The sequence below is a fragment of the Pseudomonas sp. ADAK7 genome (genome assembly GCF_012935675.1).
Classification (GTDB): Bacteria; Pseudomonadota; Gammaproteobacteria; order Pseudomonadales; family Pseudomonadaceae; genus Aquipseudomonas.
Genome location: NZ_CP052861.1, coordinates 2,729,797 through 2,845,139, shown reverse-complemented (window position 1 = coordinate 2,845,139; position 115,343 = coordinate 2,729,797). Strand labels below are relative to the sequence as shown.

Below are 115,343 nucleotides of genomic sequence, written 5' to 3'. Positions count from 1 at the left end.
ACCTACGACCTCAAGGGCGGTGTGGTGATCAAGGACGTCGAGGACGGTCCTGCTTCGCTGATTGGCTTGCAGCCTGGCGATGTCATTACGCATCTGAACAATCAGGCGATTGGCTCCACCAAGGAGTTCACCGAGATTGCCAAGGCGCTGCCGAAGAACCGTTCGGTGTCGATGCGGGTCTTGCGTCAAGGTCGTGCCAGCTTCATCACCTTTAAACTGGCTGAATAAACCGGTTGTTGGCTGAATAAAAAACCGCCTCGAAAGAGGCGGTTTTTTTATGCCTGAAGCTTTTAGCCCATCATGTCCTTGATCATCCGCTCCTGTTCCATTAGCTCCCGTTGCCGGGCATCGATGCGCGATGACAACGGGAAGTTGCCGCCCGCCTTGCGCTTGGCAAAGTCCAGTTGCTGAATGGCCTGTCGGTAATCGCCGACCAGCGCGAAGTATTCGGCGCGAGCCTGATGCAGTCCAATGATGTTGCCCGACAGGCCGCGAGTCTCCGCCACCATGTACCAGACATCCGGATCGTCCGGGCGAGCCTTGAGCAGGTTTTCCAGGGCCTTTTCCGCATCGGCGGTACGGTTCTGTTTGAGCAGCAGGTCGACTCGCACCTGATTCAGTGGGTAGTTGCCCGGAAACTGGGTCAGCAAGCGGTCGACCCGGGACTGCGCGTCCGGCAGGCGATTGTTGGTGATGTCCAGATCGACCTGGGCCAGGTTGTAGATAATCTCGTTTGGCGCCGTGGCCAGCAATTGCTTGAGATTTTCCCGGGCTTCATTCAACTGGCCGCCCTTGATCTGGGCGATGGCCAGGCCGTAGCGAGCGACATCGTTTTTCGGGTTTTCATCGAGCTGCGCGCGAAAGCGTTTGGCGCCCAGGCCTGGAGTTTCTTCGTATACCAACTGCACCCGCGCGCGAATCAGCTGGTAGCGCTTGCTGTCTTCGATGCCGCCCGCTTTGGCCTGTTCGGCACGGTTGCGGGTGTCGGCGATTCGCGATTCGGTGACCGGGTGAGTCAGCAGGAATTCTGGTGGCTTGGCGTCAAAGCGATACTGACGCATCAAGCGCTCGAACATGTTCGGCATCGAGCGCGGATCGTAGCCGGCTTTTTCCAGATTGAGGATGCCGATCCGGTCGGCTTCCTGCTCGTTCTGGCGCGAGAAACGGCGTTGTTCCTGAATGGCGGCTGCCTGTGTGCCGGCAATGGTCGCGATCCCGGCGTCACCGGCGCCGGCGGCGGCAATCACGATCCCGGCCAGCAACGCCGCCATCATCGGCACTTGCATGCGCTGCGAGGCTTCCACGCCACGGGCGAAGTGGCGTTGCGACAAGTGAGCCAATTCGTGGGCCAGTACCGACGCGTATTCGCCCTCGGTCTGGGCATTGAGGAACAAACCGCCGTTGACCCCGATGATCCCGCCGGGCGCGGCAAAGGCGTTGAGCTGCGGGCTGTTGATCAGGATGAACTCCAGGCGCCGGTCAGTGACCTGGCTGGTTTCCACCAGCTTATAGACGCTGGATTCGACATAATCCTTGAGCTGCGGGTCATTGAGCTGCGAGACCTGGCTGCGCAACATCGCCAGCCACGCGCGGCCCAACTGGTATTCCTGTTGCGGCGAGACAATGGCAGAACTGGCATCACCGAGTGACGGCAGGTCGTCGGCGAAGCCTGGTGAGGCGAGCAGGCAAGCGAGCGTCAGCAGGGTAGGGCGCAAAAAAGTCATGCACAAAGCCTTAGTCGACAAAGACCTTACTGTAGCCGGACACCGGGCTTCGGACCAGATATTCTAGGCCGCTCAACCACCTGACCCGGAGTGATGCAATGATTGACGCGGTAGCCCATGACGTTGAGCTGGACGCCAGTGGCCTGAATTGTCCGTTGCCATTGCTCAAGGCCAAGCTGGAGCTCAATCGGATGGCCAGCGGCGCGGTCCTCAAGGTGATTGCTACGGACGCGGGCTCCCAGCGCGACTTCCGCACCTTTGCCCGGTTGGCCGGTCATACGCTGCTGCGTGAAGAAGATGAGGCGGGCGTGTACCGCTATTGGTTGAAAAAGGCCTGAAACCGGCTGCGTTCGTTACTAAGGATTATTGATGTTCAAAGTGTTACGCGACTGGATTCAGCGCTACTTCTCCGATGAAGAAGCCGTGGTACTGGCGGTCCTGCTGATCCTGGGCTTCACCGCCGTGCTCACTTTGGGCGGCATGCTTGCGCCGGTGCTGGCCGGGATGGTGCTGGCGTATCTGATGCAAGGGCTGGTCGTCACCCTTGAGCGTTTGCGCGTGCCCGGTGGCGCGGCGGTGGGGCTGGTCTTCGCGTTGTTCATGGGCCTGTTGCTGGTGTTCATCGTGGTCGTCGTGCCGTTGCTCTGGCATCAATTGATCACGTTGTTCAACGAACTGCCCGGCATGCTCGCCAAGTGGCAGTCGCTGCTGTTGCTGCTACCTGAACGCTACCCGCATCTGGTATCCGACGAGCAGGTGCTGCAAGCCATCGAAGTGGCCCGGGGCGAGATTGGCAAGTTTGGCCAGTGGGCGCTGACCTTCTCGTTGTCGAGCCTGCCGCTGCTGGTCAACATCATGATCTACCTGGTGCTGGTGCCGATCCTGGTGTTCTTCTTCCTGAAGGATCGGGAAATGATCGGGCAATGGGTTCGCGGCTACCTGCCGCGTGAACGGGCGCTGATTACCCGCGTTGCCCATGAGATGAACCGGCAGATTGCCAATTACATTCGCGGCAAGGTCATCGAAATTTTCATTTGCGGTGGCGTGACCTACATCGGTTTCGTCGTTCTGGGACTCAACTATGCGGCGCTGTTGGCGTTGCTGGTGGGCGTTTCGGTGGTGGTGCCTTATGTCGGCGCCGTAGTGGTCACCGTGCCGGTCATGCTGATTGCGTTGTTCCAGTGGGGCTGGAGTGATCAGTTCATCTACCTGATGGCGGTCTACGGGATCATTCAGACCCTGGACGGCAACGTGCTGGTGCCGCTGCTGTTCTCGGAGGCGGTCAACCTGCACCCGGTGGCAATCATCTGCGCGGTATTGTTGTTTGGCGGTTTGTGGGGCTTCTGGGGGGTGTTCTTTGCGATTCCCCTGGCGACGCTGTTCAAGGCTGTGCTTGATGCGTGGCCGCGCAAGGAACCGGTGGTGGCGCCGTTGCTTTAGATTTCAATCTTGAGGACCTCTTCGCGGGCAAGCCTCGCTCCTACAGACTTGCGTCGTTCCCGATCTGGCGAACGGCGCAAACCCTGTAGGAGCGAGGCTTGCCCGCGAAGGCGCCGGAACAGGCGCCAATAAAATCAGGCCTTATTCAGGGCCTGAGCGGCAGCCAGAACCGCATCCACATGCCCCGGCACCTTCACACCGCGCCATTCCTGACGCAGCACACCATCCTTGTCGATCAGGAACGTGCTGCGATCAACGCCCATGTATTCCTTGCCATAGAGCTTTTTCAGCTTGATCACATCGAAAAGTTGGCACAGCGCTTCTTCCTTGTCGCTGATCAGCTCGAAGGTGAATGCCTGCTTGGCCTTGAAGTTCTCGTGGGATTTCAGGCTGTCGCGGGACACGCCGAAAACTTCGGTGTTGGCGGCTTTAAAGGCCTCCAGCTGATCGCGAAAACCCTGGCCCTGGGTCGTGCAGCCCGGGGTGCTGTCCTTCGGATAGAAGTAAATCACCACTTGCTTGCCTTTGAGGCTGGCGAGGCTGACGGTCTGCCCGCTGGTGGCGGGTGCTTCGAAGTCGGTAACCGGTTGGTCGATAGCAACGGCCATTAAAGCTTCCTTACATTGGGTTTTGTGGGCGCCACGGTTCGATCAGGGCGTCCAGGTTCAGCGCGTCGGCGAAATCCAGGAACTGATCGCGCAGCCAGCTGATTTGCACGCCGGCCGGCAGCGTCACGGTAAACGTGGCGTTAAGCATGGTGCCGCCGGTTTGTGGCGCCTGATACGTGTCGCAGGTCAGGTTTTCCAGCTCGACGTTGTGGTCCATGAAGAACTGGCACAACTCGTTGATGATGTCCGAGCGGTAGGCCGAGCTGACATAGGCGACGTAAGGCAGGGCCTGTGGACGGTTCTCTAAAGCCGCGCTGCGCACCACGTTGACCGTGAAGGCGTGCTTCTTGGCGAGGATCGGCAGGCTGCCTTCCAGGCGGGCCAGGGCGTCCCAGCTGCCGGAGATCTCGAGGATCAGGGCACTGCACTCGCCATGACGGGTCAGGCGAGAAGTGACCACGGCGCAGCGGTTTTCATGGCTGGCGCGGCACAGGACGTTAGTCAGCTCCATGGGGTTGGCGCCGAGGGCACTGATGACAAGGAATTGTTCGCGAACTGTGGGGGTGGACATGCAGCATTCCTAAAGCGATGAGCGGTCGATACTTCTACGGGCTTTTTTTACCGGGGGCGACCCTGCGCAGACGAATTCAGAAAACCCGAGCCGAAGGTTGCAACGTGCTCCGCAGTGGCGGGAGCGAGGGGTGGCAACGCTGGATCGGGGCTTGTGATGCCGAAAATGGAGGCTGGAACCCGGCGTAAGAGCTTATCAGTACCGATCAAAGTCTGAAGGGTAGCGAAAAGCGGCGCCAAGGGGAATGGCAGCAGCGCAGTACTTCGCTTGTACAAGCATCTTGGCGCCAGTACCATTACGGCTCTCTTTTTCCGGCAGGAGCGGTTGCATGATTGCGGGCAGTATGGTGGCACTGGTCACACCCATGGATGCACAAGGTCGTCTCGACTGGGACAGCCTGAGCAAACTGGTGGACTTTCACCTGCAAAACGGCACCCACGCGATCGTGGCGGTCGGCACTACAGGTGAATCGGCCACGCTAGACGTGAACGAACACATCGAAGTGATTCGTTACGTGGTCAAGCAGGTTGCAGGGCGCATCCCGGTCATCGCCGGTACCGGTGCGAACTCGACACGCGAAGCCATCGAGCTGACCACCAACGCCAAGAGCGCCGGCGCCGACGCCTGCCTGCTGGTCACACCTTATTACAACAAGCCGACCCAGGAAGGCCTGTACCAGCACTTCAAGGCCATCGCCGAAGCCGTCGATATCCCGCAGATCCTATATAACGTGCCTGGCCGCACCGCGTGCGACATGCAGGCCGAGACCGTGATCCGCCTGTCGACCGTGAAAAACATCATCGGTATCAAGGAAGCCACCGGCGACCTGGGTCGTGCCAAAGCGATCATCGACGGTGTCAGCAAAGACTTCCTGGTGATCTCCGGTGACGACGCCACGGCTGTCGAGCTGATCCTGCTGGGCGGCAAAGGCAACATCTCGGTGACCGCCAACGTCGCCCCGCGTGACATGGCCGACCTGTGCAACGCCGCGCTCAAGGGCGACGCCGTGACTGCTCGGGCCATCCACGAAAAGCTGATGCCGCTCAACAAGACCCTGTTTATCGAATCCAACCCTATCCCCGTGAAATGGGCACTGCATGAAATGGGCTTGATGCCGGACGGTATCCGTCTGCCGCTCACCTGGCTCAGCGCTGCCTGTCACGAACCGCTGCGGCAGGCCATGCGCCAGTCCGGCGTCCTGGTTTAATTGAGGAAGTACTACGCATGAAGCGATTGGCCGGACTTTCCGCACTTGCCTTGATTATCTCCAGCACCAGTGGCTGCGGATGGATCTGGGGCCCGGAAGGTTACTTCCGTGACCGTGGTAGCGATTACCTGGAAGCGCAACAGACTGCACCAATGCAACTGCCACCGGATGTCCAGACCGCCAAACGTCTGGATCCGCTGTTGCCGATCCCGCGTAACGTGGCCGACGACACCGCCAAGGGCGAATACATCGTGCCACGTCCGCAGCCGCTGTCGGCCGTTGCTGACGCCAGCGACTACACCCTGCAGAAAAGCGGTGACTCGAGCTGGGTCATGGGTCAACACCCACCGGCCGAAGCCTGGCCTGTGGCCGTGCAATTCTTCCAGGACAACGGTTTCCGCCTGGACGAACAACGCCCGCAAACCGGCGAATTCACCACCACCTGGCAGCATTCCGACGAACTGTCCGCGGCCATGGCCAAGCGCCTGAGCGCGGCCGGCGTCAGTGCGGACAGCGAAACCCGCGTGCGGGTCCGCATCGAGCCAGGCGTGCAGCGCAACACCAGTGAAATCTACGTGGTCAGCGCCCAGCGCCCGGCCGGCAGTACCGCCGACGTCGACTTCACCAACCGTTCGGTCAACACTGGCCTCGACGCTGCACTGGTCGACGACATGCTCGCAAGCATGAGCCGCACGGCCGAGAAGGGCGGTTCGGTCTCGATGCTGGCTTCCCAGGACTCCGATAAGCCAAGTCGTGTCAGCCTGAGCGAAGACGGCAGCGGCAACCCGATCCTGAACGTCGGTCCGGACCTGGATCGTGCCTGGTCGAGCGTCGGTCGCGCGCTGGAACAGGGCGAGTGGCGCGTTGAAGACATCAACCGCAGCCTGGGCCTGTACTACATCAACCTGTCGGAAAAAGCCGAGAAGAAAGACGAGAAGCCTGGCTTCTTCAGCAGCCTGTTCGGCAGTGCGCCGACCAAGGAAGAAGTTGAAGCCCGTGCCGAGCGTTATCAGGTTCGCCTGAGCAAGGTTGGCGAGAACGTCCAGGTCACCGTCGAGAAAAACATCAACACCGTGGCGCCGGCAGAAGTGGCGCGCAAAGTGTTGAGCGTGATTCAGGACAACCTGGGCTGATCACATGCGTTTTGCCGTTCTCGGCAGCGGTAGCCAAGGGAATGGCACGCTGATAGCCAGCGCTGACACGTATGTGCTGGTGGATTGTGGTTTCTCCCTGCGGGAAACCGAAAAACGCCTGCTGCGCCTGGGTGTAAACCCGGCGCAGTTGAGCGCGATACTCGTGACCCACGAACATGCCGACCACGTGCATGGCGTGGGTTTGCTGTCTCGGCGCTACAATCTGCCTGTCTACCTCAGTCGCGGCACCCTGCGCGGGATGCGCAAACCGATCGAACCCGCGGGCTTCCTGGCTGGCGGCGAGCAATTGCAAATCGGCGCCCTGAACATCGAAGTCATTGCCGTGGCCCACGATGCACAAGAGCCGACGCAATACGTATTCAATGACGGTGAGCGACGCTTCGGCCTGCTGACCGACCTGGGCTCGTATTGCAACAAGGTGCTGGACGGCTATCGGGACCTCGATGCGTTGATGATCGAGTCCAACCATTGCCGTGACATGCTGGCTCGCGGTCACTACCCCTACTTCCTGAAGCAGCGGGTGGGCGGTGAACTGGGACATTTGAACAACCACCAGGCGGCATTCCTGGTGTCCGAGTTGGGCTGGCAAGGCCTGCAACACCTGGTCCTGGCCCATCTGAGCAGCAAGAACAACCTGCCGCAGCTGGCCCGGCAATGTTTTGTCGACACCCTCGGGTGCGACCCGGACTGGCTGCAACTGGCCGATCAAGATTCAGGGCTCGACTGGCGACACATCGCCTAGCCCACCTACTTAGCAAGCGGAGCCCATCATGGAAAAACGTGAAGAACTCTACCGCGGCAAAGCCAAATCGGTTTTCAAGACCGACGACGCTGACCGCTTGATCCTGCTGTTTCGCAACGACACCTCGGCGTTCGACGGCAAGCGCATCGAACAGCTCGACCGTAAGGGCATGGTGAACAACAAGTTCAACGCCTTCATCATGCAGAAACTCGAAGCAGCCGGCGTGCCGACTCAATTCGACAAACTGCTGGGCGACAACGAATGCCTGGTGAAAAAACTCGACATGATCCCGGTCGAGTGCGTCGTGCGTAACTACGCCGCGGGCAGCCTGGTCAAGCGTCTGGGCGTTGAAGAGGGCATGAAGCTCAACCCTTACACCTTCGAGCTGTTCCTGAAGGACGACGCCAAGGGCGACCCGTTCATCAACGAATCCCACGTCGTGGCGTTCGGTTGGGGCACCGCCGAGCAACTGGTTCGCATGAAAGAACTGTCGCTCAAGGTCAACGAAGTCCTGAGCAAACTGTTCGATGACGCTGGTCTGCTGCTGGTCGACTTCAAACTCGAATTCGGCGTGTTCTCCGACGGCTCCATCGTCCTGGGCGACGAATTCAGCCCGGACGGCTGCCGCCTGTGGGACAAGGCCACCGGCAAGAAAATGGACAAGGACCGCTTCCGCCAGGGCCTCGGTGACGTCATCGAAGCCTACGAAGAAGTCGCCAATCGTCTGGGCGTACCGCTTTAATCGACGCAAGCATCTGATAGCACGGAAAAAATTTGCTTAGGGGGGTTCGCTTCCTGCGAAAGTGTTGTTATGATGCGCGCCGTTGGAGAGATGCCAGAGTGGCCGAATGGGACGGATTCGAAATCCGTTGTACCTTCACCGGTACCTAGGGTTCGAATCCCTATCTCTCCGCCATTATTTGAAAACCCCGTAAGTTTCTGACTTACGGGGTTTTTTTGTGTCCGTTGATTAGAGCTCCTGTTAGCTCGTATTAGCGCGTTTGAGTGAGTACCTGAACCGCGCAGTGCGATGCTCTCGGCTCAATGGAGAGACGTAGTACTCCCAGCATTACGACTCGTGACGCTGTGATGGGGTGCTCATTTCAAAATAATGATCAGGTTTCTTGGCTGGAAAAAAGGAGAGTTTCCTGTGTTTGAATTTAGCGGAATATTTATTGTGGTGTTTGTAATCTGGCGTATAACGAAGCGACTAATAGTTGGCAGAGTAAGTAAAAAATTATCCAAATCGGTATCTATTGCGGTCAAGCAGGACGAAGAATCCAAGCGCGATGCGTGAAACTTGGATTGCTATGAAAAAAACAACCCTGAGTTTGAATCTCTTGAAGTACATGAGCAACACGGGTTTTTAATTATTATGCTCTATCAAAGTTTAAAGTCCGAGTCAGGTGCAGACTATAATGAAGGTGATGACGGCTCCCAAAGCTTTCGAGGATACAAAAGCGTTAGCCATGAACTAGGCGTTCCTGGCGACTTATTTCAAAGTGTCTTCTTGGATAATATTGAAGAGCTAAAGCGATTCATGTGCGAAATTGATAGATCGGGACAACCTCACCACAATAAATCGCTCGAAACGCGTATGGCGGTGGCGGTTAGCTTACTTAAGCCCGCATTTGAAGATTGATTGCGATTCCTAAACATCCCTGGGATTGAAGGTCATAGTCTGACAATCCCAATCTCTGCGCCATTATTGGACAAGACGAAGCCCCCGTAATAATTGCTGATTACGGGGGCTTTTTCGTTTCTAAGATGTTTTTCCGGGCAAATTTAGCGCTTGATCAGCGAGATCTTTGTTCCTTCAATACTGACCCCGGCCATTAACCCCTGTTGGTCGAAGATGAATGCGTATGCGTCATCTTTCAGCGTCGAGCTGGACAAGTTTTTCGCAACCCCTTCATCAACCACAACAACGGTTGGCCCTACACCGATTTCCCAGCCCTTGGTCTCGCGGACGTAATTCACCGCTTTGTCGGTCATCAGGAAAACCGCGTAGCCGTAAGACTGAGCTCCTGCTTGCAGCCCCCATGAGCCGGTGACGGAGTTGTAATAACCCTGTACTTGCTTGCCCTTCAGTAATACGCCTTCGCCATAGCTACCGCCGAACACCAGGCCCGCCTTGATGATCTTCGGGAAGACCAGAATTGCCTTGGCATTGTGCGCGATGGTTTCTGCGAAAGGAGTGGCTTTGTAGAGCGTTTGCAGCGCTTGTCGAGAGTCTGTATTCAGATCCTCGGCAGTGGCCGCACTTACATTGTTCAGGATGCTTACCGACGCCAATGAGGCTGTGGCGAGGAAGATTGACAGGAAGAACCGCATTGACCGAGTCATATCCGTACTCCGATAAGGGAGCATTGGAGGGGATCAGCAGCCCGCACCTGCATCAAACAGCAACGAGTCAACTGAACGTTATCCGGCGCGCCCTAAAATGGGTGAATCGCAAGCTTCGCTCTTGAATAAACAGGCGCAGGGCCTTTTGTTCCGTCACGATGCCGTCACTGGTTATGACCCCCGAGCAAGGGCTGGGTTCGTAGTGGCGATGTGTAGGGCAAAGTCGGGGCAAAAGCCCCGTAGTTGAATAAGCTGCGGGGCTTTTGGGTTTCAGTTGCTACGGCGAGTCCTGTTCTCGTTAATTGCGTACCGGCCACCCCCAATGCGCGGAATCCGGCTTCACCAATCGCTGGAAATGCCCACCAATCCCTTCAACCAAACTCGCGTCCTTGATCGGATCCAGTCCCGGATACGGCTTGCCGTTATAGCTCCCCGTATACGTCAACATTGCCTCGACACTCCCGCTCTCGTCGTAAAGCGTACGCATCAACTGGCTCTCCTGATCCTTTGCGTCCGTCGAACGGAGGGCGTAGTGCAGGGCCAGCGCGGTGCCGAACTCCAGGCCGGAGGAGTCGATGCCGTGTTTGCGGGCCAGGTCGATGCTGCGCAGAATGCGTTCGTTGCGTTGCAGTTTGCGCAGCGGGTCGCGGCCGACGCGGGCGCAGGGGTCCTTGAAGGAGGTGTTGCAGCGTTCGAGGAAGGTTTTGGCGAAACCGGCGACGGCTTCGCTCATTTGCGGGTTTTCCGCTACCAGGGCCGGGCCGACTTCCTGGCGGATCAGGCGTTCGGCCAATGCGCTGACGCGCGGGTCGCCCATGCCCTGGCCCAGCCACGAATAGCCCAACAGGCTGGCGTACCAGGCAATGATCGCGTGGGGGCCATTCCACAGGAGGTTTTTGATGACCTGGGTCTGGGTGATGTCTTCCACGGTTTTCACTTGGCGCAACCGTTCAAGCAGGTTGCTGCCGCGCTCGACGTACAAGGGCATGTCCGGTTCGCTGTTGAACAGAATCAGGTGCAACTGGCTCAGGGCGTTACTCGACTGGGCGAAGGGCCGGAAGCGACCGATCAGCCGTTCATATTCGGGCGCCTTTGCGGTCGTCAGTGCTTGGGGAGCGCTCGGTTCGTCGCTCAGGCTGTTCTGGAAGATCTTCGATTTGATCCGCAGTTGCCTGAGCAGGGCCTCGTTGGAAATCTTCGAGACGATGCGGCTGACGACGGTTTCGGCAAAGTGGGTCTTGTCGAGGATCTGCTCGCAGGTCTCAGGGGACACCAGCAGCAGCAACTGCGCTTCGACGTGGCGGCGCACGAAAGCGGCGCCACCGACCTTATTCAGCACGATCAGGATGGTCAGCTCGCGTCTACGGCGTTCGTAACGGCGGATCAAGCCCTTGGCGATGACGTCGGCCTGTTTGCGGATGGCCGGCTCGGGCAGGCTCAGGCCGACGATCTCTGCGACGTCGTACATATCGATCACCGCTTCGGCGTCGTCCATGTCGATCATCCGCAGGTTTTCGATGGTCTGGTCGAAGGACGTGGCGCCGTAACGCACGCTGAACCGGCCGAAGGCGTCGACCGTTTCACGCAGCATGCGCGAACGGGTGGCACCGATGATTTCACAGGGCCGGGTGTAGCCGTCCCAGTGGGAGAAAATCTGCGTCAGGTAGCCGCCGCCCATGGCGCCGAAACCGTGGATGCCCACGCGAAACTGGTTGAGTGCCTGGGGGAAGGTCTCGGTCAGTTCGGGCGTGCCGAGGTCGGGCATGCATTCGGTCAGATCGCCGAGAAATTCCTGCATGTTGCTGTAAGCCTTGAGCGCACCGGCCTTGACCTCGGGCGCGGGTGGCTTGATGTCTTCGATCAGGATCGGCTGGCCCTCGGCCCGGATCGCCGAAAGCAAACCGTTTTCCGAATCTTCGACCATGAAGCAGTGGCCCGGCTCGCAATTGAGCGCGCTGGCTGCCCGCAGGAAGATCTCGGGATGGGGCTTGCCCTGGGTGACTTCGTCGCCACACACGGTGATGTCGAAGTACTTGAGCACGTTGGCGTTGATCAGGTATTCCTCGGCAATCGCCCGACGGCTTGAGGTCGCAACCGCCATGGTCAGGCCGTACTTGCGCAAGCGCTCCAGCACCTCCAGCAAACCGGCCTTGATCGGCACACCTTCATTACGCACATACGCCAGCTCCAGCTCATCGGCGCGCTGGCGGATCTCGGCGTAGGGGAAGTCTTCACCGTTATGCGCTTTGGCCAGAGCCTCGGCCTTCTTGGCGCTCAGGCCCAGCGAGCCGATCAGGGTTTCCTCGCTCAACGGCTTGCCGAAGATCTCGTTGGAAGCCTGCTTAAGGGTTTTGAAGCGCAGGCGTTCGGTGTCAAACATGGTGCCATCCATGTCGAAGATGGCACTGAATATTCTTTTTCCCTGGAAAAAAATCATTGATTGATACTCCTTGTACCGTGGGGTGGCGCGACGCAAAGCCGCCTGAAAAGGGGCGCTGCGTCTGCAAAATGAGGTGTCCTGGAGCTGACGGGCGCGGTTCGAGGCGCGAAGGCCGACCGGGCGATGTCTCGCTCAGGAAGTGATGGGTTCAGACAGAAAAGCCAGACGAACACGAACTCCGCGAAAAAACGGGAGAAGGGGCGCCGGTTCAGTGGCTAACGATCAGAAGCAGGCAGGCGGAGGGACTGAGCAATGGCGCCGATGGGCGCACCAGTCCGACAAACGAGGTCGAAGACGGTGTAAAGCGAGGAGTGCAAAGAGGCGAGGAGCAAGCCCTGTGGCTGCTTTAGCGCAGCATTTGACGTGAGGCCCACAGTGCGCAATCAGGGATGCGGAAAGTGGGCCGACAAGGCGATCGATACGTGTGATTCCGAGCATAAGACGCTGTGATTTCCTGCGGCGTGGCTTAGGGTCTTTTTAGGTATACAGCATGGGAAGCGCCTAGATCAAGGCTGGGGGTGGGGGCGTTTGGCGTTGCGATGGGGCTGAGGATCGTTGGAAGTCGAGCGGGTGAAGGGTGTCACGGGCGTGCACACGTGAACAGCACGCACCCGTGAAAAAACCTCATGGCGCAATGTTACGAGGTTTTTTGGGGGTAGGGATTTTGTGCCTGTGTTCATTCACGGGTGGACGAAGGCGCCGCATCTTTTGACTAATAGAAATCGTAGTAGATGGCCCATGTTCCGCTGATTTTGTTCTTCCAGAACATCAGGCTTCCGCTGTCCACGACATTCAGATTGATCTTCGAATCGGACGAAATCTGGAACACGAATTCAAAATCATCGCCGGGGTCGATGCCGGATTGACAGAACGAGGGATAGCCGCCGATTTTGTGTTCGTAGGTGTGAGTGATCAGGTCGTAATAGGATTCGATTTGTCCAGATCGCTCAAGTTTGAGTATTTCAAGCTCCAGGTCTCTGGGAACACCGCCACCGTCCCACAGTGGAAAGTCCTCTTCAACCAATTCGGCCTTCAGCGCAAAGGGCTTGATGTAGGCATTTGCTACCGGCAGTTCTTTGCGTACTAGCACATCATCAAAGGTGTATTCGCGAATGAGCCAGTTGTTACCCATTGGTTCAAAGGGTTCAGGAAACGGATCAGAGACAAAGACTGTCAGTACGCGAATCCCCTTCAGGGCCAGGCTGGAGAACGGCAGGCTGGGAAGAAAAAACTGAGCATAGGGTTGCAGTTCCTCGCCCGCATCGTTTTTGGGGACCGTTTCATCCGGGCGGAAAAGGAATACTTTGCCAAGCCAGCTTTCCTCATCCTTGAGCGTAGGCCGGAACCCGCCGGCGACGAACTTTATGGCAGGTGTCGCGAGGCGTCGCCTGATTTCTTGTATCTCCATTGAAAACAAACTCCTGGTCAGGGTGGTGCAGTCAATAACGTCTTGCCTGCATTGTCGAGCGCGGGATCCAAGAGCTGCCCATCAAGCATGAGCAGCCGGCTCAATCTTTTAGATTTCCTTGACCGGAGTCTCCCCCTGCACCCCCTTGATCAACTCAATCACATGCAAACAATCCGCTTTGTTCACATACGACTCGCCACTGGCAACCGTCTCATGATTCCCCGCCCGTAGCCGCCAGCGCCACTGCCCTTTCCCTGTGCTCGGGGTGCCTTTCGATTGCCTGTAAATCTCAAAATACATTCAGCTCGCTCCATGCGATGGGTCAATTGCGACAACCTGTGTGCCGCATGTCAGCAAGCCTAGCGGAGCTGGTTTTTTTGGCCATCGGGCATTTGTTTCCAATGATTTGAAGGCTTTTCCTACAACTGAAAGGGCTCTGAAAGAATGGCCAAAACCGCCGCAGTTTCGCCCTTGCATCACCTCCCTTGCTCCTGCTTAATACGGGTCAGCTCATGGCGCCGGAAAACCTCTCGGTGGCCGAAAATTGTTGATAAAACACTATAAAAAAGAGCAATCAATTGACTCATCAGCACGGAACGCAAATGGCCGGGCATGTGGAGCTTTCGCTCGTCATCCCGGTATTCAATGAAGCGGCGACCATTGATTTGTTCATCGCGCGGATTACTGACGTCTTCAAGGAGGAGACGCTGGTGGATCTGGAGATGGTGTTCGTCAATGACGGCAGCACCGACGCCACGCTGGACTTGCTTCTGGAGCGCCAGACGACCGACCCGCGGGTGCGGATCGTCGATCTGAGCCGTAATTTCGGCAAGGAGGCGGCGTTGACCGCTGGCTTGCAGACGGCCACCGGCCAGGTGGTGGTACCGATCGATGTCGATTTGCAGGACCCGCCGGAAGTGATCCTGCAGATGATTGCCCTTTGGCGACTGGGCTTTGAAGTGGTACTGGGTCATCGTGTGAGTCGCAAGACCGACTCCTGGGCCAAGAAAACCTCGGCCAACTGGTTCTATCGCCTGCACAACAAAATCTCTGATCAACCGCTGCCCAAAGATGTCGGCGATTTCCGGCTGATGGACCGCTGTGTGGTCGATGCCTTGCAGACCTTGCCGGAGTCCCGGCGCTTCATGAAAGGCTTGTTTGCCTGGGTCGGGTTTCGCACCACGCATGTCGATTACGAGCGCCCGGAGCGGGTGGCGGGTGAAACCAAGTTCAACGGCTGGCGCCTGTGGAATTTCGCGCTGGAAGGCATCACCAGTTTCAGTACCGACCCGCTCAAGGTCTGGACCTATCTGGGGCTGTTCGTGTCCGTGGTGTCTTTCTCATTTGCCATTTTTATCATCTTGCGCACGTTGATTTCCGGCATCGATTTGCCGGGCTACGCGTCGCTGATGGTGGCCGTGACCTTTCTCGGCGGGCTGCAACTGATCGGCATCGGGGTGCTCGGCGAGTACCTGGGTCGCACCTACATCGAATCAAAACGCCGGCCGGTGTATCTGGTGCGTCGCGTCTATAACGCCAAGGACTGAACCATGGATCTCAAGGAAACCGATATCCTCGGTTCAAGCATTGACCAGCACTGGTATTACGCGTCCAAAGCGGCGGCGACTAAGCGTCTGCTGGGCGATACCCCGATCAGAAAAATTCTCGATGTCGGTGCCGGTTCCGGGTTTTTCACCCATCACCTGCTGACCCACACTGCCGCGAACGAAGCCTGGTGCGTGGATATCAGCTACGACGCGGATAGCGACGCCAGCACCGCTGGAAAACCGGTGCATTACCGGCGCGGCATCGATGCGGTGGATGCCGATCTGGTGCTGCTGATGGACGTGCTGGAGCATGTCGATGACGACGTCGGGCTGCTCAAGGCTTATGTCGATAAAGTCCCGTCCGGCAGCCGTTTCCTGATGACGGTTCCGGCGTTCCAGTTTCTCTGGAGCGGGCACGACGATTTTCTGGAGCACAAGCGCCGTTACACCTTGGCGCAATTTGAAACAGTGGCCCGGGACGCCGGTTTGACGGTGCAGCAGGGCGCCTACTATTTCGGCGCGGTGTTCCCGATTGCGGCCACCCTGCGGCTGTTGCCCAAAGGCACACAACCGTCGCCGCCACGTTCGCAACTCAAGCAGCATCATCCCGTGGTCAATTCGATTCTGAAGACCCTGTGCAGCATCGAGCTGCCGTTCATGGGGGCGAATCGCCTGGCCGGTCTGACGGTGTTCGTGCTGGCGCAGAAGCCGTGACCTCAGCCGAAAAATCTGCATTGATCAAAAGAGCGTTGAGGTTTGCCGTGACCGGGTTGTTTGTCACGGCCCTTCACGCGGTCGTTGCTGTGCTGTTCATCCATTTCGTGATGCCGATGCCGCCCCTGGCCAATGGTGTGGCATTTGCCGTGGCGACGGTGGCGTCTTACTTGATCAACACGACCTGGAGTTTTTCCGCCCGGCTGCACGGCCGCACGCTGCTGCGTTTCATGATGGTCTCGGCGGCGGGTTTCCTGTTGGCGATGTTCGTGGCCTGGGCGGCGCAATTCGCCGGGCTCAATTATTTGTTGGGGATTGGCGCAGTGGCGTTGACCCTGCCGGCGTTCACCTTTGTATTGCATAACTTCTGGACGTATCGATGAAGGTTTCGGGCATGCACTGGAGGCTCGCATTGCTGCCCTTGTTGATGGGGGTGGTGGCGTTTTTCATGGTGATCGGGCCGCGAGCCCTGGACCCGCAAAACATTGCCTGGCTGGAAAGCGGCGATCCGGCGACTCATTACCTGGGCTGGGTGTTCTTCCGACACGCCCCTTGGAGTTTTCCGCTCGGGCTTAACCCGTCCTACGGCTTGGAGCTGGGAAGCGCGGTCATTTTTTCCGACTCCAATCCGCTGCTGGCCTTTCTATTCAAACCGTTCAATTCATGGCTGCCCGAGACGTTCCAGTACTTCGGTATCTGGCTGCTCGCGTGTTTTGTCCTGCAAGCCTGGTTTGCCTGGAAGTTAATGGGGCTGTTGACGCCCAATGTCGTCCTGAGGCTGCTGGGCACCGGTCTGTTCCTGTTTTCGCCGCCGATGTTTTTGCGCATGGGCGGGCACCTGTCCCTGGCCGGGCATTTTCTGATTCTGGCCGCGCTCTATCTGGCGCTGCACCCTGGTGTGCAGAAGCGCCGCCTGGCCTGGGGCGCGTTGTTGGCCGCGACGGCACTGGTGCACGCTTACCTGCTGGCGATGGTGGCATTGATCTGGATCGCTGATCTGGCGGGCCGAACTCGTAAGGGTCAGTTGAACCGGCGCACTGCGCTAATAGAGGGTGTGTTGCTGTTTTCGCTGGTGAGTCTGTGTTGCTGGCAGGCGGGGTATTTCAGCATCGGCGACGGTACGGCGTCCGGCGGTTTTGGGTTGTACCGCATGAATCTATTGGCACCGATCGATGCCAATGGATGGTCGTCGCTGCTACCGAATTTGCCGGAGGCCAGCGGCGACTACGAAGGTTTCAACTACCTTGGGGCGGGGACGCTGTTGCTGGCAATCTGCGCTGGCATCGCGCTGCTGCGCGGTAAAACCAACGTGGGCAATGCTGTGCGCAAGCTGCCGATCCTGTTGCTGGCGCTGATCGGCTTGCTGCTGTTTGCGCTGTCGAACGAGATCGGCCTCGGCCTGCTCAACCTCCACTACCCGTTGCCGGGGAAAATCGTCAAATTGGCGAGTATCTTCCGAGCGTCGGGGCGGATGTTCTGGCCGGTGTTCTACGTCATTGTGTTTGTGGTCATTTACCTCGTGGTGCGTGGTAACCGGACGCGCACGGCGGTGTGCCTGCTGGCGGTGGCGCTGGGTGTTCAAGTCGTGGATACCCACGCCGGCTGGGTCGGCCTGCGGCAGAATCGGATGATGGCGCCGGCCAGCGAGTGGTCGACCCCCTTGCGCGACCCGTTCTGGGCCAGCGCCGCCTCCCATTACGCGAACATTCGTGCGTTGCCACCGCAGAATCAGTCGGACACCTGGCTGCCGCTGGCGAACTACGCCGCCTCGTTTGGCCTGAAGACTGACGTTGCCTATCTGGGACGGATGAGCTCGACCGCGCTGGAACAGGCCCGGAACAAGACCCGACGGATGCTGGAAACGGGGCAGTACGAGCCAGACTCGCTGTACATCCTCGATGAAAACACCCTGCTCGACGCGGTGAAAACCATCAACAGCGAAACGGACCTGCTCGCTCGTATCGACGGCCTGGTGGTGCTGGCGCCGGGCTGGAAGCAATGCACTCAATGCCTCGCCGTCCCGGACGAAGCGCGTTCGATGCAGCTGGTGCCGCTGATCAAGGTCGGGCAGCAGCAGCTGTTCAACTACAAGACTCATCACTTGACCCAAGGCTGGGGAGCGCCGGAAACCTGGGGCACCTGGTCTGACGGCGCAGACGCTGACATCCTGCTTCGGGTACCGCCAGAGGCCCGGACCATCGTGATCGACGCCCTGGCCTTCGTGCAGCCGACGCACCTCGGTCAGACGGTGGCCTTCAGTATCAATGGCGTACAAGCAGTGACGACGCGTCTGACAACGCTTCAAGGCAATCACATAGAAATCCCACTGACAGCGGCCATCCACGACGCCGTCGCCAGCGACAAACTAATGCATATTCATGTGCAGTTGCCTGACGCGATCAGCCCGAAACAATTGGGGTTAGGGGATGATCAACGGGTGATGGGCCTGGGGATGAAGTCGTTGTCGGTGCAGTGATCCTGCGCACGACGGCGATCATGCCGATAGACGCCACCCCCCGGCCTTTCTAAACTGGCCCAAGTCTTGGGGACGGGGTGCAGTGGATGAATCGCAATGAACTACGCAAGGCCGACATCAATCTGATGGTGGTGTTCGAGACCTTGATGCTGGAACGCAACGTGACGCGGGTGGCGGAGAAACTGTTTCTCGGCCAGCCGACTATCAGTGCCGCGCTCAACCGCTTGCGCACGATGTTCAACGATCCGCTGTTCATTCGCGTCGGCCATCGCATGGAGCCGACGGCCCGGGCCGAAGAAATCATCCAGCACCTGTCGCCGGCGCTGGACTCGCTGTCGGTGGCCTTGAGCCTGACTCACGATTTCGACCCGGCCAGCAGCACCATGACCTTTCGTATCGGCCTGTCGGACGATGTCGAATTCGGCCTGCTGCCACCGCTCCTGCGCGCCTTGCGCCAGGAAGCGCCGAAGGTGGTGTTTGTGGTCCAGCATGTCGATTACTGGCGCATTCCCGACCTGCTTGCCTCCGGCGATATCACCGTCGGTATCAGCCAGACCCGCGGCTTGCCGGCCAACGCCAAGCGCAAATTGCTGCGGCACATCCTGCCGAGCCTTTTGCGCGCCGATGCGTCCGATACACCGCTGACGCTGGATGAATATTGCTCACGCCCGCACGTGCTGGTGTCCCACACCGCCAACGTCAGTGGCTATGCCGATGAATGGCTGGCGGAGATCGGGCGTAAGCGTCACGTCGTCCTGTCCGTGCCGCAATACAGCTCGTTGCCGGCCCTGCTGGCGGGGACTGACCTGATTGCCAGTTTGCCGGACTACACCGCCACTGCGATGGCCGCGTCCGGTCAATTGTTTCAGGAACCGTTTCCGTTCAAGACCCCGACGTTGGACCTGTCCATGGTCTGGCTCAGTCATGTCGACACCGACCCGGCCGAACGCTGGTTGCGTTCACGTCTGGAAGCGTTCATGAGTGAGCGTGGCCTGGCCAACATGCACAGCACCGGTTCACTCTGATAACAGAGCCCGAAAAGCCGACCGAGCGTAGGTCGGCTCTGTGATATATGTAGGCCCTTTCTCCCCACCTTCAGGAGCACCGCCATGCCTCACCTGCACATGGAATACACCGCCAACCTGCCCGAGCTGAACGCCGACGTGGCGTTGATCCGGCTCAACAATACGTTGGTGGGTTCCGGTCAGTTTGCGGCGGAATTCGACATCAAGAGCCGTGCCGTGAAGGTCGAGACTTTCAAGGTCGGTACCGGGATGGGCGAGCGGGCGTTCGTGCATGTGAAGCTGGCGTTGCTCAGTGGTCGCCCGCCGCAGGTCAAGAAGCAGCTGTCCGAAAGCCTGTTGGCCGTGGTGCAGGATTTGTGTGAGTGGCCGACGGGGGTAGAAGTCCAATTGTGTGTGGAAATCCTCGACATCGACCGCGAGTCCTACACCAAGACGGCCATCGGCCTCTGAGTGCTCAGGCGGCTTGCTGCTCCGCGCAGGCCTGGACCACTTGTTCGCGCAGCCAAGTGTTGGCGCTGTCCTGATCGACACTTTGGCTCCACTGCATGTCGAGGGTGAAACCCGGCAAGCCGTTAGGCGCCTCGCAATGTTTGAACACCGCTTCGTTGGCCAGCAAGCGCTGGATGCGCCGGGGCAGGGTCAGGATGAAATCCGTGCCGGTAATCGTCTTCAGCGCCGCGCTGTAGCTGTTGGACCGCGCAACAATCTGGCGCTTTTGCGCCTGCCGCGCCAGCCAACCGTCGACCATGTTGGTGGTGGAAGTCCAGGGCGTCGGGAACACGTGACGGCGTTCCGTGAAAGCTTGCAGGCTTAACCGCGGCTCCCGCGGCGTGGCACGTTTGTCGAAAACACACACCAGATCGTCTTCGAGCAGCTTCCGGGACTTGAGGTCGGTGTGGCTGCAATGAAAGTTCGGGCCGAAACAGATCACCAGGTCGAGGCTGCCATCGCGCAGTTCGGCGGCCGGGATATCGGTTTCGAACTTATGCATGTTGACCAGCACCGGCAGGTCCGCGAAATCGAAACGCTTCAACAGGCGCGGCAGGATCAATTGCTCGAAGTATTCCGGCGCGCAGATATTGAAGGTGACTGGCTGGGCGGTCGGGTCAAACACTTGGGCGCCGGCGTGGCACAGGTTGATGCTTTCAAGGATCTTCAGCACATGGGTGTACATGGTGCCGGCTTTGTAGGTGGGGCGCATTCCGGTGCGGGTGTTGATGAACAACTCGTCTTCGAAACTGGTGCGCAATTTTTTCAGGCAGTAACTCACGGTGGACTGACTGACGAAGAGGGCCTCCGACACACCGGTGACGCTGCTTTGCTCATACACGGCGACAAACACCATGAGGTCCTGCATATCGAGCTTTCTAAGCAAGTTACTGTTCAGCATCCGTTCTGTCTCGCTGTGCTCCTTGCGCTGACAGTGCGCAAACGTGTGCGAACGATCCTAACGGAACGATGGTGCCAGGAGAATGCCTTGTAGGAAGTTTCACTGTCAGCTGTGGGACAGAAAATGTTGTGAACACGACCTACGATTTCAATCTCGGCAAACATGGCCAGAGGCCTCTAGCCTTTGCGCCTTGGCCAGGCCCCCGCGTTGACGGGTCAGTGAATGTGTTTGGCATAGTGCCGTGGATCAAAGCGCAGGACCATCACAATCATCAGCGCCATGACCCCGGTCAGTGACCACCAGGCCCATTCGAAACTGCCCAACTGATCGCGAATCAACCCGGCGATCAGCGGCGAAAGGCCGGCGATCAGGTAGCCGATGCCTTGCACGAAGGCCGTCAGCCCGCCGGCGCGCTGAGGGTTGTCCAGATGATCGAGCGACACGATCAGGCTCATCGGGAACAGCCCGCCGATTCCCAGGCCCAGCAGGCACGGCCACAGCAGGCTCAGGTGTTGCGGGCTGAGGATCAGGCCGCAAAAACCGGCCATGATCAGCCCCAGCAATACCACCAGTACCAGGCGCCGGTCACGGCTGCGGTTGGCGATGGCCGGGGTCAGCAGGCCGGACAACACTTCCATCGCCGTCAGAAAGCCCAGCAACAACCCGGCGTTCTGTTCGCTCCAGCCTTTTTCCACGTAGTACGGCGCCAGCCAGGCGAGCACGCAGGTGTAGGACGCGGTGCCGAGGCCAAAGAAGATTGCGAGTAACCAGGCGCGGGAATTGCTGAAGAAGGATTCGCCGCGCCGCGCCTGCGTTGGTAACGTCGGGATCGTTTTGCGCTGGACGGTCCAGAACAGCAACGCCAGCACGGCCAGCGCCGCCCAGATTGCCAGGCCCGTGCGCCAACTGCCGGTACGGGTCATCACCAGCGGTGCAAACGATGCCGCAATCGCCGCGCCGCCCATGATCGAGGTGACATAGAGCCCCATGCACACGGCGACGTTGTCGCTGAAGCGGGATTTGATCAGCGCCGGCATCAACGCCTGGATCAGCGCGATGCCGACGCCGGCGGCGATGGCGCTGACGATCAGTTCGGCGGCGGAATCGAGAAACAGCCGCGACGCCGTGGCCAGGCCGATGATCAGCAGCGACAGCACCACGGTGCGCTGCTCGCCCAGGCGCTGGCTGACGCCAATCCCGAAAAACATCGCCAGCCCCATGGCCATCACCGGCAGCATCGTCAGCAGCGACGCGAGGCTGAAACTCAACGGAATATCCCCGCGTATCGCCGACAACAACGGGCCGACGGCGGCCATGGATGGACGCAGGTTCAAGGCGACCAGAATGATGCTGACCATTAACCACAGGGCAGGGCGGGCTGTTGCGCGAACGTTTTCCATGGGCGGACCTTACAAAACAAGGCCCCGATTAGGCGGGAGGGGCAGGGCGGCGGCAAATCAGAAAGTCGGGAGTGGTATTTAGAAATTAAATACAACGACGTACACCCGTAGGAGCAAGGCTTGCCCGCGATTGCGGTTTCAAACCTGGCGAGGCATTGACTGGCAGTTCGCAATCGCGGGCAAGCCTTGCTCCTACAATGTTTAGCCATTGCACAACCAAAGTTCTTCAATTCCCGATTTAACCCACCTTCCACCCGTGTGACGCTGCTGCTCATTGTTTTCTGCGGTTTTATCTATGGACGGTTGGCCACTCGCACTCCACCACCCGGCATTCAGCGGCGCTTGTGCGTCCAGCCGTGGTCGTCGGTTCCTGCCTGCCACCGCGCCAAACCTCTCTGCACTCCCTTCCGAACTGGCCTTCTGGGCGCTGTGGCATTGCCGTCATGCGCGCCCGCCGGATTCCTGCGTTTCCCGTTGATTGCTCCTAAAGGTCCCGCGCCAAGCGTCGGGATCAAAACGGCGACGCCTGTGCGTTTGCCTGACCCGGAAAACGAGAATTCCCATGAGTTGTGCCACGACCTCCTTCGCCACGCAGCAAGAAGCCCTGAACTTTCTGGAGCAGAACCCGGATATTGAGATGTTCGAGTTGTTCATCCTCGACAACAACGGCGTGCCGCGCGGCAAGTTGCTGCATCGCGATGAGCTGCTGGCGGTGTATGAAAGCGGCCGGCCATTGCCGAGCACCATTCTCGGCCTGACCATCAACGGCGACGACGTGGAAAACTCCGGGCTGGTGTGGGACGTCGGCGACATCGATTGCCGCGCCTACCCGGTCAGCGGCAGTTTGCAACGCATGCCTTGGCGGCTGATTCCGACGGCGGCGGTCCAAGTCAGCATGCACCCCAAGGAAGGCATGCCGGCGACGATTGCCGACCCACGGCACTTGCTGGCCAAGGTCATCGAGGGCTTGCAGGCCGACGGTTATTACCCGGTGATGGCGGCGGAGCTGGAGTTCTATTTGCTGGATCAACAGCGCGACAGCAACGGCCGGCCACAACCGGCGCGGGACGTCGATGGCGGCCGGCCACGGGCGACCCAGGTCTACGGTTTGCGCGAGCTGGAACAGATCGAGCCGTTCCTCGCCGACCTCTACAGCGCCTGCAAACTCCAGGGCATTCCGGCGCGCACGGCGATTTCCGAATACGCGCCGGGTCAGGTGGAAATCACCCTTGAACACCGCACCGACGCCTTGCAGGCGATGGATGAAGCGGTGCGTTACAAACGGCTGGTCAAAGGTGTGGCGCACAAGCACGGGATGGCTGCGTGTTTCATGGCCAAACCTTTCGATGACCTGGCCGGCACCGGCATGCACATGCACGTCAGCCTCGCCGACAAGGATGGCAACAACCTGTTCGCCAGCGAAGCACCCGACGGCACGCCGCTGCTCCGGCACGCAGTAGGCGGCATGCTCAGCACGTTGCTCGATTCGCTGCTGTTGTTCTGCCCGAACGCCAATTCCTATCGGCGCTTCCAGACCAACAGCTATGCGCCACTGGCGGCCACCTGGGGCGTGGACAACCGCACCGTGAGCCTGCGCGTCCCCGGCGGACCGGCGTTCTCCCGGCACATCGAACACCGCATCTGTGGTGCCGACGCCAACCCGTATCTGGCAGCGGCGGCGATCCTGGCCGGCATTCACCGCGGCATTCGCGAGCAACTCGATCCCGGCGCGCCGGTGGAAGGCAACGGTTACGCCCAGGCCACCGAGCTGCTGCCCACCGACTGGTTGACTACCTTGCGTGCGCTGGAAGGTTCGAGTTGGGCGCGGGAAGCGTTCGGCGGTGAGTTTCTTGGGGTGTACCTGGCGGTGAAGCGTGCCGAGTATCGGCAGTTCATGGGCGAGGTCGGCGAGCAGGATTGGCGCTGGTACCTGAACCAGGCCTGACTGTTTCTCAAATACATTAAACGTTTCACGGTTATATCGGGAGCCAACTAATCGTTGGCTTCTTTTTCACGAAAAATTGATGGTTCGCTGCTTAAAGTTTGTGCTGTCGCGGAAAATGAAATTTTCACATTTTGCCGGCGGCACTTCTTTTCAGGATTAGTCAATTCGCATGTTGAAATTCAAAGCCGTGCGCCCCGAGTGGGTGACACTGATTGCCAGCGCCTTTTTATTGTTCGGGTTTAATCTGGTTCTCTGGCAGCACCTGTTCGATATTACTTCCTCGAACGCCCAGGGCATCGTCATGCGCGTGGCGTTTGGCGTCATGGTGTTCGGCGCGTTCAACATGGTATTGACCCTGCTGGCGTTCCGGCCCCTGCTCAAGCCGCTGCTGACGTTGATCTTCTTGGTCAGTGCCGGCGTGGCGTACTTCATGAGCCAATATGGCGTGCTGATCGATGCCGGCATGTTCCGCAACTTTGCCGAAACCAATGCCACGGAAGTTCGCGACTTACTGTCGATAAAGTTGTTGGCTTATATTGTTGTGCTCGGCGTTTTGCCATCGTGGTTACTGTGGAGAACCCCGATCAGTTATCGCGCCTGGCATCGTGATCTATTAAGTAAAGTGCTGGTCAGTGTTGCGTCTGCGGCGGTGATCGGTGGCGTGGCGTTGATTAACTATCAGGGCTTGTCGTCATTGTTTCGCAATCACCATGAACTGCACCTGATGGTGGTGCCGAGCAACTACATCGGTGCTTCGGTCGGTTATCTGCGTGAACAGGTAGTGTCCGCACGACAACCCTTCGTCAAGATCGGCGAGGACGCCCGCAAAGACCTGACCTGGCAGACCCACGGCCGCAAATCCCTGACGGTGCTGGTGGTCGGCGAAAGTGCCCGGGCCGAGAACTTCGGCATCCTCGGCTATGACCGCGACACCACCCCCAAACTCAGTAAAGAAGCCGGCCTGATCGCCTTCACCGACGTGCATTCCTGCGGCACGGAAACCGCCGTGTCGGTGCCGTGCATGTTCTCCAACATGGGCCGCAAGGACTACAGCGCCAGCAAGGCCAAGAACGAAGAAGGCTTGCTGGATGTGCTCAAGCGCGCCGGTCTGGACGTAATCTGGCGCGATAACCAGTCAGGCTGCAAAGGCACTTGCGACCGGGTCACCATGGATGACGTCAGCAACTTGAAAGATCCGGTGCTGTGTTCCAGCAGCGAGTGCCGCGATGAAATTCTGCTGCAAGGTTTGCAGCACTTCATCGACAGCCTGGACAAAGATACCGTGCTGGTCCTGCACCAGATGGGCAGTCACGGCCCGGAATATTTCAAGCGCTACCCGAAAGAGTACGAACACTTCACCCCGGTGTGTGAAAGCAACGCGCTGAACAATTGCAGCCGCGACAGTATCGTCAACGGCTACGACAACACGCTGGTGTACACCGACCACGTGCTGTCGACGCTGATCGATCTGTTGCGTAGCAACCAGGACAAAGTCGATACCGCGATGCTCTACCTGTCCGACCACGGCGAGTCCCTGGGCGAGTACAACCTGTTCCTCCACGGCACGCCGTACATGATGGCGCCGGAGCAACAGAAACACGTGGCCATGCTGGCGTGGTTCTCCGACAGCTATCAACGCTCGTTCTCGGTGGACACTCATTGCCTGCAGATGAGCCGGGAAAAACCCCTGAGCCAGGACAACTTGTTCCATTCGATGATTGGTCTGCTGGAGGTCGACAGCAAGGTCTACAACCCGGACCTGGACATGTTCGCTGGCTGCCGCGCGCCAGTGATTGACGGAGTGCTGGCCAAAAAATGAGGGTTTCGACTTATTTTTCACAGGCCGGTCGCTAACCTGCGCGCGGTAGATCTTCCAACAAGAGCCCCTGTCTATGTCTGCGCTGCCCCCATCCGCCATCGAACTTGAGTTCGCCCGGCGCTACGATCAGGAACACGCACGCGTCTGCCTGCAGCCGCAACCCCGTGGCCTGGCCGGGCGTCTGGCGTTCTGGCGCGTCGAGCAGTTGGTGCGCAACGCGCTCAAGGTTGCCGGTGAACCGGGTTTGCTGCTGGACGTGGCTTGTGGTGTCGGGCGTCTCTGGCCGGTGCTGGCCGAGCACGGCAACCGCGTGATCCTGGCGTCCGATCCGTCCCAGGACATGCTCGATCACGCCCGCACTCATCATCCGCAGCAGCTGCTCGAGCGGATCAAGACCTTCCAGAGTTCGGCGTTCACCATCGGATTGTCGGCGAACGCGGTCGACAGCATGATTTGCATGCAACTGTTTCAACATATCGCCAGCCCTGAACACCGGTTGGCCATGTTGGGGGAGTTCCACCGCGTCAGTCGCGACACGGTAATTGTCGCGGTTCGCCTTCAAAGCCGCTTGCGGCGCCGACCGTCCGCTGCCGAGGGCGCTACGCCCAAGCCACTGGCGAATAAGGCTATGGTGGAAGCTGAGTTCAGGCAGGCGGGGTTCAGCCTGCTCAGTCATCAGGACTTCTTTCCCGCTTGCGCGCGGATGCGGGTCTACGTGCTGCGCAAGACCGGTTAACCTCCCTTCGTCAGACGCTTCTTGCTCTTTTGTAGGTGTTTTCGCTAAAGCTCTTGTGCAGTGGATGCGCGGAAATCGCCGGGGGCGATATATACTGCGCGCCATTCTTCAAGGGAGAGCCGTGTGGCCATCGATATTCACTGGATTCGCGACAACGATAGCCTCGGTCAGTTTTGCGCCGAGTGGCAAAACCTGCCATTCGTTGCCCTCGACACCGAATTCATGCGGGTCGACACCTTTTATCCGATTGCCGGCCTGTTGCAGATCGGCGATGGCGTACGCGCTTACCTGATTGATCCGCTGACCATCGACAACTGGCAACCCCTGGCCGCGCTGCTGGAAAACCCGGCCGTGGTCAAAGTCGTCCATGCGTGCAGCGAAGACCTAGAAGTTCTGTTGCGCCTGACCGGCAGCCTGCCGGCGCCGCTGTTCGACACGCAACTGGCCGCCGCTTATCTGAACCTCGGTTTTTCCATGGGCTACTCGCGGCTGGTGCAGGAAGTGCTCGGCATTGACCTGCCCAAGGGCGAGACCCGTTCCGACTGGCTGCAACGCCCGCTGTCCGACACCCAGATCAGCTACGCCGCCGAAGATGCCCTGCACCTGGCGGAAGTGTACGTACGCCTGCAACCGAAGCTGTCCGAAGACAAATACAGCTGGGTGCTGGAGGACGGCGCCGAACTGGTGGCCAACCTGCGCCGCGAGGTCGATCCGTACGAGGTCTATCGCGAAGCCAAACTCGCCTGGAAACTCTCCCGCGCCCAACTGGCGGTATTGCGTGAACTTTGCGCCTGGCGCGAGCACGAAGCCCGCGCCCGGGATCTGCCGCGCAACCGCATCGTCCGTGAGCATTCCCTGTGGCCGCTGGCACGGACGCAACCGGACAACCTCGGCGCGTTGGCGAAAATCGAAGACATGCACCCGCGTACCGTGCGTCAGGACGGTGAATTCCTGCTTGATCTGATCAAGCGTTCTGCCAGTGTGTCGCCGGATCAATGGCCGCCGGCCGTGCCGGAGCCGTTACCGGTGGACGCTGCCACGCTGATCAAACAACTGCGGGCCATCGGCCAGGCCGAAGCCGAACGCCTGAACATCGCGCCAGAACTGATGCTGCGCAAGAAAACCCTGGAAGCGCTGCTCAAGAGCGGCTACCCCAATGGGCCTTACCAATTGCCTGATTCGCTGCGTGGCTGGCGCCGCGAATTGATGGGCCAGGCGCTGCTCGACAGCCTGGCCACCGCCGGAGAACAGCCTTGAAACGTATTTGCTCCATCTATCGCAGCCTGAAGAAAAACGAGATGTACCTCTATGTGCTCAAGAGCGATGCACTGGAGCGCGTCCCGGAATCGCTGATGGCGGCGTTCGGCAAGCCGCATCACGCCTTCGACCTGGTGCTGAGCCCCGAGCGCAAACTGTCGCGCGAAGACATCACCGTGGTCCTGGAAAACCTTGAGAAACAGGGTTACCACTTGCAGATGCCGCCAGCCGAGGACGAGTACATCGAACACTTGCCCGAAGAGCTGCTGCGACGCAACGACCCGATGTGAGCGGCGGACAGGTTCTGTTCAGAGCCTGTATGAAACACTGGAATGATTTTGGCGACGGCCGCCGCGACAGAGCGGCGGCCGTTTGCACTGTTTTCGAAAGGTTTGAACCATGCGCGTTCTGATTGCTGAACACGACCACCCTGTGTACGCCCAACTGTTGCGTCAGGCTGCGCCTGAGCTGGAAGTGCTGACCAGCGGTGACTCCGCCGAACTGGCCCGCCAGGCAGCGGATTGTCCGATCTGGCTGGGCCAGCCGGACTTGCTGGCCAACCTGCTGCGTCAGGGCCACCAGCCACAATGGCTGCAATCGACCTGGGCCGGCATCACGCCGCTGCTGGCCGACGGCCTGCCACGCCACTATCGCCTGACGCGGGCGGTGGGGATTTTCGGCCAGGTCATGGCTGAATACGTGTTGACTTACATGCTCGGCCACGAGCGCGAAGTGCTGGCGCGATTGGTCAGCCAGGTCGAGCGCAAGTGGGACAACCGCCTGGGCCAGAGCCTGGCGGGGCGCAAAGTGTTGATCGTCGGCACCGGCGACATCGGCCAGACCGTGGCGCAGTTCCTCGTGCCGTTTGGCGTCGAGTTGTATGGCATCGCCAGCGAAGCGCGGGAGCAGGCGCCGTTTGTCGAAGTGGGCGCGCTGACTGACTTGCCGCGCCTGGTGGGTGAAGTGGATTACGTGATCAATCTGCTGCCCAATACGCCGAATACCCACGACCTGTACGACGCGGCGCTGTTCAAGCAATTCAAGCCGACTGGCGTGTTCATCAACGTCGGGCGCGGCGTGGCGGTGGTTGATGCGGACTTGGTGGAAGCCTTGAAAGAAGGGCATCTGGCGGGCGCGGTGATCGACGTCTGCCGTCAGGAGCCACTGCCACAACGCCATCCGTTCTGGACCGCCTGGGGCTTGCTGTTGACCGGCCACAGTTCGGCACCAACCTCGCCATCGATGATGGTGAACCTGTTTGTCGAGAACCTGCGGGCGTACGAGGCGGGTGAAGCGTTGCGCGGGGAAGTGGATTTCAATCGCGGGTACTGAACCCACGATGATCGTTCCCACGCAGAGCGTGGGAACGATCAGGTTCGGGGCTTAGAGGGTGAAGGTGCCTTCTGCCGCGAGTTCGCTCAACGGTCGACGCGGGCTCGGTTCCTCCCGCGCTTGCAGGTATTCCGCCAGGGTTGCCTTGTCGCCCAGCTTGCCAACGGCCACCGCGGCATGCAGCGCATAACCCTCGGGAATGTTCAGCTCTTTGCGCGTCAGTTCCTGGTCGAAACCGGCCATGCCGTGGGTGTGCCAGCCGCTGAGGCTCGCTTGCAGCGCCAGGTGGCCCCAGGCCGAGCCGGTGTCGAAGGTGTGCCACAACGCCGGGGTTTCTTCGGTGGCGCCCGGTGCGGTGAAGGTGGTTTTCGAGATCACGATCACCAGCGCCGAGGCGTGTTGCGCCCAGCCGCGGTTGAATTCGTTCAGCAGACCGAGGAAGCGCTCCCAGTTTGGCGTGTCGCGACGGGCGTAGAGAAAGCGCCAAGGCTGCGAGTTGTAGGCCGACGGCGCCCAGCGCGCGGCTTCGAAGAAACTCAGCAGGGTTTCTTCCGGGATGGCTTCGCCGGTAAAGGCCCGTGGCGACCAGCGATCGGTGAACTGTGGGTGAATGGCATATTCGGCAACGCGTGGATTGGCACTCATGCAAAGATTCCTTGCTAGATTTGAGTCGGAGTCGAAGTAAAAACCAGCGGCCACAGTTGAGCTGAGCGATGAGGTTTTCGTGAGCCGTGGCAGTTCACCGGAATGCAACGCGGTTGCGCGTTAATGGCCTTCGGGTTTGGCTCGTTGCGACTGGCAAAGCTACTTCGCGGCGCGGCAACTGACAAGTGAAGTTCTACCGACAGTCGCCAGCGCTTGGCCCGCAAGGCCTTGGGCACTAGACTGGCGGCCTTTTCACCACCTGATGTTGATGCTTGAGCCATGGTTGCCAAAGTCGAACCGTTCTGGAAACGCAAAACCCTCGATCAACTCGATTCGCAGGAATGGGAATCGCTGTGCGACGGCTGTGGCTTGTGCTGCCTGCAAAAGCTCGAAGATGAAGAAGACAACAGCGTCTACTACACACGTATCGCCTGCAAACTGCTGGACCTGAACACCTGCCAGTGCACGGATTACCCGAACCGTCGCGAGTTTGTGCCGGACTGCATCCAGCTCACGCCGGGCAAGGCTGAAGAATTCCGCTGGCTGCCGCCGACCTGCGGCTATCGGCTGGTCAGCGAAGGCAAGGACTTGCCGCTGTGGCATCACTTGGTGTGCGGCGATCGCGATGCGGTGCACCACGAACGTATTTCCCAGTCCGGGCGCATGCTCGCCGAAGGCAGCGTGCCGGAAGATGACTGGGAAGATCATCTGATTTTCCGCGCGGGTTAAAGGTCCACCGGGCTAACGTGTCACGAAGGAGTGTGTATGGCTGTGGGATTGCGGCTGGCGTTGGCCGTCGGGGCATTGGCCCTGAGTTCGTCGGTGTGGGCGGCGAAGAAGGTCGATCTGGATTATCACGTGCGCCTGTTGCCGCAAAGCGATCAGGCCGAAGTGCGCCTGACCCTGGCCCAAGGCTCGGCGGTGCGCAGCCTCGATTTTGACCTGGGCGACGGCAGCCACTACAGCGACTTCAAGGCCGACGGCCAATGGCAGCTCACACCGGGCAAAACCGCTCGTGGTGTTTGGCATCCGGCAGCGGACAAGGCCAGCCTGACCTACCGTGTGCACATCAGCCACGGGCGCAAGAACGGCAGTTTCGACACGCGCATGACGCCAAATTGGGCGTTAATGCGCGGCGACGACCTGGTACCAGCGGCCAAGCTCGATCAGCAGGACGGTATCGAACTGGTGTCACGCCTGGAATTCGAATTGCCCAACGGCTGGAAAAGCGTCGAAACCGCCTGGCCGCGCATCGGCAAGAACAAATTCCGCATCAATAACGTCTCCCGCCTGTTTGACCGGCCCACTGGCTGGATGCTCGCCGGCCACCTCGGCAGCCGTCGTACCCGGTTGGGCGAAACCGAAGTCACCGTCGCCTCGCCACTGGGGCAGGGCATGCGCCGCATGGACGTACTGACGTTGCTGACCTTCGTCTGGCCGCAAGCCCAGGCCGTGTTCCCGCGTCACCCAAGCAAACTGCTGATCGTCGGCGCCAACGACCCGATGTGGCGCGGCAGCCTGGCGGCGCGGGAATCGATCTACCTCAACAGCCGTTTGCCGTTGGTCAGTGAAAGCGGCACCAGCCCGCTGGTACGGGAGCTGGCCCAAGTGTTCGGGCGGGTCAACGACAGCCAGCACAGCGACTGGATCAGCGAAGGCCTGGCCGAGTATTACGCCATCGAACTGGTGCGCCGCGCCGGTGGCATGAGTGATGAACGGTATGAGAATTTGCAGAAGAAGTTGGCCAAGGACAGCCAGAAGGTGACGACGTTACGCGGTTCGCAGATCAGCCCGACGCAGATTGCCAAGGCCGTGTTGCTGCTACAGGAACTGGATCGGGAGATTCGCCTGAAGACCCGCAACAAGCGCTCGCTCGATGATGTGCAGCGCGGGGCGATGCATTTGGAGAGTGTCGATACCAAGGAATTCGTTCAACTTGCCGAGAGCGTGATTGGCGAGTCTTCCAAAGTCCTCGATACCGAGCTTTTGAACTGATCGTTCCCAGGCTCTGCGTGGGAATGCAGCCCGGGACGCTCCGCGTCCCTTTCAGCGCTGGAACGCGGAGCGTCCCTTGAGGCATTCCCACGCGGAGCATGGGAACGATCGGGGAACGGGATCAAACCCCGGTTTTAGGCGATTTCAAAGAATCATTGCCGGTAACGGTCGCGGTCTTGGTTGCCGCCTCTGCAGCCGCCTTCAACTGATTCAACTCTTCGCCCGCGCGCTGAATCTTCGCCCGCACGTTGTTCATGTCCTGACGGCTTTTCTCCAGCAGGCTTTTCACCGAGCTATGCCCGGTAATGCCACGGGCCAGGGCCACGCCGCCGATCGCCACTTGAATCAAGCCAAACACACCGCCGCGACGCAGGCCCTTGCCGACCATCACCACGCCGCCGGCCAGGGAACCGATGCGCTCCCAGCCCTCGACGTTCTGTTCGTGGTGAGTCTGGAACGGGGTGGATTCGATGCGCTCTACGCGTTTGAGTTCGCTCATGATCTGTCTCCATGCGTTCAGGAATGATAGTTAGCTGACTGCCCGGGGCGGCCGCTTGTTCCATCCAATGTGCGGTGATTCAGCGGAATTTCGACCCCGAGCGCGTATTCAATCCCTTGGCCATGCGGTCGTACAACACGACGTTGACCGTGGCCGCCAGGTTCATGCAACCGGTGGTCGGGATGTAGACCACGTCTTCGCACCAGTCGCGGATCTCTTTATCCAGCGAGCCGTCTTCCGGGCCGAAGATGTAGAGGGCGCGATCCGGATGAGTGTATTCCGGCAGCGAGCGCGCGCCTTCGACCAGTTCCACGGCGACCGGCACACAGCCGAGCGGCAGGATCTTTTTCAGGTCGTCGATGCCGATCAGCGGGATGTCGTAGTGCACGCGCTTGGTGTCGGTGACGAAGTCGGCGGCGCGCTCATAGCGCTTGCCGGTGTAGAACACCGACGCCACGCCATAACAGCCAGCGGCGCGCATCACCGAACCGACGTTCTCCGGTGACTTGGGGTTATACAAACCAATGCAGCTGTACCGTTTGTCTGCCACGAGCGGGGTGCCTTCGGGAAAAAGAGGGCGATTATACGGGGATTGGCCGGGAGCGGGCAGTTTCGGGATTGGCGGTGCCCGGACGCCGCAATCCTGTAGCAGCTGCCGAGCCTGCGAGGCTGCGTTCGGCTGCGAAGCAGTCGCAAACCCTGAAAACGCAATTTAACTGGAACACCGCATTGTCTGGTTTTACGACTGCTTCGCAGCCGAACGCAGCCTCGCAGGCTCGGCAGCTGCTACAAGGAGTGTGTCGTCGTCATCCACCCCCCACCCAACGCCACCACCAACCCGACACTCGCCTGCAACTGCCGTGTCTGCAACGTCTGCAACCGCCGCTGCGCCTGCAACGCCGAGGTCTGTGCGGTGACCACATCCAGATAATTCACCGCCCCCGCTTCATAGCTGTTCATCGCCAAGGTCTGCGTGCGCTGAGCCGCCTCGACTGCCGCTTGCTCATCCTCGGCCTCCCGTTGCAGATCGCGCAGTTGCGCGAGGTTGTCTTCAACCTCGCGCACCGCCCGCAGCACCTGACTACGGTAATGCGCAGCCGCTTCTTCAAATTCGGCCTTGGCCTGGCGCTCGTTGGCATCGAGGCGACCACCGTCGAAGATCGGCAGATTGACCAGCGGCCCCAGCGCCCAATAGCGATTGCCGGCGGCCAACAGGTTGCCGCTGCCCGCGGTTTGCCCGCCGAGCAGGCCGGTGAGGCTGAAGTCCGGGTACCACGCGGCGCGGGCGACGCCGATGTTGGCGTTGGCGGCAAATACCCGACGTTCGGCGGCCGCGATGTCCGGACGGCGTTGCAGCAGGGTGCTGGGCAGGGCGCCGGGGACCGAAGGTACGTCCAACGCTTGGTTGCTTGCACTGAGCTGGAAAACACTCGCCGGCTCACCCACCAACTCTCCAATCGCATGCTCGGCCAGATCCCGCTGCGCTCGCACATCGTCCAGTTGCGCCCGAGCCTCGGCCAGTTGGCTTTGCGCGCGGGTCAGGTCAAGTTCCGAGGCGATGGCGCCTTCGTAGCGGTCGCGGGTCAGTTGCAGCGCCTGGGTGTAATCGTCGAGGGAGCTGGCGAGAATCGTGCGCTGGGCATCCAGGCCATTGAGCTGGATATACAGCGTCGCCAATTGCTGTTGCAGGCTCAGCCGGGCGGCGGCCAAATCGTCTGCCGACGCCTGGGCCTGGGCATCGCCCGCCGCCACTTGGTTGCGAATTCGCCCCCATAGATCGAGGTCGAAGTTCAGCGCAAACCCGGCGGTGTTGCTGTTGTACACCGACGGCTGATTGCTGCCGCGCAGCGGTTTGCCGTCCGACTGACGCTGGCGCAACGGTTGGGCACTGGCGGTGATTTGCGGGAACAACCCGGCATGTAATTGACCGGCATAAGCCTGCGCCGCATCAAAGTGCGCGAGAGCCGCAGCGAGGTCTGGGTTGGCCTTGAGTAATTGCTGTTGCAGGTCGTTCAGGCGTGGATCCTGATAAAGCTGCCACCAGTTCGACGTCAAGGGCGGCGTTTCTGCCAAGTGCCACGGACCGTCGCTGGTCTGTTCGCGATACTGCGCCGGCAAGTCGATAGCCGGCACCTTGTAGGTCGGCGCCATCGAACAACCTTGCAACGCCAGCGCCATGATCAGCAGCTCAAGCCTTGGGCGCATGAACACCTCCGGCGTCGGCCAGCTGCACGGCATCGCCTTCGCGCAGGGCATCCGGCGGGTTATCCACGACGCGGTCCGCAGGTTTCAGGCCTTGATCAATGACCAGCCGCTCACCCAGATCCAGACCGATATGAATGTCGCGCAAATGCACGTGGTTATCCGGGTCGAGCACCGCCACCTGCGTGCCCTGGGCCCGGAAGATCAGCGAACTGGCCGGAATGCTCACACCGTGGGTATCCGCCGGAATTTGCAGCGTCGCCTCGGCATAGTCGCCGGGCAACAACGCGCCTTCCGGGTTATCCGCGACAAACTGCGCAAGCAAGGTTCCGGAGCGCCGGTCAACAGCCGTCGAATCGCCGATCAATCGCGCGGTAAAGTGCTCGCCGGGGTGTTCCGGCACGATCAGTTCGGCTTGCATGCCGGGACGAATCACGCTGGCGTAGTTCTGCGGCACCGGCACGTACAGGCGCAGTTGATGGGTGTCGGCGATGTCGAACAGTTGCGGATCGCTGTCGTTGTCAGCCTTGATCAACTGGCCGATGTCGGTGTTGCGCGCGGTGATGGTCCCGGCGAACGGTGCACGGATGGTCTTGTAATCCTCCAGCGCCGACAGTCGCGCGTAATCGGCAGCGGCCGCATCGGCATTGGCCTTGGCAGCAGCGGCGTTGGAGCGTTTTTCATCGGCCTCCTGACGCGACACTGAATGGCTCGCCAACAGGTTTTGCCAACGGGTCGCAGTGGTCTCGGCCAGGCGCGCGTTGGCCTGTTCCTGGATCAACCGGGCGTGGGTTTGCGCCACCTGTTGATCGAGGTCCGGGCTGTCGATCTCGGCCAGAATTTGCCCGGCCTTCACATGAGCCCCGATGTCGGTTTTCCAGTCCTTGAGGTAGCCGCTGACCCGCGCATGGATCGGCGCTTTGCTCCACGCCTCCAGATGCGCCGGCAAGCGCAAGCTATCGCCATGCACGTTCTGCTGCGGCTGGAACACGCTGACCAACGGCATGGCCGCAGTTTCGGTCCAGGCCGCCACGGCTTTCTCGTGGCGAGTGCGGGCGGCCAGACCGTTGGCCACCAGCAACGCGGCCAACGTCAGGCCACCGACCCCAACCCACATCAGGCGTTTGCGCGACGGTTTTTGATTAGACATGACTGCTTTCCCCAGAAAGGTTTTCTTCAGCAATAGCGCGAGAGGATTGACGTCCGTGGACCAGGCTGAACACCACCGGCACGAACAGCAGAGTGGCGGTGGTGGCGAGGATCAGCCCGCCGATCACAGCACGGCCCAACGGCGCGTTCTGTTCTTCGGACAGGGCCAGCGGCAACATGCCGATGATCATCGCCAGGGCGGTCATGCACACCGGGCGGAACCGGGTGTAGCCGCCTTCGAGCGCAGCCTTGAGCGCGTCGCCATGTTCGGCCAGGCGTTCACGGCAGAAACTCACCACCAGAATCGAGTTGGCCGTGGCCACGCCCATGCACAGGATGGCCCCGGTCAGCGCCGGCACCGACAGCGAAGTGCCACTGAGAAACAGCATCCACACAATCCCGGCGAGCGCGGCGGGCAGGGCGGTGATGATCACGAAGGGATCGACCCAGGACTGGAAGTTGACCACGATCAGCAGGTAGATCAGCACCACCGCGCCGAGCAGGCCGAAGCTCAAACCGCTGAACGCTTCGTGCAGCGCATCGATCTGCCCGTGCAGGCTGATCACCGCGCCTTTGGGCCGCATCGAGGCCGTGTCATCCAGCACTTTCTGAATGTCCTTGGCCACGCCGCCGAGGTCGCGGCCCTGCACATTCGCGTACAGGTCGAGGGTCGGCATGATGTTGTAGTGACTGACCACCGCCGGGCTCTGCACCCGGGAAATGCTCGCCAAACCACCGAGGATCTGCGATTGCCCGTCACTGCCGGTCACCGGCAAGGCCTCCAGCGACGGCAGGCTGTCGAGGCGATATTGCGGCGTCGCGGCGACCACGCCGTAGGACACGCCGTTGGCCGGGTTGAGCCAGAAGGTCGGCGCGGTTTGCGAACTGCCAGCGAGCGACGCGACCATGCTGTTGGTCACATCGCGCTCGGTGATGCCCAGGCCATTGGCCCGCAGCCGATCGACGTTGACCTGCAACGACGGATAACCGGTGGACTGCTGGATGCGCAAGTCAGCGACCCCGGCCACATGTTGCAGACGACGTTCAAGCTCCACGGCGTAAGCACGGTTAGCCGCATCGTTCGGTCCGGAGATTTTCACGTCCAGCGGTGCCGGTGCGCCGAAGTTGAGGATCTGGCTGCTGATGTCCGCCGGCAGGAACGCAAAGTGGCTACCGGGAAAACTTTCCGGCAACGCTTCGCGCAGGCGTTTCACGTAATCGGCGGTGGGGCTGTGCTCGGCCTTGAGGCTGACCTGGATGTCACCGTCCTGCGGGCCGATGGTGCCGCTGTTGCTGTAGGCCATGTCGATGCCGCTCAGCGGGATGCCGATGTTGTCGACGATGGTGTCCAGTTGCTCGGCCGGAATGATCTCGCGGATCCGCGCTTCGATGCGGTCGAACGCCGCCGCGCTTTCCTCTATTCGTGTGCCCAGCGGCAAGCGCACATGCAGCGACAGCGCGCCAGCGTCGGTGGCGGGGAAGAAGTCCTCGCCCAGGCTTGGGAGCAGCGCAAACGAGGCGAGCACACAGGCGAGGAACCCGAGCAGGAACCGCTTGCGGTATTCCAGCGCCAGCTCCAGCAAGCCGAAATAAGTGTCCCGCAGATTGGAGAAGTGCCGCTCGAAACCCTGCTGGAAATTCAGCACTCGCTGCAGCAATGGATGATGGGTTTTGCGGTGCTGCTCGCCCTCGTGATGATTAATGAACTCATCTTCCGGATGATGACCAGGACCTTGTTCCGGCCTATGAGGTTTGAGCAGGAACATCGCCAACGTCGGCACCAAGGTTCGCGACAGAATGAAGGAGCTGGCCATGGCAAAAATAACCGCCAGCGCCATCGGCCGGAACAGGTAGCCGGCGATGCCTTGCAGGAGGAACATCGGCACAAACACGATGCAGATGCACAGCAGCGACACGAACGCGGGGCCGACAATCTGCTTGGCGCCGTCGAGGATCGCGGTCTTCACCGCTTTGCCTTGTTCCAGGTGCCAATTGATGTTCTCGATGGTCACCGTGGCATCGTCCACCAGAATCCCCACCGCCAACGCCAGCCCGCCGAGGGTCATCACGTTGAGGGTCTGGCCGCTGGCGGCGAGCAGGGCGATGGCCGACAGCACCGCCAGCGGAATCGACGCGGCGATGATCAGCGTTGAACGCCAACTGCCGAGAAACAGCAGGATCATCGCGCTGGTCAGTAACGCGGCGATGATGCCTTCCTTCGCGACGCTGCCCACCGACTGTTTGACGAACACCGAGGCGTCGCCCAGCAGGGAAGTCTTCAGCGACGGCGGCACGGTTTCGTTGATGCGCGGCAGCATCTGGCGAATGCCGTCGATGATCGACAGCGTGGAAATATTGCCATTCTTCAACGCCGGCATCAGCACCGCGCGGCGGCCGTCGACCCGCACGATATTGGTCTGCGGTGGCGAGCCGTCGCGCACGTGGGCCACCTGGCCAATGGTGATCAGCGCGCCGTCGACGGTCTTGATCGGCAGGTCGTTGAGCTCATCAATGGCTTTCGGGCTGTTGTTCAGCAGCACCGTGTATTCATTGGGCCCGAGCTTGGCGGTGCCGACCGGGATGATCTGGTTCTGCGCGGCCAACGCATTGCCGACGTCCTGGGCCGACAGCCCTTTGGCCGCCAGGGCCTGCGGGTCGAGGTCGAGGGTGATCTGGCGTTGTTTGCCGCCCATCGGCGTCGGAATGGCCAGGCCCGGCACCGAGGTCAGCGGCAGGCGGATGTTGTTCTGCACCAGGTCGCGGATCTTCGCTTCCGACAGCGTCGGGCTGGAGAACGCCATCTGCAAAATCGGCACGGTCGAGGCGCTGTAGTTGAGGATCAGCGGCGGGGTGATGCCCGGTGGCATCTGTTTAAGCACGGTCTGCGACACCGCCGTGACCTGGGCGTTGGCGGTGCGAATGTCGACGCCGGGCTGGAAGAAAATCTTGACGATGCCCATGCCCGGCAGCGATTGCGACTCGATGTGCTCGATGTCGTTGACCGTGGTGCTCAGGGAGCGCTCATAGGTGTAGATCACCCGCCCGGCCATGTCCTGCGGCGCCAGGCCGTTGTACTGCCACACCACGGCGATCACCGGAATGCCGATGTCGGGAAACACATCAGTGGGCGTACGCAGGGCCGCCATGGGCCCGATGATGCAGATGAAAATTGCCAGCACGATAAACGTGTAGGGCTTGAGCAGTGCGGTCTTTACCAGCCCGAGCATGCCGTAAACCTCCGAGGTCTTGAAATGCAATTGGCCGGCAGTCTTGCGTGTGCAACTTAAAGATTTGCCTTCACGGGGATGAAGAAATCTTTAACGTTTTCCTGAAAAACCTTTCATGGCTCTTCATTTGTCCGCGCCGCTCTAGCACGCCACTCTTCACCTCAAGCCGATGGCCCGCCGCCACACCTGGCGGCGGCATCGTCGTTCAACTTTCGAGGTGTTTTTCCATGACGCTCAAACCCCTGTTTCTGGTCCCGGGCCTGAGCCTGGTCTGCCTGTTATCGGCGTGTGCCGGGCCGATGCCCAAATCGGACCCGAGCGAAGCCTGGATCGATCTGCAACAACCGGGAAACACCAACGTGCTGGCGGAAAAGATCGATGGCCAGCGTGTTGAAGACGGACGTTATTTCGAGGTCAAGCCCGGCGTCCATCGGCTGGACGTGACGCTGATCCGCGGCACCGATGGCAACTCGGCGGAACCCATTTGCATTGGCCGCCTGGACTACAGCCACTTCCAGGCGGGTGAGCGCTACCAGCTGAATGCGTCCAACGCAGGCTTGTCGGCCAACGCCAGCCTGGTGGACTCCCACGGTAAACAGGTGGCGCAGAGCGACAGTTTTCAGTGCTCGTAGGCTCGCCGTTTCAAGGTTGTTTTTTCATGAAGGAAGGTCATTGCCATGACACTTAAACCCCTGCTGTTGATTCCGGGCCTGAGCCTGGTCTGTCTTTTGTCCGCCTGCGCCGGGCCGATGCCCAAACCCGATCCGGGCATGGCCTGGATCGGGCTTCAGGAAGAGGCGCCCAATGACATGCTGGCCGAACGGGTGGATGGCAAACGTATCGACGACGGTCGCTTCTTCGAAGTGGCCCCTGGCGCCCATGACCTGGCGGTGACGCTGTTCGAGATGCCGAGTGGCGATTCGAACCAGGAAGATTGCGAGGGCAAGGTCAGTTACCCGCAGTTCAAGGCTGGCGAGCATTATCAATTGGTGGAGTCGAGCCTGGGCGAGGAAGTCAGGGCGCGGCTTGAGGATTCACACGGCAAGCAGGTGGCGCAGACTGGTGATTTCCAGTGCATGCCCGGATAGAAATGTTGGCCATGAACCTGTAGCAGCTGCCGAAGCCTGCGTTTGGCGTGTAGCAGCTGCCGAGGCACGAGGCTGCGTTCGGCTGCGCAGCAGTCGTAAAACCTGAGCGCGCGGTCTTCCTGAAAACGCGCCGGTTGATTTCGCGACTGCTTCGCAGCCGAACGCAGCCTCGTGCCTCGGCAGCTGCTACACGCGAAACGCAGCCTCGTGCCTCGGCAGCTGCTACACGCGAAACGCAGCCTCGTGCCTCGGCAGCTGCTACACGCGGAACGCGCTGCTACAAGGGGAGGATATGCCTACAACGGTTCGGCAATCACATACCCCGACCCGCGCATGGTCCGAATCAACGGCGGCCTACCCGGCGGGTCGATCTTCTTGCGCAGACGACCGATGTGCACATCGATCAGGTTGGTGCCAGGGTCGAAGTGATAACCCCAGACCTCTTCGAAAATCATCATCCGCGACAGAATCTGCCCCGGATTGCGCATCATGAATTCCAGCAGTTTGTACTCGGTGGGCAGCAGGCTCAGCGCCTGGTTGGCGCGGTTGGCTTCGTGGCTGATCAGGTCGAGTTCGAGGTCGGCGATGCGCAGGGTGGTTTCGAACGTCTTGGCCGGGCTTTTACGTCGCAGCAACACTTCGACCCGCGCCGCCATCTCGTCGGTGGCAAACGGTTTGGCCAGGTAATCATCACCGCCGGCACGCAGGCCGCGCACCCGTTCATCGACGTCGGAGAGGGCGCTGATCATCAGGATCGGTGTCGCCACGCCAATCGCGCGCAGCGTGGTGACGATGGCCAGGCCATCCAGCTCGGGGAGCATGCGGTCGAGGGTGATCAGGTCGTAATTGCCACTGACCGCGCTCACCAGACCTTCGCGGCCATTGCTCACCCAATCCACTTCAAAGCCGTGGCTTTGCAACTCGGTGACAATTTCCGTGGCGGTCACGGCATCGTCTTCGATGGTCAAGATTCGGGACATGTCGGTTACCTATGAAGAGTTCCGGATGTCGCGATTTTGCCAATAAACGATTGCCGACTTTCTGATGAAAGTTTCATGTGCGATACAAAGGAAATGCGCTAGGCACGATGCCGTTTTAATTTGTAGGAGCAAGGCTTGCCCGCGATGGCGATCTTGAGTACGCCATCGCGGGCAAGCCTTGCTCCTACAGGTCATACAGATAAAACGCGGGGTTCACTGCGTCTTGGGCAACATCGCTTTGAGCTTGGCCATCATGGAGGCAGGCGCATTGGTGATTTTGTTGCTCTGCGGGTCTTTGCTCCCCGAGCCGCTGGTATCAACACCCGCGAGGATTTCCGCGAGGTTATTGAAGTGCCCGTCTTTTTTCTTGCCCCCGGCGACGGCATCGTCCTTGCCGTACTGGGTCAACGCGTCCTGCAAGGTCTGATGCTGGGACAACCATTCGGGTTTGGTCTTTTCCTCGGGGCTCATGTTGTCGAGGAAATTCAGCGCCGCCTTGGCCCGGCCGATCGGGTCGTTGGCGAACGGGTCTTTCCAGTTTTTCTTCTGATCCTCGGGGCCGCTGTAATGACCCGAGGCCAAGCGCTCCTGCTGTTGCATCAGGGCTTTGGCCGCTTCCTGCTCATCGCTGGAAAACTTGCCACCCTCATTGGTAGCCACGGCGTTCAGCGAACGGCGATCCAGGTCGCCCATCAACGCATTCTTGTCTTCAACGCTGCCGCTGTAAGGCTTCTCGCCGGCCTTCATCTGCGCGTACTTGTCGTCCATGCGCTTGCGCGCATCCGCGGCCACTTCCGGGAAGGTCTTGTCCTTGGAACTGGACACCGCACCAGGCTGGGTAACGCCCAGTACCAGGGCATCAGCGTTCATGCCCTTACGCACCGGAAAGAACGGCGTGTTGTTGCCGATCGAACCGCTGTAGTCGGTGGATTTTTTCGAGAGACTGACCGCGTCATCGGTCTTTGCGTCCTTGGCCGCTTGCTCGGTGGCAGCGGTTTTGGCCTTGGCTTGAGCAGCGGCGCTGTAAGCCAGCATCGCAGGGCTGTTGAAGGTTGAGGTGACGTTCATCATCGTCCACTGTCTGGCGTGTATTGATGCTGATACATCGCAAGAACGGTGCCATCTACCGTCATGGCACGTCGGACCTAAGCGGGCAGGGGCTTTTGTAACGGTTCAGACACGTTTTGTACGCGGCAAAAAAACGACATCCTTTGCCAGCAGCGGCAGCTTTTGGCCGCTGCTGGCCAAGTGTCAGTCTTCTTTCTTCATCAACCCGGCCAGCGCCGCGAATGGGTTGTGCGTGGCCTTGGCGACTTTCGGCGTGCTGAGGGAACCTTCGCTGAAGTACTGCTGGTCGGTGTAGCGCGAGTGTTCGTTGTCGTGGCAATACAGGCACAACAGTTCCCAGTTCGAGCCGTCCTGGGGGTTGTTGTCGTGGTTGTGGTCGCGGTGGTGCACGGTCAGTTCGCTCAGGCGCTTGCCGGAAAATTCACGGGCGCAGCGGCCGCACACGTGCGGGTACATCTTCAGGGCCTTGTCGCGGTAACCCATTTCCTTGTCGCGCTGGTTGTCGGCGAGGATGCGATCCAGCTTCGAGGTATTGGTCGGCGTTGACGAACTCATGGGTTCACCTTTGTAAAAGACTAATGACGGTTATGCAGTGAGTTTAGCTCAGCCCTTGAGCTTCTCGGCAATCCAGATCGTGTGGCGCGTGCCTTTGTTGCCATGGGCGAAGACCTGGACTTCCTCGGCCTTGAAACCGGCCTTCTTCAATTTATCGGAAAACTGCTTGTCGGCGCTGGCCGACCACACCGCCAGCACACCCTTGGGGCGCAGGGCCTTGGCGCAGGCGCTGAGGCCGCCGGACGAGTAGAGCCAGCTGTTGGCGCGCTGGGTCAGGCCTTCTGGGCCGTTGTCGACGTCGAGCATGATCGCGTCGAAACCCTGGGGTTCGGCTTGCAGCACCTTGGCCACGTCTTCCATGCGAATCACCGTGCGCGGGTCGAGCAGCGGGTTGCCGGCCTTCTCGCCCAACGGCCCGCGATTCCACTCGACCACGCCGGGCACCAGTTCGGCGACCACCACTTCAGCGGTCTTGCCCAGGTGCTTGAGCGCGGAGGCGAGGGTGAAGCCCATGCCCAGGCCGCCGATCAACACGCGGGAGTTCGGCCGACCAGCGACCTTGCGGCAAGGGATCTCGGCCAGGGCGTCCTCGGAGCCGTGCATGCGGGTGTTCATCAGCTGCCCGCCGTCGCCCCCCTGGATCTTGATGACAAAATCCTCGCCGTATTCGAACAGGCACAGGGCACCGCCGTTTTCAGGGATGGGGGCGGTGTCGAGTAGAACGAAACGTTTCATGGCGGGCTCTTGGAAAAAATTGGCATAAGGCAAACGGACGCGGTTGGGAGTAGCCTGCAAGCAGACAACAAGGCCAACGGAGCCATTGATGAAGCGCACCATTCTAACGGTCATTGCCTTGGCCGCGCTCTCGATAACTGCAGTGCAGGCCCAGGAGCAGCAAATCATCCCCACCAGCCCGGCGCCGATGTCCGGTTCGCCCGGCACCGCGACCCCCACGCCATACCCGCAGATCACCCCCACCAGCGTGCCCCGCACCGGGCCCGGCAGTGGTGGCCCGCCGCTTGTGCCGATCGAAATGCCCAGCCCACCATCCAAGGACCAGCCGTTGCCGGGCCTTGAGCAGAACGGCATGAAAAGCAAATCGCCGGGGGGTTAAACCTGCTGCGAGAGCAGTTGCCCATCCGCCATACGCAGGCGTTTGGACAGGGAGACGGCGAGGGCGCGGATGATCTTGGCGGCGATTTTCGGTGCGTCGTTGAGCATCTTTTCCAGCGAGTCCTTGCCGAGGTTGAGCAACTGGCAATTGCTCGCCGCCACGCAACTGGCCGAGCGCCGCTCGCCATCGAGCACAGCCATTTCGCCGAACGCCCGACCGCTGCGCAGGGTGGCCATGATCACCGTTTGCCCGTCGCTGTTGGTCTTCTGCACCGAGACCTGGCCGGTGTGGATGATGCACATGAAACTGCCAGCATCGCCCTCGTGGAAGATCTCTTCACCCTGGGCGATGGTGCTGATGCTGAAGTAGCCGGAAGCGGCGGCGAAGTCCACCGGCAGCAGTTGATCGAACAGGCCGCAGTCCATCAGCCAGTCGCGAATTTCGTTGTTCAGTAAGGTCGGTTCTGACATGTCGTCACGGTCTTTTTCTTGTGGTCTGGTGCGGGTTCGGGCCTGGTTAATGTTGTCGCCTATCCACGATCCCTTGTAGCAGCTGCCGAGGTACGAGGCTGCGTTCGGCTGCGAAGCAGTCGCAAAACCTGACCGCGCGGTCTTCCTGAAGAAACGCGTCGGCTGATTTCACGACTGCTTCGCAGCCGAACGCAGCCTCGTACCTCGGCAGCTGCTACAGGGATAGCGGGAAGGCCGTGGCCCGGTGTTTGGTCTTAAGACCGAAACACCGAGCCAAGTTCCTCAGGCAATGCCCAAAACCTGGAAAACAAATGCGTATTCGAGGGCTACGTCACGTAATCCCTGATATCGCCCGCTCATCCCGCCATGCCCTGCGCCGAGTTCGGTCTTGAGCAGCAGCGGATTGTCGTCGGTTTTGGTCGCGCGCAATTTTGCCACCCACTTGGCCGCTTCCCAATACTGCACGCGACTGTCGTTGTAGCCGGCGATCACCAACGTGGCCGGATACGCCTGGGCAGTGACGTTTTCGTACGGGGCGTAGGCCTTGATCCGATCATAGACGTCCGGTTCTTCAGGATTACCCCATTCGTCGTATTCGGTGACGGTCAGCGGCAGGTCCGGGTCGAGCATGGTGTTCAGCACGTCGACGAACGGCACCTCGGCAATCGCCGCTGCGAACAACTCCGGACGCTGATTGAGCACCGCGCCGATCAGCAAGCCACCCGCGCTGCCGCCACTGATCGCCAATTGCTGCGAAGTGGTGAAGCCATTGGCGATCAAATGCTCGGCGCAGGCGATGAAGTCGCTGAAGGTGTTGTGCTTGTGTTCCTGCTTGCCGGCGCGGTACCAGGCTTCGCCCAGTTCACCGCCACCGCGCACGTGGGCGATGGCAAATGCCACGCCACGATCCAGCAGGCTCAAGCGGGCGTGGGAGAACCACGGGTCGAGGCTTTCGCCATAGGCGCCGTAGCCGTACAGGTAAAGCGGCGTCGGTTTACCGAGGGCTTCACGTTTGACTACAAGACTGATCGGCACCTGCGTACCGTCCGGCGCGGTCGCCCACAGGCGCTGGCTGACATAGGCATCGGCGTCGAACGGGCCGAGCACCGGGGTTTCCTTCAGCACTTTCTGCTCGCCCGTGGCCAGGTCCAGCTGACGAACCTGTGCCGGGCGGTTCAACGCCTCATAACGCAGGCGGATCTTGTCGCTGACGAATTCCAGGCTGTTTTGCACATGCAGGCTGTAGGCCGCGTCCGGCAATTGCACGCGATAAGGCGCCAGGCCTTGTGGGCGCACCTCGATGATCGGCAAGCCACCTTCACGCAGGCTCAGGGTCACCGCTTCGACATTCAGGCTCAGGCCTTCGAGCATTACCGTGTCGCTGTGGGGGATCAGGTTCTGCCAATCGGCCTCGGTCGGCGCCACGCCGGTATCGGCGGCGGTGTACAGGGCGAAGTTGATGCCGTCGCGGTTGCTGCGGATGAACCAGGTCCATTGGCCATCGAGCGCGCCGTGATCGACGTCGTATTCGTGGTCTTCGACCCGTGGCGCCAGGCAAGTAAAGGCCAGGTGCGGCTGGAAAGCATCGAGCACCCAGACTTCACTGGTGGTCTTGCTGCCCAGGGACAGCAGCAGTTGCTGTTCGGAGCTGGAGCGGTAGCAATGCAGGAAGAATCGTCCGTCTGGCTCATGGAACACTTCTTCGGCGGCTGTACCGTCGAGGCGATAGCGCATCAATTTGTGCGGGCGATGGGTGTCGTCCAGTTCGCCGAAGAACAACGTCAGGCTGTCGTTGGCCCAGGTCATGCTGCCGTCGCAATCTTCGAACTCCAGTTCGCTGACACGGCCGCTGGACAATTCCTTCACGAACAGCGTGTAAATCTCATCGCCCGTGGTGTCGAGGCTGTAGCCCAGGCGCTGGTGATCCGGGCTGATGCTGAAGGCGCCGAGGGAGAAGAAGCCGCCATTGGCGAGCTCGTTCGGGTCCAGCAGCAGTTGTTCCTGGCTTTCGTCGATGTGCAGGCTGTCATCGGCCGGGCGCGGGCAGCGGTAATGGCGAGCGTATTCATCGCCCGCCGTGGTGCGGGTGTAATACAGGAACGGCCCCCACGGCGAGGGCAGGGACAGGTCGGTTTCGAGAATCCGGCCCTTGATCTCTTCGAACAGGGTTTCGCGCAATCCGGCCTGATCGGCGGTTTGTGCCTCTTGATAGCTGTTTTCGGCCTTCAGGTAGTCGAGCACCGCGTCGGTGTCGCGCTCCTGGAGCCAGGCATACGGGTCAACCCCTTCGGCCTTGCGGGCAATCGGGGCGCTGGTGACGTTGGCGGTTAAGGGCATGAAAGGCTCTCGGACGATGACAAATGATGGCCCGGCAGACGGCGAGGCAGCCTGACGCGCGAAAAGTCGTTACTATAAGCGCCTCTTTGCCTGCCTTGCCATGGACACCATGACCGAGAACGACTATCTGATCGCTTGGGGCCTCTACGCCTTTGCCGCTTTAGGCTGCCTGTTGGTGTGGATGCGCCTGACCCGCTGGATGTGGCGCTACCTGCGTGAGCCACTGCGGCTGCTCATGGCGGTGTTGCTGTTCAGCCCGACCATCATCGACCCGGTGAAGGAAAAGGTTGCCCCGGCCATTGCCATCACCGCCCTGGACCTGGCGTTCAAGGTGGGCAACAACGCCTGGCGGGCAATTTCCGACCTGTTCATGTACGGCATGATCGCCTTCGGCCTGTACCTGATTCTGGTGCTGATCCGCTGGCCGATCGAACGCGCTGCCGCGGCCCGCAAGGAACAGGCCGCCGCCAACAAGGCTGCGATCAAGCCCGACGACTATGAAGACGATCAACCGTTCGGCGTCGCCGGCGATGATCGCTACGGCCGTCCGCCAATCCCGAACAACCCCCAGCGTTCGCGCATCGAACCGCGTTTGTAACCTTGCCCCAGCGCTGAAGCGAGAGTCCGAGCATGTGTGAGTTATTGGGCATGAGCGCCAATGTCCCGACCGATATCGTGTTCAGCTTCACCGGGCTGATGCAGCGCGGCGGGCGTACCGGGCCGCACCGTGACGGTTGGGGCATCGCCTTTTATGAAGGTCGTGGGCTGCGTCTGTTCCAGGACCCGGCTGCCAGCAGTGAGTCCGAAGTGGCTAACCTGGTGCAACGCTACCCGATCAAGAGCGAAGTGGTGATCGGGCACATCCGCCAGGCCAACGTCGGCAAGGTCTGCCTGTCCAACACCCACCCCTTCGTGCGCGAGCTGTGGGGCCGCAACTGGTGTTTCGCCCACAACGGCCAGCTCGCGGACTTTGAACCGATCAAGAGTTTCTACCGCCCGGTCGGCGATACCGACAGCGAAGCGGCGTTCTGCGATTTGCTCAATCGGGTACGCGCGGCGTTCCCGGAGCCGGTAGAAATCGAAGAATTGCTGCCGGACCTGGTGGCCGCCTGCGCCGAATACCGCAGCAAAGGCGTGTTCAATTGCCTGCTCAGCGACGGCGACTGGCTGTTCTGCTATTGCTCGACCAAACTGGCGCAAATCACCCGTCGCGCGCCGTTCGGCCCGGCACGCTTGAAGGACGTCGATGTGATCGTCGACTTTCAGGCCGAAACCACGCCCAACGACGTGGTCACGGTGATCGCCACCGAACCCTTGACCGAAAACGAAACCTGGACCCGCTACGAACCGGGCCAATGGAGCCTCTGGCGACGCGGCGAATGCGTCAGCCAGGGCAAGACCGAATAAGGACTTACCCCATGTTGCTCAGTTATCTACGGCTGGTGTTGTTTGCGGCGGGCCTGTTGATCGGTGTCCAGGTGCCGGGGTTTATCAGCGACTACGGCAAGCGGGTCGAAGCGCACCTGATTGAAGCGCAGGCCGGGTTGCGCGGCTTCCAGGGCACGGCTAATGAATTTTTCAAGGGCGATATGCAGGCGTTGGTCGCGCATTACCGTGCCAGCGAAGACCCGATTTTTCGCAGCGACGCGGACAGCCTGAGCACCTTGCTCACCCGTCAGGTATCCCTGGATAAGCAGTACCAGGCGATGCAAGGCCCGTGGTACATCCGCTTCCTGCAAGTGGCGCTGGCGGCGGATCCGGACATTCGCAAGGAAACCTGGGACGGCTATAGCTACCAGATTTTGCTGACCCCGGAAGCGATGATCTGGGGCATGAGCGGCGCGCTGCTGCTGTCATTCGGCATTGAATGCCTGTTCCGGTTGATCGACTGGGTGGTGCTGGGCGGCAAACGCCTGCGCCAGAGCCGGCCGATTGAAGATCGGGATGTGCGCGGGCTCTAAAACCAAAGCACAGGCCTGTGTAGCAGCTGCCGAGGCACGAGGCTGCGTTCGGCTGCGAAGCAGTCGTAAAACCAGAACACGCGGTTTTACTTACACCCCCCGTAGCCTTATTTCACGACTGCTTCGCAGCCGAACGCAGCCTCGTGCCTCGGCAGCTGCTACGAGGATTCAGCCAGCAAGGATGATGTAACCCTCACCCACCTTGCGCGCATACCCCTCCAGCACCTGCTGACTCAACGTCACAATCTCCTCGACCCATTCCACCCCGACCCGCCACGACACCACTACTTGCAAGTTCGGTGGCCGCTGGTCGATGGCCAGCAAGGTCAATTCCCCCCGCGCCAGCTCTTCAGCCACCAGCACCGGCGGCAACGCACCGATACCAAAGCCATCGCGCAGCAACCGGGTAATCGCCGACACCGAGTTCACGCAATTCAAGCGTGGCGTCATCACGCCATTGGCCTGCATCAACGCCAGAATGTCCTGATGCGGATGGGAGTTTTTCGAATAGGTGATGATCCGCTCACGAGCCAGGTCGACCACGCCTGAATATTCGCGGTTGTAGATCGAATTGCTGGCGACGATCCAGCCCATCGGATGGCTGGCCAGTTCCAGGCTGCGCACGCTTTCCTGGCGCAGCAGGTCGGTTTGCAGGATCAGGTCGAGAAAGCCTTTTTGCAGCTGATCGCAGAGGTTCAGCGAGGTATCGGCCACCAGCTCGATTTCCACCAACGGATAGTGATCCATCATCTGCGCCACCAACGGGCTGAGCCAGGTGTGAATCACCGTGTCCATCACCCCGATGCGCACCCGCCCGACCTTGCTTGAACGGGTCTCGATCGACTGCTTCAGCGCCTGCATGGTGTCCATCATATGCTCGGCGTATTCGAGCACTTTCAAGCCTTCCGGGGTCAGGCTCACGCCCCGGGAATCGCGCAGGAACAGCTTCACCCCCAGCTCGCTTTCGAGCACGGCGATGCGGCTGGAAATCGATGCCTGGGTGGTGAAGAGCTTGTCCGCGGTCAGGCGAAAACTCTTCAGTCGCGCGACCCAGACAAAGGTCTCTAGGAACTTCAGGTTCATGTAATCAACTTTTTCTTATGCCTAGGCCGGGTTTTTATTAGTTGGACGCAGCAGGGCCGGGCGCCCAAAAATCAGGCCATCCGGTTCCCACGATAGGCGTCGTCGGGGCTCAGAACAATACCAATAAAATTAGCACGGAGATTCGCCATGAGTGCGCCCGACACCACCGCCATCCCCAAGGCCACGGCTCGCCCCGGACCTTTCGACTGGTATCGCAACATCAACAAACAGGAACGCCGCACGTTCTGGAGCTGCAAGATCGGCTATGGCCTGGACGGCATGGACACCCAGATGCTCAGCTTCGTGGTGCCGACCCTGATTGCCATGTGGGGCATTACCACCGGCGAAGCGGGGCTGATCCACACCAGCACCCTGATTGCCTCGGCCATCGGCGGCTGGGTGGCGGGGATTCTGTCCGACCGCATCGGCCGCGTGCGCACCCTGCAACTGACCGTGTTGTGGTTCGCGTTCTTCACCTTCCTCTGCGGCTTCGCGCAAAACTACGAACAACTGCTGATCAGCCGCACCTTGATGGGCTTCGGTTTCGGCGGTGAGTGGACGGCCGGCGCGGTGCTGATGGGCGAAGTGATTCGTGCCAAGGACCGCGGCAAAGCGGTGGGCATGGTGCAATCCGGTTGGGCGCTGGGCTGGGGGCTGACGGCGATTCTGTATGCGCTATTGTTCTCGGTGTTGCCGCCGGAAGACGCCTGGCGTGCGCTGTTCATCCTTGGCATCGTCCCGGCGATTTTCGTGATTTTCGTCCGCCGCCTGGTCAAGGACCCGGAGATCTACCGCGAAGCCAAAGCCAAGGAAGAACCGAGTAACCCGGCGAAGTTCTACGAGATCTTCGCCCCGGGCATCCTCTTCACCACGATTCGCGCTTCGGTGCTGACCACGGGGGCACTCGGCGGTTACTACGCAATTACCTCGTGGCTGCCGACCTTCCTGAAGAACGAGCGCGGTTTGAGCGTACTCGGCACCGGCGGTTATCTGGCGATGGTGATCGTCGGTTCCTACGTCGGCTATGTCATCAGCGCCTATTTGACCGACATCCTCGGGCGCAAGAAGAACTTCATTCTGTTCGCCGTCGGCTCGTTCACCATCGTTTTGCTCTACACCCAATTGCCGGTCAGTAACGGCGTGATGCTGTGGCTGGGCTTCCCGCTGGGCTTCTTTGCCTCGGGGATTTTCAGCGGCATGGGCGCGTTTTTGACTGAGCTGTTTCCAACGCGGATTCGCGGCTCGGGCCAGGGTTTTTGCTACAACATCGGCCGGGCGCTGGCGGCGTTGTTCCCACTGTTTATCGGTTTGCTCAGCCAGAAAGTACCGCTGAGCGTCGGCATCGGGGCGTTTGCGGCGGTGTCCTACGGGGTGGTGATCCTGGCGGCGTTGAGCCTGCCGGAGACCCGTGGCAAGCAACTCGAAGCCGAGTAACTGATAATCTGCCGGGCATGTTGTACAAGAATGTCCCGGCAGTAAAAAAAGAATATGCCTACAGGAGTGTTCACCGTGAGCCGCCTGCTATTGAACTGCGACATCGGCGAGAGTTTCGGCAACTGGACCATGGGTCTGGACGCCGAGGTCATGCCCTTCATTGATTGCGCCAACATCGCTTGCGGCTTCCATGCCGGCGACCCGAGCATCATGCGCAAGACCGTCAGCCTGGCCCTGAGCCACGGCGTACAGATCGGCGCGCACCCGGCCTATCAGGACCTGGTCGGCTTCGGCCGGCGTTCCATGGCTTATACCGCCCAGGAACTGCAAGACATTCTGCATTACCAGATTGGCGCCCTCGACGGCATTTGCCGGGCCCAGGGCGGCAAGGTCAGCTACGTCAAACCCCACGGCGCGATGTACAACGACATGATGGCCAACCCGGCGCAATTGCGCGCGGTGATCCAGGCCGTGGCCGCCTATGACCGCACGTTGCCGCTGATGCTGATGGCCACCCGCGACAACAGCGCCGCGCAGCAATTGGGCGATGAATACGGCGTGACCCTGTGGTTCGAAGCCTTCGCCGACCGCGCCTACGACAGCGCTGGCATGCTGGTCTCGCGGCAACTGCCGGGGGCGGTGCACCACGATCCGGAAAAAATCATCGAGCAAGCGCTGATCATCGCCCGTGGCGACCACCTCACCGCCAATGACGGCAGCGCCTTGCATCTGCAGGCCAACACCCTGTGCGTCCATGGCGACAACGCCAGTTCGGTGGCGGCCGTGCGGCGGATCCGCGAGGCCTTGAACCAGCAGAGCGCGTCATGAAACCACGGGTGGAAGTGGTCGCGCTGGACTGCCTGATGGTGCGTCTGTTCGATGAAATCGCCGAAGCGAACATGCCGTGGATGCTCGCCGCCAGCGAAAGCCTGCGCGCTGCGTTCGGCGGGCATTTGATCGATCTGGTGCCGTCTTATACGACGTTGATGGTGCATTACGATCTGACCGCGCTGAGCCCGGCCCAGGCGCGGGAATTGATTGCCGAGGCCTTGATTGATCTGTCGCCCAACGCCAGTACCAGCGGCAAGTGTCATATACTGCCGGTCTGGTATGACTTGAGCGTCGGCCCCGAATTGAGCCTGTTATCCCAGCGCAGCGGCTTGTCGATGGACGAAGTGATCCGCCGTCACAGCGAGCGTGAATATCAGGTGTTCGCGCTGGGCTTCGCGCCGGGTTTTGCCTTTATGGGGTTGGTAGAGGAAATCCTCGCCGCGCCGCGTCTGAACACCCCGCGCAAGAAAGTCGCGGCGGGCAGCGTCGGCATTGCCGAGCGGCAAACCGCCGCTTATCCGGTGGTGTCCCCCGGCGGCTGGAACCTGATCGGCCGCACCCCGGCCAAACTGTTCGACCGCGAACGCGACGGTTATAGCTTGATGCAACCGGGAGACACGGTGCGCTTCGAAGCCGTCAGTCATGCCGAATTCATCAATCTGGGCGGTGACGACACGCCACTGGAGGCCCAGGCATGAGCCGTCTGAAAATTGAGGCAAGTACGCCGCTGTGCCTGTTGCAGGACGCGGGCCGATTCGGCGTGCGGCACCTGGGCGTGACCCAGGGCGGCGGGCTGGATTGGCGGTCGATGTCGTGGGCCAATTGGCTGCTCGGTAATGGGCTGGATGCGCCGGTGATCGAAATCACCCTTGGCGGGTTCACCGTGGTGGCTGAAGAGGATTGCGTGCTGGCATTGGCTGGAGCGGATCTGTGTGCGCAAGTGGATGGCGAGGCGCCTGCGCCGTGGCGCAGTTTTCGGCTGCATAAAGGACAGCGATTGCAATTTACGCAGCCACTGCTTGGCGCACGGGCGTATCTCGCCGCGCCGGGCGGGTTTGATGCGCCGAAAGTGTTAGGCAGCAGCGCGACGGTGGTCCGCGAAGAACTCGGCGGACTCGATGGCATGGGCCGACCGTTGGCCAAGGATGCGCAACTGAGCTATTCCGGCAGTGCATTAATCCTGTTGCGGGAGTTACCGCAAGATCAGATTCCGGATTTCAAAGTCGATGCACCGCTGGACTTGGTGCTTGGTGCGCAGATTGGTGCGTTCAGCGGGCAAAGCCTGTTCGACGCTTTCAACAGCGCCTGGGTGTTGGACAGTCGTGCCGACCGCATGGGCATTCGCCTGCTGGGCACACCTCTGGAATACCAGGGCCAACCGATGATCTCCGAAGGCATCCCGCTGGGCGCGGTGCAAGTGCCGCCAGACGGGCAGCCGATTGTGTTGCTCAATGATCGGCAGACCATTGGCGGCTATCCACGATTGGGCGCGTTGACGCCGTTGGCACTGGCGCGGCTGGCGCAGTGCCTGCCGGGGGCGAAGGTGCGGTTGCGGCCGGTGGTGCAGGACGTGGCGCATCGGGAGCAGGTCGCTTATTTGCGACAGTTTGCTTCACGGTGATCGTTCCCACGCTCTGCGTGGGAATGCCGCCCGGGACGCTCCGCGTCCCTGTGACGCGGAGCGTCACCTGATGCATTCCCACGCGGGAGCGTGGGAACGATCAGCGTACTACTTGGAAAGAAACCGCATCCCTTCTTCCAACCCGCGCAACGTCAGCGGATACATCTGGTCCTCAATCAAGTCCCGCACGATGTTGGTCGAGGAGGTATAGCCCCAGGTGTCTTTCGGGTACGGGTTGATCCAGATGAGCTTCTTGTATTTCTCCATGAAGCGCTGCATCCACAGGTAGCCCGGTTCTTCGTTCCAGTGCTCGACGCTGCCGCCGGCCTGGGTGATTTCGTAGGGCGCCATGGCGGCGTCGCCGATGAAGATCACTTTGTAGTCGGCGCCGTACTTGTGCAGCAGGTCCTGGGTCGAGAAACGCTCGGAGGTGCGGCGCATGTTGTTCTTCCACACCGACTCGTACACGAAGTTGTGGAAGTAGAAGTACTCCAGGTGTTTGAACTCGGTCTTGCAGGCCGAGAACAACTCTTCGCAGATCTTCACGTGAGCGTCCATCGAGCCGCCGATGTCGAACAGCAGCAACAGCTTGACGGTGTTGCGCCGCTCCGGCCGCATCTGGATGTTCAGCAACCCGGCATCGCGGGCGGTGTGGTCGATGGTGCCGTCGATGTCCAGTTCTTCCGCCGCGCCTTGGCGGGCGAATTTGCGCAGTCGGCGCAGGGCGACCTTGATGTTTCGCGTGCCCAGTTCCACCGAATCGTCGAGGTTCTTGTACTCGCGCTGGTCCCAGACCTTGACCGCTTTGCCCTGGCGCTTGCCGGCATCGCCGACCCGAATGCCTTCCGGGTTGAAGCCGCCGGAGCCGAATGGGCTGGTGCCGCCGGTGCCGATCCATTTATTGCCGCCGGCGTGGCGTTCTTTCTGTTCTTCCAGGCGTTTCTTGAATTCTTCGATCAGCTTGTCGAGGCCGCCAAGGGACTGGATCTGCGCCCGCTCTTCATCGCTCAGGGAACGCTCGAATTCCTTGCGCAACCAGTCTTCGGGAATCAACGCCTGAAGGTGATCGTCGAGTTTTTCCAGGCCGTTGAAGTAGGCACCGAAGGCGCGGTCGAACTTGTCGAAATGCTTTTCGTCCTTCACCAGGATCGCCCGGGACAGGTAATAAAACTCGTCCGTGTCGGCGAAGACCACGCGCTGTTTCAGCGCGTTGATCAAGTCCAGCAGCTCACGCACCGAGACCGGCACCTTGGCGGCGCGCATTTCATTAAACAGGTTGAGCAGCATGGCGATCAGCCTCTTAGCGGGTGCCGCGACGGCTCATGAACGCCAGGCGCTCAAGCAATTGCACGTCCTGTTCGTTCTTCACCAAAGCGCCGGCCAGCGGCGGGATGGCCTTGGTCGGATCGCGTTCGCGCAGCACCGCTTCGCCGATGTTGTCGGCCATCAGCAGTTTCAGCCAGTCCACCAGTTCCGAAGTTGAAGGCTTCTTCTTCAGGCCCGGCACCTTGCGCACGTCGAAGAACACATCCAGCGCTTCGCTGACCAGGTCTTTCTTGATGTTCGGGTAATGCACGTCGACGATCCGCTGCATCGTGGTGCGATCCGGGAACGCGATGTAGTGGAAGAAGCAGCGGCGCAAGAAGGCGTCCGGCAGCTCTTTCTCGTTGTTGGAGGTAATGATGATGATCGGGCGAACCTTGGCCTTGATGGTCTCGTCGATCTCGTAAACGTAGAACTCCATCTTGTCGAGTTCTTGCAGCAAGTCGTTGGGGAATTCGATGTCGGCCTTGTCGATCTCGTCGATCAGCAGAATCACCCGCTCCTCGGACTCGAAGGCTTCCCACAGCTTGCCCTTCTTCAGGTAGTTGCGAACGTCGTGGACCTTCTCGGTGCCCAGTTGAGAATCGCGCAAGCGGCTGACCGCGTCGTACTCGTACAGGCCCTGATGCGCCTTGGTGGTGGACTTGATGTGCCAGGTGATCAACTTGGCGCCAAGGGACTCGGCCAATTGCTCGGCAAGCATGGTCTTGCCCGTGCCCGGCTCGCCCTTGACCAGCAGCGGACGCTCCAGGGTGATGGCGGCGTTGACCGCCAGCTTCAGGTCATCGGTGGCGACGTAGGCCTGGGTGCCTTCGAACTTCATCTGCTAATCCTCGAACGGTAACGCCGACCTGAACGGGGCAGGGCGGGACGCAATATTTATGATGCCCCGACTATAACGCGCTGCCCGGTCGACTGTGAACGCAGACGGGTTATTCAGTCTCTGAATGGGGCGTCACATCTTGACTCAGTCTCGGCGCAAGGCCAGCATTCAGGTATCGCCGATTTGGCGATAGGCTTTGCGGCATGTCAATTCTCGAAAGGCTGGAAACGATGTTACCCATGAAACGACCCCGGTTGACGGCTGTAAAGGCGCTGCCGGGATACCGCCTGGCACTGACCTTTATAGACGGCCAACAACTGACACTGGATTTGAGCCGCGATTTGTACGCCTACCCGGGATTGCAACCGTTGCTTGAAGCTCACGTCTTTGACGGTGCGGCCCTTGGCGATGATGGCTGGACGGTGGAGTGGGACGAGCCGGATATTCAAATTGGCGCGGACACGTTGTATCTGGACGCGCTCTCGCAAAACGCTACGGATGAAAACACCCGTATCTTCATCGACTGGCGCGCTCGCACCGGATTGCCCTTGAATCAGGCCGCCGAAGCGCTGGGGGTCAGTGCTCGCAGTATCAGCCGCTACAGCAGCGGACGCGAAGCGGTGCCGCGTTCACTGGCATTGGCCTGCCTGGGTTGGGATTCCTTGCAGCAACGGCCTTCGGCTTTGGCGGCAGCCGAGGAGACCGGTCGTTACATCGTCATCCGTAAAAACTAGCCCGCATCCGGCTTCGGCTGTTCATACCGCGCATTGAACGCCTGGACAAAACCATTGCGCAAAATCTGCAAAAACGCCTGGAACGCGCTGATATCTTGCTGATGCACGCTGCCACTGAGTTCAACTCGGGTAGCGAATTGGTTCTTGCGCTGGTTTTTCAGCACGGTTTCGGTGCTGCCGACGATGGCTTCCCAGACCGAGCGCAAGATCCCTTTGTTCTTGTTCTCGACGTCCTGCTGCCAATTGAATACTTCGACATCCCGCAGCAACGGTTTGATGTAGCCCTTGAGCTGGCCCTTGTTGGCTTCGGCTTCGATCACCACGTCACCGTGGCCGGCGTTGAAGTCGAATTTGCCGTAGGCCGAGGCGAAGTCGTTCATGCGTTTGAGTTCGATGTCCTTGGCCCGCAGGCGGAATTCGAAGTCTTCGAAGTTACTCAGCGGATCGAAGGTGGCAGTGGTTTCCAGCGGGGCATGGCCCAACAGCAGGGCCTTGCCTTCGAAACGGGCGTCGCGCTTGCCTTCGGTGTCGACCACGTTGGTCAGGTTAAAAAGGCTGGCGTTGACCTGGGTGGCGTTCATGTTCACCGGCGGGCTGGAGTTGAAGTTGCGAAAGGTGATTTTGCCGTCGTTGATCCGCACTTCGTTCAAGGTGATCGGCAGCAATTTGCTCAATTGCGCGCGCCAGTCAGTGCCGCGACCGGTCTGGGAGTTCTGTTTGTTGGCGCCGCCATCGACGAAGTTCACTTCCGGGTTGATGAACTGCACCTCGGCCACCACGGCATGGTCGTACCACAGGGAGTGCCAGCTGACCGAAAGGTCGATCAGCGGCGCGTTGACGAAAGGCACCGGGACCTTGCCGTCGACCTTGACGATCTTCAGCCCGTTGATCTTGTAGGCGCCGCGCCATAAGGCCAGGTCCACGTCGACAACCTGGCCACGGTAGTCGCCCATGTCCGCCAGTTTGTCATTGAGGTAGTTGCGCACCAGGTAGGGCAGGGCGATGTCCAGCGCCACCAACAACACAACGAGGCCGGCGAGGGTCCACAGGGGCCAACTGTATCGACGCTTCATGATGGCAATTCCTTGGCGATGTAAAGCCATTGACTGCTGGCGCCGGCGGACGTTCGACCTGACTGGACGACCCTCGGCAACAGGCATACCTTGGACAGCTAATTCAACGCTGCATAAGGACCCAGCCATGAGCCGTATTTTCGCTGACAACGCCCATTCCATTGGCAATACGCCGCTGGTACAGATCAATCGCATCGCGCCGCGCGGCGTGACCATCCTGGCCAAGATCGAGGGGCGCAACCCCGGTTATTCGGTCAAGTGCCGGATCGGCGCGAACATGATCTGGGACGCCGAAAGCACCGGTAAACTCAAGCCTGGCATGACCATCGTCGAGCCGACGTCGGGTAACACCGGCATCGGCCTGGCCTTTGTGGCCGCCGCCCGTGGCTACAAGCTGATGCTGACCATGCCGGCGTCGATGAGTATCGAGCGGCGCAAGGTGCTCAAGGCGTTGGGGGCTGAGCTGGTGCTGACCGAGCCGGCCAAGGGCATGAAAGGCGCGATTGAAAAGGCGGCGGAAATTCTCGCCAGCGACCCGGCCAAGTACTTCATGCCGGCGCAATTCGAAAACCCGGCCAACCCGGCCATCCACGAAAAGACCACCGGCCCGGAAATCTGGAACGACACCGACGGTGCGGTCGATGTGCTGGTGGCCGGCGTCGGAACGGGCGGAACCATCACCGGTGTTTCGCGGTATATCAAGAATACCCAGGGCAAACCGATTATCTCGGTGGCCGTGGAGCCAGTGTCGTCGCCGGTCATTACCCAGAAGCTGGCCGGTGAAGAGATCAAGCCGAGCCCGCACAAGATTCAGGGCATTGGTGCCGGTTTTGTGCCGAAAAACCTCGATTTATCGATTGTCGATCGGGTCGAGCTGGTAACCGATGACGAATCCAAGGCCATGGCCCTGCGCCTGATGCAGGAAGAAGGGATTTTGTGCGGTATCTCTTGCGGTGCGGCGATGGCTGTGGCGGTACGCCTGGCCGAAACCCCGGAAATGCAGGGCAAGACGATTGTGGTGATCCTGCCGGACTCGGGCGAGCGTTATCTGTCGAGCATGTTGTTCAGTGATCTGTTTACCGAGGCGGAGAACCATCAATAAAAAAATTGAAATATCGCAGCCTTCGGCAGCGCTTACGCCGATCGGGTTTTTCTGTAGGCGCTGCCGCAGGCTGCGATGTTTTGATCTTGATGATTCAGGTCAGCCTTCGTTCAGGAACCTTATGTTAATAAGTGCTTTGTTGCGCAATCCTTAACACTGTTTGTTCAGATATGTGGGTTTTTCCCCGGTCCGGTAGTGGGTATCATGGCCGGCTGCCACGTCGGGTAAATGGCGCGGTGCAAAGTTGCTTATTTTCAAGGAGTCGTTGATGACCTTTTCCCTGGCCGCGAAAGCGTCGGTGTTGCTGTTATTCCTCGGCAGTACGCTCTACGTGCATTTGCGCGGCAAGGCACGGTTGCCGGTCCTGCGTCAGTTCGTCAACCATTCGGCGCTGTTCGCACCCTACAACGCCCTGATGTACCTGTTCTCCGGCGTGCCGTCCAAACCCTACCTGGATCGCAGCAAGTTCCCGGAACTGGATGTGCTGCGAGACAACTGGGAAGTCATCCGCGACGAAGCCATGCACCTGTTCGACGAGGGCTACATCCGCGCCGCCGAAAAGAACAACGACGCCGGTTTCGGCTCATTCTTCAAGAAAGGCTGGAAGCGTTTCTATCTCAAGTGGTACGACAAACCTTTGCCCTCGGCCGCAGCCCTGTGTCCGAAAACCGTGGCGCTGGTCAGCAGCATCCCCAATGTCAAAGGCGCGATGTTTGCCTTGTTGCCGGGCGGCAGCCATCTCAACCCGCACCGCGACCCGTTCGCTGGCTCCCTGCGTTATCACCTGGGACTGTCGACGCCGAACTCCGACGATTGCCGCATCTTTGTCGACGGTCAGGTCTACGCCTGGCGCGATGGCGAAGACGTGATGTTCGACGAAACCTATGTGCACTGGGTCAAGAACGAAACCGAAAAGACCCGGGTCATCCTGTTCTGCGATATCGAGCGGCCGCTGAGCAACCGCATCATGACCCGCATCAATCGCTGGGTCAGCGGCCTGCTGGGCCGCGCCACCGCGCCACAGAACCTTGATGATGAGCGCGTCGGCGGGATCAACCAGGTTTACGCCTGGAGCAAGAATTCCACCGACAAGTTCAGCGGCGTGATCAAACAATGGAAACGCCGTCACCCCAAGGCCTACCGCGTACTGCGGCCGGTGCTGGCGGTGGTGGTGCTGACGTTGTTGGGGTATTGGTTGTTTGGTTAAAACCGGCTCATGAACAAAAAAACCGCTCTGTGATGAGCGGTTTTTTTATGCCGAGCAGATCGTGCACAAAGCGCCACAAACCGACACAAGCCGTTAAACTCCCTTCCGGCGGTACGGCCATGAACCACAGGCTTTTCCCTTGGCTGGCTCGCGCACTCCCTCAATGAAGGCGCAGCACATCTGCAGTGTGCTGACATACACCCCATGGAATAGGCGACTCCCCTTGAATCAATCCCTCAAGCCCGGCGAAAACACGACCCTCAGCCTGCCCAAAGGGCATGTCGTGGTCACCCATGCGGCCGGCGACAACCTGGACGTTAACCTCACGGCCTTCCTGGTCACCGAAACCGGCAAGGTGACGAACGACAGCGACATGGTGTTCTTCAACGCCCCGGAACACGCGTCCGGTGCCGCCATGTTCATCGCCCCGGTCACGCAGAGCGCCACCGTCAGCCACCGTATCGGCTTTGATCTGTCGCGCCTGCCGGCCAGTATCACCAAGATCGCCATCACCCTGACCCAAGATGGCAGCGCTGGCGGTTTTGCGGCGGTCAAGGACCTGCGTGCCCAAGTGGTGGTCGGCGATCAGGTGCTGGAACTCGCGCCCGGATCGTTCTCCCAAGAGACGGGCATCATCGTGCTGGAGTTGTACGTTCGAAACGGCCAGATGAAGGCGCGCTCAGTGTGGCAGGGGTTCGCTTCGGGCCTGTCCGGGCTCTGCGGTCTCTACGGGATTGAGGTCGACGACGCGCCTGCCCCGGCAGCGGCCCCGACTCCCGCGGCCAAACCAGTCAATATCGTCAAATCGGTCATCACCCTCGACAAGCCAGGCACCAGCCACAAAGTGTCCCTGGAAAAAGGCCCGACCGCACCGAAGGTCATCCGGGTCAGCGCGACCTGGGTGGACAACGGCGATGGCGAGGACAACGACGACCTCGACCTGCGGATCGGCATCCTGCGCCCGGACGGACGGATGTCCATCATCCAGGCGCCCGACAAGAGCGGCGCCTTTGACATCGACCCTTTCGTGTTCCACACCGGCGACGTGGTCAGCGCCAGTGCGTCGGCGCCGGGCATCGAAACGGTCGAAATCAACCCGGCCATCTCCCAGCGCATGGGCGGCAAGGTCGCGCTGGTCTGCAGCGTTTATTCCGCGGTGGACAACGGCGCCGTTTCGGTGGCGTCGCTGAAACCGAAAATGCGCATGGAATATGGCGACCAGATCGTCGAATGCGCCTTTGAGTTCAAGGACGGTTTTTTCAGCAGCGCGATCTACACCTACGTGATCGGCCTGATCGAAATCGACCTGGATCACATTGAGCTGAGCCCGTCCGGCAAGACTTCCAAGAGCACCAGCGAAGCCACCCCTTGGCTGTCGCGCAAGGGTGACAAACTGGAGATCACCATGGATGGCCCCGCTGTGTTCAAAGGCCATCCGCCGGAAAACAGCGGCAACAAACGTTACGTCTGAGTCCCTGTGACGGGCGCGTGGCACTCATCGAGTCGCCACGCGCCTGCAAGCTTGCCGGACCTTTTCGGCAAGTCGTTGCAATCTGTGTCCAGCGCTGGTTATAGTCGGCACTCGGTGGTCTTGCGACACACCGTTCTTCCTCTCAAAAAAGATCAGCCCATGCCTGCATCCCACATCAACGCGGTAGTCGATTCAGCGGTCAACGCTGGCGTCGTGCCGTGCGGGATCCAGCAGCCTGCGCAGATCAGTCATTACCCCCCTCCTGTCAACAGCACGCCGGTGTGCGCGGTCGTATCACCGCCAGGCGTTGGCATTTCGGGCTGATCAGCTTTCTCTGCTGTTCCCCCATGCCCGTCTGAAAAAACGACTGAACTTCAGCTTCGGCTGAGTTGGCTTTTTTGCCTGATGACAGGTGGTATTCATGTTTGTCCTTTCGAAAAAAACCGCGCTCGCGGCGGCGTCCACGAGCCTGTTCGTCCTGCTGTGGAGCAGCGGGGCGATCTTCTCCAAATGGGGCCTGGCCCACGCCTCACCGTTTGCCTTTCTGTTGATCCGCTTCACCATCGCCCTGTGCGGGTTGCTGCTGTTGATGCCGTTGCTCAAGCTGAAACAGCCCAAGGGCGGCAAGCCGATGCTGTATGCGATGGCCACGGGCGTGGTGCTGCTGGGGGCTTATCAGATTTTCTATCTGCTGGCCCTGGACCTGAAAGTCACGCCGGGCGTGATGGCGACAATCATGGGCGTGCAGCCGATCCTCACCGTGGTGATCATGGAGCGTCAGCGCTCGGCCAGCCGTATGTTCGGCCTGGCGCTGGGGTTGGCCGGGTTGATCATGGTGGTTTACCAAGGCATCGGCCTGGCCGGGATGTCGCTGGCCGGGATGCTCTTCGGGTTGTTGGCGCTGGCGAGCATGACCTTTGGTTCGATCATGCAGAAACGCATCACCGACAATCCCCTCGGCACGCTGCCGGTGCAGTACCTGGCCGGGCTGTTGCTGTGCGGGGTCTTCGTGCCGTTCCAACCGTTTCATTTCGAACACAGCACAGGCTTTATCGTGCCGGTGTTGTGGATGGGCCTGGTGGTGTCGGTGTTGGCGACGTTGCTGCTGTATCGGCTGATTGCCCGGGGCAACCTGGTGAACGTCACCAGTTTGTTTTACCTGGTGCCGGCGGTGACGGCGGTGATGGATTACCTGATCTTTGGTAATCGGCTGGCGTTGTTGAGCGTGCTTGGGATGTTGCTGATCATTGTGGGATTGGTGTTTGTGTTCCGTCAGTCGCGCTAACGCTGACGGGTGGTCCTACAGCGAACCTGTGCGCTGTCGCGGCGGCGCACAACTTTCCAAGACGTTTCCTACGAAGTACCCTGTTGCCGCGTTTCGGCATCGACCTCTATAGTTTGGGCTCGCGGAAAATCCCGCGAATGACCTTGGCCGGTCGAGCATCCAAAACGCATCAGCGTCATTGTTCAGGCATTTTCATGCCTGGATGTCGTGTTATGGCAGCTGTGCTCGGGACATCTTCGGGTGTGCCGGTTTGATGGGTGCCGGTCGGCCAACCCGTACACAGCTGCCACCTTTTTCGTTTGGCCGCGGACGAGAGGTAGCCCTATTTGGAGTTTTACCCATGCTCGAAGTAATGCCGCGTTACCTTCCCATCGATACCTACGACGCCGACCACCCGGTGCTCTACATCAACACCCACCGAGAAATCAGCGACATCGCCGCCTGCGCGATGCACCGCTTCACCGTGATCCGCGACCTGACCGACACCCTGACCAGCCTCAACCTCACCGGCATTTCCGACGGCGACCTGACCCGCGTCACCCGCGCCGTCCACCTGCTGGCCCGCGAAGGCTGCGCCATGCTCAACGTGGTCCAGGCCCGGGCGCGGCAGCGCGAGGACGGCTACAAAGCGGCGATATAGCGACCCACTGTTGATTAACCCTGTAGGAGCTGCCGAAGGCTGCTCCTACGGGGGCAGGCTCTAGCGTGTAGCCACTTCCACCGGCTTCACCACCGCCGGCTTCAACACCAGCCACAACGCCGCCGCAATCAACACCCCGCCGTAGATGTGCGCCATCGACAACGGCTCATCCAGCAACAGCGCGCCCCACAACACGCCGAACGGCGGGATCATGAAGGTCACGGTCATCGACTTCACCGGGCCAATCGAGCTGAGCAGGCGGAAGTAGACAATGTACGCAAACGCCGTGCAGACCAACCCCAACCCCAGCAGCGACAACCAGACATTCCAGCCGCCCCAGCTCGCCGGTGGGTTGCTGATCACGCTGTAGCCGAACAGCGGCAACAGGAACAACGTCGCGCCGAGCATGCTGCCCAACGCCGATAAACGACTGTCGAGGCCGCCGGCCTGATCCAGCCAGCGACGGGCGAGGAACCCGGCGAAACCGTAGCAAGTGGTGGCGAGCAGGCAGGCGAGGGCGCCCATCAGCAGTTCCATATCAAATGCCACTGGCCCGGCTCGGGTCAGCACGCCGACGCCAAACAGCCCGAGGAACACCCCGCCAAGCTTGGCCGCCGTGAGTTTTTCATGGAAGAACAACCCGCCGATCAACACGCCCATCAGCGGCGTGGTGGCGTTGAAAATCGCCGAGTAACCGGCCGGCAACACTTGCGCGGCGACGGAATACAGGGTCGCCGGGATCCCCGAGTTGATTACCCCGAGCAGCATCACGGTCTTGAGTTTGCCCTTGAAATCCCAGCTGATGCGCATCAGGCCGAGGATCACCAGCAAGCCGACCGCCGCAATCGACACCCGGAAAAATGCCGTGGGAATCGTGCCAATCACCGGAGCGATAATGCGCATGAACAGGAAACTCGCGCCCCAGATCGCCGCCAGCGACAGTAAACGGACAATATCGACAGGGCTCACGGTGCACTCCTTCCTTTATGGGGACGGAAGTGTTGCCGAGCGCCTGATCGATGGCAACCGAAAAACGCGCAATTAATCCCGGTCGAAAATTACGCTTCTCCTGTACCCGGTTCACTGGCTAAGCTCAGGGCTCCGAAATTCCCGCAGAGGTCTCACCATGCCGCAGCAATGGCCAGCCGCCGATATCGCCCGAAGGATCCTCGACGGCTTTGACGATTACCGCGAGCATTTCCGCCAGATCACCGATGGCGCCCGGGCGCGTTTCGAGCAGGCCCGGTGGCAGGAGGCGCAAGTCGCCTCGGCGGCGCGGATCAACCTCTACGAAGAAAAGGTCGGCGAAACCGTCGAGCGCCTGCGCGAGGCCTTCGACAGCGAAACGCTGATGGAAGTGAGCTGCTGGCCGCTGGTCAAAAGCGCCTACATCACCCTGATCGACCTGCGCTTCGACGATGAACTGTCCGAAACCTGGTACAACTCGATCTTCTGCGGGCTGTTCAGCCATGACCTGATCAGCGACGGCTGCATGTTCATCCACACTACGCGGCCGAGCCTGCGCCGGGCCCGGGCCGCGCAAACCCGCACCTACAAGCCCCAGGGGCATTTGTCGGAAATGTTAGGGAGCATCTTTGCCGACTACCGCTTCAGCGAAGATTACGCCGACCTCTCCGGCGACCTGCGCCGCCTCGAAGCGCAACTGCGCGAGAACCTGCCGGACTGGGTGTGCAAGGACCCGGAGCTGAGCGTCGAACTGTTTTCCTCGGTGCTGTACCGCAACAAAGGCGCGTACCTGGTCGGGCGCATCTACACCCGGGACGAGCAATGGCCGCTGGTGATTCCATTGCTGCACCGCGAAGGTCGCGGCATCCAGATCGACGCGTTGATTACCGATGAAGCCGATGTGTCGATCATCTTCTCGTTCACCCGTTCGTACTTCATGGTCGATGTGCCGGTGCCGGCGGAGTTTATCGGCTTCCTCAAGCGCATCCTGCCGGGCAAGCACATCGCCGAGCTGTACACCTCGATCGGTTTCTACAAGCACGGAAAATCCGAGTTCTATCGGGCGCTGATCAACCATCTGGCCAACACTGACGACCAATTCATCATGGCCCCCGGCGTGCGCGGCATGGTCATGAGCGTATTCACCCTGCCGGGTTTCAACACCGTATTCAAAATCATCAAGGACCGCTTCTCGCCGTCGAAAAACGTCGACCGCGCCACCGTGATCGAAAAGTACCGCTTGGTGAAAAGCGTCGACCGGGTCGGGCGCATGGCCGATACCCAGGAATTCGCCGACTTCCGCTTCCCGCTGAGCAAGTTCGAGCCGGCGTGCCTGGAAGAATTGCTCGACGTGGCGGCGTCCACGGTGTCAGTCGAAGGCGACACGGTGCTGATCCGCCACTGCTGGACCGAACGGCGGATGACGCCGCTCAACCTGTACCTGGAAAACGCCAACGAGGCTCAGGTGCACGAGGCACTGGAAGATTACGGCCTGGCGATCAAGCAACTGGCGGCGGCGAACATCTTTCCCGGCGACATGTTGCTGAAGAACTTTGGCGTCACCCGGCACGGACGGGTGGTGTTTTATGACTACGACGAGATTTGCTTCCTGACCGAAGCCAACTTCCGCCACATCCCGCAGCCGCGCACGCCGGAAGACGAGATGGCGTCCGAGCCGTGGTATTCGATCGGGCCGCTGGATGTGTTTCCCGAGGAGTTTCCGCCGTTTCTGTTCGCCGATGCCGGGCAGCGGCGGTTGTTTGATCAGTTGCATGGGGAGTTGTACAACGCGGATTACTGGAAAAGTTTGCAGGAGGCGATTCGGGCGGGGAAGGTCATCGACGTGTTTCCCTACCGCCGTAAGGGCCTGGATAACGAATAGTTCCCACTGATCGTGCTGATCGTTCCCACGCTCCGCGTGGGAATGCCTCCCCGGACGCTCCGCGTCCGCTCTTGGAACGCAGAGCGTCCCTGGCTGCATTCCCACGCAGAGCGTGGGAACGATCAGCGTGGGAACGATCACACGGTGCCGCAAATCTGCGACAATCGCCCCCCTGCGCCACTAGACGACTTATTGCGTACCTGATGACTGACGAATCGCCTTCCATCGACAAACTGCTGAAAAACCTCGATCACGCCATGCTTGCCGACCGCCACCGGCTGCGGCGGCAGTTGCTTGAGCTGCGCAAGAAACCTGATGAAGCCAAGCTGGCCCAGTGGGTGACGCGCACGCAGGCGTCCTGTGATCAGGTGTTGGCGCGGCGTGCCAGCCTGCCGGTGATTCGTTACGACGACAGTTTGCCGATCGCCGCCAAGCGCGACGAAATCAAAGCAGCGCTGCTCAAGCATCAGGTGCTGATCATTGCCGGCGAAACCGGTTCGGGTAAAACCACCCAGTTGCCGAAGATCTGCCTGGAGATCGGTCGCGGCCAGCATGGTTTGATCGGCCACACCCAGCCGCGCCGGATCGCCGCACGCAGCGTCGCCAGCCGGGTTGCCGAAGAACTGGCCACGCCGCTGGGCGCGCTGGTCGGCTATCAGGTGCGGTTCGAGGACCAGAGCGATTCCAACACCCTGATCAAGCTGATGACCGACGGCATCCTGCTGGCGGAAACCCAGAACGACCGCTACCTCGAACGCTACGACACGATCATCGTCGACGAAGCCCACGAACGCAGCCTCAACATTGATTTCCTGCTCGGCTACCTGAAAACCCTGCTGCCGCGCCGCCCGGATCTGAAAGTTATCATCACCTCGGCGACCATCGACCTGGAGCGCTTCTCCAAGCACTTCGACGATGCACCGATTGTTGAGGTTTCCGGCCGGACCTTCCCGGTGGACACCTGGTATCGCCCGCTGACCCTGGAGCAGGACGAGGAGGGCAACCGCGTCGAGGACGACTTGACCGTCGATCAGGCGATTCTCGCCACCCTCGACGAAATCGCCGCGTTCGAACGCAGCGAGCGCAAGAGCCCCGGCGATGTGCTGGTGTTCCTGCCCGGCGAGCGGGAGATTCGCGACGCGGCGGACATGCTGCGCAAGGCCCAGCTCAAGCACACCGAAATCCTGCCGCTGTATGCGCGGTTGTCGCCGGCCGAACAACAGCGGATTTTCCAGTCGCACCCCGGCCGCCGCGTGGTCCTGGCGACCAACGTCGCCGAGACTTCGCTGACGGTGCCGGGCATCCGTTACGTGATCGACAGCGGCACCGCGCGCATCAGCCGCTACAGCTACCGCGCCAAGGTCCAGCGCCTGCCCATCGAAGCGATTTCCCAGGCCAGCGCCAACCAGCGTAAGGGGCGTTGCGGGCGGGTCGAGCCGGGCATTTGTATTCGCCTCTATGGCGAAGAAGACTTCATCGGTCGCCCGGAATTTACCGACCCGGAAATCCTGCGCACCAACCTTGCCGCCGTTATTTTGCAGATGCTGCATCTGCGCCTCGGCGAGATCACCGATTTCCCGTTTATCGAGCCGCCGGATGGCAAGGCCATCAGCGACGGTTTCAACCTGCTGCAAGAGTTGTCGGCGGTGGATCGCAACAGTCAGCTGACCCCGCTCGGTCGGCAACTGGCGCGTTTGCCAGTGGACCCGCGCATGGGCCGCATGCTGCTGGAAGCGGCGAAACTCGGCAGCTTGCAGGAAGTGCTGATCGTCGCGAGCGCCATGTCGATCCAGGACCCGCGCGAGCGCCCACCGGAACGCCAACAAGCCGCCGACCAAGCCCATGCGCAATGGAAAGACGTGGACTCGGACTTTGCCGGGCTGGTCAATCTGTGGCGGGGTTTTGAAGAACAGCGCCAGGCGTTGACCGCTAGTCCGCTGCGTAACTGGTGCCGCAAAAATTTCCTCAACTACTTGCGCTTGCGCGAGTGGCGCGATTCTCATCGGCAGTTGAGCCTGATCTGCCGCGACATGCAGCTCAGCCTCAATAAAGAGCCGGCGGATTACCCGAAACTGCACAAAGCCGTGCTCTCCGGTTTGCTCAGCCAGATCGGCCAGAAAACCGAAGACGGCGATTACCTTGGCGCGCGTCAGCGGCGTTTCTGGATTCACCCGTCGTCGGGCCTGGGCAAGAAGCGTCCGCAATGGCTGATGGCCGCCGAACTGGTGGAAACCACCAAGCTCTATGCGCGTATGGTGGCCAAGATCGACGCTGACTGGATCGAGCCGCTGGCCGGGCACCTGATCAAGAAAAACCACTTCGAACCCCATTGGGAGAAGAAGCGCGGCCAGGTTGTGGCCTTCGAGCAGATCACTCTGTTCGGTTTGATTGTGGTCGGGCGGCGGCCGGTGCATTACGGGCCGATTGATCCGGTGGTGTCCCGTGAGTTTTTCATTCGCGAAGGTTTGGTGCGCGGCGAGATTCAGTCCAAGGCCAAGTGCCTGACGGCCAATGCGCAGTTGCTGGAACAGCTCGATGAACTGGAGGCCAAGGCTCGTCGGCGCGACATCCTCGCCGATGAAGAAACCCTGTTCGCCTTCTACGACGCGCGCTTGCCGGCGGAGATTCACCAGACCGCCACGTTCGACAGTTGGTACAAGGTCAACAGCCAGAAAGACCCGCAACTGCTGATCATGCGCGAAGAAGACGTGCTGGCTCGCGAGGCCAGTGAAGTCACCGCGCTGCATTACCCGGACACCCTGCACATCGGCGACCTGGAATTGGCCCTGAGTTATCACTTCGAGCCGAATCACCCGCGTGACGGCGTGACCCTGCGCGTACCGGCGCCGTTGTTGCCGATGCTGCCGCCGGAACGCCTGGAATGGCTGGTGCCGGGGGTGATCGAGGCCAAGTGCATCGCCTTGGTCCGCAACCTGCCCAAGGCCCTGCGCAAGAACTTCGTGCCGGTGCCGGACTTCGTCAAAGCCGCGTTGCAGCGCATGACCTTCGCTGAAGGCTCGCTGCCTCAAGCGCTGGGCCGCGAATTGCTGCGCATGACCGGGGCGCGGGTTAGCGATGAAGCGTGGATGGAAGCTTCGCAACAGGTTGACAGCCATTTGCGGATGAACCTGGAAATCGTCGATGGCCAAGGCAAGTTCCTTGGCGAAGGGCGGGATCTGGCCGAGCTGACCGCGCGTTTCGCCGAGGCCAGCCAAGCGGCGTTGGCCGTGCCGCAAACCGCGAAAAACCAGTTGCCAGTAGAGCCGAAGGTCTTTGCCGCCGTCGCCGAGAAAACCCAGCAGAAGATCGCCGGGCTGTCGATGACGGTGTATCCGGCGCTGGTGGAAGAGGGCGGCACGGTCAAGGAAGGGCGTTTCTCGACCCCGGCCGAAGCCGAGTTCCAGCACCGCCGTGCCTTGCAGCGTTTGTTGATGCAGCAATTGGCGGAACCGGCGAAGTTCCTGCGCGGCAAGCTTCCGGGGCTGACTGAGCTGGGTTTGATGTACCGCGAATTGGGGCGCATCGATGCTCTGGTCGAAGACATTCTGCTGGCCAGTCTCGATAGCTGCATTCTTGAGGGTGAAGACCCGTTGCCTCGGGATGGCGCCGGGTTGGCCTCGCTGGCCGAGCGCAAGCGCGGCGGTTGGACTGAACATGCTGAACGCCTGGCAAAGCTGACCCTTGAGATTCTCAAGCTCTGGCACGGCCTGCAAAAACGCTTCAAGGGCAAGATCGACCTGGCCCAAGCCGTGGCCCTGAACGATATCAAGCAGCAGCTCAGTCATCTGGTGTATCCGGGCTTTGTCCGGGAAACGCCGATGCAGTGGCTCAAGGAATTGCCGCGTTATCTGAAAGCGGTCGAGCAGCGTTTCGAGAAAATTGGCGCGCAGGTGCAGCGGGATCGGGTCTGGAGCGGCGAGTTGTCCGGTTTGTGGGCGCAATATCAAACCCGCGCCAACAAACATGCGCAGGAAGGCAAGCGCGACCCGCAGTTGGAACTGTATCGCTGGTGGCTGGAGGAATACCGCGTGTCCCTGTTCGCCCAACAACTGGGGACCAAGGTGCCGATCTCAGACAAGCGCCTGAACAAACAGTGGACTCAGGTCGAACCATAACCCCTCTGTGGGAGCGGCTTTTGTGGCGAGCGAGCTTGCTCGCGCTGGGCTGCGCAGCGGCCCCAAAATTTTGTGAGCGCTGCGCACTCAAGCGGGAGCAAGCTCCCTCGCCACAAAAGCCCGCTCCCACAGGGGTGAGGGGTTTGATCTCGCAAATAGGGCCAAACCCCAGTGTTTATGGCAAACTTCGCGCCTATAAACGCCGGCCCCGCCGTTTTGCGCCTTCACAGGCCCGGGCGGATCGGAATAAAGCGACGCCAGGTTGGATTCCCCGGACGGGAAAAGACCCTTTGTGTGTTGGTACGTCGGTGCCAACGCTTTCTGCCTGAACAGATTAGAGAAACGACCATGCATAACGTCGTCATCAGCGGCACCGGCCTGTACACCCCGGCCAACAGCATCTCCAACGAAGAGCTGGTGCAGTCTTTCAACGCTTACGTCGCGCAATTCAACGCCGACAATGCCGACGCCATCGCGCGCGGCGAGATCGAAGCGTTGACCGAGTCCAGTGCAGCGTTTATCGAAAAAGCCTCCGGTATCAAGAGCCGCTTTGTCATGGATAAGGACGGCATCCTCGACCCGCAACGCATGGCGCCACGCCTGCCCGAGCGCTCAAACGACGAATGGTCGGTGCTGTGCCAGATGGCCATCGGCGCGGCCGAGCAAGCCTTGCAGCGCGCCGGCAAGACCGCCGCAGACATCGACGGCGTGATCGTCGCCTGCTCGAACCTGCAACGCGCCTACCCGGCCATCGCCATTGAAGTCCAGGAAGCTTTGGGCATTGAAGGTTTCGGTTTCGACATGAACGTCGCCTGCTCCTCGGCGACGTTCGGTATCCAGGCTGCCGCCAACAGCGTGCAACTGGGCCAGGCCCGGGCGATCCTGATGGTCAACCCGGAAGTCTGCACCGGCCACCTGAACTTCCGTGACCGCGACAGCCACTTCATCTTCGGCGACGCCGCCACCGCGGTGATCATCGAACGGGCCGACCTGGCGACGTCCAAGTATCAGTTCGACATTGTCAGCACCAAACTGCTGACCAAGTTCTCCAACAACATCCGCAACAACTTCGGCTTCCTCAACCGCGCGGCGGAAGAGGGCATCGGTGCCAAGGACAAACTGTTCGTGCAGGAAGGCCGCAAGGTATTCCGCGATGTGTGCCCAATGGTTGCCGAGCTGATCGCCACGCACCTGGACGAGAACAAGCTCAACATCGGCGATGTGAAGCGCTTCTGGCTGCACCAGGCCAACCTCAGCATGAACCACTTGATCGTCAAGAAGCTGCTGGGTCGCGAAGCCACCGAAGAAGAAGCGCCGGTGATCCTCGACACTTACGCCAACACCAGCTCTGCAGGCTCCGTGATTGCGTTTCACAAGAACCAGGATGACCTGGCCAGTGGCTCGCTGGCGGTACTCAGCTCGTTTGGTGCCGGGTATTCGATTGGTAGCGTGATTCTGCGCAAGCGCTGAGTTAACGCTTAAAAGATCGCAGCCTGCGGCAGCACCTACATGGGATGACGTCCTCCCTGTAGGCGTTGCCGCAGACTGCGATATTTTTTTTGCCTAAACAAAAAAACTCGCGTTGGCGTATCGGACGGATGATGGGGACCGATACACCAATGCGAGTTTGTAAAAGCAGCTCGGGCTTCCTTGCCCGAGTCATGTTGCGGGGTATTTAGAACTTGGCTTCGGCATCCAGTTGCAGGGTCTTGATGTCCGAGTCCCGGAGGGTGGCGTTGGTGAAGTCGGATTTAGCCATGAAGTACGTCGCACCAAGGGCGAAGTTCTTGTCCAGCTCGTAACTCACTTTCACCTTGCTGCCACGCGAACCGGTAAAACCGTTGGCGAAGTCGGAATCGGTGAAGGCGCCGACCACGGCGTTACGCTGCACGTCGCGATAGTTGTAGTCCACCGCGAAGCCGTAGAGCTTGGTCTTTACACCGGCCAACCAGGCAGAGTCCTGATCGTTGCTGGCATCTTTGTTGTTGACGTACTGACCGTACACCGAGAGCGGCATGGGCAGGCCACCGATGTCGAGCTGACCAAAGCCTTCGTACAACTTGAACTGTTCGTTCGGGGTGTTGCCGTTGGTGGCCAGGATCGATGGCGTGGTGGTGCCGCCGGCGGTGATGTCGTCGTCGTTGTCGTAGCCGTAGACGCTGCCACCCAGGGTCAGTTTCAGGTTGTCGGTGATGGCGAAGCGCGCGCCCAACTGACCTGCGTACAGGCGCAGGTCGTGCTTGAATTGCACGCCGTCGCCGTCGACGTTGTCCTTGAGGGTGTAGTGGCCGGCGCTACCGAACAGCTCGGTGCTGCCGCCCAACGGGTACTTGTAGGTCAGTGCCAGGCCTTCCGGGCTGATGTCGCTGTCCCAGATGATGTCGCCCATGCTCACCCATTGCTGCGGCATCTTGCCGCCCACGACGTGCAGGTTCTTGATGGCATCGGGGTGGTAGTCGACGTAACCCTGGTCCAGCCAGATCGACTTCTTGTCGAAGTAACCGTCCAGGCTCTGGTTGGTGGAGCGAGCGTCGTCGTTGTTGCCGGTGGCGATACGGATCCCGGTGTCGACTTGCGGGTTGATTTCGCTGTAGGCACCCAGGCGGACCCGAATACGCTGGCGGTCCTGGTCTTTATTGTTCGAAACACCGTCGTTCTTGACCGTTTCCTGGCGGAAACGCACGTCGCCCTTGAATTGAGTCTTGGCGGCCCACGCCAGTTTCTGGTCGAAGGTGCTCAGTTCATTGGTTTTCTTCGCGGTCGCGGCGATCTGTTCGTTGGTCTCTTGCTGAGCCTGGCGGGCGATTTGCTGGTCTTTCTGATCACGGGCCAGTTCGGCTTGCAGTTCGGCGTATTGCGCCTGGGAAATCGAGCCGTTTGCCTTGAGCATGTCGAGCAGTTTGGCGTCGACTGCGGCGCTGGCCGGAACGCTCATGGCCAGCATCAGGCCGCCACACAAGGCCGCCGCAGTTTTCGTGGAAGCAAGACGCATATCAATCTCCGAAGATGAAAGGGATGACTGAGCCATCCAGGACACAACCGACCGATGACGGACGGAAAACAGTGACCGGGTAGAACCCGGCGCTCTAAAAACAGGCGCCAGTATCGCGATGGTTTATGACAGTGCAGTGGCAAAGTGATGGCGTCTCGATGACGATACAAATCTTTCGTGAACCTTCGTTCTAGAGCACTGTCGGCGCATGCACGGGGTGTGCAATGTGCGGCGATAAGCGATACTCGCCGGGCTGTCACGCGAAGAACTGTGAGAATGCCGATGCCGCTGCAACGTCTGGAAAGCCTGTCCGAAATCGCGCCGCATACGTGGGACGCGCTGGTACCTGAAAATCAGCCATTCCTGCGCCACGCCTTCCTCAGTACGTTGGAAGACAGCGGCAGCGTCGGCCCGCATTCCGGCTGGCAACCCGAGCATTTGCTGCATGTCGAAGGCGAGCGTCTGATCGCGGCTTTGCCCAGCTACCGCAAATGGCATTCCTATGGCGAGTACGTGTTCGACCACGCCTGGGCCGACGCCTGCGCCCGTGCCGGGATCGAGTACTACCCCAAGTTGTTGACCGCGGTGCCGTTCAGTCCGGTCAGTGGGCCGCGTCTGTTGGCGGCCAATGTGGAAGATGGTTTTGAATTGTTGAGAAGTCTGCCCGGTTATCTGGAAATCGAAGAGCTCTCCAGCGCGCACATCAATTTCACCGATCCATTCACCGACGCCGCGTTGGCCGAACAGCCAGGTTGGTTGCAGCGCATCGGCTGCCAGTACCACTGGCAGAATCGCAGTTATCGAGACTTCCAGGACTTCCTCGACGCGCTCAGTTCGCGCAAGCGCAAGCAGATGCGCAAGGAGCGCGAGCAAGTGGCGGGGCAGGGCATCGAGTTCGAATGGCTCGAGGGTGCGCAACTGACCGAGCGGCAGTGGGATTTTGTCTATGCCTGCTACGCCAATACCTACGCGGTACGTCGGCAAACGCCGTACCTGACGCGGGAATTCTTCAGCCTGCTGGCCGAGCGCATGCCGGAGGCGATTCGCGTAGTGCTGGCCAAGCAAGGCTCACGGCCGGTGGCCATGGCCTTCAGTCTGGTGGGCGGCGACAGCTTTTACGGCCGTTACTGGGGTTGCCTGGCGGAGTTTGATCGCCTGCATTTCGAGACCTGTTTCTATCAGGGTATGGATTACGCGATTGCCAACGGCTTCCAGCGTTTTGACGCCGGGGCACAGGGCGAGCACAAGTTGATCCGCGGGTTCGAACCGGTGATCACTCACTCTTGGCATTACTTACGTCATCCGGGGTTGAAAGCGGCAGTCAAAGACTTCCTGGAGCAGGAGCGAGCCGGTGTATTGGCTTATGCCGAACACGCCAGCGCCGCATTACCGTATAAACAGCTATAAGTTTAAACAAGCCCCGCTGTATTTAAGCGAGGGCTTGCCTTGTCAATAGAGTAAGGTTGTCTGTTGTTTAGGCGATGTTAGTTACCACCACGGCGCTTGGCAGCCGAGTAATTTCTTGCCGTTTTCGGAGTTTTTGAAGTTCTCCAGAGTCGGTTGGTTTGTCCAGTAGGAATAAGACAGCGACCCGGAGAGTGGGATATTTTTATTCGAAGGGAGCATGCAGTCATATTTGTATTTAGGCTTCACGCAAACGGCGGTCTTCGCCAATACCTGATAGGTTGCATTGCTGGAGCCCAGGCCTTGGGCAACAGCTTGGGCCTTTGCAGATTCTTCGTTATTGGCAAAATGAGTAGTGACGTTACCCTCGACAGTGCAGTTGAACTCAAAGTCGATTTTGGCCATTTCTATATTGATATGCTCGTTAATACTCATCGCAAATGCACTCCCCTGAAACAGGCCGAGGGTCAAGAAAGTTAATGCGATGGCCGAACTGATTTTTTTCATGTAACAATCCTTGTTGGTGACGTCCGTTATTTGCTTGGTTCGAAACTTCGTGTTGCGCCGCCAGAGTAGCGTCTTTTTCAGGTTAGGCGACGGGATGATTGTATCTGTATATGCGCAGGACTCACTCGGTGCTTATTTAACTGTATTTGTTACAGTGCAAAGCGAAGTCCCGTATTGCTGTTGGCAATATGGGACTTAATGGTTGTGTGTTAGTTGCTTTCCTTGCCCAGCCAGCGATAAGTCACTCCGCCGACCACCGCACCGAGCAGCGGCGCGACCCAGAACATCCACAACTGCGCGATGGCCCAGCCGCCGACCATCAACGCCGGGCCAGTGCTGCGGGCCGGGTTGACCGACGTGTTGGTGACGGGAATCGAGATCAGGTGGATGAGCGTCAACGCCAGGCCGATGGCGATCGGTGCCAGCCCGGCCGGGGCGCGTCTGTCGGTGGCGCCGAGGATGATCAGCACGAACATCGCCGTCATCACCAGTTCACAGACAAAGCCTGCAGCCATCGAGTACTTGCCGGGGGAGTGCTCGCCGTAGCCGTTGGAGGCCAGGCCCGCTGACAGGTCGAAGCCTTCCTTGCCGCTGGCGATGTAGTAGAGCAAAGCCGCTGCGATGATCCCGCCAATGACCTGGGCGATGATGTAGGCCGGCAATTCTTTGGCCGGGAACCGACCGCCGACGAACAGGCCGACCGATACGGCCGGGTTGAGGTGACATCCAGAGATATGGCCAATGGCGAACGCCATGGTCAGCACGGTCAGACCAAACGCGAGGGCTACACCGAGCACCCCGATACCCAACGGCGAAGACGCGGCCAGCACCGCACTGCCGCAACCTCCCAACACCAGCCAGAACGTACCTAACAACTCAGTAACTGAACGTTTGAACAGAGACATGAGAGCGTCCTTGATAGGCGACCTATCGAGACTGTATCGCGTGATGCATCCTGCAGGTTTACGACAGGCTCATCTCCAGAACCTTGGCTGAGTACAGCAGGGTTCTGGCGGAAATCCAGCAGCCATAAAAAAACCGCCAGAGCACGTAATTAAAGGGCTCTGGCGGTGATTGTTCCCACGCTCCGCGTGGGAATGCAGCCCGTGACGCTCCGCGTCACTTGACGCGGAGCGTCCCCTGAGGCATTCCCACGCAGAGCGTGGGAACGATCAGGTAACGGTTTCAATCGATCCCGACAAACCCACCCGTCTGGTGCGCCCACAACCGCGCATACAACCCGCCATGGACCAGCAATTCAGCGTGGGTGCCGGTCTCGGCAATTTTGCCGTTTTCCAGCACCACCAAGCGGTCCATACGGGCGATGGTCGAGAGGCGGTGGGCGATGGCGATCACGGTTTTGCCCTGCATCAGGGTTTCCAGGCTTTCCTGGATCGCCGCTTCGACTTCCGAATCCAGCGCTGAGGTGGCTTCGTCCATGATCAGGATCGGCGCGTCCTTGAGCAGCACCCGGGCGATGGCGATCCGCTGCCGCTGGCCACCGGACAGTTTCACCCCACGCTCACCGACGTGCGCGTCAAAACCGCTGCGACCTTCGGCGTCTGAGAGCAACGGGATGAACTCGTCGGCCCGGGCCTTGTGCACGGCTTCCCAGAGTTCGGCGTCAGTGGCGTCGGGCCTGCCATAAAGCAGGTTATCGCGGATCGAACGGTGCAGCAGCGAGGTGTCCTGGGTGATCATGCCGATGCGCTCGCGCAGGCTTTCCTGGCCGACTTCGGCGATGTTCTGGCCGTCGATGAGGATGCGTCCGCCCTCGACGTCGTAGAGGCGCAACAGCAGGTTGACCAGGGTCGATTTGCCGGCACCGGACGGGCCGATCAGACCGATTTTTTCGCCCGGTTTGATGTTCAGGTTGAGGCCGCCGATGATGCCTTTCTTCTTGCCGTAGTGGAAATCCACGTGCTCGAAGCGCACCTCGCCACGGGCCACCGCCAGCGGTTTGGCTTGCGCGTGGTCGGTGACGCTGACCGGTTGCGCGATGGTGCGCAAACCGTCCTGGACCATGCCGATGTTTTCGAAGATGCCGGTGACCACCCACATGATCCAGCCGGACATGTTGACGATGCGGATCACCAAACCGGTAGCCAGGGCAATCGCCCCCACCGAGATCAGCGACTGCGACCACAGCCACAGCGCGAGGCCGGTGGTGGTAACGATCAGCAAACCGTTCATGCTGGTGATGGCCACGTCCATGCTGGTGACCACGCGGCCGGCCATCTGGGCTTTTTCGGTCTGTTCCTTGATGGCTTCCTTGGCGTACTGCTGTTCGTAATTGGTGTGGGCGAACAGTTTCAGGGTGGTGATGTTGGTGTAGCCATCGACGATCCGCCCCATGAGTTTGGAACGCGCATCGGAGGACTGCACCGAGCGGTCCTTGACCCGTGGCACGAAGTAATACAGCGCGCCGATGAAACCGGCGATCCAGGTGATCAGCGGGATCATCAGGCGCCAGTCGGCTTCGGCAAACAGCACCAGGGCGCTGATCGCGTAGATCAACACATGCCACAGCGCATCCACCGCTTGCACGGCGGAATCGCGCAGGGCGTTGCCGGTTTGCATGATGCGTTGGGCGATACGCCCGGCGAAGTCGTTCTGGAAGAAATTCAGGCTTTGCTTGAGCACGTAGCGATGGTTCTGCCAGAGGATCAGGCTGGTCATGCCCGGGGTCAGGGTCTGGTGCACCAGCAGGTCATGCAGGCCGAAGAAAATCGGGCGCAGCACCAGGGTGACGACCACCATCCAGGTCAGTTCGAGGGCGTGATCCTGAAAGAAATTCGGGTTCGGCGTGCCTTGGGCCAGGTCGATGATGCGGCTCAGGTAATTGAACAGCGCGACTTCGATCAGCGAGGCGAACAGGCCGACAATCAGCAGGGCGGCAAAACTCGGCCAAACCTGCTTCAGGTAATAGGTATAGAAGGGGAGAACCCGATCCGGCGGAGCCGCCGTCGGTGCATCGCGGAAGATGTCGATCAGTTTTTCAAAACGGCGATAAAGCATTGGTTCTCCGCCCGCGCTGGGGCTCTCCTTTGAACAGTGTGAGCGGTGCCGCAAGGCGACAACCGCTCAAGACATCCTGTGAAGCTTAGTTGAGGACTTTGGCCGACTTGATGAACACAGGATCGGCGGGCACGTCTTTCATGCCGTTTTTGGTGGTGGTCTGGGAGTTGACGATGACATCAACCACATCCATGCCTTTGACGACTTTACCGAACACGGCATAGCCGTCACCGCTGTCGAGGAAGTCGTTGTCCTTGACGTTGACGAAGAACTGGCTGGTGGCCGAATCCGGATCGGAGGTACGGGCCATGGACAGCGTGCCACGCACGTTATGCAAACCGTTCTTGGACTCGTTCTTGATCGGCGCCTTGGTCTCTTTCTGCTGCATTTGTTGAGTAAAACCGCCGCCCTGGACCATGAAGCCCGGGATCACACGGTGGAAAATCGTGTTGTTGTAGAAGCCACTGTTGACGTAATCAAGGAAGTTCTTGGTACTGATCGGCGCCTTGACCGCGTCCAGTTCGATCTCGATCTGGCCATTGGTAGTGTCCAGCAGCACATGCGGTGCCTTGGCGGGCGTGGCGGCCATCAGGTTGGCGGCAAACAGGACGGAGCCGGCGACGAGGGCGAATTTTTTCAGCATGGGTCAGTGATCCTGAGTAGTGGTGTCGACTGCGGTGAGAAACTCGAGCAGGGTTTGGTTGAAACGTTCGGGTTGATCCAGCGGGGTGGCGTGGCGCGAATCGGCGATCACCACCAGCCGCGCATCGGGCAGCAGTTTTACATAGGTTTCTTTCAGCGCGACCGGCGTGTAGTCACGGTCGGCGCTGACGATGAGGGTTGGACAGGCGACCTTCGAAAGTCGTTCCTGAACGCCCCAGCCAACGATGGCATCGAAGCTGGCGAGATAAGCATGTTTGTCGTTTTTTGCCCAGCGCTCGGTCATCTTCTGTCGCAAGTCCGCCTGCTCCGGTTTCGGGAACAGCTTGGCGCCCAGGGCCTTGCCGATGGCGCCGAGGCTGAGTACACGCATCAGGCTCCAGCGCTTGAACCACTGCCAATAGTCGTCGCGGCTGCGCAACTTGACCTCGGGTGAGCTGTTGACGATGCACAGGCTTTTCAGCAAGTGCGGCTGATCGGTGGCCAGTTGGAATCCGATCATGCCACCCATGGACAGGCCCACGTAATGGGTCGGGCCGAGGTTCAAATGTTCCATCAGCGCGATCAGGTCGGCGCTGAAACCGGCGATGCTGTAGCGCTCGCGGGGCTTGTCCGAACGACCGTGGCCGCGCACATCCGGGACGATCACCCGGTAGTGGGCGGATAACGCCGGGATCTGCATTTCCCAGTCCAGGGTGCTGGAACCCAGCCCGTGGACCAGCAGCAACGGAGCGCCGTGGCCATATTCCTCATAGTGCAGGTTGCAACCTTCATGCTCGAAATAGGCCATGCAAAAACTCCGTGTCAGGCTTGTTCAGGGGCGGCGAACGGCGCATCCAGCGGCGCGGTGTCGAAGGTGCGCAGCAGTTCGATGAGGATTTGTGTCGCCGGGCCCATGGGTTTGTCCTTGTTCGAGTACAGATAGAAACTCGGGTTGCGGCTGCCGCCCTGGTCCAACGGTAGCAGCTTGAGCGTACCTTCCTTCAATTCCCGTTCGATCATGTGCCGCGGCAACCAGGCAAACCCCAGGCCGCTGCTGACGAATGTGGCGGCGGTGGCCAGGCTGCCGACGGTCCAGCGCTGTTCGGCGCCGAGCCAGCCGACGTCCCGTGGCTGTTGGCGGCCGGAGTCGCGAATCACCACTTGCATCTGGGTTTCCAGGTCCTGGAAATTGATTTCGCGGTTTAGGCGATGCAGTGGGTGTTCAGGGTGGGCGACGGCAACAAATTCGACGTCGCTCAATTCCGCGCCCAGGTAACCGGGAATGCTCAGGCCTGTGATGGCCAGGTCGGCCACGCCTTCGAGCAGGACTTCTTCCACGCCCGACAACACTTCTTCACGCAGACGCACGCGACAGCCGCGGCTTTGCGGCATGAACGCGGTCAAGGCACGCACGAGGCGGGCGCTGGGGTAAGCGGCGTCAACCACCAGTCGCACTTCCGCTTCCCAGCCTTGCTCCATGTGATGGGCCAGGTCTTCCAGTTGGCTGGCCTGTTTCACCAGTTGCCGCGAACGGCGCAGCAACACGCCGCCGGCGTCGGTCAGCACGGCTTTGCGGCCGTCGATGCGCAGCAACGGCACGCCGAGCTGGTCCTGCATGCGGGCCACGGTGTAACTGACCGACGATTGCGAGCGGTGCAGCGCTTCGGCGGCCTGGGCGAAACCGCCGTGGTCGACCACGGCTTGCAACGTTCGCCATTGATCAAGGGTCACGCGGGGCGCTTTCATGATGAGCTCCTCTTGTCCTAAGCTGGCGGTCCCTATTGGAGACTGCCGAATGAAAAAATTCTGTTGTGTGGTGCTGGCGATGTTGCCGCTGACGGCGTTTGCCTATCCGATCGATGTTCAAAAACAGCTCAATGGCCTGAGCATCGACTACAACGCCTACGACACGGATAACGACATCGCCTCCATCCAGGTCAACAACTACGGCAGTACGGATGCGACGTGTAAGGTGGTATTCAACAATGGCCCGGAAGCGCCACGTACCCGCACCATTGACGTGCCGGCTGGCAAACACAAAAACGCCACTGCCAAGTTCACCCGTACCATTATCAAGATGCGCATCAACCTGAGCTGCACCCCTAAATGACATGAAACCCTGTAGGAGCGAGGCTTGCCCGCGAAGGCGTCGTGTCATTCAACATTGATGTCGACTGGTACACCGCCTTCGCGGGCAAGCCTCGCTCCTACAAGTGCAGGGCTCGCTCAGCTTATAAACGAATTTATCGATGCTTTATAGCAGTTATTTGCGCTTTTTCATCGATATAACTCTGTTTAACCTCCACTCCATCGCCTTACAGCATTCTCAGATGGAGCCTACATCCCATGTCCCGCGTTCTGATCATCGAAAGCAGCGCCCGTCAGCAAGACTCGGTTTCCCGTCAGTTGACCCAGACCTTCATCAGCCAATGGAAAGCCGCGCACCCGGCCGATCAAATCACTGTCCGTGACCTGGCCATCAATCCGGTACCGCACCTGGACATCAACTTGCTCGGCGGCTGGATGAAACCTGCCGAACAACGCAACGACATCGAACAGGTTTCCCTGGACCGTTCCAACCAATTGACCGACGAACTGCTGGCCGCCGACGTGCTGGTGATGGCGGCGCCGATGTACAACTTCGCGATCCCGAGCACCCTTAAAGCCTGGCTCGACCATGTGCTGCGTGCCGGCGTGACCTTCAAGTACACCGACACCGGCCCGCAAGGCCTGCTCAGCGGCAAGCGTGCCTACGTGCTGACCGCTCGCGGCGGGATCTATGCCGGTGGCCCGGCGGATCACCAGGAACCGTACCTGCGTCAGGTCATGGCCTTCATCGGCATCCACGACGTGACCTTCATTCACGCCGAAGGCATGAACCTGGGCGGCGACTTCCAGGAGAAGGGCCTGAACCAGGCAAACGCCAAGCTTTCCCAAGTGGCCTGAGGCTTTAATCGCCAGATAATCCCTTGATGTTCAAGTGGCCTGGCGCAACCCCTTCAAGGCTTTACGCGCATCGAACCTCCCTTTGCACTTGTTGCTCCTGAGTGCTGTAGCCCGATTGAACGCATTAGCGAGATCGGGCTTTTTTTTGCCCGGGATTTGATGGCCGAACACACAACCTGTAGGAGCAAAGCTTGCTCGCGATAGCGGTGTGTCAGCCAACATCAATGTTGGATGGGCCGCCGCCTTCGCGAGCAAGCTTCGCTCCTACAAAGGTTTGTGTGTTCTCGCGATTGATGGCAAAACCCGCTATCGTCGCCGCCATTCGAAACGAGGCGAACATGGGCTATCTACTTTTTGTCACGCTGATCCAGGCGTTTTCCTTCAGCTTGATCGGCGAATACCTGGCCGGGCATGTCGACAGTTACTTCGCGGTGCTGGTGCGGGTGCTGCTGGCGGGGTTGGTGTTTATTCCGCTGACGCGCTGGCGTTCGGTCGAGCCGGCGTTCATGCGCGGCATGTTGCTGATCGGCGCGTTGCAGTTCGGCGTGACCTACGTCTGCCTGTACCTGAGCTTCCGGGTGCTGACGGTGCCGGAAGTGTTGCTGTTCACCATTCTCACACCGCTGCACGTGACGCTGATCGAGGATGCGCTGAACCGACGCTTCAATCCCTGGGCCCTGGTCGCGGCACTGGTGGCGGTGGCAGGCGCTGCGGTGATTCGCTACGACCGGATCAACCCGGATTTCTTCATGGGTTTCCTGTTGCTGCAACTGGCCAACTTCACCTACGCCGCCGGGCAAGTACTTTATAAACACCTGGTGGCCCGTCACCCCAGCGACCTGCCGCATTACCGGCGTTTCGGCTACTTCTACCTCGGCGCATTGGCGGTGGCGTTGCCGGCGTTCCTGCTGTTCGGCAAACAGAACTTCCTGCCCGAAGCACCGCTGCAATGGGGCGTCCTGGTATTCCTCGGCCTGGTCTCGACCGCGCTGGGGCTGTACTGGTGGAACAAAGGCGCGTGCATGGTCAATGGCGGGACGCTGGCGGTGATGAACAACCTGCATGTGCCGGTGGGGCTGCTGATCAATCTGCTGATCTGGAATCAACATGAGGAATTGGGGCGGTTGTTCTTCGGTGGTTCGGTGATCCTGGCGGCGGTGTGGATCAGTCGATTGGGCGTACGCCAGCCGGCATTGACGCCGTAAGAGCAAGTGCGCAAAAAGTTGCGCACTTCTTTTGGCTTAAACGATAGGTAAAAGCGCTGTAAGCCACGCCGTTCAAGGCTTACAGCCAAGTGCGCAACTTCTTGCACAGAACTGCGCAACTTCTTGCGCACTTTGACGCTGTTTCCTACAGCAAAAGTCGGAAAAATCCCTGGTCATACCGCGCAAACCCTTGCTCCGTAATGGCTACGTGATGGCTGGCACAGATTTTGATCTCTCCTTCGCCAGCTGGACAGGCAATCACGCCGTCCGGTCCTGTCTTTTGAGCAAGGAGAGCATCCCATGGCAACACCTGCCTACATGTCCGTCACTGGCGAAAAACAAGGCCTGATCACGGCTGGCGCATTCACCGCTGACTCCGTTGGCAACACCTACCAGGAAGGTCACGAAGACCAGGTCATGGTTCAGGCGTTCAGCCACGACGTGATCATCCCGCGTGACCCACAGTCCGGCCAACCAACCGGTCAACGCGTGCACAAGCCAGTCGTGATCACCAAGGTCTACGACAAGGCTTCGCCACTGCTGCAAGCCGCACTGACTTCCGGCGAGCGCATGAGCGAAATCGTTATCCAGTGGTACCGCACTTCGGCCCAAGGGACCCAAGAGCACTACTACACCACCAAACTGGAAGACGCGATCATCGTCGCCATCAACAACAAAATGCACAACTGCCAGGACCCGTCGAACGCCCACTTCACGCACCTGGAAGAAGTGCAATTCACCTACCGCAAAATCACCTGGACCCACGAAGTATCCGGTACTTCGGGTTCCGATGACTGGCGTCTGCCGGTCGCCTGATCCAGGTTGACCGTTGTACCGCCTCGGCCCGCGCGGCCGGGGCGGCTGGTTGTCCCCTAAAGAATTTTTGCAGTCGTTGATCGCCAACGGGCGTCGACGGCTGTCGCAACATCGCATGAGGAACACGGAATGTTCGCACCGGCCAATCAGACCCACTTTGCCCTCACTATCGACGGGGCCGACAGCTATTTTCAGGTGCTGTCCTTCACTGGCCGGGAAGCGCTCAACCAACCGTTCGAGTTCGAACTGGAACTGGTCAGCGAAAAGGCCTCGCTGAACCTCGAAAGCCTGCTGCACAAACTGGCGTTTTTGCAGCTCGCGCAGAACGGCACCGGCATCCACGGGCTGGTCTACAGCATCGCCCAGGGTGAGGCCGGCAAGCGCCTGACCCGCTATAAAATCTCCCTGCGTCCGCAACTGGCCTACCTGGCGCATCGGGTCAATCAGCGCATCTTCCAGCAGATGAGCGTGCCGCAGATCATCAGCCAGGTCCTGGAAGAACACGGCATCCTCGCCAGCGACCACAAGTTCCAGCTCAGCGCCGTGTACCCGGAGCGGATCTACTGCGTGCAGTACGATGAATCGGACCTGCACTTCGTCCAGCGCCTGTGCGAGGAGGAGGGGATTCACTACCACTTCCAGCACAGTGCCAGCGGCCATCTGCTGGTGTTCGGCGATGACCAGACCGTGTTCCCGAAACTGGCGCCAGTGACCTATCAGCAGGACACCGGACTGGTCGCCGATCAGCCGGTGATCAAGCGCTTCGGCCTGCGCGTGATTACCCGCACCAGCCGCACCACCCGCCGCGATTACGACTTCACCAAACCGAAGATCGAGCTCGAAAGCGACGCCAAGAGCGCGGCCAAACCGGACCTTGAGGACTACGATTACCCCGGCCGTTTTGTCGACCGCGAGCGCGGCAAACACCTGGCCAATCGTGCCCTCGAAAGACACCGCAGCGACTACCGTTTGGCCGAAGGCAGCAGCGATCAACCGCTGCTTGTCACCGGGCATTTCCTCGCCCTGACTGCCCACGCCAACCCGGCGTGGAACGACCTGTGGCTGCTCACCGAAATCTTCCACGAAGGCAAACAGCCGCAGGTGCTGGAAGAGGTGATCAGCAGCGACGTCAGCGACCACAAGGACGATTTCCACCAGGGCTATCGCAACCGCTTCAGCGCGACGCCGTGGAACGTGCCGTACCGCCCGCCGCTGGAGCACCCGAAACCCAAAGTCCTCGGCACCCAGAGCGCAGTGGTCACTGGCCCCGAAGGCGAGGAGATTTTCTGCGACCAGTACGGCCAGGTGAAGGTCCAGTTTTTCTGGGACCGCGAAGGTCAGCACGACGACAAGACCAGTTGCTGGATGCGCGTGGCGTCGAACTGGGCCGCGCAGACTTTCGGCTCGATCAACCTGCCGCGCGTCGGCATGGAAGTGCTGATCACCTTCCTCGAAGGCGATCCCGACCAGCCGCTGATCACCGGTTGCCTGTACCACGGCGCCAACCTGCCACCGTACAAACTGCCGGACTTCAAAACCCTGGCCACGGTCAAGAGCAAGGAATACAAGGGCAGCCGCGCCAACGAACTGCGGATCGACGACACCACCAGCGAGATCAGCATTGCGCTGCGCAGCGATCACGGTGCGAGTGCGATCAACCTCGGCTATCTGACCCATCCGCGACCGTCCGGTGGCCAGCCCCGTGGCGAAGGCTTTGAGCTGCGTACCGACCGCCATGGCGCGGTGCGTGCCGCGGCCGGTTTGCTGATCACCACCGAGCCACGGCCGAACGAATCCAAGCACCACAAGGACCTGCCGGAAACCGCCGAGCGTTTGGCCACGGCCAGCGAGCAGCAGGACGGTTTCGCGATCCAGGCCAAGGAACTGCAAGCCCAGGAAGCGGGCGATCAGGACGACGTGGCCAAAGCGCTGCACGCTCAGCACCAGGGCATTCTCGGTAGCGGCCCGGCGAACATGAGCGCCAACGAATTCCCCGAATTCACCGAAGCGCATCTGGTGCTCGCCAGCCCGGCCGGCATCGCCCTGACCACCCCACGCTCCAGCCACATCGCCACCGGCGAACACCTGGCCCTGAGCAGCACCGGCCACACCAGCCTGTCGATCGGCAAACGCCTGCTGGCCAGCGCCAGTCGCGGCATGCGCCTGTTCGTGCAGAGCATGGGCTGGCGCCTGGTCGCGGCCTCCGGCGACATCGACGTGCGCGCGCTGAAGGACAGCATCAACCTGCTGGCCAAACTCAACATCACCGCCAACGCCGACCGCATCACCATCACCGCGAAAACCGAACTGGTGATCCAGGGCGGCGGCAGCGCCACGACCTACAACGCCGGCGGCATCACCCACGCCACCACCGGCCCGTACACCGCCCACGCGGCGAACTTCGCCTACACCGGGGCGAAAAGTCTGGCCGGCGTGTTCCCCGAGCCGCCGAAACCGGGCAAGGGCAATCTGGAACTGTTCAACCAGTACGCCGGGCTGCAGGGGATCAAGGGCGGCGACTTTGAAGTAGTTGATGCCTTGGGCAAGAGCCTCAAAGGCACGCTCGATGCGAAGGGGTTTGCCACGGTTTCCGGTGCGGCACCGGGACCGGCGCGGGTGATGTTTGGCAAGGACCCGGCGGACACCTGGAGTGATGGCAGTTACATCGGCAAACCGGAGTGGCCGTTGCAACCGCCGAGCGCCGAGGACATTCCCGGCCCGGTGCAATCGATGGTTGCGCAGGTATTGCCGAGCAAGAACTGGGAGGTGCTGGAGCAAGGCAAAAACCTGGCCCAGACCGGCATGAGCGCCATGCAATCCGCCCAAGGCGCGATGCAGACCGCACAGCAAATCAAGGGTGCAGTGCAGGGCGGGGTGGCGGGTTTGCCGAAACTCGCCAGTGCCGCCATGCCGAGCGCCTCAAGCCTTCTCGGCGCCGCCAGCAAAAGCGGCAAGTTACCGAGCCTGCCGGCCGTCGTACCTCCGAAGACCTCCTTTAAAACCCCGGGCCTGCTGGCCGGTGAGATGCTGTCATGACCACTGAAATCGTAAAACGTGAACCGCAGGTTGCCATTGTTCCGCTGAGCGCTATCGACGTTCAGGACGTCGCCAGCAGCGCGGCAGTCTTCGACGCCTGGTTGCAATCCGCCAGCGGCGGCGTGGTCACCCTCGACCGGATCAAGAACGTCGCCGGTGCCTTGCCGGTGGTGGGCAACATCATGGCGCTGGTCGATGCGCTGGGCGACATCGTCACGCTGTCGAATGCCCAGAAACGCGACCTGCTCGCCTGGGCCAGTCTCGGCATCAACCTGATCGGCGTCCTGCCGTTGCCGCCTGCCATGGCCGCTGCACGCATGACCCTGCGTCCGACCCTGTTTCTGGTGCGTCAGGAGATGAAGGCCTCGACCAAAGCGCTGCTTGGCTCGTCGGTGGTCGAAATACTGATAGGGCACTTGAACGATTCGATTATCGGTACCCTCGACGACTTCGTTGAACAAGCCAAAGGCAAGCTGCCGGGTATTCTGGCGGACGCCGGCAAGCTGGGCGAAGACGTCATCAACGAGATCGCCAAAGGCCTCGACGCGGTGGCCAATGGCAAGCTCGATGCCAAGGGTGATGCCCAGGCGGCCGGTCAGAAAATCAGCGCCGCCGGTGACCAGTTGCTCAATGATCCACTCGCGGCGATCGGCAACATTTTCGGGGCCGCAGCCAGTGCTTATAAAGCCGCAGGCAAGGGCTTGGCCAATAGCGCAGCCGAAAACCTGCTACCCGATGACATCAAAGAACGGGTGACCGCCGAAACCAAGAAGTTGCGGGCGATGGGGCCGGAACTGCGCACGCAGTTGAGCAAGCTGGACGATGAATCGGTGCAAAACTCCATCGGCTGGTTGCTGTTTATCCTGTCCAGCGCCGTCACCGTCTGGCGTAAGCGCAATGCTCATGGTCAAAGCGCCGGGGTCAAACCTGACAAGACGAGTCAGGCCAAGCGCACGGCGTCTGAGGGTGGTTTGGGGGCCAACAGTCATCAGGTGCCGGCCACGAATACTGCCAATGGCAAGAAAAATGCCACCTGTACCGGCACCTGCAACAGCATCAGTTTTGCCATGGGGTCGGAGAGTCTCAGCCACACCGATTTCAGCCTGCCGGGGCCGTTCCCGATCGAGTGGACTCGTACCTACAGTTCGCGCCTCGGGGCCTACGATCAAAGCGAGCTCGGCGCCCGCTGGATCACTGAATTCACCACCCGTTTTGACTGCATTGGCGATGGCCTGAAGTTTCACGACGCCGACGGCCGCAGCCACGACTATCCGCTGCCGAAGGTCGGCCTGTTTCATTACGACGCCATCGAAAACATCACCCTGGTGCGCTCGGGTGATGACCAATTACTGCTGTGCCGTGGTTTCGAGCGCAAAGAAACCTACGTCCGCCGTGGCCAGCGCTACGTGCTGACCAACGTGGTGCTGCGCAACGGCGCGGGGATCATGCTGCACTACGAGCATCGCCACGGCGAGCAGTCGGTGCTGTCGGACCTGATCACCTATCAAGAAAACGACTTCACCAAGGTCCATCTGCACCTCGGCACGCTGATCGACGACCACGGTCGGCTGCTCGGCCTCTGGCAAATTGTTGACGGCGCCCCGTTGCGTCAACTCTGTGCCTACCAATACGACGCCTATGGCGATCTGATCCAGGCCCAGGATGAGAACGGCGCCGCCTGGTCCTATCAGTACCAACATCACCTGATCACCCGCTACACCGACCGCACCGGTCGCGGCATGAACCTGGAATGGCAAGGTACCGGCACCGACGCCAAAGCAGTGCGCGAATGGGCCGACGACGGCAGCTTCGACACCCGTCTGGAGTGGGACGAAAACATCCGCCTGACCTACGTCACCGACGCCCACGGCAACGAGACCTGGCACTACTACGACATCCTTGGCTACACCTACCGCATTCGTCATCCGGACGAACGTTCGGAATGGTTCTTCCGCGACGAGGCGAAAAATCTGATCCGCCACGTGCACCCTGACGGCAGTACGGATCGCTATAGCTACGATGAGCGCAGCAACCTGATAAAGCACATTCGCCCTGACGACAGTGTCGAGCACTATGCCTATGACGATCAGGATCATCTGATCAAGATCAGCGATGCCGAAGGAGGTCAGTGGGGGCGAGCTTACGACGATCAGGGCAACTTGGTCGAAGCGGTCGATCCACTGGGCAACAAAACCGAATACGCCTACAACAAATCCGGCCAACCCACCGCGATCAAAGACGCCAACGGCAACGAAAAAGCCCTGGCCTACAACGACGCCGGACAGTTGGTGGAATACGTCGATTGCTCGGGCAAAACCAGTGCTTGGGAATACAACGAACTCGGGCAGATGATCTGCTTCACCGACCCGGCCGGGCAGAGCACCGAATACGCCTACAAGGCCGGGCAACTGGTGTTGATCAAACACCCGGACAAAACCGAAGAACGCTTCGAGCGCGACGCCGAAGGTCGTTTGCTCGCCCACGTCGATGGCCTCGATCGCTGCACCACCTGGAGCTACACCGCTGCCGGTCTGATCGCCGAACGAGTCGATGCCGCCGAACAAACCCTGCGCTACCGTTGGGACCGCCTCGGCCAGTTGCTGGCCCTGGAAAACGAAAACGAACAACGCGCGCAGTTCCACTACGACCCGGTCGGTCGCCTGCTGGAAGAAACCGGCTTCGACGGCCGCTCCACGCGCTATCAATACGACGCCCAGACCGGGCGCCTGGCCCACACCGTCAACGGCGAACGTGTGATCTCGGTCAGTTTCGACCCCATGGGGCGCTTGACCGAACGCCGCGCCAGCCTGGGGGACAAGTCGCAAAGCGAAACCTTCGCCTACGATGGCAACGGCAATCTGGTCATGGCCAACAACGCCGACAGCCGCCTGCAATGGTTCCACGATCCAGCCGGCAACCTGCTGCGTGAACACCAGCACTACCTCGGCCTGGAAAAACCCACGGTCGCCATCTGGCAACACGAGTACGACGTGCTCAACCAGCGTGTCGCCACCGTGCGCCCGGATGGGCACCGCGTCAGTTGGCTCACTTATGGCAGCGGCCACTTGCTGGGCCTGCGTTTGGACGATCACGAACTGATCGGCTACGAACGCGACGACCTGCACCGCGAAGTCGCCCGCCACCAGGGCAACCACCTGCTGCAAACGCAAAAATGGGACCCGGCCGGCCGCTTGCAAGAGCAACTGCTGGGACGCAGCGACGACCAATCCACACTGCTCAAGCGTGAATACAAATACGATGCCGCCGGCCAACTGACCGACATCAACGACAGCCGCCGCGGCCCATTGGCTTACCGCTACGACCCGGTCGGCCGCCTGCTCAGCGCTACCACCCGCCAAGGCGTGGAAACCTTTGCCTTCGACCCGGCCAGCAACCTGCTCGACGACAAAATCACGGAAATCCGCCGCCCACTGGATCAGACTCCGCCACGCAGCAAACTGGTCGACAACCTGCTGCGTGAATACGCCGGCACCCACTACGACTACGACGAACGCGGCAACCAGATCCAGCGCTGGCACAACGGCACCCGCAGCGATCTGCAATGGGACCTGTTCGATCGACTGGTGCGCTTCGAAGACCCACGCCTGGCCGTCGATTTCGCCTACGACGCGTTAGGACGGCGCCTGCACAAAAACTCCAGCGCCCACTACAAACAGCGCCCGGAAGCCGGCTCGCAATGGAACCGCAGCGAACACGCGCGCAAACAACGCGAATACGGCTGCGGCTTCACCCTCTACGGCTGGGACGGCGACAACCTCGCCTGGGAAAGCAGCCCGGCACAATCCGACGGCGCGCCGGGCCGCACTGTTCACTACGTCTTCGAACCCGGCAGTTTCGTCCCGGTCGCGCAGGCCGTGCGTCATGCGCCGATCAACCTGGCGGGCCAACCGGATTACAGCGGCGAATACAGCCTCGACGAGGATCCGTTGTGGAATTACAAGGTAAGCGCCCCAGCGTTTGATGCGTTGGCGTGGTACCAGTGCGATCACTTGGGTACGCCGCAGGAAATGACGGATCCGCAAGGCAACATGGCCTGGACCGCGCAGTACAAGGCGTGGGGGCAGGTGACGGAACAGCGTTCGGAATGGGCGCGGCAGCACGGGGTGGTGAACCCGATACGGTTCCAGGGTCAGTACCACGATCATGAGACGGGGCTGCATTACAACCGGTATCGGTACTATGATCCGGGGGTTGGGCGGTTTGTTTCGCAGGATCCGATTGGTTTCGAGGGGGGCTTTAACCTTTACCAATATGTGCCCAATCCTATTGGATGGATAGACCCGCGAGGGTTGGCCCGTAAAAAGGGAATTACGCCAAACAATAAAGGAACCCGCACCACTATAGAAGGTGGAAATCTGCAGGCTCCTGAAGTTGGATACAGCGCGAAAGCCGGGGGCGAAGGCATAACTCATCCTGTTGTACAACAACTCTACGACTCAGTTCCCGAAGATCAACGTTCTCCATTCATTCATGGGCATTGTGGAGAAGCAGATGCGCTCAGCAAAGTGGCCAAGGCAAACGACGTCCAATCCGTCGAGGCTTTAAGAGGGATTACTGAAGGTGCAAAGTCAACGACCGTTAGGAACGATGATAAACCTCTGAAATTTTGTCCCTCCTGTGCCCTCGTGATGGGTAAGCTTGGCGTAAGAGAAGGAGTCAACGAATGATCGACAACCAAGAAATCGAAGATATCGAATCCCTAGAGTTACAGTTGCTCAACGAAGGGGTTTCAATTAATGAAATGATTCGTCATTACGCAAGGTTTCTGCTTGAACTCATAAAAAATGAAAAGCTGAACAATATCTCGGGCGACAAGCTTCAGGAGATGGCTTCTTATCTTACTCAGGCAGTTATTCCTGGCACGCTAGAGTCGAACGATGGTTTGAGGAAAGTTCTTTTTACGCAGCTCTGGCCTATTGAAAAAGAGTATCGAGAGTCGGATCCTGCGTACTCCGCCTTAGTTCGATGCGTTATTTGCTGTTTTGGAAATGAAGATGATTGGGAGCAAGGAAACTCGGGAGAGGAAACGCCCCTATGGTTTTTTCTCTTCTATATCAAAAAAGTATATCCCGACGTTGGGCAAGAGTTCGTTGATTTTTTTCGACGTGTAGGTAGCTCTACAAGGTAAAAGAGGTAAAAGGGGACGGATTTATTTTCTACCCAGTTGCTAAAAAATCAGCCTAGGAAATAAGGAATAAAAAAAAGGGGACAATAAAAAAAGGGGACAGATTTATTTTTTATCCAGTCGGCAAAAGGATCAGCCCTGGAAATAAGGAAAATAAATCTGTCCCATTTTTTGCTAAAGGAGGTGGCAATGATAAATAGCGCTGAAGAGTTCAAATGTTATATTCAAAGTAAAAATGAGGTTGAAAGAGCTAAGGCTGAGGATGCTGCCTCAGATGAGGTTTGGTTTGAAATTCTACTAAAATATCCTGAGTTAGCACGTCAAGTTGTCGCAAATAACACCATCTCAGTAGAAGTTTTGGAGCGGCTTTCATTAACTGATGATGCTGTCGTGAGATGGGATGTTGCCATGAAGCGGAGGATAAATAGAGCGACTTTTGAACGATTGGCATGTGATGGGGATATAAAAGTTAGGCATCGAATTGCGTGTAATCCAAAGGTGCCTAAAGCTATCTTAGCTAAACTAGTGGCAGATGAGGATGAGATGGTTTCTGCCGCAGCGAAAAAGCGGTTAAACGATTGAGAGTATGAAGAATAGATATAAAATAAAGTACGCAACAGAAAAGGTGACGGATTTGTTTTAAGAGTGTTGGCTTGTAAAGAATAAATCCGTCAGTTTTTACAAGTTACTACTTTTGATTAGTTGTCGCGTGAGTTTAGTGATGATTCGTCGAGATCGCCTGAAATCGCTTCAAATAACGCTGAACCCACCATCCCAATATGAGATTTTTGTATGCTGCAATTAACTCCTGTTTTTAACCGTTTCCGAACTGCCTGCATCGTGACTTCGGTTCTCGTCTGCGGCCCGAGCCTGGTGCAAGCTCAGTCGGCGGACGTGTCCAAGCAACTGGATAATGCGGTGCTTCAATACGCTTATTCCAAAGAGCAGAAAGATCTTGATGCCGTGAACCGGTTGCTCAAGAGTGGCGCTAAACCCGATATTCAGATCTTGTGGCATGCCGCTTATTACAAGAGTCCTGACTTGGTCGATCGTTTTCTTGAGTTTCCGATTGATGTCAATCAGCCCATCAGTGACAACGGTGAAACAGTACTGTTGTCCATGCTGGGGCATATGGGCGATTCAGAGGAACTCAAAGATGCAACGCACATTGTGCAAAGTTTGCTCAAGGCGGGTGCCGACACTAATGTGATTGCTCAGGGCGGGACTAATACCCCACTTATTGCGGCGGCAAAGCTAGAGAACTCATCGGCGCCGGAGCTGATTAAGTTGCTGCTACAGTTTGGTGCTGATGCCAAGAGGGTGACCCCGCAGGGTTTTTCGCCACTCATGAAATCGGCGTCTGATCTTGAGGTTATCAAGGTGTTGATTGCCGCTGGCACCGATCCTTATGGTGTCACCAAGGTTGGTTCAACCGCTTTGCATTTTGTTTGCGAGCGCGCCTATAACCTGAGCGATCAACCTGATCCGCAAGCTGCACAGCGGATTGCCCTGCTGCACAAGGCTGGCACTTCGATTGATGCATTTCAGCCACAGCAGCAGGCATGGCCTGTTGGTACTCCGTTGCTGGAAAGTGCGATCCACCACAATCCTGACTGCACCAAGGCCTTGATGGCAGCAGGTGCTGACAAGGATGCTCTCGCTTTCCCACCGGAATATGTGGCTGAAGATCCCAGTGCGAAAGGCCAGACGGTGCGTCAAAATGTACTGAAGTCGGCAAAAGATGTACCTGATCTGTATTCGGATGCCGTTGTGAAGTTGTTCAAATAAAAAAACTAACCGAGCACTATCAATTTAAGGATGAATATGAAAAACGCAGCATTGATCTTCGTACTCGCAAGCACCTTTTCAACCTTTAACGTCGCACAGGCAGAAGAAGTTGATCCCGCAGCAATGAAGAATGTCTACGACTCCACACGCAATATTGCCGGTCTCATCACTTACTGTGTCGATAAAGGCTTTCTAAAGTCGGACAGTACTGAAAACGCCAAGAAGATGGTGGCGTTCGCGAAAGGTATGCCTGGCGGTGTGGACACCAGCGACGGGGATAAGAACGAAGCCTATGGTCGTGAGGGCAAGGGCAAGGGGCCAGACGGAAAGTACGAGCGCGTGGAAAGCGCCGCGCCTCAGGGTGTTGAAGCCTGGTGCAAAGAAGCTGATGAAGGCGTGCGTGAAGGGTTGAAGTCAGTCGGTCTGTAGGCGTTACTGCACTTGCCAATAGGATTGCCTGGACTGAAAGACGCTCGCTGACTGGCGAGCGTTTTCAACATTCAGGGAATGTTCGGTTATTACAGGGATGACCACATCATGAAAGACATTGTTCGCTTGGGCGACTCCACCAGCCACGGTGGCGTGGTCCTGGAAGCCTTTTCCCAAACCGATCTCAACGGCAAGCCGATTGCCGGTGTCGGCCACAAGGTCAGTTGCCCACTGTGCAAAGGGATTTTTCCGATTGCCGAGGGCAGCAGCACCTACACCGTGGGCGGTATCGCGGTGGCGCTGGACGGGATGAAAACCGCGTGCGGTGCTGCGTTGATTGCCAGCGGGCCGAAGGGCGCAGTGATCAGTTGAGTATCGAACAGGGTTACATGACGTGTTTTTCCGGTTCGGGAATATGGCTTGCGCCGAGCACCGCTGGCAGCAATCCGGACCGCAAATCCCCGCCACTCGGCTGCTGATACAGGCTCAAGCCAAACTCCGGCAGCACCGCCAGCAGGTAATCGAAGATGTCGCCCTGGATCCGTTCGTAATCGGCCCACGCGGTGGTGCGGGTGAAGCAGTAGATTTCCAGCGGGATGCCTTGGGCGGTGGTCTGCATCTGGCGGACCATGCAGGTCATGTTCGGCTGGATCTCCGGGTGGCTTTTCAGGTACGCCAGCGCATAGGCGCGGAAAGTGCCGATGTTGGTCATGCGCCGGCGGTTGGCCGACATCGCCGCGACGTTGCCCTGGGCTTCGTTCCAGGCCTTGAGTTCCGCTTGTTTGCGGCCGATGTAGTCGGTCAGCAGGTGCACTTGGGCCAGTTTCGCCTCTTCGTCATCGCGCACGAAACGTACGCCGCTGGCGTCGATGAACAGGCTGCGCTTGATCCGGCGTCCACCGGACTGTTGCATGCCACGCCAGTTCTTGAACGACTCGGACATCAGGCGCCAGGTCGGGATCGAGACGATGGTCTTGTCGAAATTCTGCACTTTGACCGTGTGCAACGTGATGTCCACCACGTCACCATCGGCACCTACTTGCGGCATCTCGATCCAGTCACCGACCCGCAGCATGTCGTTGCTGGTCAGTTGCACACTGGCGACGAACGACAGCAGCGTGTCCTTGTAGACCAACAGAATCACCGCCGACATCGCGCCCAGACCCGAGAGCAGCAACAGCGGTGAACGGTCGATCAACGTGGCGACGATGATGATTGCGCCGAGCACGTACAAGACCATTTTCGTCAGTTGCACGTAGCCCTTGATCGAGCGGGTACGGGCGTGTTCGGTGCGGGCGTAGATGTCCAGCAGGGCGCTGAGCAGGGCGCTTAGCGCCAGCAGCAGGAACAGAATGGTGAACGACAGTGCGACGTTGCCGAGAAAGATCCGGCTGGTTTTGCTCAGTTCCGGCACCAGGTACAGGCCGAACTGGATCACCAGCGACGGCGTCATCTGTGCCAACCGATGGAAGACCTTGTTGTGCCGCAAATCGTTGACCCAGTGCAGCGCTGGCTGGCGGCCGAGCATTTTGGTCGCGTGCAGAATCAGGTAGCGCGCCACTCGTCCGAGGACCAGCGCCACCACCAGTAGCAGGATCAGCGCCAGGCTGGAATGCAGGAGCGGGTGCTGGTCGAGGGCGCCCCAAAGGTCTTGGGCATTGAGCCAGAGCTGTTTGATATCCATGGGCGAAAACGATTCTTCTGTAGGTTGCGTCGGGGCGATTAGAGCATTTAAGACGCTGTGGATGACGTTTGGAGACATTTCAGGCAACAAAAAAGCTACTGTTTACTGTCGTTTGTATAAAGAAACTCGGCCTTAGCGCTCGAAACCGTTACCCTAAGCAGCTGTTTTTTTGTATTTCTTCGAGGTAGCACCCGTGTTTTCCCAATTCGCCCTGCACGAACGCCTGCTCAAAGCCGTGGCCGAGCTTAAATTTGTCGAGCCAACGCCTGTGCAAGCAGCGGCTATTCCGCTGGCGCTCCAAGGGCGTGACCTGCGGGTGACAGCGCAAACCGGCAGCGGCAAGACCGCTGCTTTTGTTTTGCCGATCCTCAACCGTCTGATCGGCCCGGCGAAAGTCCGCGTCAGCATCAAGACCCTGATCCTGCTGCCGACTCGCGAGTTGGCCCAGCAGACCATCAAGGAAGTCGAGCGCTTCGCCCAGTACACGTTCATCAAGTCCGGCCTGATCACCGGCGGTGAAGACTTCAAGGTCCAGGCCGCCATGTTGCGCAAGGTGCCGGACATCCTGATCGGTACGCCGGGCCGGATGATCGAGCAATTGAACGCCGGCAACCTCGACTTGAAAGAAGTTGAAGTACTGGTGCTCGACGAAGCCGACCGCATGCTCGACATGGGCTTTGCCGAAGACGTGCAGCGTCTGGTGGCAGAGTGCACCAACCGCCAGCAGACCATGCTGTTCTCCGCTACCACCGGCGGTTCGGGTTTGCGCGACATGGTTGCCAAGGTCTTGAACAACCCTGAGCACTTGCAGCTCAACAACGTCAGCGACCTGAACGCGACCACCCGTCAGCAGATCATCACCGCTGACCACAACCAGCACAAAGAACAGATCGTGAACTGGCTGCTGGCCAACGAGACCTATCAGAAGGCCATCGTGTTCACCAACACCCGGGCCATGGCCGACCGTATCTACGGCCGTCTGGTGGCGCAGGAATACAAAGCGTTCGTGCTGCACGGTGACAAGGACCAGAAGGATCGCAAACTGGCGATCGACCGTCTGAAGCAGGGCGGCGTGAAAATCCTCGTGGCCACCGACGTCGCCGCTCGCGGCCTCGACGTGGAAGGCCTGGATCTGGTGATCAACTTCGACATGCCACGCAGCGGCGACGAATACGTTCACCGCATCGGTCGTACCGGGCGTGCCGGTAACGATGGCCTGGCCATTTCGCTGATCTGCCACGGCGACTGGAACCTGATGTCGAGCGTCGAGCGCTATCTCAAGCAGAGCTTCGAGCGCCGCACCATCAAGGAAGTCAAAGGCACCTACGGCGGACCGAAAAAGGTCAAGGCTTCGGGCAAAGCCGTTGGTGTGAAGAAGAAAAAAGTCGACGCCAAAGGCGACAAGAAGAAAACCGGCGCCAAGGCCCCGACCAAGCGCAAGATCGCTAACCGTCCAAAGACCGACGCCCTGTCGCTGGTCAGCAAGGACGGCATGGCGCCGCTCAAGCGCCGCAAGCCGGAAGCGCCAGCTGCTGAGTAAAGCTGTGGCGAGGGAGCTTGTTGTGGCGAGGGAGCTTGCTCCCGCTGGGGCGCGAAGCGACCCTAAAAGAAAGGACAGCTGCGCAGTCCAGCGGGAGCAAGCTCCCTCGCCACAGGTTCTGTGTTGCACCTGAATGACCCAATAAAAAACCCGGACAAATGTCCGGGTTTTTTTATCTCCAGCGTTTATCAGCTCCCCAACAGCCCACTGGTGTCCGCATCAAAGCGTTGCTTGGCCTGATCCGCCACCGGTTTGAGCAAAGCCAGCAGCGCGGCCTCGCTGTACAGCCGAGTGACCGCCAGTTCCTTGGGCGTCGGCTCAATCGGGATCAGCACGTCTTCACCGTCCGCATGCAGCCAGATCGCCACCAGGTGCACCGCCGAAACAAACAGTACCCGCAGTTCCACGGTTTTACCCTGCAGTTGCGGCGACTGCTCTGCCAGTTTCAACGCACCGACTGTGGCGGCCGCGATGGCCCCGTGGTTCAGCGAGGCGAACTCGACATGACCGCGAACATCGGCCAATTGCGCGTCGGCAATCGTCACGCCATCGGAAAACACCAGGTAATGCCAATCGCCGACCTTGGCGTCTTTCAAACCTTTGCCGTGGCTCAAGTCCTCCAGGCTGAGCGAGTAGCCACGGTACGCCTCGCTGAGGCTAATCTTGCTGGCCGTGGCGCTGGCAAACTGGCGATTGATGCCGAAGCCTTGGGTTTGCAGGGCGGCTTGCAGCGCCGGACGCAATGTCTGTACGCCGTTGGAAGGCGCCTTTGGATAAGTCAGTTGCATGATGTCGCCCTCCTAGTTTTTCACGGTGAAATAAGTGTTGGTCCAGTTGCCGCCGCCGTTGTACGAACCGGGGAACGAGTTCAGCGCGCGGGTCGAGTAACCGTAGATGGAATCCGCGATCAACACGTAGTTGCCGTTGGTGCCATAGATCGTCAGGAAGTGCGCACCGCCGCCGTACCAGGCACAGCGCAAACCGATAGGTCGGCCCATGTTGATCTGGTTCTGAATGGCCGGCATCTGCAACGAGCCTTGATTCATGCCGTTGAAACTGCGGGTGATCCTCAAGGCTGAATCCAGATAGCCATACACGTTGCACGGCCCTGGCTGATTGCAGCAGTTACGGTCCAGCGCGGCGGTGGCCACGCCGCATTGGGTCCAGGACCCGGTGCCGTAATAGTTGCCGACCGAGGCCGAGACTGCCGCCCAGCACCAGTTGGTCTGGGTTTGTGGCTGCATCGTGAAGTTGAGGCTGGCAGCGGCCAGTGCATTGAGTGGTGCCGCCGACTCGACGTCGACCAGGTGCGGGTTGAGCAGATGACCGGTCAGGCACCTTGGCAGTGTCGCGCCGGTGAATTGTGTTGCTTCAGTGGTTAACATTTTCAATCCTCCATGAGTGAAAACTAGCGTCCAGCTAGTGCGTGTGAAGCGGTGTTGCTGAGCGATCGGCGTGTGCGGTTTGCCATGTTGAATGGCCGGCTCCGATCCAGGCTCGACGTAACCTTAGGCACGAATATGCGTTTATGCAAATAATTAAATGCACTAATGCAAATTCCAGTTCAAAAGATCGCAGCCTTCGGCAGCTCCTATAGGGGGTTGCGTACGACCGACGTTTATCGGACAAACACAAATCCCGGAGCTGCCGAAGGCTGCGATCCTTTGATCTTGCTCTTAACCCTCAGCCTTCTTGTCCGCCGCATCCAGCTCTTTCAACCGCTGATCAATCAACTGGCACTTGTCCGGCAGATCCGCGCTAGCCGTCCCCAGATCCATCTTCTGCAACTCATCGTTGATCTCCTTGGCCTTCTTCGGATTTTGCTGGGTGAGCTTGGTCACTTCCTTGGCCAGTTGTTCGCGCTTGGCGGTGGCTTCCTCGGGTGTGCAGGCCCAAGCGGGCAGGGCGCAGGCGAGGGTGGCGGCGAGGGTTAGTTTCAGCAGGGTTTTCATGGGGCAGGCCTCAGTTCCGGTTAAGGCGGGTTATCCGGTTGAGGGTTGTCGGGTGAAAAAAGTTCAGCGCAGGTGCGAGAGCTGACGAAGGTCGGTGATGGGCTATTTACGGCTGTCCATCGTAAGGCCACTATATTGATATCAGAATGGTCTGCCTGAGTCTGGGCGAAACTGTTCAGGTGTTTCGAAAATCTAGGGAATGGGTTGGCCAGGTATTTCAATGACTACTGAAACCATCAGCATCCGGCTCGGCGATGAGTACGACGATGTATTAAGGGCCACGTTGGTTGCAGTACTCCGATCACGAGGCGCTGTCGGCGCGGGCGGTTTCTGGGGAGTAGGTGGCTCTCAGGAACTTGATACGGCACGCGTTAAAGTATCTGGTGAACTAATAGCTATCGAGTCCGAGACGTACATGGGGTTGACGATCGAAGGGCCCAAATCGATCGTGGAAGCGATAGCTCAAGAAGTCAGTGAACGTTTGAAATTCCCTCTCTAGTCACCCCTCGCGTGACTCTCACCCAATTCCCGCAAGCCTACCGTTCGTCGGCACCGACTCTTGGATAGATCCATTTATTGACGCCAAAATAGTGGCCATCTAATATCGCGCCATTATTGTGCTACTACTCTCCAATTCGAGGGATCGAACATGTACCCACCCGCCCTCGTGGCGAGGTTGTGCCTGGCTTTGCTGTGCCTTTCTCCACTGAATCTTGCTTACGCTGCCCCTACTCCTGGTGATACCGACCTGATCCGTGAACGCCAGGATCGGCTCCTCGACGAGCAACGCCGTCGTCTCGAAGAACTCAAGGAACTACCCGGCAAGGAAGCCAAGCCAACGCAACCGGCAGCCCCTGCCGATGCCCGCTGTTTTCCCATCAAGGACATCGAACTCAAAGGCGCCGACAGTCTCTCGGACGACGAGAAAAATCGCCTGCTCAAGCCTTTTATCGACCAGTGCCTGGGCGTCACCCAGCTCAATGAATTGCTCAAGGTCATCACCGACCATTACATCGAGAAAGGCCTGGTCACCAGCCGTGCGTATTTGCCACAGCAGGACTTGTCTGCGGGGCATCTGAAGGTGCTGGTGGTCGAGGGCAAGCTGGAGGGGTTGAAGGGCGCGGAGGGCAGCAAGCTGTCGGAGCGTGAGCTGGGCATGGCGTTTCCCGGCAAGGCGGGGGAGTTGGTCAATCTGCGAGAAATCGAACAGATGGTCGATCAGTTGAATCGCTTGCCATCGAATCAGGCGCAGATGGAGTTGTCCCCAGGCAAGGCCGTCGGTGGCAGTGAAGTGCTGGTCAAGAACACCCCGCAAAAACCCTGGCGTACCGGGTTGTCCCGCAGCAATGACGGTCAGCGAAGCACCGGCGAACAGCAGTGGGGCACCACGTTGGATTGGGACAGTCCCTTGGGCCTGGCGGACCAGTTGAACCTGCGCGGCGGGCACGATGCGGTGACCGATCATCAGCACACGTCCAACAACGCGATGCTCAATTACAGCCTGCCCTGGGGCTGGTGGAACTTCAGCTACACCTACAGCCAGAGCGAGTACCGCTCGGTGGCGCAAGCCAATCTCTTTGATTTCAAACAGACCGGCGACAGTGAAAACCATGTGCTGCACGCCGAGCGGGTGATCCATCGCGATGCCGTGAGCAAGACGTCCATCAGCACCGGTTTGTCGTACCTGCGCACCAACAACTTCATCGAAGACAGCAAGCTCAAGCTGAGCAGCAATCGCATCAGCGAAGCGCAGTTCGGTATCAACCACGGTCGACGGGTTGGCAGTGCGTTCGTCAACCTGGACTTGGGGATGCAGGAAGGTATCGGCATCCTCGACGCGCAAGGCAACGGTCATCCGGGCCCCGGCGAGCCGGACGCGCGCTACCGCAAATACACCGGCACCGTGAGCTACTTGCAGCCGTTCAAGCTGTGGGGCGAGTCGTTCAGTTTCAGCAGCCTGATGACCGGCCAGCACAGCGAAGATGTGCTGTTCAGCCCACAACGCACCAGCCTCGGCGGGCAATCGTCGATCCGTGGCTACAAGGATCAATCCTTGTCCGGCGACAGCGGCGGCTATTGGCGCAATGACCTGCGCTGGAGCCGTCCGATCAACCTCGAATGGTTGCGCCCGGTGTTCGCCGAATACGGCACCAGCCTCGGTTATGACCAAGGCGTGATCAGCGCCAATCGCTACAACGGCGATCAGCATGGGCGGATGTCCAGCAACTCGGTGGAGCTGTTCGCCCGTGGCCAGCACCTGGCCGCCAGCATGACGTTTGCCCACTCCCTGGAACGCCCGGATGCACTGACCGAGCGCGAAGCGCCGATCTATTTCCGCCTGGATTTCTTTCTTTAATTACGCCTTTTCGAGACCTCCGACATGGACGTTCGCCAATACGCCTTCCTCGCGCGCCAGCCTTCTGCGGTCGTGAAAACCCGCGAGCACTTCTGGGGCATGCCCAAACGCGGCGTGGCGTTCCTGCTGGCCAACGTCATGTTCTGGCAGCCGATGTGGGCGCAGGCCGAAGGGATTGTGGTGGCCAATCCGGGGACCAGCCTCGGCCAGGCGGGCAATGGCGTGCCGATCGTCAACATCGCCACGCCCAATGGCAGCGGGCTGTCGCACAACCAGTTCCACGATTACAACGTCGGCGTCCAGGGCGTGATCCTCAACAACGTCAATGCTCAGACCGGCACGACGCAATTGGGCGGGATCATTGTTGGCAACCCCAACCTGATCAACCGGGCTGCGGCGCAAACCATCCTTAACGAAGTGGTCGGTGGCAGCCCGAGTCAGTTGCGCGGCTACACCGAAGTGGCGGGGCAGTCGGCACGGGTGATCGTCGCCAACCCGTACGGCATCAGTTGCAACGGTTGCGGCTTTATCAATACGCCGCGCGTGACGCTCACCACTGGCAAACCGGTGCTGGATGGCGCGGGTCGGCTGGATCGTTTTCAGGTCGATCAGGGCACTGTCAGCATCGACGGCGCCGGGCTTAACGCCAACAACGTTGACCGCTTCGAAATCATCACCCGCAGCGCAAAGATCAACGCCGAAATCCAGGCGAATAACCTGACGATCATTGCCGGTCGCAACGACGTTAACGCGGACACTCTTAACGCCACGGCTCGGGCGAATGACGGCAGTGCGAAACCGGAACTGGCCATCGACTCCTCGGCGCTCGGCGGCATGTACGCCGGGGCGATCAAACTGGTCGGTACCGAGGCTGGGGTCGGTGTGAAACTGGCGGGTAACCTGGCCGCCAGTGGCGGGGATATCCAGATCGACGCCAATGGCCAACTGACGATGGCCCAGACGTCGGCTACCGGCGCAGTCAACGTCAAAGCCGCCAGCCTTGATGCCCAGGGACCGGTTTACGCCGGCAGCACGCTCAATGTGCAAACCCAGGGCAACCTGAACAACCAACAGAACCTTGCGGCCCGGGACAGCATCACCCTCACGGCAGGCGGCCAGTTGACCAACGGCGGCATTATCGAAGCTGGGGTGAATGCCGATAACAGCCGCAACGCCAGCGGCGACGTGAGTCTCGTCGCGCAGAACCTCAACAACACCGGCAAAAGCGTGATCGCCAGCCGCAACCTGTCGATCAATACCGCCCAGACGCTGACCAACCAGGGCGGCACGCTCAGCGGGCAAACCACCAACATCGTCGCCGGTACGCTGGACAACCAGAACAACAGTCGGGTGATGGGCAACAGCACGCTGAATCTGGCGGCCAATCAGGTGTTCAACACCCTGGGGGTCATCACCAGCCAAGGCAATCTGACCGCCAATGTCGGGCTGTTGAACAACCACAACGGCGAGGTTTCCAGCGCCGGTAACACCACCGTTAATGCCTCGTCGCTGGACAACAGCGATGGCCAGGTGACCGGTGACGTCGCACTGAACATCGGCTTGATCGGTGCACTGAATAACCAGAACGGTGTGCTGGGCTCCGGGAAGAACGTCAGTATCAACGCCGCCAGCCTGGACAACAGCCATGCCGGCAGTCTTGTCAGCGATGGCAGCCTGAGCGCGAATATCACCGGCCTGTTCGATAACCAGAACGGTGACCTCATCGCCAAAGGCGCGGTCGACCTGCAGACCGGCAGTCTCGACAACCGCAACGGCAGCCTGTCCGGCAAGGATCGCCTGACCCTGCGCAGCGATTCGCTGGACAACCGCACTGGCAAAGTGCGCGCCTCCAATGCGTTGCAATTGAACGTCGGGCAGCTGAATAACGGTCAGAAAGGGCTGCTCAACAGCCAGGCAGCGATCAACTTTACCGGCACGCACCTGGACAACCTCGGCGGCTTGTTGAGCGCCGTGGGGCCGGTCCATCTGGACGCAACCAGCGTCGATAACAGCGGCGGTCGCATCGCCAGTCAAACCGATCTGATCGCCAACGTTGCGCAGTTCACCAACCTGGGCGGTGAACTGGTCGCTCAAGGTACGTTGACCCTGACCGGCCAGGGGCTGGATAACCGGAGCGGTGGTCTGGTAGGCGCGACAAAAGCGCTGAAACTCAATGTCGATGCCGTGGACAACCGTGGCGGCGAAATCTCCAGCGCCGTCGATGTCAGCCTGCAAGGTTCGCAACTGAACAACAGCGACAGCGGCAAGATTCTGGCCGGCACCGACCTGAGCCTGAAAGTGGCGCAGATCATCAACCAGACCAAAGGCCAACTGTTCAGCAAAGGCGCGACCACGGTCACCGGCCATAGCCTGGACAACAGCGGTGGCAGCCTCGTCACCCAGCAAGGCCTGGATATCCGCCTCGACAATGCCCTGAGTAACGTCGCCGGTCTGATCAGCAGCGAAGGCACCCTGATCGTCAACGCCGGCAGTCTCGATAGCACTGGCGGCAGCCTGTCGAGCGCTGGCGCACTGGCGCTGACTACTACGGGCATCCTGAAGAATCAGGGCGGTTCGATCAGCACCGACAGCACCTTGACCCTCAATAGCGCCAGCCTCGACAACAGCCAAAAAGGCTTGATCAGCGGCAAACAGGCGACCGCTGTGACAACCGGCGCGTTCGACAACACCCAGGGCGGTCAGTTGATCAGCGGCGACACGCTCGACTTGAGCGCAGCGCAGGTCAGCAACGGTTTGGCCAGCCGCATCGCCAGTAACAAGGCGTTGACCGCCAGTGTCACCGGTTTCGATCAGCAGGGCGGTCAACTGTTCAGCAAAACCTCCCTCAGCCTGGACCTGAATCAGGGCCAGTTGAACAACCAGAACGGTTTGATCAACGCACCGTTGCTGATGTTGAAAAACCTCAAGGACGTCAACAACCAGGGCGGTGAAATTTCCAGCGCCCAGGCCTTCACGCTGGCTGCCAGCAACCTTGATAACGGCAACGGCAAGTTGATCAGCAACCAGGGCCTGACCCTGCGCATCGATCAACTGCTGGCCAGCGTCAAAGGCCTGATCTCCGCCCAGACGCTTGATATACACAGTGCGCGTCTGGACAACAGCGGTGGTCTGATCAGCAGTCGCGGCACCCTCGGGGTCGCGGTTGACGATCAGATGGTCAACCACGACGGCACGCTCATCGCTGACGGTGATGTGCAACTGAGCGCCGACAGCGTGGACAACAGCGGCGGCCAGATCGCCGGTAAATCCGACGTCAACACTACGGTTTCGACCTTCAATAACCAGGGCGGGCAACTGGTCGCAACCGGTGGCCTGACCCTGACCGGCACCAGCCTCGACAACCGCAACGGCGGACTGGTCGGCGCGAACAACGCCTTGCAATTGAATGTCGGGTCTATCGACAACCGTGCCGGTGAACTGTCGAGCCAATCAGACATCACGGTAGTCGGCAACCAACTAGACAACAGCGACGCTGGTCAGGTGGTCGCGCAAGGCGCATTGGCCCTGACGGTCGACCACGTGCTCAACCGCGCCAAAGGCCTGCTGTCCGGCAAGACCGACCTGACGTTGACTGGCCATGATCTGGACAACAGCGCGGGCTCGCTGTCGAGCCAGAAAAACCTTAAGGCTGACCTCTCGGGTGATCTGAACAACACTCAGGGCCTGCTCAGTGCTGAAGGGACGCTCGACCTCACGGCCGCCAGCCTGACCAACACCCTCGGCAGTTTGTCCGCCGCAGGCCCGCTGACCTTGACCACCACTGACATCGTGCTCAATCAGGGCGGCGAGATTGTTACCGACGCCGGCCTGACCCTCAAAAGTGCCAGCCTCGACAACAGCAACAAGGGCCGCATCAGTGGCAAAGGGGCGGTCGTGGTTAACACAGGGTCGCTCGATAACAGCCACAACGGACGTTTAAACAGCGGCAGTTCGCTGGACCTGACCGCCACCCAACTGACTAACCAGGACGGCGGTCGTATCGCCAGTGCCGGCGCACTGAACGCGACGGTCACCGGCCTGGATCAGCAGGGCGGTCAGCTCTTCAGTAACACGTCCCTGACGCTGGATATGAATCAGGGTCAGTTGAACAATCAGAACGGTTTGATCAGCGCGCCATTGCTGATGCTCAAAAACCTTGAGGACATCAACAACGACGGCGGTGAAATTTCCAGCGCTCAGGCGTTCACCGTGGCGGCTCGCAGTCTGGATAACAGCAACGGCAAGTTGCTGAGCAATCAGGCCCTGACCCTGCGCATCGACCAGGCCCTGACCAACATCAAAGGCCTGATCGGCGCCGCCGCGCTGGACGTCAAAGCCGCCAGCCTGGACAACAGCGGCGGCACCCTGACCAGCCGTGCCAACCTCGACCTCAATCTCTATGGCCTGCTGAACAATCAGAATCAGGGCCTGATCAATGCTACCACCGGCCTGACCATCGATAGCAGCGGGCTCAACAACCAGAACGGCTCGCTGTTGGGCAGCGCCATTGCCATCGATTTTGGCGCGGCCACCGGTGACCTCAATAACAGCGGCGGCCTGATCACGACGAAGGGCACACTGAACCTTCAACACCTGCGTGACCTGAATAACCATGGCGGTGAAATCTCCAGCAACCAACGTATCGATTTGAACACCCGTGCCCTGGATAACAGCGCCGGCAAACTGATCAGCAACGATGTGCTGACGGTGAACGCCGACACCGTGAACAACCAGAGCGGCGTGATCTCTGGCTGGAAAGGCCTGAGCCTGACCGCCAAGAGCCTGGACAACCGCAACAACGGCACGCTGTCGAGCGGTCATACCGATGCCGCGAACAATCTGGCCGGCGATATGAACGTCACGGTCAGTGGTGACCTGCTCAACAGCGGTAACGGTGCGCTGGTCAGCCTGGGCAACCTCAACGTTAACGCGGCGAATCTGGATAACAGCAGTACCGGCATCCTGTCGAGTGCTGGCGCCCAGACCCTGACCGTCAGTGGCCTATTGAACAACGCTCAGGGCGGTTTGATTTCCAGCGGCGCAACCCTGGCCCTGCAAGCCATGACCCTGGGCAACGCCAGCGGCATCGTCAACGCCGAACAGAGCCTGAGTTTCACCGGGACCACGCTGGACAACAGCGCTGGCAGCATCGCCAGCAACGCCGCCGTAACGCTGGACCTGCTGGGCGCCCTGACCAACACCAACGGCAAACTGGCTAGCGCTGGCCCGTTGTTGGTTCAACGCACCACGCAAATCAACAACCAGGGTGGCCAACTCGCAAGCCAGGGCTTGATGACGTTGCTGACCGGTGGGTTGGACAACCGCAATCGCGGCACCGTCGCGGCCAATGATCTGCTGACCATCACCACGCCGGGTGCCGTTCAGAACGACGCAGACGGTTTGATCTACAGCCAGAACGGTGATCTGCAAGTCAGCGCCGGCAGCCTCAGTAACGGCAAGGGCACCCTGCAAAGTCAGGGCGCGCTGACCGTCACCAACGGCGGCGATATCAATAACCAGAGTGGCCGAATCATCGCCAAGACTGGCGACCTGACCGTCACCGCCGGCAACGTCGACAACCGTGGCGGCGTCCTCTCCAGCTTGCAAGCAGCCTTCACGGCACAACTGACCGGCGTGCTAAAAAACGGCTACGACCTCAACAACAACCGCCAGGGCGGCATCACCCAGGCCCAACGCCTGAGCCTGACCACCCTAGGCATCGACAACTACGGCGGGCGTATTTCCGCGCAAAGCGGCGACGCCATCGTCAACACCGGCAACATCGACAACCGCAACGGTGGTCTGTACGCCAAAGGCAAGGTCAACGTCACCGGCAACAACTTCGACAACAGCGGCGACAACGATGGGCAGATTGCCGGTCAACAGATTGACATCAGCCTCACTGGCGCACTGAACAACCGCGTAGGCGTCATTGAAAGCGACACGACGCTGGCGATCAAAGCCGCCAGCCTTGACAACCAGACCGGCCAGTTGCGCGCACTGAGCACCAGCGGCAAAACCAACTTCCAGATTGGCGGCCTGTTCGACAACCGTAACGGCACCCTCGAAAGCGCAAACTCCGACCTGACCCTCAACGCCGGCAATTTCCTCAACACCGGCGGTAGCCTGCTGCACGTCGGCACCGGCACCTTCGATATCTCCACCGCCAACGTCATCAACGCCGGTGGCACCCTTGTCACCCGTGGCGGCTTGACCATCAGCACCGACACCTGGAACAACAGCAACGTCATCCAGGCCGGGCGCCTGACGGTCAACGTTAACAACTTCAGCCAGACTGCCAGCGGCCAACTGTTGGCCTCCGACAGTTTCAACGGCAGCGGCGTCAACTGGTTCAACCAAGGCTTGATTGCCAGTGATGGCAGCCTGAACGTGGGCTTGGGCGCCCGTTACTGGGGCGGCGGTCGTCTCAGCAGCAAGGGCAACCTCGGCTTGAGTGCGGGGCAAGTGAGCCTCGATCAAACAACTTCCAGCATCGCTGGCGGTGGCGACACCACGATCAATTCCGGCAGCTCGCTGGACAGCATCGGTCGGCTGACGTCTGCCGGCAACCTGACGGTGAACGCCGCCAATATCAACAATTACGGCACTATCGGCGCGGGTAACGACCTGACCGTCACGACCGGTGCGCTGGTTAATAACAACGGCCTCATCACCAGCGGCGGCAACATGAACCTGCTGGTATCAAACTTCACCAACTACTATGGCCAGGTCTACGGCCTGAGCGACGTGCACATCGGCCGGGACCGTGACAGCGCCCAAGCCGACCTGCTGGATAACCGCTCCGGTGACATCTATAGCGCTCGAAACCTGACCATCAATGCCCAGACCGTGAATAACGTGCGGGACATTCTGAATTACACCCAGCAAGAGAAAAGCGCCGTCTTCATCAAGGAACTCGACTGCAATTTGATTCCGATTGCCGGATGCGACTTCCGCAGTCGCGGACGGCGTAACGGGCTCTGGGAAATTTCCGAGACCGACCGTCTCAAAGTCAACGCGAGCAGTGCGGCCGCGAGCTTCACCAGTGGCGGCGATACGTTGATCAATGCCCAGACCCTGAACAACACCAGCAGTACCATTGCCGCCACCGGCAATATGATGGTCAACGCGGGCACCATCAACAATACCGGCCTGCAAGAGCAGGACATTGTCACCACCCGCACCTACTGGAACTACGTCGACGCTATCCATGACGTGTTGCTTGAGGCTGCAGCATTCAATCTTAGGAACAGCCCGACGCCTTTGGCCAATGTTGAAGCCGACCTGAGTCATTTCATCAGCATGTTGCGTGGCGGCATCATCCAGCAGCCAATCACCACGGTGACAAATTCGGGCAGTTCCTACGACGCCGTGATCCAGGCTGGCGGCGCCGTGACGCTCAATGCTGGCCAGACAATCAACAACAGCGTGGTGCGCCCGTACTATGCCTATGTGGCGGCGGGTCACACCAAAACTGACACCGGAGTCGGCAGTGCGTACTCGACGCCGATCTACATCAATGCGCAACTTCCACCCAATCTGGCTCAGCAACAAGTCAACCCGTTAGCGCTTCCCGGCTTCAGCTTGCCTACCGGTCAGAACGGGTTGTTTCGCCTGAGCGGACAAGGCAGCAGCACCCCGGTTACCAGCGGTCCGCAAAGCTGGAGCATGGGTGGCGGCAGTGTCACCACTGCCCAGCGTGAACAGCCGTTGCCAGTTGGTCAGGCCCGGGAGATTCAATTAGGTGCGGTCGCTCAGCCCTCTGCGAGTTCAGTGGCGTTGAACCCGATAACGCGTCAGGCCAACAACCTTGACGTTAACGCCAGCGCCATTGATGCATCGATGCCCAATGCCACGTCACCGAGCGGCCCTGGGTTACCCAATCGAACCACGGCGATCACGGTCAACCGGGTTCAAGGATTGCCGGCAAACAGTGGACAGTCCAAACCGCAAAAATACTTGATCGAGACCAACCCGGCCCTGACCGACCTCAAACAGTTCATGAGTTCGGATTACCTGCTGTCGAACCTGGGTTACGACCCGGACAACAGCGCCAAACGGTTGGGCGATGGCCTCTATGAACAGCGTCTGATCCAGCAAGCCGTCGTGTCTCGAACCGGCCAGCGCTTCATCGATGGTCAGACCACCGACGAAGGCTTGTTCAAATACCTGATGAGCAACGCCATCACCAGCAAAACCGAGCTCAACCTGAGCTTGGGTGTCACCCTGACCTCCGAACAAGTCGCGGCCCTGACCCACGACATTGTCTGGATGGAAAACGCCGTGGTGAACGGCGAACAGGTCTTGGTGCCAGTGCTCTACCTGGCAAACGTCAACAATCGTCTGGCCGCTAACGGCGCATTGATCCAGGGCAGCGACGTGACCCTGATCGCCGGCAAGGACCTGAACAACGCCGGCACTTTGCGCGCCACCAACAACCTGTCGGCCACTGCCAGCAACGACCTGGTCAACAGCGGCCTGGTGGAGGCGGGCAACCGTCTCGATCTGCTCGCTGGCAACAACCTCGTGAACAAGGCCGGCGGCATCATCTCCGGCAAAGACGTGACACTCACCGCTACCCGCGGCGATGTGATCAACGAACGCAGCGTCACCACCCATGAAAGTGGTACGGGCAACATCAGCGAGCGTACTGACTTCGTCAACAGCGCTGCCCGAATCGAAGCGGCTAACAGCCTGACCATCAAGGCTGGGCAAGACTTCAACAACACTGGTGGCGTGCTAAAAAGCGGTGCCGACACCGCGGTCAGCGCCGGTCGTGACGTCAACCTCGTCTCCGCCGAACAAGTCGTTAATGGCGAGCGTGGGCTGCATCACAACGAGACGGTCACCCAATACGGCTCGACGGTTGATGTGGGAAAAAGCCTGACCGTCATGGCGGGGCGCGACATCACCGCGATCGCCAGTCAGATCGACGCCAAACGCGATGTGAGCATGAGCGCAGTTGGCGATCTGACCTTGGCTTCGGCGGCGGACGAACAACACGCTTACGGTGCGAACAAGAAGTTTGTCAGCCAGGAAGACCATGTCAGTCAGGTTTCTACTACGCTGAATGCGGGGGGTACTGTCTCGCTGAATGCTGGCAAGGACCTGAGTTTGATTGCCAGTCGCGTGAGCGCTGGGGATGAGGCTTATTTGGTTGCTGGTGGTGATCTGGCGATTAAGTCTGCCGAAGACACCGATTACAGCTTCTACAGCAAAACCAAGAAAAACTCGTCAGGTAAAAAGACTCAACTTGATGAGGTGGCCAGTACCACCAACGTCGCCAGCTCAGTAACCTCCGGCGGGAACACTACGTTGCTGGCCAGTAACGACATGCTGATCAAAGCCAGCGACATCACGGCCGATAAAGGCGGCGTGCAACTGGTGGCAGGCAACGACATCCAGATCGTTGCGGCTACTGATTCGAACAGCGCCCGCCATGAAAGCAGCTCCAGCAAAAGTAGTTGGGGCGGCTTGAAATCGAGCAAGGTCCAGGATCAGGTTTCCGAGACGCAGAGCAAAGCTGTCGGTAGCATGATTTCAGGTAATACCGTGGATGTCGCTGCTCGTCGAGACATAGTGGTAACCGGTTCGTCACTGGTCAGTACACAAGACCTTAAAGTCACAGCGGGACGCGATCTGACTATTAATGCAGCGGAAAATACATTCAGCCGTAGCGAGTTGCATAAAGAAAAGAACCGCGACCTAACGGGTGTACTCACTGCCAATAACCTTGGCGTGGACGATATCACCGGCAATCAACACCTATCGGTCAGCAGTCAGAATCACACCGGGACCTCGTCTCAAACTACACTGACTGGTAGCACAATCGGGTCCAGTGCCGGGAACGTAAACCTTTCTGCGGGGCGCAATCTCGGCGTGATCGCCAGTGACTTGGTCAGTACTCAAAACATGACCCTGAATGGTTCTAACGTGACCATCGCGGCGGGCATGGAAAGTGCGAGCCAGAGCAGTACCGACAAATCGAGCAGTCTTGCTGTTGGGCGGGTGATCGGGGGAACTGTTGTCGATACTGTCAATAGTATCCGTGCGTCGGTCAAAGCGGCCAATGATGCCGATGATCCACGACTCAAGGCGGTGAAGCTGGCTCAGGCGGGACTGGCGCTTTATAACCTTAATGGGATGACATCCCAGACCTCCGATGAAAGTTCAGGTTTCAAAGATAAGCAAGGAGGATCTGCCAGTAACGGGTCGTTAATAAAAATTGGCACAGAGCTCGCTAACACCCACAGCAAAAGTACCAGCGAGTACAACAGTCAAACCGCTAAACAGAGCACGATCAACGCAGGTAAAGACCTCACCATCACGGCTGCGGGTAATACAGCGGGAACCCTCGGTGATATTCACGTTTTGGGCAGTAGTCTAAAAGCGGCGAATACGCTTCTGCTGGCGAAAAATGACATCACCCTTGAGAGCGCAACCAATACTGCAGATTGGGTCAATAACAGCACCAACAGTAAAACCAGCATTGGCGCCAGTTTCAATATTGGTCAACAAAATGGCTTCACCTTGGACCTGGGGGCGCAGATCGCCAAAAGCATGGGTACCGGAAGTTCGGTCACTCAAGTTAACACTACTTTAAACACTGGCTCATTGTTGTTGCGTAGTGGTAACGACACGACACTCGCTGGGGCTCAGGTGCGGGCAGACAGTATCCAGGCGTTGATCGATGGCAATCTAAACATCATTTCTCGCCAGGACAGCGAAACACAGAAAAACAAGCAAGGTAGCGGCGGTTTCGGTGCCAGCATTTGTATTCCTCCGTTTTGCTACGGCTCTACAGTGGCAGCGTCTGCAAACCTTGCAGCAGGCAATATGAGCATTGAGTACAAGCAGGTTGCCGATCAGAGTGGTTTGTTTGCGGGGAAGGGGGGATACAGTCTTGAAGTTGGAAAAAACACCACGCTTCAAGGGGCGGTTATTGCGAGTGAAGCCTCCGCTGAAAAGAATCAGCTGACCACTGATCGCTTAATCGTCAGCGACATAAAAAATGTCAGTGATATCAAAAGCCAATCGGCGGGTGTGAGCGTGTCCGGCAGCTACGGTGGCGGATCAGGAAGTGCGTCACTTGGCGGTTTGTCTGGCATTGCGCTTGAAGACTCCGATCGCAGTAAAACACGCAGCGCTGTCAGTGAAGGCACGATCATCGTGCGCAACGCGGCGGGCGCGAATGATCTGGTCGGTTTGAGTCGGAACACAAGTAATACCAACGAGAAACTTGATAAGCCCGACCAAAAAGCCATGGAAGAGCGCATGGAGCTTGTAAGAAGCTCAATGGACCTGGTTAAGGGGGTGGGCGACGCCATTGCTACGGCAAGAATAAAAGAGGGCAACGATCCCGATAGCGAAATATCAAACGCTGCACGTCAGAAGTTGCTCGACAATGGAGTAGTCAATCCGAGCAATGAGCAGGTTGCCAAACAAGTTCAGAGCGATTACGGCGTCGGCAGCAGTTTCCAAAAAGCTAGCCAGGCAGTCACGGCGATCGTTCAGGGGTTAGTTGGCGGCAGTATTGGCGGCGCTCTAGCCGGTGCCGCAGCTCCTTATTTGGCACAAACAGTCAAGGACATGACTGCAGGGGATGACACCGCAAATTTAATGGCCCATGCAGTTTTGGGTGCAGTGATCGCAAGAGCCGGAGGTAACTCGGCTCTAACGGGAGCGGCAGGCGCCGTTGTTGCGGAAGAAACCGCGAGGCTCATCAGAGAGGAGCTTTATGGTGGACTAAGCAACGAAGAGTTGACGCAAGAACAAAAACAAACAATCTCTGCGTTAGCCTCGCTGGCCGCAGGTATTGCGGGAGCGGTGACAGGCAAGGACGCACTATCTGCTGTGGCATCGGCTCAGGTCGGGAAGAATGCGGTAGAAAACAATTTCCTGAGCCCCGCCGATCAGACGTTGCTGGATCAGCTAAGGCAACGGAGGTTGAGCAGAGATACTCGCGTCACGGTCGCCAAAAAGTTAGTCGCCTTGGATCAGTTGGACCAAATCTCAAATGCGCTGATGGAACGCTATCGTCTAGATCCTGATGCAATGTCCGATGCTGCCAAGGTACAACTCAACGATTATTTGCAGGAATATGCTTACGCGCTGATACAGACTTATGGCCCAGACGTTGCAAAAGCAAAAATTGATGCATTAACAGCACCCATGACGTTAAAGCCAAGTGACACCGTCGCCTATGCGAGCTACAGCGCGGATAAGCAGGCGTCACTGGACAGGCTGTACCCTGGTGGATTCAGTGAGCAGGTGAATCGCAAGTTGAGCCAAAACGAGCAGCTTTATCTCGACTCGCTTGGCACGCTGCGAATCAATCAAAACTATCAGGACCTTGCAGATGTAGGTACCCCTGCGCTATATGTGATGGGTGGTAGCTTGGGGTTGGGCATACGTCTCGTCGCCGCCGAAAGTGGAGCGCTTCAGGTCGCATACGGTGGAGTGCAGGCCTATAACGGTGATACATGGGCGGCAGCCGGCAACATTGTGATGGGCGCGCTGAACGTTTTAGGCTCGGTAGGGGCTGGTGGGCTGAAGGGGGGCGTTGGTGGTGGTGCAAAAGCAACTAGCGGGGCGGTAGACCGTGCTACTACTGGGATTGAGTGGGGCAAGGGTATTCAAGGTCAAGGAATGCCTTGGGAGGATTACCTTGGGACGCAACTGCCAGCAGGCTCTCGACTACCGCCTAACTTCAAGACGTTTGACTTTTTTGACGAAACCACTGGTATAGCGACCAGCGCCAAAACACTTGATACGACGACTGCTGCCAAACTTGCTAATCCGAGCCAAGTATATTCATCGCTCAAAGGAAATATTGATGCCGCTGCTAATTTTTCTGAATCTGGCTTGAAGGGTGTGACAGTTACTTCAAGTCAAATTACCGCTCGCGAATTACAAGTTGCCATTCCTGAAGCCACGACTAGCGCTCAATGGGAACAAATCAATAGAGCCATTGAATATGGTCAGAGCAAAGGCATTACGGTAAAAATTACCAAGGTGAATTAAGATGAACGATGTCGTGAAAACAGCCTGGGCGGATGCAGGAGTCAATAAGGAATTTATTTACGTTAAAACTTATTCTGGCTATCGGAGTAGTCGAGCTGATCCACAGGGTGTCGAGCATCACGCCAGCCCTGAAATCAGTGATCAAGAGTTAGGTGTTGTGGTATTGGATGCGTTGGCCCATAGCCGATTTGTGCTTCCCGAGCCGCGTAAGGATGTTTGGATTCATCCTGAAGCTACGTTTGATATGGATTTATACGACTACGACTTGACCAGTCAACGATATGATCAATGGGTTGGCAGTACTTTGGAGCGCTATAGCTACAAGAATAAGCGTGCATTATTTAAAGATATGAAAAAATGCAGTATCGAAAGTAAGGGGGACCAGATAACTATTCGTCCTAGCCATCACGAAAAGCTAGAAGCCTGGAGTGGTAAGGGACTAAGTGAGAGTGACTATGTCATTATCCCCAGCGGTAGTAGTCCTTCCGATGTAGGTGCGGCCTTACGCTTGGCTTTTAGTCGGTGCACCTAATGTGTAGAGGTTTCGAGTTGATCTGACACCGGCCTCGTGCCGGTGTTGTTTTATCTGCTTACTGCAAAACCTCCCGTCCTTCGCTGCTCGCTTTGGTCGTGGCCTGAGCGATGGAAGAAAAGGACGGATTTATTTGTTTGAAGTTACCGACCTGTGCGAAACGTTC

The 115,343-nt window shown here is 59.4% G+C and carries 97 protein-coding genes and 1 tRNA gene (2 of these 98 only partly in view); 59 read left to right on the top strand and 39 right to left on the bottom strand.

Annotated elements, in window-relative coordinates:
• Positions 1-228, top strand: partial view of a DegQ family serine endoprotease gene (locus HKK53_RS13240; protein WP_169371184.1) — the final stretch only. Its footprint begins 1,197 nt before the window's first position; only the last 228 of its 1,425 coding nucleotides appear in the window; its start codon lies beyond the left edge, outside the window; it ends in the stop codon at positions 226-228.
• Between the two features lie 62 nt (positions 229-290).
• On the opposite strand, the gene HKK53_RS13235 is transcribed toward HKK53_RS13240, so the two are convergent.
• Positions 291-1,724 carry a M48 family metalloprotease gene (locus HKK53_RS13235; RefSeq protein WP_169371183.1) on the bottom strand — a complete coding sequence of 478 codons (1,434 nt, stop codon included), beginning with the start codon at positions 1,722-1,724 and terminating at the stop codon, positions 291-293.
• A gap of 98 nt (positions 1,725-1,822) precedes the next feature.
• On the opposite strand from HKK53_RS13235, the gene HKK53_RS13230 reads away from it, so the two are divergent.
• Together HKK53_RS13230 and HKK53_RS13225 are read left to right on the top strand one after the other, a co-directional pair.
• Positions 1,823-2,062 (top strand): sulfurtransferase TusA family protein, encoded by a 240-nt coding sequence (locus HKK53_RS13230; RefSeq protein ID WP_169371182.1) that lies wholly within the window; start codon positions 1,823-1,825, stop codon positions 2,060-2,062.
• Between the two features lie 31 nt (positions 2,063-2,093).
• Complete coding sequence (locus HKK53_RS13225) at positions 2,094-3,164, top strand: AI-2E family transporter (RefSeq protein ID WP_169371181.1); 1,071 nt, start codon at positions 2,094-2,096, stop codon at positions 3,162-3,164.
• Between the two features lie 134 nt (positions 3,165-3,298).
• Here the strand turns inward: HKK53_RS13225 and HKK53_RS13220 are convergent, their stop codons facing one another.
• Together HKK53_RS13220 and HKK53_RS13215 are read right to left on the bottom strand one after the other, a co-directional pair.
• Complete coding sequence (locus HKK53_RS13220) at positions 3,299-3,772, bottom strand: peroxiredoxin (protein ID WP_163908935.1); 474 nt, start codon at positions 3,770-3,772, stop codon at positions 3,299-3,301.
• Positions 3,773-3,782: 10 nt separating this feature from the next.
• Positions 3,783-4,343: a glycine cleavage system protein R gene (locus HKK53_RS13215; RefSeq protein ID WP_054046705.1), complete on the bottom strand. Its 561-nt coding sequence runs from the start codon at positions 4,341-4,343 to the stop codon at positions 3,783-3,785.
• A 328-nt stretch (positions 4,344-4,671) separates the two neighbouring features.
• Here HKK53_RS13215 and dapA point away from each other — a divergent pair, with 328 nt between their 5' ends.
• The 6 genes from dapA to HKK53_RS13185 all read left to right on the top strand — a co-directional run bounded on the left by dapA (position 4,672) and on the right by HKK53_RS13185 (position 9,088).
• Positions 4,672-5,550: a 4-hydroxy-tetrahydrodipicolinate synthase gene (gene dapA, locus HKK53_RS13210; RefSeq protein ID WP_169371180.1), complete on the top strand. Its 879-nt coding sequence runs from the start codon at positions 4,672-4,674 to the stop codon at positions 5,548-5,550.
• Positions 5,551-5,567: 17 nt separating this feature from the next.
• Complete coding sequence (bamC, locus tag HKK53_RS13205; RefSeq protein ID WP_169371179.1) at positions 5,568-6,683, top strand: outer membrane protein assembly factor BamC; 1,116 nt, start codon at positions 5,568-5,570, stop codon at positions 6,681-6,683.
• 4 nt (positions 6,684-6,687) lie between these two features.
• Positions 6,688-7,446: an MBL fold metallo-hydrolase gene (locus HKK53_RS13200; protein WP_123406244.1), complete on the top strand. Its 759-nt coding sequence runs from the start codon at positions 6,688-6,690 to the stop codon at positions 7,444-7,446.
• A 28-nt stretch (positions 7,447-7,474) separates the two neighbouring features.
• The gene (gene purC, locus HKK53_RS13195) at positions 7,475-8,188 is read left to right on the top strand and encodes a phosphoribosylaminoimidazolesuccinocarboxamide synthase (RefSeq protein ID WP_008034929.1); all 714 of its coding nucleotides are present in this window, start codon (positions 7,475-7,477) and stop codon (positions 8,186-8,188) included.
• Between the two features lie 84 nt (positions 8,189-8,272).
• Positions 8,273-8,362, top strand: a tRNA-Ser gene (locus tag HKK53_RS13190).
• A gap of 384 nt (positions 8,363-8,746) precedes the next feature.
• On the top strand, positions 8,747-9,088 hold the full coding sequence (locus HKK53_RS13185; RefSeq protein WP_169371178.1) for a hypothetical protein: 342 nt from the start codon (positions 8,747-8,749) through the stop codon (positions 9,086-9,088).
• Between the two features lie 143 nt (positions 9,089-9,231).
• On the opposite strand, the gene HKK53_RS13180 is transcribed toward HKK53_RS13185, so the two are convergent.
• The 4 genes from HKK53_RS13180 to HKK53_RS13165 form a co-directional block, all read right to left on the bottom strand.
• Positions 9,232-9,792, bottom strand: coding sequence for a YSC84-related protein (locus tag HKK53_RS13180; RefSeq protein ID WP_169371177.1), 561 nt, complete (start codon positions 9,790-9,792; stop codon positions 9,232-9,234).
• A gap of 298 nt (positions 9,793-10,090) precedes the next feature.
• The gene (gene mtlD, locus HKK53_RS13175) at positions 10,091-12,229 is read right to left on the bottom strand and encodes a bifunctional mannitol-1-phosphate dehydrogenase/phosphatase (RefSeq protein ID WP_169371176.1); all 2,139 of its coding nucleotides are present in this window, start codon (positions 12,227-12,229) and stop codon (positions 10,091-10,093) included.
• A 715-nt stretch (positions 12,230-12,944) separates the two neighbouring features.
• Positions 12,945-13,640: a DUF1963 domain-containing protein gene (locus HKK53_RS13170; RefSeq protein ID WP_169371175.1), complete on the bottom strand. Its 696-nt coding sequence runs from the start codon at positions 13,638-13,640 to the stop codon at positions 12,945-12,947.
• A 108-nt stretch (positions 13,641-13,748) separates the two neighbouring features.
• Entirely contained in the window at positions 13,749-13,940 is a 192-nt protein-coding gene (locus tag HKK53_RS13165; RefSeq protein ID WP_007958030.1) for a YegP family protein, read from the bottom strand.
• 302 nt (positions 13,941-14,242) lie between these two features.
• Between HKK53_RS13165 and HKK53_RS13160 the strand changes: the two genes are divergently transcribed.
• From HKK53_RS13160 to HKK53_RS13135, 6 genes are all read left to right on the top strand, one after another.
• Positions 14,243-15,187, top strand: coding sequence for a glycosyltransferase family 2 protein (locus tag HKK53_RS13160; RefSeq protein WP_169374239.1), 945 nt, complete (start codon positions 14,243-14,245; stop codon positions 15,185-15,187).
• 3 nt (positions 15,188-15,190) lie between these two features.
• Positions 15,191-15,901 (top strand): class I SAM-dependent methyltransferase, encoded by a 711-nt coding sequence (locus tag HKK53_RS13155; RefSeq protein ID WP_169371174.1) that lies wholly within the window; start codon positions 15,191-15,193, stop codon positions 15,899-15,901.
• Entirely contained in the window at positions 15,898-16,284 is a 387-nt protein-coding gene (locus tag HKK53_RS13150; protein WP_169371173.1) for a GtrA family protein, read from the top strand. The genes HKK53_RS13155 and HKK53_RS13150 overlap by 4 nt, the downstream gene beginning before the upstream one ends.
• Positions 16,281-18,377 carry a DUF6311 domain-containing protein gene (locus HKK53_RS13145; RefSeq protein ID WP_169371172.1) on the top strand — a complete coding sequence of 699 codons (2,097 nt, stop codon included), beginning with the start codon at positions 16,281-16,283 and terminating at the stop codon, positions 18,375-18,377. The genes HKK53_RS13150 and HKK53_RS13145 overlap by 4 nt, the downstream gene beginning before the upstream one ends.
• 86 nt (positions 18,378-18,463) lie before the next feature.
• Positions 18,464-19,402: a LysR substrate-binding domain-containing protein gene (locus tag HKK53_RS13140; protein WP_169371171.1), complete on the top strand. Its 939-nt coding sequence runs from the start codon at positions 18,464-18,466 to the stop codon at positions 19,400-19,402.
• Positions 19,403-19,486: 84 nt separating this feature from the next.
• Complete coding sequence (locus tag HKK53_RS13135) at positions 19,487-19,852, top strand: 5-carboxymethyl-2-hydroxymuconate Delta-isomerase (RefSeq protein ID WP_169371170.1); 366 nt, start codon at positions 19,487-19,489, stop codon at positions 19,850-19,852.
• A gap of 4 nt (positions 19,853-19,856) precedes the next feature.
• Here HKK53_RS13135 and HKK53_RS13130 read toward each other — a convergent pair whose 3' ends face one another.
• Positions 19,857-20,792, bottom strand: coding sequence for a LysR family transcriptional regulator (locus tag HKK53_RS13130; RefSeq protein ID WP_169371169.1), 936 nt, complete (start codon positions 20,790-20,792; stop codon positions 19,857-19,859).
• A 215-nt stretch (positions 20,793-21,007) separates the two neighbouring features.
• Positions 21,008-22,192, bottom strand: coding sequence for a cyanate transporter (locus HKK53_RS13125; RefSeq protein WP_169371168.1), 1,185 nt, complete (start codon positions 22,190-22,192; stop codon positions 21,008-21,010).
• A 562-nt stretch (positions 22,193-22,754) separates the two neighbouring features.
• On the opposite strand from HKK53_RS13125, the gene HKK53_RS13120 reads away from it, so the two are divergent.
• The 6 genes from HKK53_RS13120 (at position 22,755) to HKK53_RS13095 (ending at position 29,281) form a co-directional block, all read left to right on the top strand.
• Complete coding sequence (locus tag HKK53_RS13120) at positions 22,755-24,137, top strand: glutamine synthetase family protein (protein ID WP_169371167.1); 1,383 nt, start codon at positions 22,755-22,757, stop codon at positions 24,135-24,137.
• A 169-nt stretch (positions 24,138-24,306) separates the two neighbouring features.
• A complete protein-coding gene (locus HKK53_RS13115) occupies positions 24,307-25,956 on the top strand; it encodes a phosphoethanolamine transferase (protein WP_169371166.1) in 1,650 nt (549 codons plus the stop codon).
• A gap of 73 nt (positions 25,957-26,029) precedes the next feature.
• Positions 26,030-26,692, top strand: coding sequence for a class I SAM-dependent methyltransferase (locus HKK53_RS13110; RefSeq protein WP_169371165.1), 663 nt, complete (start codon positions 26,030-26,032; stop codon positions 26,690-26,692).
• 123 nt (positions 26,693-26,815) lie between these two features.
• Entirely contained in the window at positions 26,816-27,949 is a 1,134-nt protein-coding gene (gene rnd, locus HKK53_RS13105; RefSeq protein ID WP_169371164.1) for a ribonuclease D, read from the top strand.
• A complete protein-coding gene (locus HKK53_RS13100) occupies positions 27,946-28,239 on the top strand; it encodes a YcgL domain-containing protein (protein ID WP_133837473.1) in 294 nt (97 codons plus the stop codon). The genes rnd and HKK53_RS13100 overlap by 4 nt, the downstream gene beginning before the upstream one ends.
• Before the next feature lie 109 nt (positions 28,240-28,348).
• Positions 28,349-29,281, top strand: a complete 933-nt coding sequence (locus HKK53_RS13095) for a D-2-hydroxyacid dehydrogenase (protein WP_169371163.1) — start codon at positions 28,349-28,351, stop codon at positions 29,279-29,281.
• Positions 29,282-29,332: 51 nt separating this feature from the next.
• Here the strand turns inward: HKK53_RS13095 and HKK53_RS13090 are convergent, their stop codons facing one another.
• On the bottom strand, positions 29,333-29,926 hold the full coding sequence (locus tag HKK53_RS13090) for a nitroreductase family protein (RefSeq protein ID WP_169371162.1): 594 nt from the start codon (positions 29,924-29,926) through the stop codon (positions 29,333-29,335).
• Between the two features lie 279 nt (positions 29,927-30,205).
• On the opposite strand from HKK53_RS13090, the gene HKK53_RS13085 reads away from it, so the two are divergent.
• Positions 30,206-30,655, top strand: a complete 450-nt coding sequence (locus HKK53_RS13085; RefSeq protein WP_169371161.1) for a YcgN family cysteine cluster protein — start codon at positions 30,206-30,208, stop codon at positions 30,653-30,655.
• Between the two features lie 36 nt (positions 30,656-30,691).
• Positions 30,692-31,921, top strand: coding sequence for a hypothetical protein (locus HKK53_RS13080; RefSeq protein WP_169371160.1), 1,230 nt, complete (start codon positions 30,692-30,694; stop codon positions 31,919-31,921).
• Between the two features lie 121 nt (positions 31,922-32,042).
• Here the strand turns inward: HKK53_RS13080 and HKK53_RS13075 are convergent, their stop codons facing one another.
• The 5 genes from HKK53_RS13075 to HKK53_RS13055 form a co-directional block, all read right to left on the bottom strand.
• The gene (locus HKK53_RS13075; RefSeq protein WP_169371159.1) at positions 32,043-32,420 is read right to left on the bottom strand and encodes a YgaP family membrane protein; all 378 of its coding nucleotides are present in this window, start codon (positions 32,418-32,420) and stop codon (positions 32,043-32,045) included.
• A 79-nt stretch (positions 32,421-32,499) separates the two neighbouring features.
• Positions 32,500-32,970, bottom strand: a complete 471-nt coding sequence (locus HKK53_RS13070; RefSeq protein ID WP_169371158.1) for an RNA methyltransferase — start codon at positions 32,968-32,970, stop codon at positions 32,500-32,502.
• Positions 32,971-33,206: 236 nt separating this feature from the next.
• A complete protein-coding gene (locus tag HKK53_RS13065) occupies positions 33,207-34,625 on the bottom strand; it encodes an efflux transporter outer membrane subunit (RefSeq protein WP_169371157.1) in 1,419 nt (472 codons plus the stop codon).
• Positions 34,609-35,772 (bottom strand): efflux RND transporter periplasmic adaptor subunit, encoded by a 1,164-nt coding sequence (locus HKK53_RS13060; protein ID WP_169371156.1) that lies wholly within the window; start codon positions 35,770-35,772, stop codon positions 34,609-34,611. Before HKK53_RS13060 ends, HKK53_RS13065 begins: the two co-directional genes overlap by 17 nt.
• On the bottom strand, positions 35,765-38,998 hold the full coding sequence (locus tag HKK53_RS13055) for an efflux RND transporter permease subunit (RefSeq protein WP_169371155.1): 3,234 nt from the start codon (positions 38,996-38,998) through the stop codon (positions 35,765-35,767). Before HKK53_RS13055 ends, HKK53_RS13060 begins: the two co-directional genes overlap by 8 nt.
• A gap of 227 nt (positions 38,999-39,225) precedes the next feature.
• Between HKK53_RS13055 and HKK53_RS13050 the strand changes: the two genes are divergently transcribed.
• Together HKK53_RS13050 and HKK53_RS13045 are read left to right on the top strand one after the other, a co-directional pair.
• Complete coding sequence (locus tag HKK53_RS13050; RefSeq protein ID WP_169371154.1) at positions 39,226-39,630, top strand: PA0061/PA0062 family lipoprotein; 405 nt, start codon at positions 39,226-39,228, stop codon at positions 39,628-39,630.
• Between the two features lie 45 nt (positions 39,631-39,675).
• A complete protein-coding gene (locus HKK53_RS13045; protein ID WP_169371153.1) occupies positions 39,676-40,086 on the top strand; it encodes a PA0061/PA0062 family lipoprotein in 411 nt (136 codons plus the stop codon).
• Between the two features lie 296 nt (positions 40,087-40,382).
• On the opposite strand, the gene HKK53_RS13040 is transcribed toward HKK53_RS13045, so the two are convergent.
• From HKK53_RS13040 to HKK53_RS13025, 4 genes are all read right to left on the bottom strand, one after another.
• Positions 40,383-41,066, bottom strand: coding sequence for a response regulator transcription factor (locus tag HKK53_RS13040; RefSeq protein ID WP_169371152.1), 684 nt, complete (start codon positions 41,064-41,066; stop codon positions 40,383-40,385).
• A 213-nt stretch (positions 41,067-41,279) separates the two neighbouring features.
• Positions 41,280-42,134, bottom strand: a complete 855-nt coding sequence (locus HKK53_RS13035) for a hypothetical protein (RefSeq protein ID WP_169371151.1) — start codon at positions 42,132-42,134, stop codon at positions 41,280-41,282.
• Between the two features lie 183 nt (positions 42,135-42,317).
• On the bottom strand, positions 42,318-42,689 hold the full coding sequence (locus HKK53_RS13030) for a YajD family HNH nuclease (protein ID WP_133839269.1): 372 nt from the start codon (positions 42,687-42,689) through the stop codon (positions 42,318-42,320).
• 48 nt (positions 42,690-42,737) lie between these two features.
• Positions 42,738-43,424: a spermidine synthase gene (locus HKK53_RS13025; RefSeq protein WP_123410584.1), complete on the bottom strand. Its 687-nt coding sequence runs from the start codon at positions 43,422-43,424 to the stop codon at positions 42,738-42,740.
• 88 nt (positions 43,425-43,512) lie between these two features.
• Between HKK53_RS13025 and HKK53_RS13020 the strand changes: the two genes are divergently transcribed.
• Positions 43,513-43,803, top strand: a complete 291-nt coding sequence (locus tag HKK53_RS13020) for a hypothetical protein (RefSeq protein ID WP_169371150.1) — start codon at positions 43,513-43,515, stop codon at positions 43,801-43,803.
• Here HKK53_RS13020 and HKK53_RS13015 read toward each other — a convergent pair.
• Together HKK53_RS13015 and HKK53_RS13010 are read right to left on the bottom strand one after the other, a co-directional pair.
• A complete protein-coding gene (locus HKK53_RS13015) occupies positions 43,800-44,273 on the bottom strand; it encodes a cyclic nucleotide-binding domain-containing protein (protein ID WP_133839266.1) in 474 nt (157 codons plus the stop codon). The two genes, HKK53_RS13020 and HKK53_RS13015, sit on opposite strands and share 4 nt — an antisense overlap.
• 282 nt (positions 44,274-44,555) lie before the next feature.
• Positions 44,556-46,610: a S9 family peptidase gene (locus HKK53_RS13010; RefSeq protein ID WP_169371149.1), complete on the bottom strand. Its 2,055-nt coding sequence runs from the start codon at positions 46,608-46,610 to the stop codon at positions 44,556-44,558.
• 100 nt (positions 46,611-46,710) lie between these two features.
• Here HKK53_RS13010 and HKK53_RS13005 point away from each other — a divergent pair, with 100 nt between their 5' ends.
• Genes HKK53_RS13005 through HKK53_RS12995 form a run of 3 tightly spaced genes read left to right on the top strand, consistent with a single transcriptional unit; the run spans position 46,711 to position 48,571 of the window.
• Positions 46,711-47,208, top strand: a complete 498-nt coding sequence (locus HKK53_RS13005; protein ID WP_169371148.1) for an MFS transporter — start codon at positions 46,711-46,713, stop codon at positions 47,206-47,208.
• A 32-nt stretch (positions 47,209-47,240) separates the two neighbouring features.
• A complete protein-coding gene (locus HKK53_RS13000; RefSeq protein WP_123507702.1) occupies positions 47,241-48,017 on the top strand; it encodes a class II glutamine amidotransferase in 777 nt (258 codons plus the stop codon).
• An 11-nt stretch (positions 48,018-48,028) separates the two neighbouring features.
• On the top strand, positions 48,029-48,571 hold the full coding sequence (locus tag HKK53_RS12995; protein WP_169371147.1) for a DUF2937 family protein: 543 nt from the start codon (positions 48,029-48,031) through the stop codon (positions 48,569-48,571).
• A 168-nt stretch (positions 48,572-48,739) separates the two neighbouring features.
• Here HKK53_RS12995 and HKK53_RS12990 read toward each other — a convergent pair whose 3' ends face one another.
• Complete coding sequence (locus HKK53_RS12990) at positions 48,740-49,654, bottom strand: LysR family transcriptional regulator (RefSeq protein ID WP_169371146.1); 915 nt, start codon at positions 49,652-49,654, stop codon at positions 48,740-48,742.
• A 147-nt stretch (positions 49,655-49,801) separates the two neighbouring features.
• On the opposite strand from HKK53_RS12990, the gene HKK53_RS12985 reads away from it, so the two are divergent.
• The 4 genes from HKK53_RS12985 to HKK53_RS12970 all read left to right on the top strand — a co-directional run bounded on the left by HKK53_RS12985 (position 49,802) and on the right by HKK53_RS12970 (position 53,540).
• The gene (locus HKK53_RS12985) at positions 49,802-51,088 is read left to right on the top strand and encodes an MFS transporter (RefSeq protein WP_169371145.1); all 1,287 of its coding nucleotides are present in this window, start codon (positions 49,802-49,804) and stop codon (positions 51,086-51,088) included.
• 75 nt (positions 51,089-51,163) lie between these two features.
• Positions 51,164-51,916, top strand: a complete 753-nt coding sequence (locus tag HKK53_RS12980) for a 5-oxoprolinase subunit PxpA (RefSeq protein WP_169371144.1) — start codon at positions 51,164-51,166, stop codon at positions 51,914-51,916.
• Positions 51,913-52,617: a 5-oxoprolinase subunit PxpB gene (gene pxpB, locus HKK53_RS12975; RefSeq protein WP_169371143.1), complete on the top strand. Its 705-nt coding sequence runs from the start codon at positions 51,913-51,915 to the stop codon at positions 52,615-52,617. Before HKK53_RS12980 ends, pxpB begins: the two co-directional genes overlap by 4 nt.
• Positions 52,614-53,540: a biotin-dependent carboxyltransferase family protein gene (locus HKK53_RS12970; protein ID WP_169371142.1), complete on the top strand. Its 927-nt coding sequence runs from the start codon at positions 52,614-52,616 to the stop codon at positions 53,538-53,540. The genes pxpB and HKK53_RS12970 overlap by 4 nt, the downstream gene beginning before the upstream one ends.
• 108 nt (positions 53,541-53,648) lie before the next feature.
• On the opposite strand, the gene HKK53_RS12965 is transcribed toward HKK53_RS12970, so the two are convergent.
• Positions 53,649-54,827 carry a vWA domain-containing protein gene (locus HKK53_RS12965; protein WP_169371141.1) on the bottom strand — a complete coding sequence of 393 codons (1,179 nt, stop codon included), beginning with the start codon at positions 54,825-54,827 and terminating at the stop codon, positions 53,649-53,651.
• Between the two features lie 13 nt (positions 54,828-54,840).
• Positions 54,841-55,686 carry an AAA family ATPase gene (locus HKK53_RS12960; protein WP_169371140.1) on the bottom strand — a complete coding sequence of 282 codons (846 nt, stop codon included), beginning with the start codon at positions 55,684-55,686 and terminating at the stop codon, positions 54,841-54,843.
• Between the two features lie 230 nt (positions 55,687-55,916).
• On the opposite strand from HKK53_RS12960, the gene HKK53_RS12955 reads away from it, so the two are divergent.
• The gene (locus HKK53_RS12955; protein WP_169371139.1) at positions 55,917-56,420 is read left to right on the top strand and encodes a DUF2442 domain-containing protein; all 504 of its coding nucleotides are present in this window, start codon (positions 55,917-55,919) and stop codon (positions 56,418-56,420) included.
• Here the strand turns inward: HKK53_RS12955 and HKK53_RS12950 are convergent.
• Complete coding sequence (locus tag HKK53_RS12950; RefSeq protein WP_169371138.1) at positions 56,417-57,493, bottom strand: DUF748 domain-containing protein; 1,077 nt, start codon at positions 57,491-57,493, stop codon at positions 56,417-56,419. The two genes, HKK53_RS12955 and HKK53_RS12950, sit on opposite strands and share 4 nt — an antisense overlap.
• Positions 57,494-57,620: 127 nt before the next feature.
• Here HKK53_RS12950 and cysK point away from each other — a divergent pair, with 127 nt between their 5' ends.
• The 5 genes from cysK to HKK53_RS12925 all read left to right on the top strand — a co-directional run bounded on the left by cysK (position 57,621) and on the right by HKK53_RS12925 (position 63,198).
• Positions 57,621-58,595, top strand: a complete 975-nt coding sequence (cysK, locus tag HKK53_RS12945; protein ID WP_123507729.1) for a cysteine synthase A — start codon at positions 57,621-57,623, stop codon at positions 58,593-58,595.
• A 268-nt stretch (positions 58,596-58,863) separates the two neighbouring features.
• Complete coding sequence (locus tag HKK53_RS12940) at positions 58,864-59,802, top strand: aspartyl/asparaginyl beta-hydroxylase domain-containing protein (protein ID WP_169371137.1); 939 nt, start codon at positions 58,864-58,866, stop codon at positions 59,800-59,802.
• Positions 59,803-60,025: 223 nt separating this feature from the next.
• Positions 60,026-61,273, top strand: coding sequence for a TerD family protein (locus tag HKK53_RS12935; RefSeq protein WP_169371136.1), 1,248 nt, complete (start codon positions 60,026-60,028; stop codon positions 61,271-61,273).
• Between the two features lie 421 nt (positions 61,274-61,694).
• The gene (locus tag HKK53_RS12930; protein ID WP_169371135.1) at positions 61,695-62,558 is read left to right on the top strand and encodes a DMT family transporter; all 864 of its coding nucleotides are present in this window, start codon (positions 61,695-61,697) and stop codon (positions 62,556-62,558) included.
• Between the two features lie 340 nt (positions 62,559-62,898).
• Positions 62,899-63,198, top strand: coding sequence for a hypothetical protein (locus tag HKK53_RS12925; RefSeq protein WP_169371134.1), 300 nt, complete (start codon positions 62,899-62,901; stop codon positions 63,196-63,198).
• A gap of 60 nt (positions 63,199-63,258) precedes the next feature.
• Here HKK53_RS12925 and HKK53_RS12920 read toward each other — a convergent pair whose 3' ends face one another.
• On the bottom strand, positions 63,259-64,167 hold the full coding sequence (locus tag HKK53_RS12920) for a DMT family transporter (RefSeq protein ID WP_169371133.1): 909 nt from the start codon (positions 64,165-64,167) through the stop codon (positions 63,259-63,261).
• 157 nt (positions 64,168-64,324) lie between these two features.
• Here HKK53_RS12920 and aceK point away from each other — a divergent pair, with 157 nt between their 5' ends.
• From aceK to HKK53_RS12905, 3 genes are all read left to right on the top strand, one after another.
• On the top strand, positions 64,325-66,046 hold the full coding sequence (gene aceK, locus HKK53_RS12915) for a bifunctional isocitrate dehydrogenase kinase/phosphatase (RefSeq protein ID WP_169371132.1): 1,722 nt from the start codon (positions 64,325-64,327) through the stop codon (positions 66,044-66,046).
• A 203-nt stretch (positions 66,047-66,249) separates the two neighbouring features.
• Positions 66,250-70,161 (top strand): ATP-dependent RNA helicase HrpA, encoded by a 3,912-nt coding sequence (hrpA, locus tag HKK53_RS12910; RefSeq protein WP_169371131.1) that lies wholly within the window; start codon positions 66,250-66,252, stop codon positions 70,159-70,161.
• Between the two features lie 348 nt (positions 70,162-70,509).
• A complete protein-coding gene (locus HKK53_RS12905; protein WP_169371130.1) occupies positions 70,510-71,631 on the top strand; it encodes a beta-ketoacyl-ACP synthase III in 1,122 nt (373 codons plus the stop codon).
• Positions 71,632-71,836: 205 nt separating this feature from the next.
• Here the strand turns inward: HKK53_RS12905 and HKK53_RS12900 are convergent, their stop codons facing one another.
• Entirely contained in the window at positions 71,837-73,153 is a 1,317-nt protein-coding gene (locus HKK53_RS12900; RefSeq protein ID WP_169371129.1) for a putative porin, read from the bottom strand.
• Between the two features lie 282 nt (positions 73,154-73,435).
• Between HKK53_RS12900 and HKK53_RS12895 the strand changes: the two genes are divergently transcribed.
• Complete coding sequence (locus HKK53_RS12895) at positions 73,436-74,560, top strand: GNAT family N-acetyltransferase (RefSeq protein WP_169374238.1); 1,125 nt, start codon at positions 73,436-73,438, stop codon at positions 74,558-74,560.
• An 81-nt stretch (positions 74,561-74,641) separates the two neighbouring features.
• Here the strand turns inward: HKK53_RS12895 and HKK53_RS12890 are convergent, their stop codons facing one another.
• The 6 genes from HKK53_RS12890 to HKK53_RS12865 all read right to left on the bottom strand — a co-directional run bounded on the left by HKK53_RS12890 (position 74,642) and on the right by HKK53_RS12865 (position 80,470).
• A complete protein-coding gene (locus tag HKK53_RS12890) occupies positions 74,642-75,064 on the bottom strand; it encodes a hypothetical protein (protein WP_169371128.1) in 423 nt (140 codons plus the stop codon).
• 209 nt (positions 75,065-75,273) lie between these two features.
• Complete coding sequence (gene aqpZ / locus HKK53_RS12885) at positions 75,274-75,969, bottom strand: aquaporin Z (RefSeq protein WP_169371127.1); 696 nt, start codon at positions 75,967-75,969, stop codon at positions 75,274-75,276.
• A gap of 280 nt (positions 75,970-76,249) precedes the next feature.
• Complete coding sequence (locus HKK53_RS12880) at positions 76,250-78,082, bottom strand: ABC transporter ATP-binding protein (RefSeq protein ID WP_169371126.1); 1,833 nt, start codon at positions 78,080-78,082, stop codon at positions 76,250-76,252.
• Between the two features lie 85 nt (positions 78,083-78,167).
• Positions 78,168-78,725: a peptidylprolyl isomerase gene (locus tag HKK53_RS12875; protein WP_169371125.1), complete on the bottom strand. Its 558-nt coding sequence runs from the start codon at positions 78,723-78,725 to the stop codon at positions 78,168-78,170.
• Positions 78,726-78,728: 3 nt separating this feature from the next.
• Positions 78,729-79,532: an alpha/beta fold hydrolase gene (locus tag HKK53_RS12870; protein ID WP_169371124.1), complete on the bottom strand. Its 804-nt coding sequence runs from the start codon at positions 79,530-79,532 to the stop codon at positions 78,729-78,731.
• 14 nt (positions 79,533-79,546) lie between these two features.
• Positions 79,547-80,470 carry a LysR family transcriptional regulator gene (locus tag HKK53_RS12865; RefSeq protein WP_169371123.1) on the bottom strand — a complete coding sequence of 308 codons (924 nt, stop codon included), beginning with the start codon at positions 80,468-80,470 and terminating at the stop codon, positions 79,547-79,549.
• A gap of 49 nt (positions 80,471-80,519) precedes the next feature.
• On the opposite strand from HKK53_RS12865, the gene HKK53_RS12860 reads away from it, so the two are divergent.
• A complete protein-coding gene (locus HKK53_RS12860; RefSeq protein WP_169371122.1) occupies positions 80,520-80,834 on the top strand; it encodes a 3-phosphoglycerate kinase in 315 nt (104 codons plus the stop codon).
• A 236-nt stretch (positions 80,835-81,070) separates the two neighbouring features.
• A complete protein-coding gene (locus HKK53_RS12855; RefSeq protein WP_169371121.1) occupies positions 81,071-81,670 on the top strand; it encodes an FMN-dependent NADH-azoreductase in 600 nt (199 codons plus the stop codon).
• 211 nt (positions 81,671-81,881) lie between these two features.
• Here HKK53_RS12855 and HKK53_RS32805 read toward each other — a convergent pair whose 3' ends face one another.
• Positions 81,882-82,010, bottom strand: a complete 129-nt coding sequence (locus tag HKK53_RS32805; RefSeq protein WP_272900300.1) for a hypothetical protein — start codon at positions 82,008-82,010, stop codon at positions 81,882-81,884.
• Here HKK53_RS32805 and HKK53_RS12850 point away from each other — a divergent pair.
• From HKK53_RS12850 to HKK53_RS12810, 9 genes are all read left to right on the top strand, one after another.
• The gene (locus tag HKK53_RS12850) at positions 82,009-82,875 is read left to right on the top strand and encodes a carboxylate/amino acid/amine transporter (protein ID WP_169371120.1); all 867 of its coding nucleotides are present in this window, start codon (positions 82,009-82,011) and stop codon (positions 82,873-82,875) included. The two genes, HKK53_RS32805 and HKK53_RS12850, sit on opposite strands and share 2 nt — an antisense overlap.
• A 300-nt stretch (positions 82,876-83,175) precedes the next feature.
• Entirely contained in the window at positions 83,176-83,691 is a 516-nt protein-coding gene (locus tag HKK53_RS12845) for an Hcp family type VI secretion system effector (protein WP_149657116.1), read from the top strand.
• A gap of 129 nt (positions 83,692-83,820) precedes the next feature.
• Positions 83,821-86,727, top strand: a complete 2,907-nt coding sequence (locus HKK53_RS12840; RefSeq protein WP_169371119.1) for a type VI secretion system Vgr family protein — start codon at positions 83,821-83,823, stop codon at positions 86,725-86,727.
• Entirely contained in the window at positions 86,724-91,415 is a 4,692-nt protein-coding gene (locus tag HKK53_RS12835; RefSeq protein WP_169371118.1) for an RHS repeat-associated core domain-containing protein, read from the top strand. The genes HKK53_RS12840 and HKK53_RS12835 overlap by 4 nt, the downstream gene beginning before the upstream one ends.
• Positions 91,412-91,876, top strand: coding sequence for a hypothetical protein (locus tag HKK53_RS12830; protein WP_169371117.1), 465 nt, complete (start codon positions 91,412-91,414; stop codon positions 91,874-91,876). The genes HKK53_RS12835 and HKK53_RS12830 overlap by 4 nt, the downstream gene beginning before the upstream one ends.
• 186 nt (positions 91,877-92,062) lie before the next feature.
• A complete protein-coding gene (locus HKK53_RS12825; protein ID WP_169371116.1) occupies positions 92,063-92,455 on the top strand; it encodes a hypothetical protein in 393 nt (130 codons plus the stop codon).
• A 210-nt stretch (positions 92,456-92,665) separates the two neighbouring features.
• Positions 92,666-93,661: an ankyrin repeat domain-containing protein gene (locus tag HKK53_RS12820; protein WP_169371115.1), complete on the top strand. Its 996-nt coding sequence runs from the start codon at positions 92,666-92,668 to the stop codon at positions 93,659-93,661.
• A gap of 36 nt (positions 93,662-93,697) precedes the next feature.
• A complete protein-coding gene (locus tag HKK53_RS12815) occupies positions 93,698-94,090 on the top strand; it encodes a hypothetical protein (RefSeq protein WP_169371114.1) in 393 nt (130 codons plus the stop codon).
• 108 nt (positions 94,091-94,198) lie between these two features.
• Positions 94,199-94,462, top strand: coding sequence for a PAAR domain-containing protein (locus tag HKK53_RS12810; protein WP_169371113.1), 264 nt, complete (start codon positions 94,199-94,201; stop codon positions 94,460-94,462).
• A gap of 13 nt (positions 94,463-94,475) precedes the next feature.
• On the opposite strand, the gene HKK53_RS12805 is transcribed toward HKK53_RS12810, so the two are convergent.
• Positions 94,476-95,774 (bottom strand): mechanosensitive ion channel family protein, encoded by a 1,299-nt coding sequence (locus HKK53_RS12805; protein ID WP_169371112.1) that lies wholly within the window; start codon positions 95,772-95,774, stop codon positions 94,476-94,478.
• A 193-nt stretch (positions 95,775-95,967) separates the two neighbouring features.
• On the opposite strand from HKK53_RS12805, the gene HKK53_RS12800 reads away from it, so the two are divergent.
• Positions 95,968-97,314, top strand: a complete 1,347-nt coding sequence (locus HKK53_RS12800) for a DEAD/DEAH box helicase (protein ID WP_123406347.1) — start codon at positions 95,968-95,970, stop codon at positions 97,312-97,314.
• A 188-nt stretch (positions 97,315-97,502) separates the two neighbouring features.
• Here the strand turns inward: HKK53_RS12800 and HKK53_RS12795 are convergent, their stop codons facing one another.
• From HKK53_RS12795 to HKK53_RS12785, 3 genes are all read right to left on the bottom strand, one after another.
• Positions 97,503-98,102 carry a hypothetical protein gene (locus tag HKK53_RS12795; RefSeq protein ID WP_169371111.1) on the bottom strand — a complete coding sequence of 200 codons (600 nt, stop codon included), beginning with the start codon at positions 98,100-98,102 and terminating at the stop codon, positions 97,503-97,505.
• A gap of 12 nt (positions 98,103-98,114) precedes the next feature.
• Positions 98,115-98,699: a papain-like cysteine protease family protein gene (locus tag HKK53_RS12790; protein ID WP_169371110.1), complete on the bottom strand. Its 585-nt coding sequence runs from the start codon at positions 98,697-98,699 to the stop codon at positions 98,115-98,117.
• A gap of 291 nt (positions 98,700-98,990) precedes the next feature.
• On the bottom strand, positions 98,991-99,266 hold the full coding sequence (locus HKK53_RS12785; protein ID WP_169371109.1) for a hypothetical protein: 276 nt from the start codon (positions 99,264-99,266) through the stop codon (positions 98,991-98,993).
• Positions 99,267-99,486: 220 nt separating this feature from the next.
• Between HKK53_RS12785 and HKK53_RS12780 the strand changes: the two genes are divergently transcribed.
• From HKK53_RS12780 to HKK53_RS12755, 4 genes are all read left to right on the top strand, one after another.
• Positions 99,487-99,765, top strand: coding sequence for a hypothetical protein (locus HKK53_RS12780; RefSeq protein WP_169371108.1), 279 nt, complete (start codon positions 99,487-99,489; stop codon positions 99,763-99,765).
• 150 nt (positions 99,766-99,915) lie between these two features.
• Entirely contained in the window at positions 99,916-101,622 is a 1,707-nt protein-coding gene (locus tag HKK53_RS12775; protein WP_169371107.1) for a ShlB/FhaC/HecB family hemolysin secretion/activation protein, read from the top strand.
• A 24-nt stretch (positions 101,623-101,646) separates the two neighbouring features.
• The gene (locus HKK53_RS12770; protein ID WP_178117452.1) at positions 101,647-114,645 is read left to right on the top strand and encodes a two-partner secretion domain-containing protein; all 12,999 of its coding nucleotides are present in this window, start codon (positions 101,647-101,649) and stop codon (positions 114,643-114,645) included.
• A gap of 1 nt (position 114,646) precedes the next feature.
• Entirely contained in the window at positions 114,647-115,177 is a 531-nt protein-coding gene (locus tag HKK53_RS12755; RefSeq protein ID WP_078482018.1) for a contact-dependent growth inhibition system immunity protein, read from the top strand.
• A 58-nt stretch (positions 115,178-115,235) separates the two neighbouring features.
• Here the strand turns inward: HKK53_RS12755 and HKK53_RS32640 are convergent, their stop codons facing one another.
• A protein-coding gene (locus HKK53_RS32640; protein WP_237150780.1) for a transposase crosses the window boundary here: on the bottom strand, positions 115,236-115,343 show its 3' portion. 168 nt of this gene lie beyond the right edge of the window; only the last 108 of its 276 coding nucleotides appear in the window; its start codon lies off the right edge, out of view; it ends in the stop codon at positions 115,236-115,238.

Coding starts and splice junctions, on each gene's coding strand:
- HKK53_RS13135 (WP_169371170.1), top strand. CDS start 19,487: ATGCCTCACCTGCACATGGAATACACCGCCAACCTGCCCGAGCTGAAC.
- HKK53_RS12835 (WP_169371118.1), top strand. CDS start 86,724: ATGACCACTGAAATCGTAAAACGTGAACCGCAGGTTGCCATTGTTCCG.
- HKK53_RS13115 (WP_169371166.1), top strand. CDS start 24,307: ATGTTGAAATTCAAAGCCGTGCGCCCCGAGTGGGTGACACTGATTGCC.
- HKK53_RS12940 (WP_169371137.1), top strand. CDS start 58,864: ATGACCTTTTCCCTGGCCGCGAAAGCGTCGGTGTTGCTGTTATTCCTC.
- HKK53_RS13120 (WP_169371167.1), top strand. CDS start 22,755: ATGAGTTGTGCCACGACCTCCTTCGCCACGCAGCAAGAAGCCCTGAAC.
- HKK53_RS13180 (WP_169371177.1), bottom strand. CDS start 9,792: ATGACTCGGTCAATGCGGTTCTTCCTGTCAATCTTCCTCGCCACAGCC.
- HKK53_RS13080 (WP_169371160.1), top strand. CDS start 30,692: ATGGCTGTGGGATTGCGGCTGGCGTTGGCCGTCGGGGCATTGGCCCTG.
- HKK53_RS12865 (WP_169371123.1), bottom strand. CDS start 80,470: ATGAAAGCGCCCCGCGTGACCCTTGATCAATGGCGAACGTTGCAAGCC.
- HKK53_RS13170 (WP_169371175.1), bottom strand. CDS start 13,640: ATGGAGATACAAGAAATCAGGCGACGCCTCGCGACACCTGCCATAAAG.
- HKK53_RS12860 (WP_169371122.1), top strand. CDS start 80,520: ATGAAAAAATTCTGTTGTGTGGTGCTGGCGATGTTGCCGCTGACGGCG.
- HKK53_RS13035 (WP_169371151.1), bottom strand. CDS start 42,134: ATGAACGTCACCTCAACCTTCAACAGCCCTGCGATGCTGGCTTACAGC.
- pxpB (WP_169371143.1), top strand. CDS start 51,913: ATGAAACCACGGGTGGAAGTGGTCGCGCTGGACTGCCTGATGGTGCGT.
- HKK53_RS12810 (WP_169371113.1), top strand. CDS start 94,199: ATGAAAGACATTGTTCGCTTGGGCGACTCCACCAGCCACGGTGGCGTG.
- HKK53_RS12985 (WP_169371145.1), top strand. CDS start 49,802: ATGAGTGCGCCCGACACCACCGCCATCCCCAAGGCCACGGCTCGCCCC.
- bamC (WP_169371179.1), top strand. CDS start 5,568: ATGAAGCGATTGGCCGGACTTTCCGCACTTGCCTTGATTATCTCCAGC.
- HKK53_RS13155 (WP_169371174.1), top strand. CDS start 15,191: ATGGATCTCAAGGAAACCGATATCCTCGGTTCAAGCATTGACCAGCAC.
- HKK53_RS13215 (WP_054046705.1), bottom strand. CDS start 4,343: ATGTCCACCCCCACAGTTCGCGAACAATTCCTTGTCATCAGTGCCCTC.
- HKK53_RS12805 (WP_169371112.1), bottom strand. CDS start 95,774: ATGGATATCAAACAGCTCTGGCTCAATGCCCAAGACCTTTGGGGCGCC.
- HKK53_RS13200 (WP_123406244.1), top strand. CDS start 6,688: ATGCGTTTTGCCGTTCTCGGCAGCGGTAGCCAAGGGAATGGCACGCTG.
- HKK53_RS13160 (WP_169374239.1), top strand. CDS start 14,243: ATGGCCGGGCATGTGGAGCTTTCGCTCGTCATCCCGGTATTCAATGAA.
- HKK53_RS12995 (WP_169371147.1), top strand. CDS start 48,029: ATGTTGCTCAGTTATCTACGGCTGGTGTTGTTTGCGGCGGGCCTGTTG.
- HKK53_RS12855 (WP_169371121.1), top strand. CDS start 81,071: ATGTCCCGCGTTCTGATCATCGAAAGCAGCGCCCGTCAGCAAGACTCG.
- aceK (WP_169371132.1), top strand. CDS start 64,325: ATGCCGCAGCAATGGCCAGCCGCCGATATCGCCCGAAGGATCCTCGAC.
- HKK53_RS12780 (WP_169371108.1), top strand. CDS start 99,487: ATGACTACTGAAACCATCAGCATCCGGCTCGGCGATGAGTACGACGAT.
- HKK53_RS13090 (WP_169371162.1), bottom strand. CDS start 29,926: ATGAGTGCCAATCCACGCGTTGCCGAATATGCCATTCACCCACAGTTC.
- HKK53_RS13065 (WP_169371157.1), bottom strand. CDS start 34,625: ATGCGCCCAAGGCTTGAGCTGCTGATCATGGCGCTGGCGTTGCAAGGT.
- dapA (WP_169371180.1), top strand. CDS start 4,672: ATGATTGCGGGCAGTATGGTGGCACTGGTCACACCCATGGATGCACAA.
- HKK53_RS12950 (WP_169371138.1), bottom strand. CDS start 57,493: ATGAAGCGTCGATACAGTTGGCCCCTGTGGACCCTCGCCGGCCTCGTT.
- HKK53_RS13005 (WP_169371148.1), top strand. CDS start 46,711: ATGGACACCATGACCGAGAACGACTATCTGATCGCTTGGGGCCTCTAC.
- HKK53_RS12970 (WP_169371142.1), top strand. CDS start 52,614: ATGAGCCGTCTGAAAATTGAGGCAAGTACGCCGCTGTGCCTGTTGCAG.
- HKK53_RS12775 (WP_169371107.1), top strand. CDS start 99,916: ATGTACCCACCCGCCCTCGTGGCGAGGTTGTGCCTGGCTTTGCTGTGC.
- HKK53_RS13010 (WP_169371149.1), bottom strand. CDS start 46,610: ATGCCCTTAACCGCCAACGTCACCAGCGCCCCGATTGCCCGCAAGGCC.
- HKK53_RS13060 (WP_169371156.1), bottom strand. CDS start 35,772: ATGTCTAATCAAAAACCGTCGCGCAAACGCCTGATGTGGGTTGGGGTC.
- HKK53_RS12895 (WP_169374238.1), top strand. CDS start 73,436: ATGCCGCTGCAACGTCTGGAAAGCCTGTCCGAAATCGCGCCGCATACG.
- HKK53_RS12815 (WP_169371114.1), top strand. CDS start 93,698: ATGAAAAACGCAGCATTGATCTTCGTACTCGCAAGCACCTTTTCAACC.
- HKK53_RS12770 (WP_178117452.1), top strand. CDS start 101,647: ATGGACGTTCGCCAATACGCCTTCCTCGCGCGCCAGCCTTCTGCGGTC.
- cysK (WP_123507729.1), top strand. CDS start 57,621: ATGAGCCGTATTTTCGCTGACAACGCCCATTCCATTGGCAATACGCCG.
- HKK53_RS32805 (WP_272900300.1), bottom strand. CDS start 82,010: ATGTTCGCCTCGTTTCGAATGGCGGCGACGATAGCGGGTTTTGCCATC.
- HKK53_RS12965 (WP_169371141.1), bottom strand. CDS start 54,827: ATGCTGCTCAACCTGTTTAATGAAATGCGCGCCGCCAAGGTGCCGGTC.
- HKK53_RS13045 (WP_169371153.1), top strand. CDS start 39,676: ATGACACTTAAACCCCTGCTGTTGATTCCGGGCCTGAGCCTGGTCTGT.
- hrpA (WP_169371131.1), top strand. CDS start 66,250: ATGACTGACGAATCGCCTTCCATCGACAAACTGCTGAAAAACCTCGAT.
- HKK53_RS12755 (WP_078482018.1), top strand. CDS start 114,647: ATGAACGATGTCGTGAAAACAGCCTGGGCGGATGCAGGAGTCAATAAG.
- HKK53_RS12870 (WP_169371124.1), bottom strand. CDS start 79,532: ATGGCCTATTTCGAGCATGAAGGTTGCAACCTGCACTATGAGGAATAT.
- aqpZ (WP_169371127.1), bottom strand. CDS start 75,969: ATGTCTCTGTTCAAACGTTCAGTTACTGAGTTGTTAGGTACGTTCTGG.
- HKK53_RS13085 (WP_169371161.1), top strand. CDS start 30,206: ATGGTTGCCAAAGTCGAACCGTTCTGGAAACGCAAAACCCTCGATCAA.
- HKK53_RS13165 (WP_007958030.1), bottom strand. CDS start 13,940: ATGTATTTTGAGATTTACAGGCAATCGAAAGGCACCCCGAGCACAGGG.
- HKK53_RS12820 (WP_169371115.1), top strand. CDS start 92,666: ATGCTGCAATTAACTCCTGTTTTTAACCGTTTCCGAACTGCCTGCATC.
- HKK53_RS13095 (WP_169371163.1), top strand. CDS start 28,349: ATGCGCGTTCTGATTGCTGAACACGACCACCCTGTGTACGCCCAACTG.
- HKK53_RS12875 (WP_169371125.1), bottom strand. CDS start 78,725: ATGCTGAAAAAATTCGCCCTCGTCGCCGGCTCCGTCCTGTTTGCCGCC.
- HKK53_RS13055 (WP_169371155.1), bottom strand. CDS start 38,998: ATGCTCGGGCTGGTAAAGACCGCACTGCTCAAGCCCTACACGTTTATC.
- HKK53_RS13040 (WP_169371152.1), bottom strand. CDS start 41,066: ATGTCCCGAATCTTGACCATCGAAGACGATGCCGTGACCGCCACGGAA.
- HKK53_RS12795 (WP_169371111.1), bottom strand. CDS start 98,102: ATGCAACTGACTTATCCAAAGGCGCCTTCCAACGGCGTACAGACATTG.
- HKK53_RS13000 (WP_123507702.1), top strand. CDS start 47,241: ATGTGTGAGTTATTGGGCATGAGCGCCAATGTCCCGACCGATATCGTG.
- HKK53_RS12925 (WP_169371134.1), top strand. CDS start 62,899: ATGCTCGAAGTAATGCCGCGTTACCTTCCCATCGATACCTACGACGCC.
- HKK53_RS13140 (WP_169371171.1), top strand. CDS start 18,464: ATGAATCGCAATGAACTACGCAAGGCCGACATCAATCTGATGGTGGTG.
- HKK53_RS13130 (WP_169371169.1), bottom strand. CDS start 20,792: ATGCTGAACAGTAACTTGCTTAGAAAGCTCGATATGCAGGACCTCATG.
- HKK53_RS13145 (WP_169371172.1), top strand. CDS start 16,281: ATGAAGGTTTCGGGCATGCACTGGAGGCTCGCATTGCTGCCCTTGTTG.
- HKK53_RS12840 (WP_169371119.1), top strand. CDS start 83,821: ATGTTCGCACCGGCCAATCAGACCCACTTTGCCCTCACTATCGACGGG.
- HKK53_RS12880 (WP_169371126.1), bottom strand. CDS start 78,082: ATGCTTTATCGCCGTTTTGAAAAACTGATCGACATCTTCCGCGATGCA.
- HKK53_RS12830 (WP_169371117.1), top strand. CDS start 91,412: ATGATCGACAACCAAGAAATCGAAGATATCGAATCCCTAGAGTTACAG.
- HKK53_RS12825 (WP_169371116.1), top strand. CDS start 92,063: ATGATAAATAGCGCTGAAGAGTTCAAATGTTATATTCAAAGTAAAAAT.
- HKK53_RS13020 (WP_169371150.1), top strand. CDS start 43,513: ATGAAGCGCACCATTCTAACGGTCATTGCCTTGGCCGCGCTCTCGATA.
- HKK53_RS13015 (WP_133839266.1), bottom strand. CDS start 44,273: ATGTCAGAACCGACCTTACTGAACAACGAAATTCGCGACTGGCTGATG.
- HKK53_RS12990 (WP_169371146.1), bottom strand. CDS start 49,654: ATGAACCTGAAGTTCCTAGAGACCTTTGTCTGGGTCGCGCGACTGAAG.
- HKK53_RS13050 (WP_169371154.1), top strand. CDS start 39,226: ATGACGCTCAAACCCCTGTTTCTGGTCCCGGGCCTGAGCCTGGTCTGC.
- HKK53_RS13125 (WP_169371168.1), bottom strand. CDS start 22,192: ATGGAAAACGTTCGCGCAACAGCCCGCCCTGCCCTGTGGTTAATGGTC.
- HKK53_RS13225 (WP_169371181.1), top strand. CDS start 2,094: ATGTTCAAAGTGTTACGCGACTGGATTCAGCGCTACTTCTCCGATGAA.
- HKK53_RS12960 (WP_169371140.1), bottom strand. CDS start 55,686: ATGAAGTTCGAAGGCACCCAGGCCTACGTCGCCACCGATGACCTGAAG.
- HKK53_RS12790 (WP_169371110.1), bottom strand. CDS start 98,699: ATGTTAACCACTGAAGCAACACAATTCACCGGCGCGACACTGCCAAGG.
- HKK53_RS13220 (WP_163908935.1), bottom strand. CDS start 3,772: ATGGCCGTTGCTATCGACCAACCGGTTACCGACTTCGAAGCACCCGCC.
- HKK53_RS13235 (WP_169371183.1), bottom strand. CDS start 1,724: ATGACTTTTTTGCGCCCTACCCTGCTGACGCTCGCTTGCCTGCTCGCC.
- HKK53_RS13230 (WP_169371182.1), top strand. CDS start 1,823: ATGATTGACGCGGTAGCCCATGACGTTGAGCTGGACGCCAGTGGCCTG.
- purC (WP_008034929.1), top strand. CDS start 7,475: ATGGAAAAACGTGAAGAACTCTACCGCGGCAAAGCCAAATCGGTTTTC.
- HKK53_RS12845 (WP_149657116.1), top strand. CDS start 83,176: ATGGCAACACCTGCCTACATGTCCGTCACTGGCGAAAAACAAGGCCTG.
- HKK53_RS12785 (WP_169371109.1), bottom strand. CDS start 99,266: ATGAAAACCCTGCTGAAACTAACCCTCGCCGCCACCCTCGCCTGCGCC.
- HKK53_RS13030 (WP_133839269.1), bottom strand. CDS start 42,689: ATGAGTTCGTCAACGCCGACCAATACCTCGAAGCTGGATCGCATCCTC.
- HKK53_RS12890 (WP_169371128.1), bottom strand. CDS start 75,064: ATGAAAAAAATCAGTTCGGCCATCGCATTAACTTTCTTGACCCTCGGC.
- HKK53_RS13025 (WP_123410584.1), bottom strand. CDS start 43,424: ATGAAACGTTTCGTTCTACTCGACACCGCCCCCATCCCTGAAAACGGC.
- HKK53_RS12930 (WP_169371135.1), top strand. CDS start 61,695: ATGTTTGTCCTTTCGAAAAAAACCGCGCTCGCGGCGGCGTCCACGAGC.
- HKK53_RS12900 (WP_169371129.1), bottom strand. CDS start 73,153: ATGCGTCTTGCTTCCACGAAAACTGCGGCGGCCTTGTGTGGCGGCCTG.
- HKK53_RS12955 (WP_169371139.1), top strand. CDS start 55,917: ATGTTACCCATGAAACGACCCCGGTTGACGGCTGTAAAGGCGCTGCCG.
- mtlD (WP_169371176.1), bottom strand. CDS start 12,229: ATGATTTTTTTCCAGGGAAAAAGAATATTCAGTGCCATCTTCGACATG.
- HKK53_RS13075 (WP_169371159.1), bottom strand. CDS start 32,420: ATGAGCGAACTCAAACGCGTAGAGCGCATCGAATCCACCCCGTTCCAG.
- HKK53_RS13110 (WP_169371165.1), top strand. CDS start 26,030: ATGTCTGCGCTGCCCCCATCCGCCATCGAACTTGAGTTCGCCCGGCGC.
- HKK53_RS12905 (WP_169371130.1), top strand. CDS start 70,510: ATGCATAACGTCGTCATCAGCGGCACCGGCCTGTACACCCCGGCCAAC.
- HKK53_RS12850 (WP_169371120.1), top strand. CDS start 82,009: ATGGGCTATCTACTTTTTGTCACGCTGATCCAGGCGTTTTCCTTCAGC.